Genomic DNA, 110215 nt, shown 5'->3' with positions numbered 1-110215 from the left:
CCCGCAGATGACATCACCGGCGCGCTGACCGGCGAATGGCCGGCCCCGGCTGAGGCCAAGGGCGCAAGCAAGAAGATCAAGGAGAAGGCTTCCGCCAAGGGCGTTGAGGTCACCGACGATCAGGTGCAGCGCGCCGTTCTTGACTCGATCCGCGCCCTGATGCTGATCCGCGCCTACCGGATCCGCGGCCATCTGGCAGCGGACCTGGACCCGCTGGGCATGCATGCCGCCACGGCGCTTCCGGAGCTGGACCCGAAAACCTATGGTTTCACCGACGGCGACATGGACCGGCCGATCTTTATCGACAACGTGCTGGGCCTGCAGGTCGCCACCATGCGCCAGATCGTCGACATCGTGAAACGCACCTATTGCGGCACCTTCGCGCTGCAGTACATGCATATTTCCAACCCCGAGCAATCCGCCTGGCTGAAAGAACGGATCGAGGGCTACGACAAGGAAATCCGCTTTACCCGGGAGGGCCGCAAGGCAATCCTCAACAAGATGGTCGAGGCCGAGGGCTTCGAGAAATTCCTGCACGTCAAATACACCGGCACCAAGCGGTTCGGTCTTGATGGCGGCGAAAGCCTGATTCCGGCGATGGAGCAGATCATCAAACGCGGCGGCGCGCTGGGGGTGCGCGACATCGTGATCGGCATGCCGCACCGCGGCCGCCTGTCGGTGCTGGCCAATGTGATGCAGAAACCCTACCGCGCCATCTTCAACGAATTCCAGGGCGGCAGCTTCAAGCCCGAGGACGTGGACGGCTCCGGTGATGTGAAATACCACCTCGGCGCCTCCTCCGACCGCTCCTTTGATGGCAACAACGTGCACCTCAGCCTCACCGCCAACCCCTCGCACCTCGAGGCGGTGAACCCGGTGGTTCTGGGCAAGGTCCGCGCCAAGCAGGACCAGCTGGGCGACACTGACCGCAGCCAGGTGCTGCCGATCCTGCTGCACGGCGACGCGGCCTTTGCCGGCCAGGGCGTGGTGGCGGAATGTTTTGCTCTCTCCGGCCTGCGCGGCCATAAGGCGGGCGGCACCATGCACATCGTGGTGAACAACCAGATCGGTTTCACCACCGCCCCGCATTTCTCGCGCTCCTCCCCCTATCCCACCGACAATGCGCTGGTGGTTGAGGCGCCGATTTTCCACGTCAACGGCGACGATCCGGAGGCGGTGGTCCACGCCGCCCGCGTCGCCACCGAATTCCGCCAGAAGTTCCACAAGGATGTGGTGCTCGACATCTTCTGCTACCGCCGCTTCGGTCACAACGAAGGCGACGAGCCGATGTTCACCAACCCGTTGATGTACAAGAAGATCAAGGGCCATAAGACCACGCTGACGCTCTACACAGACCGGCTGGTCAAGGACGGACTGATCCCCGAGGGCGAGATCGAGGACATGAAGGCCGCGTTTCAGGCGCATCTCAACGAGGAGTTCGAGACCGGCAAGAATTACAAACCCAACAAGGCCGACTGGCTGGACGGGCGCTGGTCGCATCTGGACAAGAAAGACGCCGACTATCAGCGCGGCCGCACCGCGATCCCGCCGGAAACCCTGTCCGAGATCGGCGCTTCGCTCAGCCGGGTGCCGGACGGCTTCCCGATGCACCGCACCGTCGGCCGGTTCCTGGATGCCCGCGGCAAGATGTTTGAAACCGGCCAGGGTTTTGACTGGGCGACCGGCGAGGCGCTGGCATTCGGCTCGCTGCTGCTGGAGGGCTACCCGGTGCGCCTGTCCGGCCAGGACGCCACCCGCGGCACCTTCTCGCAGCGCCATTCCGGCATCGTCAACCAGGAGACCGAGGAGCGCTACTATCCGCTCAACAACATCCGCGCCGGCCAGTCGCAATTCGACGTGATCGACTCGGCGCTGTCGGAATACGCGGTGCTGGGGTTTGAATACGGCTATTCGCTGGCCGAACCCAACGCCCTCACCCTGTGGGAGGCCCAGTTCGGTGATTTCGCCAACGGCGCGCAGATCATGTTCGACCAGTTCATTTCCTCCGGCGAAAGCAAATGGCTGCGGATGTCGGGCCTGGTCTGCCTGCTGCCGCATGGCTTCGAGGGCCAGGGCCCCGAGCATTCCTCTGCCCGGCTGGAACGCTTCCTGCAGATGTGCGGCCAGGACAACTGGATCGTGGCCAACTGCACCACGCCTGCGAACTATTTCCACATCCTGCGCCGCCAGCTGCACCGCACCTTCCGCAAGCCGCTGATCATGATGACCCCGAAATCGCTGCTGCGCCACAAGCTGGCGGTCTCCAACGCCGAGGATTTCACCACCGGCTCCAGCTTCCACCGGGTGCTGTGGGATGATGCGCAGAAAGGCAACTCCGACACCCAGCTGGTGGCGGATGACAAGATCAAGCGCGTCGTCATGTGCTCGGGCAAGGTCTACTACGACCTCTTGGAAGAACGCGACGCCCGCGGCATCGATGATATTTACCTGATGCGGGTCGAACAGTTCTACCCGTTCCCGGCGATCTCGATGGTGAAGGAGCTGGAACGCTTCAAGCAGGCGGAAATGGTCTGGTGCCAGGAAGAGCCCAAGAACCAGGGCGCCTGGACCTTCATCGAGCCCAACATCGAATGGGTGCTGACCCGCATCAAGGCCAAGCACACCCGGCCCGTCTATGCCGGCCGCGCCACCTCGGCCTCTCCTGCAACCGGTCTGGCCAGCCAGCACAAAGCCCAACAAGCAGCCCTCGTGAACGAAGCGCTGAGCATCTGAGGATAAAGAGACATGACAACCGAAGTCCGCGTACCCACCCTGGGCGAATCCGTGACCGAGGCCACCGTGGCCACCTGGTTCAAGCAACCCGGCGACACCGTGTCCGCTGATGAGATGCTCTGCGAACTGGAAACCGACAAGGTGACCGTCGAGGTGCCTTCGCCCGCAGCCGGCAAGCTGCAGGATATCGTCGCGCCGGAAGGCGAGACCGTCGGCGTTGACGCGCTGCTCGCGAATATCGCCGAGGCCGGCGCCGCAGGGCCGGAATCCGTGAAACCCAAGGCCAATGCCTCTGCCCCCGCGGCCAAGGCGGATGACGCAGCCGCCGCCACCGACATTACCGTGCCCGCTCTGGGGGAGTCGGTCTCCGAGGCCACCGTCTCGACCTGGTTCAAAAAGGTCGGCGACAGTGTGGCGCAGGACGAAATGCTGTGCGAGCTGGAGACCGACAAAGTGTCGGTCGAGGTCCCGTCCCCGGCAGCCGGCGTGCTGGCCGAAATCACCGCCGGCGAAGGGGAAACCGTCGCCGCCTCAGCCAAGCTCGGGGTGATCTCCGGCAGTGCCTCCGGTTCCTCCGCTGCACCGGCTGCCCCGGCAGCGGCGCAGAAACAGGCCGAGACACCCGCGGCCGCGGCCAAGGATGTCGCCAACGCCCCCTCCGCCGAAAAGGCAATGGCCGAAGCCGGCCTTAATGCATCGCAAGTCACCGGCAGCGGCCGTGACGGGCGCATCATGAAGGAAGACGTCGCCGCTGCGGTGGCTGCCGCCAAGACCGCCCCGCCCGCCGCCCCGGCCCCGGCACCTGCCCAGGTGCGCGGCCCGGTCACGGCTGACGATGCCGCGCGCGAGGAACGGGTCAAGATGACCCGCCTGCGCCAGACCATCGCCAAGCGCCTGAAGGACAGCCAGAACACCGCTGCCATGCTCACCACCTACAACGAGGTCGACATGACCGAGGTGATGGCGCTGCGCAACGAATACAAAGACCTGTTCCAGAAGAAGCACGGCGTGAAACTGGGCTTCATGTCCTTCTTCACCAAGGCCTGCTGCCACGCGCTGAAAGAGGTGCCCGAGGTCAACGCCGAGATCGACGGCACCGACATCGTCTACAAGAACTTCGTCCACATGGGCGTTGCCGCCGGCACCCCGACCGGCCTGGTTGTGCCGGTGATCCGCGATGCCGATGCAATGTCCTTTGCCGCGATCGAGAAAGCCATTGCCGAAAAGGGTGCCCGCGCCCGCGACGGCAAACTGTCGATGGCGGAAATGCAGGGCGGCACCTTCACCATCTCCAACGGCGGCGTCTACGGCTCGCTGATGTCCTCGCCGATCCTGAACCCGCCGCAGTCGGGCATCCTCGGCATGCACAAGATCCAGGACCGCCCGATGGCGATCAACGGCAAGGTAGAAATCCGGCCGATGATGTACCTGGCGCTGAGCTATGACCACCGCATCGTCGACGGCAAAGGCGCCGTGACCTTCCTGGTCCGCGTCAAGGAAGCGCTGGAAGACCCGCGGCGTTTGCTGATGGATCTGTAAACCGTTGCGGGACGAGCCCATCCAGCCCTTCAAAATCAGCGCGCCCAAGATCGGGGAAAGACCCAGCTTTTGGGCGCGTTGGTGCGGGATTAGATGCCCCGATTGCGGACGCATTCAATCACCGCTGGCTATAACGCGGACAAACCCTTGGAGGGGTGTGAATAAGACCGATTTTCACCTTTGCGGAACCTGCGGAACACACCTCTTTCTGACTGGAAAATCCCGCAACAGGCGTTTTTTCTTCCTGCACGTGCCTGTCTTTTTCGCTGTATTGGTGCTCACATCAATCGCATTTGGTTTGTTGGGCTGGGTCATAACTGAGGGCCCAAACAAAGGCGAACCAACGTTCGGTGCCGGGGTTTTGATGGTGATAACGATTTTCATCGCCCTCAGTGCCATCAACGGACGCCTGGAGGAGGTCGAGAGTGTGAATCTTGCAGATGGCCGAACCAAATGACCCTCCAACTCTTTCATCTTTCCCAAAATACTCCGGGGGAGGCCCGTCAGGGCCGGGGGCAGCGCCCCCCTCCCCGGCCCGCAACTCCAAAACTTCCAGGGCGGTGCACAGGTGGTGTACGCATGGCGCACAGATGCCCCCTTGGCCCACCCCATTCTGACGAAAGGACCCCCCTCAAATGGCATCCTATGACGTGATCGTAATCGGCGCCGGCCCCGGCGGCTATGTCTGCGCCATCCGCTGCGCCCAGCTGGGACTGAAAACAGCTGTGGTCGAGGGCCGCGAAACCCTCGGCGGCACCTGCCTGAACGTGGGCTGCATCCCGTCGAAAGCGCTGCTGCATTCGACCCATCTGCTGCACGAGGCCGAGCACAACTTTGCCCATATGGGTCTCAAGGGCAAAAGCCCGTCCGTCGACTGGAACCAGATGAAAGCCTACAAGGATGAGGTCATCGGCCAGAACACCGGCGGCATCGAATTTCTGTTCAAGAAGAACAAGATCGACTGGATCAAGGGCTGGGCCTCCATCCCCGGGGCGGGCAAGGTGCAGGTCGGCGACGAGGTGCATGAGGCCAAGAACATCGTGATCGCCTCCGGCTCCGTGCCCGCGTCGATCCCTGGTGTCGAGATCGACGAGAAGATCGTGGTCTCCTCCACCGGTGCGCTGGAACTGCCGAAGATCCCCAAGAAACTGACGGTGATCGGTGCTGGCGTCATCGGGCTGGAGCTGGGCTCGGTCTATGCGCGTCTGGGGTCTGAGGTGACCGTGGTCGAATACATGGACGCGGTCTGCCCCGGCATGGACAAGGACGTGCAGCGCAGCTTCAAGCGGATCCTGGAAAAGCAGGGGCTGAACTTCGTCATGGGCGCCGCCGTGCAATCGGTGGAGACCTCCAAGACCAAGGCCAAGGTCAAATACCAGCCCAAAAAGGGCGGCGATGAGGTGACCCTGGACGCCGATGTGGTGCTGGTTGCCACCGGACGCAAGCCTTACAGCGAGGGGCTGGGGCTGGACGCCTTGGGCGTGAAGATGACCGAGCGCGGCCAGATCGCCGCCGATGATCACTGGCGCACCAATATCCCCGGCGTCTATGCCATCGGCGATGTGATCGAAGGCCCGATGCTGGCGCACAAGGCCGAGGACGAGGGCATGGCGGTGGCCGAGGTGATCGCGGGCAAGCACGGCCATGTGAACTATGGCGTGATCCCCGGTGTCGTCTATACAACGCCCGAAGTGGCCACCGTCGGTGCGGCCGAGGACGCGCTGAAGGCCGAGGGCAAGAAGGTCAAGGTGGGCAAGTTCATGTTCATGGGCAACGCCCGGGCCAAGGCCGTGGGCCAGGCCGAGGGCGGATTCGTCAAGATCATCACCGACGCCGAAACCGACCGCATCCTGGGGGCCGCCATTATCGGCCCGGCGGCGGGCGACATGATCCACGAGCTGTGCGTGGCAATGGAATTCGGTGCCTCGGCCGAGGATGTGGCGCTGACCTGCCACGCGCATCCGACCTACTCCGAGGCGGTGCGTGAAGCGGCGCTCGCCTGCGGCGACGGGCCGATCCACAGCTGATCCTGGCAAAGTGCCGAGTTTACTGAAGGGCAGCTCGCCGCAGCTGCCCTTTTTCAGTTTGGAAACGGGCGTGTCCCCCCGCTTTACCGGCGCTGAATTCAGGTCCCGGAAGGCACGGCCATGGCCGTTTCATTGCAGGTCATTTCCCCCGCAAGCGACGGCTGGACCTCCGGCTGCACCTATTACGCAGATACTATATGCAGATTGCGGACCCGCACATGGGGCCGCATCCGGGGCCGCATCTGCAGTCCCTTACCGCGACCAAGGGGCTGCCCGGCGGGCTCGATGTCCCGGCGCCGTTTATTGCCAGGAAGATGCGAGCTTTCTTGCTGCCGGAGAGTGCAAGCGCGCTGGCAGATCAGGCCTGTTGCGCAGTCTCGCCCGGTTCAAACCCGGCTTCCCGCATCAGCGCGTCCGAGCGGCTTTCGACGCGCTGTTCCAGCTGTGCCATGAAATCCTCGCGGCTGATCCCCGGCTGCATCACCTCCAGGAACTCCACCACCGCCAGCCCCGGCTTGCGGTAGATCCCGGTGCGCGGCCAGAACACGCCGACATTGGTGGCGGCCGGCACGCAGGGCTGGCTCAGGCCTTGATACAGCACCGCAGTGCCGATCTTATAAGGCTTGCGGGCACCGGGCGCGACACGGGTGCCCTGCGAATAGATGATCAGCTGGCCCGGCTCGCGGCTCTCGTTGGCGACATCCTTGACCATCTTGGCAATCGCCGCGCCGCGCTTGCCGCGGTTCACCGGCACGCAGCCCAGCCGCTTGGCGTAGACCCCGATGACGGGCGTCCACATCAGCTCGCGCTTCATGATGAACCGCGCCGACGGCACCGCGTTGAAAATGATCAGGATGTCCAGGAAACTTTGGTGCTTGGCGGCGATGATCACCTCATCAGACGGCACCTGGCCACGGACCTCGGTCTTAATGCCGACCATCCAGCGCGCGGTCCACAGGACCCAGCGGGCATAGGTTTTGCAGGCTATGCGCGCGCCCTTGGCGGAGACTGCGGCCCAGGGCGCAAACAGCAGCCCCAGCACCAGCATGGCCAGATACATCTGCACCAGAAAGACGGCTGAACGCAGCCATTGAACCGGGTTTTTCACGACACTGCTCCCAAACGTTTGCCGGCCGCGCGGGTGGTGGCGGCAAAGGCCACCAGCGCGCCCAGCAGCGGAATCACCAGCGGTGCCAGCCAGCCCCAGCCCTGAAAGCCAAGCCCGGTGAGGAAGCCGCCCTCATCCGAAGCTTCCGGCATCAGCCAGACACCGATCATGCCCAAGACAACGCCCGCGGCGGACCCGGTCAGGGCGCGCAGGGTGAAGCGGCGGATGAAGGCCTGGGCGATATAGCTGTCCAAAGCGCCGACCAGCCGCAGGACTTCGATCACCTGGGCATTGGCCGCAAGGGCGGCATTGGCCGCAAGGGTGATCATCGCCGCCGTGGCGCCGCCGATCAGCAGGATCGACACCCAGGCAAGACGGCGCAGCGACCGGGCTGCATCGACCAGCGGGGCGCGCCAGCGGGTATGGTCATCCAGAACCGCGCCCGGCACTTCGGCCTGCAGCCGCAGACGCAGCCCGGCGGCGTCATATCCGGGGTCCTCGCCCGTGACTTCGATCAGCTGCGGCAGCGGCAGGCTGCCGACCGGCAGGCTGGAACCGAACCAGGGCGCCAGCAAGGCCGCCTGCTCCTCGCCCGACAGCGCGCGCGCGGTGGCCACGCCCGGTGTCTGGCGCAGGATTTCCAATGCCGCTTCGGTCTGTGCCGCGCGCTGCTCAGCCGGGGCGTTGATGCGCAGAGTTGCCGCCCGCGCCAGCTCCGAGGCCCATTGGTCCGCCAGCCGCCCGGAGGCCATCGACAGCGCCAGCGCAAAAACCGCAAGAAAGGCCATCGCGCCGGAGACAAACAGCGTCAGATGGGCGGTGAAACCGCTGGGCGGCACCACCCGGTTGGCCTGGGTATCGCCCAGCACCAGCTTGTGCAGCCTGCTGTCGGTCATAAGTCCGCCCCCGCCAGCTGCAATTGCCGGTTGGAGATCCGCAGCACCCGGGCCTGCACCTGGTTCTTGGCCGCCCGGATCAGCGACAGGTCATGGGTGGCCACCAGGATAGTCTTGCCCATCCGGTTCAGCTCCACCAGAAGCTGCAGCAGCCGCTGCGACATTTCCCAGTCCACATTGCCGGTCGGTTCATCCGCAATGATCACATCCGGCGACAGGATCACTGACCGGGCCAGCGCCGCCCGCTGCCGCTCGCCGCCCGACAACTCCGGCGGCAGCGCATGGGCGCGTTCAGACAGGCCGACCCAGTTCAAGAGCTCGTGCAGATTGGCCTCCTCATGCGACAGCTCCCGCCCGGAAACCAGCAGCGGCAGAGCGATGTTCTCGACCACCGGCAAATGGTCCAGAAACCGGCAGTCCTGATGCACAACGCCGACGCGGCGGCGCAGATGGGCCATCTGATCGCGGTCCAGCCCGTGCACATCCATGTTGAAAGCCCGCACCCGGCCCGAGGTCGGCATCAGCGCGCCATAGCAAAGTTTCAAAAGCGTCGTCTTGCCCGCGCCGGACGGGCCGGTCAGAAAATGGAACGATCCCGGGGCCAGCTGCACTGACACCGCATCCAGCAGCTCGCCGCCGCCGTAATTATAGCCCACATTCTCCAGCTCGATCACTGCTGCCCCCTGATTGCGCCGGAAAATTGGCGCTCCGGTGTTTTGCCCCATGGGACCATCAGTTTCAATGGGCTCTGTTGCCAGGAAACCCCCGCCGCCGCCGGGCTGGGGCTGCATCGGCATTTGACTCTTTCACCGGACTGCCGGGCTGCATATAATCCCTTGAAAAACAACCTGCCGCCCGCTGGCCGGTAGGACGGTGCCGAGGAGAGCATGATGCGCCTGACCTGCCCGAATTGTGCAGCCCAGTACGAAGTGCCCGAGGATGTGATCCCCGACGAGGGCCGGGATGTGCAGTGTTCCAGTTGCGGCCAGACCTGGTTTCAGGCATCCGCCGAGGCTGTTGCCGCACGCGCCGCCGGGGAAACCGCGCCGGACGCAGCCGGAATCCAAGCGGCAGCAGCGCAGGCGGCAGAAGATTACCCGGAGCCGGAAATGCCTGGGGACCTTCCCGGCGAACCCGCGGAAACGCCCGCTGCAGCTGGCGCGGCGCCGCGGGATATGCCGGAGCCCGCAGCCGGCGCCCCGGAGACCGGCGAAGACGATGATCCGGACGCATGGACGGGCGCTGACGCAACCGGGGCCGCAGACGCGGAGCCAGAGGCGCCGCCGCGGACCCGTGCCCTGAACCCCGCCTTGTCCGATATCCTGCGCGAAGAAGCCGAGCGCGAAGCCGCGCTGCGGGCGGCAGAAGGCCACAGCCTGGAAACGCAGCCTGATCTGGGGCTGGAGGCAGCCGCTACAGCCGAGGACGGGGCCGCCCGCCGCAGCCGCCAGGCCCGTGACCGGATGGCCCGTATCCGCGGTGAAGACCCGCGCCAGCTGGCCGCAGCTGAAACCGGCTCGCGCAAGGAATTGCTGCCGGATATCGAAGAGATCAATTCGACCCTGCGCTCAGCAGGCAGTGCAGCCCCTCCACTGCAGCCCGCTTCGGCACAGCCGCCGGTGCAGCGCAAACGCAGCTTTGCCCGCGGGTTTTCGCTGTCGGTGATTGCCGCGCTGGTCATGGTCATGATCTATGACAACGCAACGCTGATCTCGGAAAAACTGCCGCAGGCGGATCCGGCACTCAGCAGCTATGTCGGCTGGGTGGATCAGGCACGGCTGTGGCTTGATGATCAGGTTAAATCCCTGACCAGCGCCCAGTAACGCGGCCCCGGCAGCATCCTTTGTCCTGAAGTTTCAGATATCCGGTTGCCGCAGGCGGCCGGGGTTCAGAACCTGTCCAGCAGCCGTTGCAGGTAGTTGCGCTCCCGCTCGCTTCGGTCGCGCTCTCCTGCCCGGCGGCGGATGTCCTCCAGCAAATTCCAGGCGCGGCGGTAGGCATTGCCCTCTCCCACTTTGCCGCCATCATCCACCGATCCGTTGCTGCGGCCCAGCGGGTCCAGCCGCTCGCCCTCAGCCGTGGCCGAAGGCTGCCCCTGGCCGTTGCGCTGGCCGTCTTCGCGCTGCGCCAGCGCTTGGCCCAGATTGCGCATGCCTTCGCGCAGTGCCTCCATCGCCTCGGACTGCTGGTCGATCGCTTCGGCCATATCACCGCCGCGCAACGCATCTTCTGCGCCCTCCATCGCCCGGCCCGCCCGGTCCAGCGCTTCGCGGGCGGCATCGCCTGCCTCGCCATCCAGATAGGGCAGCCCCTCCTGCTGGCGCTGCAATTGCCGGCGCAGGGCCTGCTGACGGTCTGCAAGCGAGCCGTCCGCACCCGGCTGCGTGCGGCCATCGGGGCCGGAACCTTGGGGAGTGCGGCTTTCGGCGCCGTCGCTGCCCTGACCGTCCTGGCCGCTGTCACCGCCCTGGCCGCCCTGATGGCTTTGGCCGCGGCCCAGCCCGCCATCGCGGCCTTCGTTGCCCTGGCTCTCGCCGCTGCGGGCGCCGGGATTGAACTGTTCCTGCAAATCACGGAATGCCTGGTCGGACAGCCCCTGCTGCTCGCGCAGGGTTTCGCCCAGCCCTTCCATCGCCTCCCGGCCCTGGCTGCCCTCGCCCTGACGTTGCTGTGCGCGCGTCATCCGCATGTTTTCCATCATTTCCTGAAACTCGCGCAGCGCCTGTTCGGCCTCCGCCATGCGGCCCTGCTGCATCAGCTCCTGGATGCGGTCCATCATCGCCTGCAGGTCATCCTGGCTGAGGGTCATCATGTCCTCGGGCATCTCGCCCGGTTCCAGCACCTCGCCATTCGCCTCAGCCTGCCGGCTCAGCTGGCGCATATAGTCCTCGGTCGCCTCGCGCAGCTCCTGCATCAACTGGGCGATCTCCTGATCGCTTGCGCCATCGCGCATGGCCTGGCTCAGCCGTTCCTGCGCCCGCTGCATCCGCTCCAGCGCGTCGCCCACGTCGCCCTCTTCCAGCTGGATCGCTAGATCCCAGAGCGCTGCAGCGATTTCCGCCTGCTGCGGCTCCGGAATGCTGCCCTGCACGGTATAGCTTTCCAGCCGCCGCAGGATGGTGCGCAGCCGCAGGAAATCGCCATAGTCGCGGAACAGGTCTTCGGGGCGGTGCGACAGGGTGCGCAGGATCTGCGCCGTCCGCGGCGCATTTGCGCGCGCCCACAGCAGATCCCGGCGCTGTTCGATCACGGCAGCCGCCAGCGGATCAAAGAAACGGCGGGTGACAAGATCAGTGCCAAAGCCGGCCGCCGCCGCGGATTGCCCGGCCGCATCCACCGCCGAGAAAGTGAAGACCACCGGCAGGTTGGCCCAGGGGTGCCGGGCGAAATCCTCGATCAGCTTTTCGGTGAACTCCTTGCGCGAGCCTGACAGCGGCAGCGGCAGATCCAGCACCAGCGCCTCCCGCGGGTCGGGGTCTGCGGCCAGCCCGTGGCGGCGCTCCACGGCAGCCAGATCCAGCGCAATCCGGACCTGGCCCGCGGCCACGCCATAGTCATCGCGGGCCGCAAAGGCCAGCGTGGTATAGCCGTCGCTCTCCAGCTCCGGCCGGCCCGCAACCGCCACCCTGGGTGCCTGGTCCGGGATCACCTCGACCTGCCAGCTGCGGCCGCCGGTGCCGTCGATAGAGACCGTGCCGCTGCGGCGGACATCGAATTCCATCGCGCCGTCCAGGTCCGGCGGCGGCTCTGGGCTTGGGCCTGCGACGCTTTGCGACAGGCTGAGCGCCCCCGCCTCGCCATAGAACCGCAGGGTGACGCGGCTGCCTTCCGGCAGTTTCAAGGCGCCCCCGGCCTGATCGTTCAGATACAGGACCGGCAGGCGGGTATAGTCAGGCGGCTCTGCCCAGCCCTCCCAGGCCGGGCCGTTGAGGGCGGCGCCGCCGTCCGCTCCCAGCTCCTTGATCGACGCCGCTTGCCAGACCGAGCCGAACAGCAGCGCCACCGCCAGGAACAGACCGGCCGCATAGCGCAGCGCATATGGATCCGCTGCGGCCACGTTCAGATCCGGTGCAGGCGCCCGCGCCTGTGCCGCGGCCTCGGCCATCCGGCGCTGATGCGCCTGCCACAAGACGATCGAGGCGGCATCCCCGGCCCCGACGGCCTGGGTATCCAGCATCGCCGCAACCGGCCGCCCGGGCAGGGTTGCGTCCAGCCGCGCCAGGGCCTCGCTCCGGGCAGGCCAGCGGAACCGCCAGGCGCCCCAGCCAAAAGCGGCTGCGGCTGCAAGCACGGCAGCGATTGCGCCGGTCCAGACCGCTGATTCCGGCAGCAGAAGGTGCAGGCCCAGCATCAGCGCCGCCAGCGCCGCCATCAGCACCGAGGCCAGCGGCCAGAACGCCCGCATGGCGCGTTCAGCCACAAGTCCGGACTGCGTCAGCAGCACAGGCCGGCGCAGGCGTTTCAGGGCCGGATCGGCACGTCTGTCAAAGGGCATTCGGGCCTCATGTTCGGATGGCCCGCGCCGGATCGCGTCAGAGCCACTCCGGGATGGTATCGCGGTTTATCATTTCGTCAAAGGCGGGACGTGCGCGGATAACTGCGAATTGATCCCCATGCACCAGAACTTCGGGGATCAGGGGGCGCGAGTTATACTCGCTGGCCATCACCGCGCCGTAGGCCCCGGCACTGCGGAAGGAGACCAGATCGCCCGCGGCCAGCGGCGGCAGATCGCGCTGCTTGGCAAAGGTATCGCCGGTCTCGCATACCGGGCCGACAATGTCGTAAGGCTGGCTTTCGGTGCCTGCCGCCGGTTCCTGAACCGGTACGATGTCGTGATGCGCCTCATACATCGCCGGGCGGATCAGGTCGTTCATCGCCGCATCCAGGATCAGGAAATCGCGGCCTTCGCCCGATTTCAGATAGATCACCCTGGACACCAGCTGGCCCGCGTTGCCCGCGATCAGCCGCCCCGGCTCAATCTCGATTTCGCAGCCCAGATGACCCAGCGTCTCCTTGACCATCCGGCCGTATTCGACCGGCAGGGGCGGTGCCTCGTTGGAGCGGGTATAGGGAATGCCCAAGCCCCCGCCCAGATCCAGGCGGCGGATGTTATGGCCGTCTTCCCGCAGGGTTCCGGTCAGCTCCGCCACCTTCTGATAGGCCAGCCGGAACGGCTCCAGATCGGTCAGCTGCGAACCGATGTGGACATCGATCCCGACCACATCGAGCCCTTTCAGCGCCGCCGCGCGGGCATAGACCTCGCGGGCGCGGGCAATCGGGATGCCGAATTTGTTTTCGGATTTGCCGGTGGCGATCTTGGCGTGGGTCTTGGCGTCCACATCCGGGTTCACCCGGATGGTGATGGGGGCAACCACGCCCAGCTCCTGGGCCACCGCGTTGATCACTTCCATCTCCGGCTCGGATTCCACGTTGAACTGGCGGATGCCGCCGGTCAGGGCGATGCGGATTTCCTCTGCCGTCTTGCCGACACCGGAAAACACGATCCGCTCCCCCGGCACGCCTGCCGCCCTGGCCCGCAGGTATTCGCCCTGGCTGACCACATCCATGCCCGCTCCGGCCTGCGCCAGGGTCTTGAGGATGGCCTGGTTGCTGGCCGCCTTCATTGCAAAGCAGACCAGGTGATCGGTGCCCTCCAGCGCTTCGTCAAACAGCCTGAAATGCCGCAGCAGGGTGGCGGTGGAATAGACATAGAACGGGGTGCCCACCGCCGCGGCGATCTCGGAGATGGGAACGTCTTCGGCGAAAAGCGCGCCGTCGCGGTAGAGAAAATGATCCATGGCCCCGCGTTTAGGGCAAAAGGGGCAGATGGATCAAATGATTCCGCCCCTGCCCTCTGCCGGAATAAAAGCAGCTCTCCCGCCCGCCGCAGACGCATCAAAGATGCGCCAGCCCCCGTTGACGTGCAAACTTCGAATACCTTTGCAGGGTGCAGCAGTATTGCAGGCAGCGCCGCGTGCTTGGCCGCCCTTGGGATTTGAGTATTGGAAAAAAGATGAAGAGGCACGCACCGGCGCGTCATCTTTTCAGAAATACTCACTGCTCAACGGCTGGCACAACGGCGGCGCCGGGACGCGACATCAGGGTGTTGCCCCCCCGGCGTACGCCCCTGTCACCGCATTTTAAACCCCATATGCCACTCTCTCTCCTGATCGCGGTCACCGCCGGGACTGACATCCCCGGCCTCCAGGAACAGGGCCCTTTGGCAAGGGCACGCAGAGACAACGTTCAGCGTGCGGGAGGAACCTCCCGTCCCGCCTCCGCCTCCTTGGCGGCGCCGCCACTCCTTACCGCTGATGATCAGCACATCAGATACAGAACAGGCAGCAGACAGCAAACGGACGGGCCGCAAGGCCGGACGGCAGGCGGGCGTGTGCCTAAAACGTATGGGACACCCCGGCCCGGCCATAGCCGGAAACCGACACCCCGGTTGCTGCGGGTTCATGGTTTTGCGGCGGTTTGGATGCCCGCGCTCCGGTGTCGCAAGCCGCAAGGCCGATCAGGGCCAGAAAAACAACGGCAGCTTTCATCGCAATATCCCCAAAGGAAAACCGCCCCAGCGGTTTGCAGGGGCGGTGCAGAAATGGTGTTTCAACAGCACCGCGTCAAGTGCGCGGGCCGCTAGAACCCCAGGAACACGCTGACCGGCCCCTTATGCAGCCCGACCGCGCCGCCCACGTGGATACCGCTGTTCCCGACGCCGACACCGGCGTTCAGTGTCGGCTGCACCGGTTCGCCATCGACGCCGCAGGCGGCCAGCACCGCCAGCCCAAGCAAAGCAAAGATCATGTTGCGCATTTTCCGCCTCCCTGCCGCAGGCCCTGCCTCGCGGCCTCAGCCTGCCAGCATCTCTGTCCAGCGGGCGATCTGCGCGCGCACTTGCGCCGGCGCAGTGCCGCCGTAAGACATCCGTGAGTTTACCGAATTCTCGACGCCAAGCACAGTAAAGATATCTTCGGTAATCTCTGCATGCACCCCCTGCATATCCTCCAGCGACAGATCCGGCAGGTCGCAGCCGCGGCTTTCGGCCATCGCCACCAGGGTGCCGGTGACGTGGTGGGCGTCCCGGAACGGCACCTTCAGCACCCGCACCATCCAGTCGGCCAGATCGGTGGCGGTGGAAAAGCCGGACCCGGCCGCCGCCGCCAGCTCAACGCGGTTGCCGGTCATGTCCTTGACCATGCCCTCCATCGCCGCCAGCGCCAGCATCCAGTTGTCGGCGGCGTCAAACACCTGTTCCTTGTCTTCCTGCATGTCCTTGGAATAGGCCAGCGGCAGCCCCTTCATCACCATCATCAGCGCGGTATTGGCGCCAAAGATCCGGCCCACCTTGGCACGGATCAGCTCGGCTGCGTCCGGGTTCTTTTTCTGCGGCATGATCGACGAGCCGGTGGAGAAGCGGTCGCTCAGCGTTACAAAGCGGAACTGGGCCGAGGACCAGATCACCAGTTCTTCGGCAAAGCGGGACAAATGCACCGCGCTGATCGAGGCCACAGACAGGAACTCCAGCGCAAAATCGCGGTCCGACACCGCGTCCAGCGAGTTGGCCGCAGGGCGGTCAAAGCCCAGCGCCTGTGCCGTCATCTCCCGGTCGATCGGGAAGGAGGTGCCGGCCAGCGCCGCCGCCCCCAAGGGCGATTCGTTCATCCGCGCCCGCGCATCCCGCACCCGTGACAGGTCGCGGCCGAACATTTCCACATAGGCCATCATATGGTGGCCCCAGGTCACCGGCTGCGCGGTCTGCAGATGGGTAAAGCCCGGCATCACCCAATCCGCACCGGCCTCGGCCTGCGACAGAAGCGCGCGGATCAGCGCCAGCAGCCCCGATTCCGCCGCGTCCAGCTGGTCGCGCACCCAAAGTTTGAAATCGGTCGCCACCTGGTCATTGCGGCTGCGGCCTGTGTGCAGACGGCCCGCAGGCTCGCCGATGATCTCTTTCAGGCGGGCCTCCACATTCATGTGGATGTCTTCCAGTGCTGTGGAAAACTGAAACGTTCCGCCCTCGATCTCTGACAAAACGGTGAGCAGCCCTTCCCGAATGGCCTCGGCATCATTATCCGTAATGACGCCTGCTGCGGCCAACATTGCCGCATGGGCCCTTGAGCCTGCGATGTCCTGTGCTGCCATCCGCTTGTCGAACCCGATCGAGGCGTTGATCGCCTCCATGATCGCGTCCGGGCCAGCGGCGAAGCGGCCGCCCCACATCTGGTTCGAGGATTGATCTGTCATGGTGTGGAACCCCGGAGATAATATGCGTCTGTTTCGTCAGCTTTCCCTTTATATGGCCCTGACCTTGGGTGCAAATGCGGCCTTTGCCGCGGACCCGGCGCAGCTGGAGGGTTTGCGCGACGGCTCGCTGAAGCGGCTGGTTGTGCATTCCGAGCCGCGGGATGTGTCCGCCACCGCGTTTGAACTGGCGGATGGCGCCGGCACCGCCAGCCTGGAGGATTACAGAGGCAAGGTGGTTCTGTTGAACTTCTGGGCCACCTGGTGCGCCCCCTGCCGCAAGGAAATGCCGCAGCTGGCCGAGCTGCAAGAGGAATTCGGCGGCGCGGATTTCGAGGTGCTGACCATTGCCACCGGCCGCAACTCTCCCGCCGGCATCCAGAAGTTCTTTGATGAAAACGGCATCTCCAACCTGCCCCGCCATCAGGACCCGAAACAGGCGCTGGCGCGGGAGATGGCGGTGATCGGCCTGCCGATCACGGTGCTGCTGGACCGCGACGGCAAAGAGGTCGCCCGGCTCTTGGGCGATGCCGAGTGGAATTCGGACAGCGCCAAGGAGATCGTCAAGACGCTGATCGCGTCAAAGTAGCTTGAACCTGCCAATGAAGTGAGTAGCTTGGAGCAGGAATACCAGTTTCAGGAGACCACTTTGAAAAAGTACTTTATGAGCGTGGCAGTTGCCGGAACAGCGCTTTTTTTTAATAGCACCGACGTCCAGGCCGGTGAGATTTTACTCGAAGGACATAGACCCAAACTCACTCTTCATTCTGATTTGAGGTTGCGGGGCGACATAAAGAAACAGTTTTCCTATTTTAAGAAGAACGCAGATTACTATGGCGCTCTTTATATAAATAGCCAGGAGGACATCGCTGGCGAGTTTTGGGACACAAGAAGCCTGGCGCTGGCAAAGCAAAGCGCCTTGAAATCTTGTCGTCTCAAATCTGAGGACCCGTCACTTTGCGCACTTTATGCTACAGTTGGCCCTAAAAAACCGGCGGCAGGCGACGGTATCAGGCTAAGCCAAAGCGGAAACCGCCTCTTCAAGGAGTACCAAAGAACGCAGAAAGACGGAAAATTTGGTGCCTTCGCGACGACTAAATACGGGCACCCTGGTTATAGCAGAAATTTAAGCTCCGAAGTTGAGGCAAGGGCCACCGCTATCCGTTACTGTCGAAAAAGTGTAAAAGGTGTTAACGCGAACACATCAGCTCACCTTGTTCAGAATGTCATGGCGGGAAGCGGCAGCAAGTGCAGCGTCATCCATGTAACCAGGCCCTGACAAAGGCAGCCGCTGACCCGGCAGAAATTCGCACTATTTCATTCCTGAGGGGCGCCCCCGCAAGGCGCCCGCTAATAGGGTGGAGAGTGATATGAAACCTGTTGTGCTACTGATCGGCAAGCTGCCGCATGTGATCGGCAATGTCGCAGAGCAGCTTGACCATCTGCCGATTCAATGGCTCGGCGCGCATGACCAGCCCGAGGTGGTGCGCCAGCTGGAAACCGAACCGCGCATCGCCTGCGTGATCATGGGCGCGGGTCTGGACGACCAGATCCGCGGCGACCTCATTGGCATCATTGCGGCGCTCAGGCCCGATGTCTGCATTCACCTGAAGGACCGCGCCTCCGGGCCGGACGGGCTGGTGCCCTTTGTCGAGCGAGTGGTCCGGATGCAAGTCCTGGCTCCGCCGCAGCGCGCGGCCGCGGCGGTTTAGGCAAGCGCCGCCCGCGCGCGGGTTGCGGTCCCTGCCCTGCCGGCGGGGCAGGATCCGCTTGACCCCACGCCACCTTTGACAGCCGCCTGACCGGCCGCCAGTCTGCCCGGCGGGAGGAGACTATGCCGCTTGAACTGCTGCTGGCCCTGGTTGCGGGCGGAATAGCCGCAATTGCCGCAATCCTGCATCTGTCGGGACGGTCTGAACGCGCCGTGCTGACCGCGGAAACTGCGCGTGCAGCCTGGCTGCGGCATTGCCCCGGCGACAGCATCCGCAACGTGCGGCCTGCGGCAGACGGCCATGCGGCGCTGATTGCAGCCCGAAGCGGCGCGGGCCTGGTTTGGGCCTTTGGCGCCGGCACCGTGGCCCGGCACCTGAGCGCCGCGGAAGTTTCCCCCAGCCCCAACGGTTTGCGGTTTGACTTCAACGACTTCAGCGCTCCGAGCCTGTCTCTGACGCTGACGGCGGCCGAGCGCGAACACTGGCTGGCGCTGATCGCCGCCGCCAGGGCTGCGGCATGAACGGAACACTCTCTTACCCCGATGCGACCCAATTGGCAGTGCCGTTCTTCATCGCCGCCATTCTGGCCGAACTGCTGTGGATCGCTTTGAAGGAACGCGGCGGGCGGTATGAGACGCGCGATGCGGTCACCTCGCTGATAATGGGCGCGGGCAGCGTCGCCGAAGGGCTGCTGCTGGGCTTTGCCGCCTGGGGGATTCTGATGCTGCTGTGGCGGATCACGCCGCTGGACACCGGCACGTCCCTGTGGGCGGTGCTGGTATGTTTTGTGCTGGATGATCTGCGCTATTACTGGGTGCACCGTCTGGGCCACCGGGTCCGCTGGGTCTGGGCCAGCCATGTCAACCACCATTCCAGCCAGCATTACAACCTCACCACTGCGCTGCGGCAGACCTGGACCGGGACCTTCACCTTCATGATGGTGGTGAAGGCGCCGATGGTCCTGCTGGGGTTCCACCCGGCGCTGGTGCTGTTTTGCGGCGGGCTGAACCTGATCTACCAGTTCTGGATCCACACCGAGACCATAAGCCGCCTGCCGCGCTGGTTCGAGGCGGTGATGAACACCCCCAGCCACCACCGCGCCCATCACGGCCGCAATGCGCGTTATCTGGATTGCAACTATGCCGGCGTGTTCATCATCTGGGACAGAATTTTCGGCACCTTTGTGCCCGAACAGGACCACGACCGCCCCGATTTCGGCCTGGTCCACAACATCGCCAGTTTCAATCCGCTGCGGGTGGCTTTTCACGAATGGGCGGGCATTTTCAGGGACATTGCCCAGCCCGGCCTCAGCTGGAAACAGCGGCTGCTCTATGCGTTTGCACCGCCGGGCTACAGCCACGATGGCAGCCGCAGCACCTCGGCCGGAATCAAGGCGGAGCATCTCGCCCGCCACCCCGAGGATGCAGGCACCCCCGGCTTTGACAGCTAGACCGCCCGCGGCGGCATCAGGCGGATCGTTCAAATTCGAACTTTAATTCCGCCTCAACCCTTTTGCGTGAAACTGCCGGGAGCATCATACTGTGTCACAACTTTGCCGGAACAGGGTCCCAGCAGCACATGACCAAATTCAACGCCAATGCAAGAATGCCCGAAGGTTCTGAAAGCCCGCTGAACGCGGCGGTGACCGGCCGCGACCGCTGTACGCTGGACATGGTTTCAGAGGCGGTGCGCCACAATCAGACCGTGCTGGCCTATCAGCCCGTCATGCAGGCGTTGGCGCCGCGCGGGGTGGCGTTTTACGAGGGGTATATCCGGGTGCTTGATCCGACAGGCCGGGTGATTCCCGCCCGCGAATTCATGCATGTGGTCGAAGAAACCGAAACCGGCCGCGAGATGGACTGCCTGGCGCTGCAGCATGGGCTGCGGGCGCTGGATAAATACCCGCAGATCCGCCTGTCCGTGAACATGTCGGCCCGTTCCATCGGCTATCAGCGCTGGTCCAAGGTGCTGGAGCGGTTCCTGAAACGCGACGCAACACTGGCTGAGCGGCTGGTGCTGGAAATCACCGAAGCCTCGGCCATGGCGGCACCGGAACTGGTGACGGATTTCATGGGGCGGATGCAACAGCACGGGATTGCCTTTGCGCTGGACAATTTCGGTGCCAGCACCACCTCGATCGGCCATTTCCGCCAGTTCTTTTTTGATGCGGTCAAGATCGACGGCCAATTCGTGCGCGGCGTGCATGCCAGCCACGACAACCAGTCCGTTGTGCGCGCGCTGGTCGGCATTGCCAAGCAATTCGACATGTTCACCGTCGCGGAATCGGTGGAAAGCCAGGCGGAGGCGGAATTCCTGGTCGATACCGGCGTTGATTGCCTGCAAGGCTACCTGTTTGGCGCTCCTTCCGTCTCGCCGCCCTGGATCGAGGACCTGAAGCGCCGCCGGGAGGCCGGCTGAGCGCAGCCGGGGACAGGTCGCTTGCCTGCCCTGCCAGGCAACGGTGCCGCACAGGCGCCCTGTGAAGGGCCACGGTCCCTTTGCGCCGCCTCTGCCGCATGCGCATCAGCGTCTCTGCACTGGCAGCCCTGTTATTCCTGTATTTCCCGGGACCGGACCGTTGATGCCAATCGCGTGGCGCTTCGCTGCTTTGCCGGCGGATCACCCCGGGCTGACGGGAATCCTGTGTTGCAAGGCGTTTCTGACGGTTGACTCTGCTGCCCCCCCTGAGACACCCTGTCAATTGCTGCACATGCAGCAATAGATTATGTCGGCATCCGGAGGACACGGGTAAGATTGTTGCGCGCCCGATTTCACATCCCGCGCGCAGAGATCCCCCGGAAGACCTGAATTGATGGCAGAGGACCAGAAATCAATGACCAATGTTGTAATCGCATCCGCCGCGCGCACCGCCGTCGGCTCCTTTGGCGGCTCGTTCGCCAACACCCCTGCCCACGATCTGGGCGCAGCCGTTCTGGAAGCCGTGGTAGAACGGGCCGGTGTGGACAAATCCGAAGTCTCGGAAACCATTCTCGGCCAGGTTCTGACCGCCGCCCAGGGCCAGAACCCTGCCCGTCAGGCCCATATCAATGCCGGCCTGCCGCAGGAAAGCGCCGCCTGGAGTCTGAACCAGGTGTGCGGCTCGGGCCTGCGCGCAGTGGCACTGGGCGCCCAGCACATCATGCTGGGCGATGCCTCCATCGTTGCCGCCGGCGGCCAGGAAAACATGACCCTGAGCCCCCATGCCGCGCATCTGCGGTCCGGCCACAAGATGGGCGATATGAAATATATCGACACCATGATCCGCGACGGTCTGTGGGATGCTTTCAACGGCTACCACATGGGCCAGACCGCCGAAAACGTGGCCGAGCAGTGGCAGATCTCCCGCGAGATGCAGGACGAATTTGCCGTTGCCTCGCAGAACAAGGCGGAAGCTGCCCAGAAAGCCGGCAAATTCGCCGATGAGATCGCCGCCTTCACCGTCAAGCACCGCAAGGGCGAGACTGTGGTGGACCAGGACGAATACATCCGCCACGGCGCCACCATGGAAGCGATGCAGAAGCTGCGCCCGGCCTTCACCAAGGATGGCTCGGTCACTGCCGCCAATGCCTCGGGCCTGAACGACGGCGCTGCCGCCACCCTGCTGATGAGCGCCGATGAGGCCGAGAAGCGCGGCATCGAGCCGCTGGCCCGCATTGCGTCTTATGCCACTGCCGGCCTGGACCCGTCGATCATGGGTGTCGGCCCGATCTATGCCTCGCGCAAGGCGCTGGAAAAGGCCGGCTGGTCGGTCGGCGACCTGGATCTGGTCGAAGCCAACGAAGCCTTTGCCGCCCAGGCCTGTGCCGTGAACAAGGACATGGGCTGGGATCCGTCGATCGTCAACGTCAACGGCGGCGCCATTGCCATCGGCCACCCGATCGGCGCTTCGGGCTGCCGGGTGCTGAACACGCTGCTGTTCGAAATGAAACGCCGCGACGCCAAAAAAGGCCTCGCCACCCTGTGCATCGGCGGCGGCATGGGCGTTGCCCTCTGCGTGGAGCGCCCGTAAGTGGCGCTATATTACTGATATCGGAGGGCGCCCTGCCAGGGCGCCCTTTTTCTTTTACAATTCAGCGGTATCTCGCGGGTGCGACAATTTTTTGCGGCAATGCAGAAATTTCATGACGCAATATTGTTGCGCAGGCGAAACCGAAACTGTAGCAAGATTACAAAGAAGTCAAACTGGAGGATTCTTGAATGGCACGTACTGCACTCGTCACCGGCGGTTCCCGCGGCATCGGCGCAGCAATCTCGCAGGCGCTGAAGGCGCAGGGCTGCAATGTGGCCGCGACCTATGCCGGCAATGACGAAGCCGCGGCAAAGTTCACCGACGAAACCGGCATCAAGACCTATAAATGGAATGTCGGCAGCTATGAGGAAAGCGCCGAAGGCATCGCCAAGGTCGAAGCGGAAGTGGGTCCGATCGACATCGTGGTCGCCAATGCCGGCATCACCCGCGACGCGCCGTTCCACAAGATGACGCCGCAGCAGTGGCAGGAAGTGATCGACACCAACCTGACCGGCGTGTTCAACACCGTGCACCCGGTCTGGCCCGGCATGCGCGAGCGCAAATTCGGCCGCGTTGTCGTGATCTCCTCGATCAACGGCCAGAAGGGCCAGTTCGCGCAGGTGAACTATGCCGCGACCAAGGCGGGCGATCTGGGCATCGTGAAATCGCTGGCCCAGGAAGGCGCCCGCGCAGGCATCACCGCCAATGCGATCTGCCCCGGCTATATCGCCACTGAAATGGTGATGGCGGTTCCGGAAAAGGTGCGCGAGTCGATTATCGGCCAGATCCCGGCCGGCCGTCTGGGCGAGCCCGAAGAGATTGCCCGCTGCGTCGCCTTCCTGGCGTCCGACGACTCGGGCTTCATCAACGGTTCGACCATCTCCGCCAACGGCGCGCAGTTCTTCGTATAAGCTGCACCCGCAGTTGAAACGGCAAGGGCCGGTCCTGATGGACCGGCCCTTTTCCTATCCCGTAAGTGCCTTTTTCTGAAATCAGAGCGCGCTCAGGCCCAGCGGGAAACCTTGGGACGGAAGGCTGGCAGGTGCCGCGCGCCGAACAGCCGGGCCCAGGCCAGTTTCAGCACGTGTTTCAGCACCTCACCGCGCTCAGTGTGGGCACGGGCCATGGCAGACTTCACGGCAGCATCAGCAGAGTATTCCAGCATCTTCGGCCTCCTATTCGGATCAGTATCCTTTAGATGCATTCACTGTGACGACGTTCCGTCAAACGCGCAAACGAGACTTTGCAGAGGTTCAGTTAAGCTGTACTTGTGTGAAATGCCTGACCGCCTGCCGCCCCTCACCGCTTTGCGCGCGTTTGATGCCGCCGCCCGGCACATGTCCTTTGCCAAGGCGGCGGAGGAGCTGCATGTGACCCCCGCTGCGCTGTCGTTTCAGATCAAATCGCTGGAGGAGCATCTGGGCCAGCCGCTGTTCCGCCGCCTGAACCGCGCGGTGGAGCTGACGGAAGCCGGCAAGACACTGGCCCCCGGCGCCGCCGAAGGTTTTGAAGCGCTGACCGCCGCCTGGCGCGCCGTGCGCCGTCTGCAGGACAACACCACGCTGACGGTGACCGCGGGACCGGCGCTGACCGCCAAGTGGCTGGCGCCGCGGCTCTATGAATTTGCCCGCAGCCACCCGGAGATCGACCTGCGCTTCTCGGCCACGCTGCGGCAAATGGATTTTGCCCGGGACGAGGTCGATGTGGCGATCCGCTTTGGCTATGGGCCGGACGAAGGCGTCTGGGCAATGCCTCTGCGCAAGGACTGGATGACCCCGGTGATGACGCCGGAGCTGGCCGAACGCTACCCGACCCCCAAAAGCCTGACCGAGGCGCCGCTGCTGTTTGACGAGTCGCTGAACTTCCTCGATCCGCCCTGTGACTGGCCGGTGTGGTTCCGCACCCAGGGGATCGATTTCACCCCCGCCCATGGCGCCTGGTTTTCACAGGCCGACCATGCCATCGACGCGGCGCTGGCCGGGGTCGGCGTGGCGCTGGGACGGCGGCCGATCGTCGTGACGGACCTTCATGCGGGCCGGCTGGTGGCACCGTTCAAGACCGCGATTGAGACCAAGGCGCATTTCCGGTTCCTCTGTGCCCGCGGCACCGAAAACCGCCCCCAGATCGCCGCCTTCCGCGAGTGGTTTGTTGCCGAGATCGAAAAAACCGCCTACGTCTCGGACGCTTTTGACATCATCCCCGTTGAGGACATCCCGCCGCCATGACCAGATCCCGTGCGACCGCCGTCGGCTTTATCGCTGTTTTGCTGTGGTCGCTTCTGGCGCTGCTGACCGTCGGGTCGGAACCTGCGCCGCCGCTGCTGCTGAATGCGCTGTGTTTCACCATCGGCGGCACCCTGGGCATGATCTGGACCGCCGCCAGCGGCAAGCTGGGCCAGCTGAGGCTGGTGCCGCTGAAGGTCTATGCCTTCGGCACCCTGGGCCTCTTTGGCTATCACGCGCTTTACTTCTCGGCGCTGCGGCTGGCCCCTGCGGCCGAAGCCGGGCTGATCGCCTATTTGTGGCCGCTGCTGATTGTGCTGTTCTCCGGCCTGCTGCCCGGCGAGCATCTTAAGGCGGGGCATCTGATCGGGGCCGGACTGGGCTTTGCCGGGGCTGCCACCATCATCTCCGGCGGCGGCGAGGGGTTTCAGGCGCAATATCTGCCCGGCTATGGCCTGGCGCTGCTCTGCGCGCTGACCTGGTCAGGGTATTCGGTGCTGTCGCGGCTGGTGGGCAAGGCGCCGACCGCCTCGGTCGCTGTTTTCTGCCTGGCCACCGCGATCGCCTCCTGGGGGCTGCATTTCGCGCTGGAGGAGACCGTCTGGCCTGCAGGCACGCTGGGCTGGCTCTCAACCCTGCTGCTGGGCCTTGGTCCTGTCGGACTGGCGTTTTATGTCTGGGACATCGGCGTCAAACAGGGCGACATTCAGATGCTCGGCACCAGCAGCTACGCCGCGCCGCTGCTGTCGACGCTGATCCTGGTGCTGGCGGGCATTGCCGCCGCCTCCTGGGGGCTGGCGCTGGCGGCGGCGCTGATCACCGGCGGGGCGCTGATTGCGGCAAGGGCCAGTTCGGCAAGCTGACCCCGTCATCCTGATCCGGCAATCCTGCTCCCGCAAAATGAAAAGAGGGCCGCCGCGCCGGGCAGGCCCTCCGAACCGTGTTGCCGGGACGCATCCCGGCGGGAACTCCTCAGACCAGTTCAGTCGTCAGACGCTCAATCTCTTCCTTCAGCTTGAGCTTTTGCTTTTTCATTGATGCGATTTCCAGACCGTCGGTACTGGGCGATCGTTGGGCCTGTTCCACTTCCATGCTCAGATGCTCGTGCTTCTTCTTAAGTTCGGTCAGATGCGAGCTAAGGCTCATGGCAACCCTCCTTCTTAGAGCTAGATGTGTTCGACATCAAAGAGTGGACCACAAGTTTCCACGTCTGTCACGCCGCAGCCGCAGTATTTTTGTCATGAAATTTTCATATCAGCCATGCGCCGCGCATTTTGCCGCAGGCGGCATCGCATTCCGGCAGAAACCTGCTGATAAACATGTCTCATAAGTTGAATGCGGATGGCTTGCCCCCTATATTCGCGGCGCTGCAAAATCCCTGTCAGACCGGCCAGGGCAACGCCGCACCTTCGCGCAGAACCGCCCGGATTTGCGGCTGGTAGCTGTCTCCGTCCCGCTCATGCCGGGCCCCTTCATGCAGAATCAGCGGCGCATGCAGCCGGAAACCGGCCCGCCCGCCCTTGCGCGCGCGTAGGATCACCAGCTCAGCCGCCCGCCCTGCGCGCGGCGCCAGCGGCAGCACCTCGACCGAGCCAAGACCGCCGCTGCAGGCCGCCAGCATATCCGGCAGCCGGTCGGTGCGCTGGATCATATGCAGGTATCCTTTCGGCGCCAGCCGCCGGGCGGCGGTGGTGATCCAGTCCGCCAGCGGCGTGCCCTCCCCCAGCGCGACCTGCCTGCCGGCATCGCGCGCCCGGCTGTGGGCGCCCGGTTTGTAATAAGGCGGATTGGCAACGACGTGATGGAACTGGCGCTGTTTCAGGACCTCTGGCAGTGCCGATAAATCGGCCTCGAACACCTCGATCGCCTGACCGTTCTCCGCAGCATTGCACCGGGCCAGCTCCGCGTAAGGCGGCTGCAGCTCCACCCCCGCCAGCTGCAGGTCCGGCACCCGCGCGGCGAGGCACAGCAAGGCCTGTCCGGCACCGCAGCCCAGCTCCAGCACCGCCTCGCCCGGCCGTGCCGGGACCGCCGCTGCCAGCAGCACAGGATCCACCCCCGCGCGGTATCCCTTGACGGGCTGCCACAGCCGAACCCTGCCGCCAAGAAAGCCGTTGCAGCTCAGCGCCTCTTTCGCAAAAGCATTCATCGGCCCAGGGGAATTTCATTGTCGCGCATCACCACCAGCGCGTCGTCGTAATCATCCGCCCGCACCATCAGGCGGCGCGGGAAAATTCCGATGCCGCCTTCCAGGACGCTCATATTTACGTCCATTTGAAAGCAGTCTATATCCTCACCCTCAAGTAGGGCGGAGGCAAAGGCCATGATCGTCGGATCGGTGCTGCGCAGAAGCTCTTTCATGAGAACGGATCTAAGGGCAAGGCGCCTGCCTTGTCGAGCCTTGCGGGCAGGAATGTGATGGACCAAGTGATGACCAAGAAGCCGCATGAAATGCTGGCCGCCACGCTGAGCCAGGAACTGGACGCGGTGAATGTGCTGATCCGCAAGCGGATGGCCTCGGAACATGCGCCGCGCATCCCCGAAGTGACCGCGCATCTGGTTGAGGCCGGCGGCAAGCGCCTGCGGCCGATGCTGACGCTGGCAGCCGCGAAGATGTGCGGCTATCAGGGCGATCACCATCTGAAACTGGCCGCAACGGTCGAATTCATCCATACCGCCACCCTGCTGCATGACGATGTGGTGGATGAAAGCGCCCAGCGGCGCGGACGCCCCACCGCGAACCTGCTCTGGGACAACAAAAGCTCGGTGCTGGTCGGCGACTACCTGTTTGCCCGCAGTTTCCAGCTGATGGTGGAGACCGGGTCGCTGCGGGTGCTGGACATCCTTGCCAATGCTTCGGCCACGATTGCCGAGGGCGAAGTGCTGCAGATGACTGCCGCCTCGAACCTGAAGACCGGCGAAGACATCTATCTGCAGGTGGTGCGCGGCAAGACCGCGGCGCTGTTCTCGGCCGCGACCGAGGTCGGCGGGGTGATTGCCGGGGCCTCCGAGGCGCAGGTGAAGGCGTTGTTTGACTACGGCGACGCGCTGGGGATCGCCTTTCAGATCGCCGATGACCTTTTGGACTATCAGGGCGACAGCAAGGCCACCGGCAAGAACGTCGGCGACGATTTCCGCGAGCGCAAGCTGACCCTGCCGGTGATCAAGGCCGTGGCGCAAGCGACGGAGGAAGAGCGCGCGTTTTGGACCCGCACCATCGAGAAGGGCCGCCAGCAGGACGGCGACCTGGAGCAGGCGCTGGCACTGATGGCGAAATACGGCACGCTGGAAGCCACCCGCGAGGACGCCTGCCGCTGGGCGGCCAAGGCGAAGGCGGCGCTGGAGGCGCTGCCCGATCACGAGATCCGCAGCATGCTGAGTGATCTGGCCGATTACGTGGTGTCGCGGCTGAGCTGACCGGGAAAAGGGGGCGCGGCCCCCTCGGCCCTGCGGCCTCACCCCCGGAGTATTTTCGACCGGAAAGACGCGGCAGCACGGTGGCGCGCCGTGCGCAAGCGCGGCGCCTGGCCCAATGGCGGGCAAGCATCTTTGATGCGCCGCTCCGCGGGCGGGAGCGCCTTGTTTGCAGCCGGGTGCGGCGTCTCAGGTCAGGGTGACGGCGCTGCACCACCAATCGGAATGCTCGGCCCCGATTTCATAGGCCGCCATATGGGCGGCCTTTTTTGTGGGATAAAGCGCAAAGCAGGTGGCGCCGGAGCCGGACATGCGGGCCATCAGCGCATTTCGGCTGCTGCGCAAATCGGACAGGGTCCGGTCAATCACGGGGGCCAGCGCGCAGGCCGGGGCTTCAAGATCATTGCGCTGCTCCTGCAGCCACGCGGCGCAGTCTTCGGCGGACGTGAAGGCGGGGATGTCCTGCGGCATCGGCGGGTTGTCACGGCAGGCAAGCGCCGAAAACACCGGGCCTGTCGGGACATGCGCGCCGGGATTGACCAGCAGCGCGTGCAGCTCCGGCAGGTCCGCGGCGGCCACCTGTTCACCGATCCCCTGCATCCGGGCTGCGCGGGCTTTCATGCAGACCGGCACGTCGGCGCCAAGCGACAGTGGCAGTGCCTCGGGGATATTGCGTCCCTCCGCCGCAACCGCGCGCAGGACCGCAGCCGCGTCCGAGGAGCCGCCGCCGATGCCCGCGCCATGCGGCAAATGCTTGCTGAGGCTGATCCGGCCGGTCCAGCCGGCGCCTGCGGCGGCTTTCCAGACCAGGTTCCGCTGATCTGCCGGCACGCCGTTTGCAAACAGGCCGGAAACCTCCAGAGCCAGTTCGGGGCCGGGTTCAAGACGCAGCTGATCCCCGGTATCCGCAAAGACCACCAGCGAATCCAGCAGGTGATAGCCATCGCTGCGGCGGCCGGTCACATGCAGGGTCAGATTGATCTTGGCAGGCGCAAAGACCTCAGCCGCCATTTGCGACCTTCAGGGGCTCGGCGCCTTCCTCGGCCAGCACAGCATCCAGCCCGATCTCCAGCTTGCGGCGGATGCGTTCGGGGTCGGCCTCGCCATCGGTGTCTTCGGGTTTGATGAAGGACAGCGCCCGCTTCCACTGAAACTCAGCCTCGCGGGCGCGGCCGACGGCCCAGTAGACGTCGCCGAGATGATCGTTGACCACCGGATCCACCGGCATCAGCTCCACTGCGCGTTCCATATGGGCGACCGCCTCGTCAAACTGGCCCATGCGGTAGAGCACCCAGCCCAGGCTGTCGACGATAAAGCCGGAATCGGGCCGTGCCGCGACGGCGCGTTCGATCAGATCCAGTGCCTCGTCCAGCTTGCTGCTTTTTTCGACCAGCGAGTAGCCCAGGTAGTTCAGCACCTGCGGCCGGTCCGGGTCCAGTTCCAGCGAGGCGCGGAAATCGGCCTCGGCCTGCGCCCATTGGCCCAGCCTTTCATAACAGATGCCGCGGGCATAATACAGGAACCAGCCGGTGCCCGAGCCTTCGGGCGTGTTGGCCAATGCCTTGTCATAGGCGCTGGCAGCGCCGGCATAGTCTTCCTGCTGACGCAGCAGATCGCCGAGGCTGACATAGACGCTGGGTTGTTTCGGGAAGTCCCGCGCCAGCTGTTCCAGAACCTCGATGGCCGCGTTTGGCTTGGCGGCGCGGCGCAGCGCCTCGGCGCGGCCCATTTCCGCGGCATGGTAATCGGGGTGGCTGACGGGCACCTGTTTGTAGGTGGCCACCGACAATTCATACCGGCCCAGCTGATCCAGCAGCCCGGCGCTCAGCAGAATTGCGTCCACATGATCGGGGCGCAAGGAGGCCGCTATGCGGGCATACATCAGCACGTAATCATTGGCGGTGTCGCCATTCAGGGCCGCACCAAGGGTATAGAACACCTCGGCGATCCCCTCCAGCGGGCTGGGAGCGATGGTGTAGGAAAGCGTTTCACCGGCAGCGAGCTGCGCATCCATGGCTGCCAGGCCGGGGTCCAGGCGGCTGCCGAAGGCCGCTTTCAGCGCCTCGCGGGCGTCGTCATGGCGGCCCAGCTGCGACAGGATCTGCACCCGCGCGACCGCCGCGCGGCGGCTGAGGGTGGCCAGGCGGCCGTCCTCGGCGGCAAACAGCTCTTCGGCGCCGCCGTAATCCCCGGCGGAGGCCAGCGCCAGCGCCCGGTGATAGAGCACAAAGGGGCGCAGGCTGCCATCCCGGGCCAGCTGATCAAAACTTTTGAGCGCATTGGAGACGGAGCCGGTGCCGATATGCGCCCAGCCTTCCAGCAAGCCGTCCACCAGCGGGTGGATCGCCGCCTGTTCGGCGTCGCGGTCCAGGATCGCCTGGAAATCACCCGCCGCCGCATGGCCGCCCGCAAGGATGATATTGGCCACCTGGCTGCGGGCGCCTGTTTGCAGCAGCCGCTGCGCCACCGGCACGGCCAGTTCGGCCTTGCCCATGGCGAGCTGCGCAAAGATCACGTTTTCCATCAGCAGCGGGTTCTGCGGATCGCGCGCCAGTGCCTGGGTATAATACAGCGCCGCCGCGGCAAAATCGCTGTCATAGGTTGCCGCCCGCCCCGCCAGATAAGCGCCGGCCAGCCCGTCCGCCTGCGCGGCAGGCACGGAGGCGGCCGCCAGGGCCGCACAGGACAGGGTGCGAAGAATGGATACGGGCACGCGGGACCCCTTTACGATTTACTGCTCTTGCTCTTCTAAGAAAGCGTAGTGCGCAGCCCGTCAACACGCAATGGGGCGGCCCGAGGACCGCCCCATTAATTCCGGCAAAACCGCGCCGAAAAGCTGAATTTCCGATCACATGTTCGGGTAATTCGGGCCGTCGCCGCCCTGCGGCGTGGTCCAGGTGATGTTCTGGGACGGGTCCTTGATGTCGCAGGTCTTGCAGTGAACGCAGTTCTGGAAGTTGATCACAAACTCCGGCTGGCCGTCTTTTTCCACCACCTCGTAAACCCCGGCCGGGCAGTAGCGCTGCGCCGGTTCGGCGAATTTCGGCAGGTTGATCTGGACCGGAGTGTCCTGATTGCCCAGGCGCAGGTGGCAGGGCTGGCTTTCCTCGTGGTTGGTCATCGAGAAGCTGACGTTGGTCAGCCGGTCGAAGGACAGCACCCCGTCGGGCTTGGGATAGTCGATGGGCTTGTGCTTGGAGGCTTCCTCGGTCGCTTCGGCGTCGTTCTTGCCGTGGCCCAGAGTGCCGAACAGCGAGAAGCCCAGGAGGTTGTTGGTCCACATGTCCAGCCCGCCGAAGGCCAGCGAAGCGGTGAGCCCCCATTTGGACCACATCGGCTTCACGTTGCGGACCATCTTCAAGTCCTTGCCGATGGCGCCGCCGCGCACGTCGGTCTCATAGGCGGTCAGCTCATCACCCGAACGCTCTGCCTTGATCGCGTCGAATGCGGCTTCGGCGGCTGCCTTGCCCGACAGCATCGCATTGTGGTTGCCCTTGATGCGCGGCACGTTGACCATGCCCGCCGAGCAGCCCAGCAGCGCCACGCCGGGGGCCACCAGTTTCGGCATCGACTGCCAGCCGCCCTCGGTGATCGCGCGGGCGCCGTAGGCGACGCGCTTGCCGCCCTTCAGCAGCTCGGCCACCACCGGGTGGTGCTTGAAGCGCTGGAATTCCATGTAGGGGAACAGGTGCGGGTTCTTGTAGTTCAGGTGCACCACGAAGCCCACGTAAACCTGGTTGTTGTCCAGGTGGTAGATAAACGAACCGCCGCCCGCGTTCTTGCCCAGCGGCCAGCCCATGGTGTGGGTGACGGTGCCTTCCTTGTGCTTAGCGGGGTCGATCTCCCAGATCTCTTTCATGCCGAGCCCGTATTTCTGCGGCTCCTTGCCGTCGGACAGGCCGTATTTGGCAATCACCTCCTTGGACAGCGAGCCGCGCACGCCCTCGCCCAGGAAGACATATTTGCCGTGCAGCTCCATGCCCGGTTCATAAGACGGCCCCGGCGTGCCATCGGGGTTGCGGCCGAATTCGCCGGCCACCACGCCCTTCACTTCGCCGCCCGCGCCATAGACCAGCTCGGAACAGGCCATGCCGGGGAAGATTTCGACGCCCAGTTCTTCGGCCTGCTCGGCCATCCAGCGGCAGACGTTGCCCATCGAGACGATGTAGTTGCCGTGGTTGTTCATCAGCGGCGGCATCGGGAAGTTGGGGATCCGGACATGGCCGGCTTCGCCCAGCATCAGGAAGTTGTCTTCCTTGACTTCGACGTTCAGCGGCGCGCCTTTTTCTTTCCAGTCCGGCATCAGCGCATTCAGGCCGCAGGGGTCCAGTACCGCCCCCGACAGAATATGCGCGCCCACTTCCGAGCCTTTTTCCAGGACAACGACCTGCAGGTCGGCATCCAGCTGTTTCAGACGGATGGCCGCAGACAGACCGGCAGGGCCGGCCCCGACGATCACCACGTCGTATTCCATCGCTTCGCGTTCAATCTCGGCCATTTTGCGGCGCTCCTTGGCTTTTATTCGCTACCGGCCCCACCAGAGTTGCGTGGGCGCAATTTTATTTCGCGGTTGCTTAGCGTTTGGCAGGCCTGCCGGTCAATCCAAACTCCGCGTCAAACACCTGTAAAACAGGCAACTGAGACAAAAAGTGCGTCCATTATCGTCACTCAAGCATCAATTTCCGCCGCAGATCATGTCTCGGGCCGGTCTCCCATCAGATATCGGGGTCCCTGCCCCTTCTCTGCAGCCCTGTCTTCGGGGTTGTAAAGTTTGCAATTCGGAAGCGAAAGACAGCCGCAGCCTATGCAGCCGTCCAGATTGTCGCGCAGCCGCAGCAGGGTTTCGATTCGCTGGTCCAGATGGCTGCGGAAGTTTTCAGAGATCCGCGCCCAGTCTTCTTTGGTGGGCGTCCGGCTGCCCGGCAGGCTTTTCAGGAACCCGCGGATTTCCGGCAGGGAAAATCCGAACTGCTGGGCAATCATGATGAAGCTCATCCGCCGGATGTCGGCGCGGTGGAACCGCCGCTGCCCGCCTGCATTGCGCCAGGGCTCCACCAGCCCCTGCGCCTCGTAATAGCGGATGGCGGACACGGCGAGGCCGGTGCGGCCGGCCAGATAGCCGATGGATATCCCGGCGGATGAAGGCATGGCAAACTCCCTGAAGAAATCTCTTGAGCTAAAGTTAGGTTTAGGAATTAGGGTGAGTCGTATCAACAGGTTTGCTCAAGCGACAAGGAGATTTCCAATGAGCGCAGTTCTTGAACACGCAAACGTCACCGTCGCCGACCCCAATGCCACTGCGAAATGGATGAAGGAGGTTTTCGGCTGGCATGTGCGCTGGGAGGGCGAGGCCAAGAATGGCGGCTACACCGTGCATACCGGCGGCGAGACCAGCTATCTTGCGCTTTACACGCCGCGGACCCCCGCAGGCAAAGCGCCGGAAAGCTACGGCATCATTGGCGGGCTGAACCACCTGGCGGTGATCGTCGAGGATCTGAACGCCACCGAGGCCGCGGTAAAGGCCGCCGGCTTCACGCCGGTGAATCACGGCGATTACGAACCCGGGCGCCGGTTCTACTTCCATGATGAGAACGGCATCGAATACGAGGCGGTGCAATATGATTGATCTCCTCTGGCAGGCTGCCCTGCCCGCGCTGCCCGCACGCGGCATTTTTCCGCGCAATCCTGTGGAAAACACCTGCAATCCGTCTGCTTAGGCGGAATTGCGTGCCTGGAAGCCCCGCGCGCACTTGAAATCAGGTGCAGGATTGGGTCAGGTAATTGTCAACCGGACCGGAGGCCCCGCGGCTTATGCTGCGGGGCTGCGGTTTTCCGACTGACAAGAACACAACAATAATAGCGACCTGGACCAATCTCATGGAAAAGATCCCGATGACCCCCACGGGTCACGCCGCGCTGGAAAGCGAACTGAAGAACCTGAAATCCGTCGAACGCCCGGCGATCATCAAGGCGATTGCCGAAGCGCGCGAGCTGGGCGATTTGTCGGAGAACGCCGAATACCACTCGGCCCGCGAAAAGCAGTCCTTCATCGAGGGCCGCATCAAGGAGCTGGAAGGCATCCTGTCGCTGGCAGATGTGATAAACCCGGCCAAACTCTCAGGGGCCATCAAATTCGGCGCCAGGGTGACCGTGGTGGACGAGGACACTGACGAAGAGAAGACCTGGCAGATCGTTGGCGAGCATGAAGCCAACATTGAAGCGGGTCTGCTGAACATCAAATCGCCGATTGCGCGCGCCTTGATCGGCAAGGACGAAAGCGACAGTGTGGAGGTGCGCACACCCGGCGGCATCCGCGCGTATGAAATTCTCAAGATCGTCTATTCCTGATCCGCAAAAAAAGCGAGTGTTCATGACAGGCTCCAGCAGCAGTCCCGGCCCTAATCCGTCTCCCGCCGGCAATCGCCCGCTGCGGCGCTTTGACGGACCTTCGGGCAATGGGCTGGGCGGTGCCGAGCTGGCTGCCATCGGCCTGGGTGCGGTCTGGCTGCTGGCGGCAGCTGCTGTGTATCTGGTTGCCCCGGAGGACGCCGGGCCGGCGCATTGGACCGGCCTGATCACTGGCGGCCTTGCCTTGGTGCTGCCGCTGGCGATGCTGTGGGTTGCGGCCTCTGCTGCGCGTTCGGCCCGGGTGATTCGGGAAGAGTGCGAGCAGCTGCAGGCCGCCATTGACGGGCTGCGGCAGACCTATCTGTCCCAGTCCCAGCAGCATGCCGCGGTGGCCGAGCCGGCAATGGTCAAGCGGCTGGAGGAGATCGCCGAGGCCACCCGCAAGACCGAAACCGCGCTGGCCACCTTCCACACCAGCCGCCGCGATCCGCAGCGCCCGGCAATCCCCGCCGAAGCGGCCGAGCTGGCAGCGGCCGAGCAAGGATCGCTGGCTTTGGGCACCCAGGCCGGGGATGCCGCGCCGCCGCTGCCCGCAGAACATTTCATCCGGGCGCTGAACTTCCCGGAAACGGCTGAGGATCAGGACGGTTTCGCCGCCCTGCGCGCCGCCCTGCAGGACCGCAAGGCCGCCCAGGTGATCCAGGCGGCGCAGGATGTGCTGACCCTGCTCAGCCAGGACGGCATTTATATGGACGATCTGCGCCCTGACATGGCCCGCCCCGAGATCTGGCGCCAGTTTGCCCAGGGCGCACGCGGCCGTGCGGTTGCCCCCCTTGGCGGCGTGCGCGACCGCACCTCGCTGGCGCTGACGGCGGCGCGGATGAAGCAGGACCCGATTTTCCGCGACGCCGCGCACCATTTTCTGCGCCGCTTCGACCAGATGTTTGCCGATTTCGAAACCGAGGCCACCGATGGCGAGATTTCCGCCCTTGGCAACACCCGCACCGCCCGCGCGTTCATGCTGCTGGGCCGGGTGGCGGGCACGTTCGACTGACCGGGCGGCCCTGAGCGGCCGCTGCCTCCCCTCCCGGCGGCAAAGCCGCCTGCCGGGCAGCGGGACGCGCGTATTTTGAGAAAGATGAAGCAACGGAGCGCCGCGCCGGGCGCCAGCCCGGCGCCCGGCCAAACCGCGGGCAAGCATCTGTGATGCGCTGTGCCGCGGGCGGGAGCACCCCGGTTACATGGCAAAGCTGCCGTAGGGAATGAAACGAACCGGATCGCCCGGTTTGATATGGCCGGGGCCGTCGCCAAGCTCCACCAGCCCTTCGGCCCAGCTGAGGCCGCTGATCCGGCCGGAGCCTTCGGATTTGAACACCTCCGCGCGGCCGTCCCGCACCCGCGCGCGCAGGTATTCGCGGCGGCCCGGCTTCTTGCGCTTTTCAAAGGCGGCCGGAACCTCGAACCCCTGCGGGGCCTGCCAGCCAGCGCCCGCCATCAGCCCCATTGCGGGGCGGGCAAAGATCAGCGTGCAGACCAAGGCCGCCACCGGGTTGCCCGGCAGGCCGAAGACCGGCGTGCCCTGCCACATGCCCAAGGCCAGCGGGCGGCCGGGTTTCAGCGCGATCCGCCATTCCTGCATCGCACCGGCCTCGCGCAGCAGCGCCGACATATGATCCTCGTCCCCGGCTGAGGCACCGCCCGAAGTCAGGATCACATCCGTTCGCGCTGCCGCGCCGTCGAGATGCGCGCGCAGGGATTCGCGGTCGTCTGCGGCCTTGCCCAGATCCACCGGCACGAAGCCCAGCTGCCGCATCAGCGCCAGCAGCATCGGGCGATTGGCATCGAATATCTGCCCCTTGCCGGCCGGTTCCCCCGCCTCGACCAGCTCGTCGCCGGTGGAGAGCACCCCGGCCCGCAGCGGCAGCCGCACCGTGAGCTCCGCCAGCCCGGTTGCAGCGGCCAGCGCCAGATCGGCAGGGGACACGACCCGGCCCGCGGGCAGAATCACCTCATCTGCGGAGACATCCTCGCCTGCCTTGCGGGTGTTCGCCCCGCGCTTCAGCGGGCCGTTGAAGGCGATCCGGGCGCCGTCGGTGCTGACGTCTTCCTCGAGGATCACCGTGTCCACGCCATCGGGCAGCGCTGCCCCGGTCAGCACCCGGATGGCGCTGCCGCCGGGCACCGCGCCATCAAATGGGACACCGGCCGCTGCGCGGCCCTGAACCAGCGGCAGCACATGCGGCCCCTCTGCCCGGCCGCCTGCGAAACCGTAACCGTCCACCGCCGTATTCGGCAGCGGCGGGTTGGCGCGTTCGGCCACCGCATCCTCTGCCAGCACCCGGCCCAGGGCGTCTGCCAGCGGCACCGTTTCCCCCCCGGTGACAGGGCCGAGCCGGTCCTTCAGCAGTTGCAGCGCATCATCGACCGGGGTCCAGTCGACGCCCGCAGGCAGGGCAAAGCAATCATTGCTGAGCGGCGGCGGTGCCAGCCGTCCCGGTTCATCAGCGGCCAGCGCATTCAAGCGGTCTTCGTATCCAGTGCCCAATATCCAAGCCTCCTCTTGCGCTGCCTCAGGCGCAGCGGCCAGCATTGCCGCCAGCTCTTCCGCAGGCAAACGGCCGAGCGCCTGCGACAACAGCCGCATCTGCACCCGGTCGCGTATCTCTTCCGGGCCTGCAACGGCCATGGCAGCCTTGACGGCGGGTTCGATCAATCCTGGCCAAATTTCTGCCAACACTGCTTGCGCAGTCTCAACCTTCTCGAACGGCCAGACAGCGGCCTTGTGCCGAAGCCGCAGCCGCTGCAGCACCGGCACCCCCATGAGGGTCTGGCTGCCTACCGTCGGGTTGAAAAACAGCTGAAAACAGGAGGAAGACGCTTTGGCCGCCAGATCCGCGCTGCGCCGTTCTGCCACTTCTTCATAGCTTATACCGGCCTTGCGGTAGGGAATGTCCGGCCAGTTCTTCTGATCCGGCTTGCCCCAGAACGGGCCGGCGCCGGCAAACAGCCGGTTCATTGCAGAGGCCACATCAAACCGGTTGTTGCTGCCGTCCTCAGCGTCTTCGATCCGCTCTTCCAGCCACTGCCAAAGGGCCAAGGGGTCATCCGACCCGGTCACCCGGCGCGCAAATCCGCGCGGATAGCCGAAGGGAAAATCAAAAGCCGCCAATACCCGCCGCCCTGCGGCCTGTTCCTCCTCAAGGAATTTGCTGATCCACGCCTCTGCCTCCTGCCGGCTGCGGCAGTAGATCTGCTGTTGCGCGGTTCCGCCGCGCGCCACCCCGAGCCAGATCGCATCTTTGCTTTGGCGCCGGGGCTTGCGTTTGGCGGCGGACCAGTCGACGGTCAGAACGGTGTCAAATCCGGTCACAGACCCAAGTCCAACTGGATGAAATCCGCAATCGCCGAAGTGGCGTTCAGATCAAAAACCGGGCGGTCCAGATCCAGCGGGGTGTCGCTGGCGACGGCCCGGATGCTGGCATCCTGCAGAGCGATCAGGTCTGTGCCTGCGGCCTTCCGGCAGGCCTCGACCTTGGGGTGGGGTTCGCGTTTGTAGCCCTCGACCAGCACCAGATCGACCGGACGCAAGCGCGCCAGCAGCTCGGCCAGCGGCGGCTCTGCTGCGCCGCGCAGCTCTTGCATGATTGCCACGCGCCCTGCCGAGGCCAGCACCACCTCGGACGCGCCTGCCTGGCGGTGGCGGTAGCTGTCGGTGCCGGGCTGGTCCACGTCCGTTGCGTGATGGGCGTGCTTGATGGTGGAGACAGTGAGGCCGCGGGACGTGAACTCCGTTACCAGCCGTTCCATCAGCCCGGTCTTGCCGTTGTTCTTCCAGCCGGTGACGCCGTAGATCTTCATTTCAGCAGCGCCTCGGCGCGGGCCAGATCCTCAGGCGTGTTGATGTTGAAGAAGGGATCAAAGGGATCGGCCCCGAACAGGGCCTCGCGGCCGCCGTGCCGGTCGGTCCAGATGACCACCTTGCGCAGGCCATCATTCAGCGCGGCGCGCAGGTCTTCGCGTAAGGCAACCGGCCACAGACCAAAGGCCGGGTGGCGGTTGATCCGCTTGCCGCCGCCGGACTTCAGCGCCTCGTCGCCGGTGCGCGGGGTGGTGGCCATAACCAGCGGATGGTCCATCCCTTCTGCCGCGGCGGTCAGCCGGGTCACCAGGTCCTGCGGGAAAAACGGCGTATCGGCGGCGGCGGTGACGATGGTCTCCGCGCCCTGCTCTGCCGCCCAGTCGAGGCCCGCGAGCACACCCGCCAGCGGGCCGGCGAAGCCCTCTATCGAGTCGGCAATGACCGGCAGCCCCAGGTCATCGAACCGCTCCGGATCGCCATTGGCGTTAAGCGCGAGGCCCGCGACTTGCGGCGAAAGCCGGCCCACGACGCGGGACAGCAGGCTTTGGCCGCCGACCTGCAGCCGCCCCTTGTCGCCGCCGCCCATCCGGGTGGCGAGGCCGCCTGCGAGGATGATACCGAGGGGTTTGATTTCTGTCATGCCTTCTCCTCCAGAGCAGGAAAACACGCGTTTCCCGGGCCGAAATCCGCGCGGAAACCGCTTACCCGTCCGCACTCTTTCTCCGGTGTTTCTTGTCTTCCACCGGCGCGTCTTTCGGGTCCATGTCGCGCAGCAGGCGCTCCTCGCCCGAGAGGCAGATGAACCGCTGGCCGCGCATCCGGCCGATCAGGGTGAGGCCAACCTCGCGCGCGATTTCAACGCCCCAGGCGGTGAACCCTGAGCGCGACGCCAGCACCGGGATGCCCATCATCGCGGTCTTGATCACCATCTCCGAGGTCAGCCGCCCGGTGGTATAGAGGATCTTGTCCGCGGGTTCTGCCTGCTCTGACAGCATCCAGCCGGCGATCTTGTCCACCGCGTTGTGGCGGCCGACGTCCTCCATATAGACCAGCGGGCGGTCCTGATGGCAGAGCACGGTGCCGTGGATGGCGCCGGCTTCCAGATACAGCGAGGGTGTGCGGTTGATCTTGTGGGCCAGCGTGTAAAGCCAGGAAGTCTTCACCTGCACCTCGGGCAGGCGCACGTCCTCCAGTCCCTCCATCATGTCGCCGAAGACGGTGCCGACCGCGCAGCCGGAGGTGCGGGTCTTCTTCTTCAGCTTTTCCTCGTGGCTGGTTTCCACCGCAGTGCGGACCACCACGGTTTCCAGATCCTCGTCATAATCGACGCGGGTGACTTCATCCCCGTCCAGCAGCATGCGCTGATTGCGCAGGAAGCCAAGCGCCAGGTATTCCGGATAGTCGCCGATGGTCATCGCGGTGACGATTTCCTGGGAATTCAGGAAGATGGTCAGCGGCCGCTCCTCGACCACGGCAATCTCGCTGGCCTCGCCGTTCTGGTCCACCCCGGTGACGGCGCGGGTCAGCCGCGGGTCGGCAACGCCGGGCGCGATCAGATATTCTGACGTGATATCCATACTCACCAATTGCATTCCTTCTGCCACCGCCGTAGGCCGGTTGCACGCAATCTAGGACGCGCAGATGGCAATCACCACCACCAAATCGGCCTTCTGGAAGGGGTTTCGCGACAGCGCCCCTTTTATCTTCATGGCCTCGCCCTTCGGCTTTCTGTTCGGGGTGCTGGCGGCCGAGGCCGGGCTGATCGTGCCCGAAGCCTTTGCGTTTTCATTGGCGGTCTTTGCCGGCGCCGCCCAGTTCACCGCGCTGCAGCTGATGCAGGAGAACGCGCCGCTGATCATCATCCTGATCTCGGCGCTGGCGGTGAACCTGCGGATGGCGATGTATTCGGCGTCGCTGACGCCTTACCTGGGCGATGCGCCGATGTGGCAGCGGGCGCTGGCCGCCTATTTCATGGTGGATCAGTCCTATGCGCTGTCAATCGTCAAATTCGAGACTGAGCCGGAACTGACCGCACCGCAGCGGATGGCCTATTTTCTTGGCACCAATGGCATTGTGGCCCCGGCCTGGGTGATCGCCACCGCATTTGGCGCGCTGGTCGGCACCCGGATCCCTGACAGCTGGGGTGTTGATTTCGTGCTGCCGCTGGCGTTCCTGGCGATGATCGGCCCGATGCTGCGCACGCCGGCCCATATCGCCGCCTGTTTCGTCGCCGTGGCCACCGCCCTGCCCGCCGCAGCCCTGCCCTATAACCTGGGGCTGATTGTGGCCGGCATTGCCGGCATGATTGCCGGTGCCCAGGCGGAGCTGTGGCTGGAGCGGCAGAAAACCAAGTCGGAGGCCGCGCAATGAGCAGTATTCCCGCCCCGCTTCTCTGGACTGTGATCCTTGGCCTGGCCGTGGGCAGCTATGCCCTGCGGTTCGCCTTCATCGGCTTCATGGGCGGCAAGCCGATTGCGCCCTGGCTGATGCGGCACCTGCGCTATACCGCCGTTGCGATCATCCCGGCGCTGGTGGCACCGCTGGTGGTCTGGCCGGCGCCCACCGATGGCGCCCCCAGCCTGATGCATTTTGCGGCCGCTGCCGCGACCTTGGCGGTGGGTTACCTGACCAGGAACGTGCTGTACGGGCTTGGCGCCGGCGGGGTATCATTGCTGCTGCTGTATCTCGCGGCTTAAAGCTGCTCGCCCCGCAAGGCTGCCTCGGCAATCCAAGGCCATGAACAGCATGGGCGGCGCCTTCGGCGTGTCCCGGACAGCAGGGTTAATCCGCAGCAGCGCTCAGCGCGGCGTCGCCTTTGGCAAGGCCCGCCTGCAGATCGGCGCTGTCGTTCTCGTAGTAGCGCTCCGTCACCACCCCCGGAAGCCGGCCGAATTGCGCTGACAGCTTTTCCGGATAGAAGGTGCGGTTCAGGCTCTCGAACCCGGGGATCTGCTGCAGGATGCCGATGGTGGCCTGAGCGCAATAGGCGCCCGGCACAGGGCCATTGGCGACCGCCAGCCGATAGGCTTTCTGAGCCTGCTCCGGCGTAACCTCGATCCGCTGCACCACCACATGGAAGGTGCTGCGGGCATGGGCGCCGCGATAGGCCTGCTCCACCGCGGGGGTGATGCCATAAAGCACGTCGTTGCGTTCCGGCACCACCGAGGCATAGAAGGAGCCTGCCGGATCAAAGATCACCCGCTCTGACGCATTGATCATCAATGACGCATGGCCGCCCCGGCCGGTGCGGTTGTTGATCATGGTATAAAGGGTCAGCGCGGGCGGCCCGGGGTGGCGGTAAGACACCCGGGCCAGGGTTTCGGCATCCGCATTGGGCTGCTGCGGTGCCGCGCACCCCGCCAGCGCCAGCAGAACCGCGCCGAGGCACAGAAGATTGCGCACGGCGCGCTCCGCGGATCAGGCGGTCAGGTGGCGAAGATCGCCAGGAAGACGGCAAAAATGACCAGAGCAATGCAGGAGCGGGTGATGAAAGTCAGAAAGCCTGCGTAGACTTTTTCCTGAACCGCGGTGTCCATGGTGCCGTGCTGATGTTCAGCCATGTGAGTTATCCCTCAATTCACGTGCATTTTTCTGGTGATTACTGGATTTGCCGCGCTCTGTCACCACGTCATTCGGGCGCATCAGCGGGAAATACGCGGTGAATTCCGCAGTCATGCCCGCAGTCATGGCATCCGGCGGACCCGGCACCGCCGCGCAGGCGAATCGGCCGGGCCCTGCCCCTGGGCTTAAGCCTGCTCCAAATCCGAAGCGAGCCGGAAGCCGATCCGGTTGGCGGGGGCTTTTTCCTGTGCTTTGGGCACCGCCCGCAGCATCACGTTCAGCTGGCTGACATGCTGCACCAGCTGGGTGCGCCCGCCGGGGCCTTCGCTGCCATAAAAGGTGATGATATCGGGATCGTAATAGCCCATGCCTTCGATCCGGAGCACCCCCGCATTGCCGCCGGCAAAGCCCATCGCAACCTCGTGCTCGGCGTCCAGCTGCTGTTCGAAATTCTGGATATAAAGGATCAGCCGCTCGTAGGCCCAGCGCGCCGGGCTTTTGGCCGCGTCCTGCTTTTGCAGTTTTTCCGGAATCTTGCGCAGGCCTGTGCAGGCCTCGGGATCGGCATGAACCTCGTGCACGCAGGGCAGCACCGCCGCCTCTGCCGCCTCGGCGCTGGTAGAAATCTCGTCGCTCATGGTGCCTCCCCCAAATACGGGGTGCGTCACCCCTTGCGCTGATAGAGCCAAGCGCCGTCTTCGCGTTTCCAGCGGTCCACCTGGCCGGTGTGGTACAGATGATTTACATGGGCCACCGCCTCGACCAGCGCAAGCCCGTACTCGCCTTCGCCGATTGTGCGCTTGAACAGCGGCGCAAAGCAATCGGCGGCTGTCTGCGGCACAGAAAGATGATCCATCAGCCGCTCCAGCGCACCGTGATGATTGCCGATCAGCTGCTGCATCCGCAAGGGCAGCCGGGTGAAGGGCAGCTTGTGCCCGCCCAAGGCCAGATGATCGGGCCGCGCCAGTTTCGACAGGCGCTCGCAGGCCTCCAGCCATTCGCCCAAGGGATCCGCCATCGGCTCGGTCGCATAGACGCCGATGTTGGGGCTGATGGTCGACAGGATCTGATCGCCGGTGATCACCAGATTGTCGTCGCGGCTCCAGAAGGTCGCGTGTTCCGGTGCATGGCCGTTGCCGACGTGCACATCCCAGTCGCGCCCCCCCATGCGGATTGCATCCCCCTGCCTGATGCGGGTGAACCCCAGCGGCATCGGATAAACCGTATCGGCAAAGTTGAAGGGCCGGTCGCTGGCCCGTTTGTCATAGAAGGCCGTGTCCATGCCCGCACTGCGGTAATAGGCCAGCGTCTCCTCCGGCCAGGTCTCCTGCACATCCAGCGTCAGCATGCGGGCGAACAGCCAGGCGGTGCGGGTGGTGACCAGTTCGGCGCCATGCTGCGACTGGAACCAGCCGGCCAGGCCGATGTGGTCCGGGTGGTGATGGGTGCCGACAACGCGGGTGACCGGCTTGCCCTTCAGCGGGCCCGCCATCAGGCTGTCCCAGATCGCCCGGCTTTTGCGGGTGTTGAAGCCGGTATCGATCACCGTCCAGCCATCGCCGTCATCCAGCGCGTAGATATTGACGTGATCGAGCTTCATCGGCAGCGGCTGGCGCATCCAAAGCACGCCGTCGGCCACTTCGATGGCTTCGCCCTGTGCGGGCGGCTGTTCCCACGGGGTGCGGGGGGAAACGTCGGGAATGTCAGTCACAGATCAGCCTGCCAGTTCATCAAGGGTGAGGGCAAAGGCCCCCGCAGCGCCGGCCTGGGCATGGGCCAGCAGGCTGCCATGTTCGGGCAGCATCCGGGTGATGTAGAACCGCGCCAGTTTTTCGCGCGGACCACCCTGATCCGCCATCGCTGCCGCCAGATGGTAATGGCCGCCCAGCACCCGGGCGAAGGCCCGCAGATACGGCACGGAACCGGCAAAGCGATCCTGCATGTCCTGCTGGGCGGCCAGCCATTCGGTGGCTTCGCGCAGGCTTTCACAGGCCTGCCAGACGGATTCGGCCATATTCGGATGGGTGGTGCGGGCGCGTTCGGCCTGCTCCTCGATCTCGTCGATCAGGGCAAAACCCATTTCGCCGCCGTCCATCATCTTGCGCGCCACCAGGTCCATCGACTGGATGCCATTGGTGCCCTCGTAGATCGCGGTCACCCGCACGTCGCGGTAATATTGCGCAGCACCGCTTTCCTCGATGAAGCCCATGCCGCCATGCACCTGCACCCCGGTCTCTGCCACCCGGATCCCGGTGTCGGTTCCGAATGCCTTGGCTATCGGCGTCAGGAATGCTGCGCGGGCGGCCCAGTCCTTTGCACCGGTGGCGGTCTGCATGTCGATGGCCTGCGCACAGGCCAGCAGGATTGCGCGGGAGGCAAACAGGTCCGCCTTCATCTCCATCAGCATCCGGCGCACATCGGCGTGGTCCGCAATCGTGCCGCTGGCAGTCTTGCCCTGTTTGCGCTCTAGCGCATATGCCAGCGCATGCTGATAGGCGCCTTCGCCTGCCCCCACGCCCTGGCCGCCGACGCCGAGGCGCGCGTTGTTCATCATGGTGAACATGGCTGCCATGCCGCCATGCTCCTCGCCGATCAGCCAGCCGGTGGCACCGTCATATTGCATCACGCAGGTGGGGGAGCCGTGCAGGCCCATCTTGTGCTCGAGGCTGACGACCTTCAGATCGTTTGCCGCGCCCGGATTGCCATCTGCGTCCGGCAGGAATTTCGGCACCAGAAACAGGGAAATCCCCTTGGTCCCCGGCACGCCGTCCGGCAGCCGCGCCAGCACCAGATGGCAGATGTTGCCGCAGAAATCATTATCGCCCCAGGAGATGAAGATCTTCTGGCCGCTGACCGCATAGGTGCCATCGCCGTTCGGCTCGGCCTTGGAGCTGAGCGCACCCACGTCCGAACCGGCCTGCGGTTCGGTCAGGTTCATGGTGCCGGACCATTCGCCGGAGATCAGTTTGGGCAGATACAGTTCCTTGATCGCATCCGGGGCGTGATGCTCCAGCGCCTCGATCTGGCCCTGGGTCATCAGCGGTGCCAGCTGCAGCGACAAACAGGCGCCCGCCATCATTTCGTTCACCGCGGTGGCTACCGTCAGCGGCAGCCCCATGCCGCCGTGTTCCTCTGGCGCGCTCATGCCGATCCAGCCGCCATCGGCGATGGCCTTGAACCCATCGCCGAAACCGGGCGAGGTCCGCAGCACGCCGTTCTCCAGAAAGGCCGGGGTCAGGTCCCCGTTGCGTTGCAAGGGGGCCATCACCTCGTCGCACATCTTGCCAGCCTCGTTAAGGATGGCGCTCACCACATCCGGCGTTGCCTCTGCAAAGCGGTCTGTGGCCGGGATGGCGCCATAGCCGACGACGTGGTTCAGCAGAAACTCATACTCGGAAACGGGGGCACGGAAGGTCATGGGCGTCCTCTGGAGGTCATTTAGGGGGCAACCTGGCACGGGCAGCCTTGGCTTCCCGGCACGGGCCTATTATGGTCGATGGCTTGACCGATTACCTAATCGGACGCTCATCTCAATCAACCAAAACGCCGCGTCACCTGGAATGCCCCTGCACCGCACCGAAATTCTTGCCGCCACGGCAACCGGCATTGCCCGCGCCGCCCAATTGCTGCGGGACGGCAAGCTGGTCTCGTTCCCGACCGAGACGGTCTATGGCCTTGGCGCCGATGCCCGGCAGGGCGCGGCTGTGGCAGCGATCTATGAGGCCAAGGGGCGGCCCTCCTTCAACCCGTTGATCGCGCATGTGCATTCCGCAGAGGCCGGCCGCCGCTATGTGGACTGGAACGAAACGGCTGAGCAGCTGGCCCAGGCCTTCTGGCCCGGTCCGCTGACCCTGGTGCTGCCGCTGCGCGCGGGCCACGGAATATCGCCGCTGGTCACTGCCGGCCTCGGGACTTTGGGCTTGCGCGTGCCAGCGCATCCCGCAGGCCAGGCCCTGCTGCAGGCGCTGGACGGTCCGGTGGCCGCGCCGTCGGCCAATCCTTCGGGCAGGATCAGCCCCACCACCGCGGCCCATGTGCAGGCCGGGCTGGACGGCCGCATCGCCGCGATTCTGGATGACGGCGCCTGCGGGGTCGGGCTGGAATCAACCATTGTCGGGCTCGCAGGCCCGGCGCCGATGCTGCTGCGCCCGGGCGGGCTGGCGGCAGAAGATATCGAGGCCGTGCTGGGCAAAAAGCTGGTAATGCGCGACGTCCAGGACCCGCTGACCGCCCCGGGCCAGCTGCTGTCCCACTACGCCCCGGGCGCGCCGGTCCGGCTGAACGCCGCCAAGGCTGAGGATGGAGAGCTGTATCTTGGGTTCGGCCCGGGAGGAGGCGATCTGAACCTCTCCGCCAGCGCAGACCTGGCCGAGGCCGCCGCCAATCTTTTTGGCCACCTGCACCGTCTGGACGCCCTTGGCAAACCCATCGCGGTGGCGCCGGTTCCGGATCACGGATTGGGCGAAGCCATCAACGACCGGCTTGTCCGCGCCGCCGCGCCCAGGGGTTGAGCCGCCCCGGCACCCGGCCGCCCGGCCGCCCGGCCAGGACACCCCCGCCCGATTGAAAACCATCAAGAACGGGTGCCAAAATACGTAAGCCAAACTGTTGGGCATAGCGCCGCGCAAGCGCGGCGCGGCGTCTCTTATCAGCCGCTCAGGCGTGGCCTGCGCTGGCTGACAATGTCAGCGGATCGACCCCAAGCGTTTTCAGCGATGCTTCCCATTTGCTGTCGTCCGCGAGGCTGAAAACAAGCTCCGGGCTGGCGTCGGCCGTCAGCCAGCCGTTCATCGCAATTTCCGCTTCCAGCTGACCCGGCCCCCAGCCCGCATAGCCCAGCAGCACCAGCAGCTGCTCCGGTCCCTGCCCCAGGGCGATGTCTTCCAGGATGTCCAGCGTCGCGGTCATCGAAAACCCGCCCGGAACCTTCAGCGAGCTGACGTCCGATTCGTAATCCGGCGTGTGCAGCACAAACCCGCGCTGGGTCTCCACCGGACCGCCGAACCGCACCGGTAATGCCGCTGCCGCGCTGCCCTCTTCGCCCATGTCCAGCTGCTCCAGCAGATCGCCCAGGGCCACCCCGTCCGCTGGCTTGTTGACGATGAGGCCCATGGCCCCTTCATCTCCATGTGAGCACAGGAAAACCACCGAATGCTCAAACCTTGGGTCGCCGATTCCGGGCATTGCAATCAATAGCTTGCCAGTCAGATCCATGAAATTCCGTCTTTCCTGCTGCCTGTCTCCACCATGACGCCCCCCCGGCCCGCACGCAAGGGGTGCAAAGGGTCAGCCCGGTGAAGCCGCCGGCAAAATTGCCGCAAACCTGCCCATAGTCCAAGACAATGACCGGAACGTGACTTGGCAAACCCCGCCGCCAGGCGCATGTATCGGGGCATGAGACCGAAGCTGAACAGACCCCTGGCCGCCCTGGCGGTTTTGCTTGCCGCGGCATCAGGCGCCCCGGCCCTCACCGGCGCTGCTGACGGCGGGATCGTGCAGATTGAAGTGCTGGACGGCGGCAGGACCCCGCGCGGCACCTATATGGGGGCGCTGCGGATCAAGCTGCAGCCGGGCTGGAAGACATATTGGCGCGCGCCCGGCGACGCCGGCATTGCGCCCAGCTTCTCCTGGCGCGGCGCGCGCAATGTGGGCGGGCTGTCGATCACCTGGCCCGCACCCGAAGTTTTTCAGACCTCCGGCTACCGCACCATCGGCTATCACGGCCAGCTGGTGCTGCCGCTGGAAATCACCCCGGAAACGCCGGGCAAGCCGGTGCGCCTGAAAGGCCGGATGCAGCTGGGTGTCTGCAAAGACGTCTGCGTGCCGGCCGAGCTGAGCTTTGACCACCAGCTGGACAGCACCGCAGGCCGCAACCCGGCGATTGCCGCTGCGATGGCCAGCCGCCCCTGGTCGGCCAAGGAAGCCGGTGTGCGCCATGCCGTCTGCAGCCTGCGCCCGTCCGAATACGGCATGAAGGTCACGGCCCGCATCTCGATGCCTTCTGCCGGCGGCAAGGAGGTTGCGGTGATCGAACCGGGCAATCCCAAGCTGTTTGCCGGTGAGACCACCACGCGGCGCGAAGGCGGGCTGCTGGTGGCTGAAACCGAATTCCTGCCTGCCGATGACAATGCCTATGCCATTGACCGCTCGCAACTGCGGATCACGGTGCTGGGGCAGAACCACGCGGTGGACATCCAGGGCTGCAGCGCCGGATGAGCACCGCCGCCAGTCCCCAGCGTCCGGTTCTGGGCACCATTGCCGTGGTCTGCCGCCGCATCAGCGGCCGGGACCAGGTGATTCTGGTGCAGCGCGGCAAGGAGCCGAATGCGGGCTGGTGGGGCTTTCCCGGCGGCCATGTGGAAATGGGGGAGACCGCCCTGCAGGCCGCCGCGCGTGAGCTGCAGGAGGAAACCGGGGTTATTGCCAAGCCGCTGGAGTATCTTACCAATGTCGATGTGATTGCCCGCGGTGAGACTGGCGCGGCACAGCGCCAGTATCTGCTGACCGTGGTCCTGTGCGGCTATATCAGCGGCGAGCCGGTGCCGGATGATGACGCCGAACAGGCCGAGTGGATCCCGATTGCGGAGATCGAAACCCGCGGGCTGCAGCTGCTGGAACAGGTGGCGGACGTGGCCCGGCTGGCTCAGGCCCGCTGGCGGGAGCTGAACCGGTAGGCAATGCCACCGGCCAGATAGGCCAGCAGCGCCAGAACCAGTGCCCCCGCGATGCAGGCCAGCAGCCCGGCGCGCACCGGCTCCATCGCCGCCAGCGCAGGCATCGCCCGCAGCACCGGATGCAGCACGCCGGTGGCCATCGCCCAGCCCAGCGTCAGCACCAGCCAGCCAAGCTGAGCCAGCGCGGTGCCCAGAACCAGCCAGCGCAGCCCCCCGGCGCCGCGCCGCAAGGCCCGGCGCAGCGACGTCATCGGGCGCGACAGGTCCCGCTGCATGGCCACCAGTGCAGGCACCACAAGCAGAACCAGGAACATGCCGAACCCAAGGCCATAGACGAGCGTGATCACCGTCGGTTTCAGGAACTGCGCCTGTTGCGAGCGCTCGAACAGCAGGGGCGCCAGACCCAGCACCGTGGTCATCGTGGTCAGCATCACCGGCCGCAGCCGGTCCGCCGCCGCGTCGATGATCGACGGCACCAGCCCGCGGTCCTCGGCATACTGGTCGATGGTGGTCACCAGCACGATGGAATCGTTGATGATGATTCCGGTCATCCCCAAAAGACCCACCACCGTGAACATGCTCAGCGGCACCTCCCACATGTAATGGCCCCAAATCGTGCCGACGAGGCCGAAGGGAATGATCGCCATTACCACCAGGGGCCGGGTCCAGCTGGCAAAGATCCAGGACAGCACCAGGTAAATCCCCGTCAGGCACAGGATCAGCCCGGTGCCTGCCTCCTGCAGAAAAGTCTGCTCCTGCTCTGCAAGGCCCGACAGGGTCCATTCCACCTGCCGCTCGCTGGCGATCTTCGGCAGGATTTCTTCCTGAAGCGCTTGCATCACCGCTTCGGCCCGGGCGGGATCGTCCTCGGAGATGTCACCCGAGACACTGATCACCCGGATGCCGTTTTCCCGCCGCACGGTGGAAAAGCCGGTGCGCTGGGTGACCGAGACGATATCGCCCAGCGGCACGTAGATGCCGCTGGGCGCCCGCATCAGCGTGCGCTCCAGGAAGTCGGCGGTCAGCTCATTTTCGGGCAGCTCCACCCGGATCTTGGCGCTGCGCGGTCCGTCCGGATAGGTGGCTGCCTCAATTCCATTCAGCCGCGCGCGCAGTGCCTGGCCAAGGCTGCCGATGGTGAAATTCAGCGCCTGCCCCTGGGGCGTGAGGTCGAGGATCACCTCCTCCTTGTCGTACGCCAGATTGTCCTCGACGGCTGAAACCTCGGGAAAGCGCAGCAGCGCGGTTTTCAGATCTTCCGAGGCATCCTTCAGCACCTGCACGCTGGGGCCGGAGAATTGCACGTCAAGCGCATCCCCGCCCGGCCCGGAACGCCAGCTGCGGAATGACACCGTCTCGGCCATCGGATGCCGTGCCACCCGCTCCTGCAGCTCAGCGACAAAGGCAAAGCTGGAATAGGGGCGCAGGTCGGCGTCGATCAATTCAATCGAGATCCCGCCCAGCAGATCTGTGTCCTTGGCCTCAACCCCGCCCAGGCCGCGGCCGGCATTGCCGCCGATCTCGGCCATGACAAAATTCAGCGGGTTGCGGCCATAGCGGGTGGCATATTCCGCGCCCAGCGCCTCGGTCGCGCGTTGCATTTCCTGCATCATCGCCAGGGTGTCTCTGCGGCTGGCGCCCTCCACCATGGCGAAATTGCCAGTCACCGAGCCGCGTTCAGGCGCGTTGAAAAAGCGCCACTGCACATCGCCGCTGATGAACAGCGCCGCCTGGCTTGCCAGGACTGCTAACGCCCCGGCCAGCACAGCATAGCGGGCCTGGACCACCCAGCCCATGAACGGCCGGAACGCGTTGTCGCGCAACCAGCGGAAGCCGCGGTTCACCATCCGGTTCGGCCAGTCATACCAATGCCGCGCCTGAGCATGGGTCAGCGCATGGGCCAAGTGGTTGGGCAGGATCAGAAAACATTCCACCAGCGAGGCCGCCAGCACGGCGATGACGGTGAACGGGATGTCGCGGATCAGCTCGCCAAAACGCCCCCCAACAAGGGTCAGGCCAAAGAAGGCGATGATGGTGGTCAGCGTTGCCGCAAAGACCGGCATCGCCATACGCCGGGCCGCGTTCTCGGCGGCCTGAACCGGGCTTTCGCCAAGCCGCCGCACCCGGAAATCGGCGTGTTCACCCACCACGATGGCATCGTCCACCACGATCCCCAAGGTGATGATCAGGCCGAACAGGCTGACCATATTGATGGTGATCCCGGCAGCATACATCAGCGCCACGGCAGCAAACATCGAGGCGGGGATGCCCATTGCCACCCAGAAGGCAATGCGGGTGTTGAGAAACAGGAACAGCAGGCACAGCACCAGGCCGAGCCCCATCAGCCCGTTGTCGACCAGGATATCCAGCCTGTTGGTGATGTGCTCGGCCCGGGTGCGGATCAGCTGTGCTGTCACCCCCTGCGGCAGGCTGGCCTGCATTTCCGCAACCACCTCCTGGACCTTGCCCTGCAGACGGATGGCATTGCCCTGGTCCGAACGGTCAACCCGGATCGACATCGCCGGATGCCCGCCGACGAAATAAGAGCGGTTGCGGTCCACCCCCTCCACCCGCACCTGTGCCACATCCGCGATGGTCAGCACCGAGCCGTCGGGATTGGTGCGCAGAACAATCGCCTCCAGCTCATCGGGTTTGCGTTTCTCGCTGCCGGTGCGGACCCGCGCGTTGGCGCCGGTCACATCGCCTGCGGGGTCGGCGTCCACCTCGGCGGCAATGGCCGCGGCGATCTCGCGCATGGTGATGTCATGGCTGATCAGCTTGGCGGTGGGCACCTCGACGATGGTCTCCGGCGCCGCCATACCGCGGATGGTGGTCCGGGTGACGCCGGCCTCGAACAGGCGGGTGACCAGTTCATCCGCGAAAAGGCCCAGCTGCGCCGCCCCGACCGGCCCGGTGATCACCACATCGGTCACCCGGTCGCGCCAGGCGCCGCGGCGCACTTCCGGCTCCTCTGCCTCCTCCGGCAATGTGGTGATGCCGTCGACCGCTGCCTGCACATCATCGGTGGCCTGCCCCATGTCCGAGCCGGGCTCAAACTCCAGGGTCAGCGTTGCCCATCCTTCACGCGAGCTGGAGGCGGTCTCCTCCACACCGTCCACGGCCAGGAGCGCCGGTTCCAGAACCTGCACGATGGCGCTGTCCACGTCCTCGGGGCCCGCACCCTCCCATTCGACAGTGACGGTGACGCGTTCGACAATCACATCCGGGAAGAACTGCGCCCGCATGTTGGGCATCGCTGCGGCGCCCAGCACCAGCATGATCACCAGCAGCAGATTCGCGGCGGTGCGGTGGCGGGTGAAGTAACTGAACAGCCCGCGGGCCGGCCGGGGGAGCTTGCGGACCATACGCCTCAGCCTCCCATCCGGGTTTCAATCCGGGAGACCAATTGCGCGGGCACCTTGGCCTCGGCCAGCTGCTGCAGCATCCTGGCCTTCATCTCCGAGGGCATCCGGCTGTTGCCTTCCACCAAGGCCACCAGTCTTGCCCGGCGCTCATCGCTCAGTTCGATCAGCTCGGGCAGCGGCCGTGCCGCGGCGCCCTGGCGCAGCGGACGCACTTTGATGCCAGCCCCCAGAAGCGGTGTGCGGCCGGTCACAACCTCGCGCCCCTCCAGTCCCGATCCGCGGATCAGCACGTCGTCGCCCTGACGGCGCACCAGCTCAACCGCCAATGCCTCCAGCCGGTCGCCGGCGCCCAGCACCAGAATAGACCCATCCGCGCCCAGCGCCGAGGCCGGAACACGGGCCACCGCCGCGACCTCGGGCTCAGTCACTTTCACCGTGACAAAATCGCCCGGCTCAAACCCCGGCGCGGCCTGCAGCCGGGCATAAACAAGCCGCCCGGTCTGCCCGTCGCCGGCAGCGCCGCTGGCGCGGGAAATCTGCCCCGTGGCGCTGAGTCCCGCCCCGGCCGCATCCAGTGTCACCCGCACCGGCGCCTGCAGCAGATCGCCGCCAGCGTCGAGCAGCCGTGCGTATTGCGCGGTCGAGACCCGGAACGCTGCCTCCAGCAGATCCGGGTCAACCAAATCCGCCAGCTTTTCATTGGCTGAAACCAGCCGTCCCTGCACCAGGTTCACGGCTTGCAAGGTCCCGTCAAAGCCCGCCCTGATCGTGGTATCGTCCAGCTCGCGCCGTGCCTCGTCCAGCGCGATTTGCGCCCGGGCCACACGGGTTGCGGCCTGATCGGCGCGCGCTTCGGCCTGGCTGACGGCCTGACGGCGCGAGATCACCGCCTGGCGCGCCTGAACCGCCGCAAATTCTGCTGTTTCCACGGTGGCAGCGGTGCCGACACCGCGCTCCTGCAGGTCCACTTGCCGCTGAAACGCCCGCTGGCGCAATTGCGCCTGGTCCTGGGTGGCCTGCAACTCGTCCTGCGCCAGGATCAGCGCCCGGGCGGCATCGCGTTCCTCGGCGCGGGCATCCATCATGTCAGCCTCAGCCCGGTCCAGCGCGGCTTGCGCATCCGCCGGATCGATTTGCACCAGCACCTCGCCGGCGCGGACCGCGCCGCCGTCCTCGAAACCTTCAGACAGGTGCACAACCCGGCCCGCCACCGCCGTGCGCAGCTCCAGTGCGCGGCGGCTTTCCACCCGGCCAAAGGCCGTCAGCTCCGGCGCCACAGTCTGCAGATCCGCCGTCACCACATTGACCGCAAACACCCGCTCGCGCACTGGCGGCGTCTTTTTCTCCGCATTCAGCTGTGCATCAATCGCACTGAAAATCAGCTGCCCGGCATAAAGCAGCAGCGCCGCCGTTACGGCCGCCAGGAACACCCCAGTCACACTCTGACGCAAAAAGCGCATGTCTCTCCCTTCCAGTGGCGTATGCTGCCGGGACCGCCATTGCGGCCAGCCAAATTGCAAATGCCTTGTGCCCGCTTGGAAATATACGATTTTCCGCACAGGTTTACGAGGTTACACGCCGTGCCGGATTACTTCCGGCGCAGTTGTTCCTCCAATCTGGGCATGATTTCCACGAAATTGCAGGGCCGGTGGCGGTAATCGAGCTGTTTCGACAGGATTTCGTCCCAGCCGTCCTTGCAGGCGCCGGGGCTGCCGGGCAGCGCAAACAGATAGGTGCCGCCCGCGACCCCGCCGGTGGCGCGCGACTGCACTGCGCTGGTGCCGATCTTCTGCATCGAGACCAGGGTGAAAACGGTGCCGAAGGCCTCGATCTCTTTTTCATAGACATCGCGGTGCGCTTCCACCGTGACATCCCGCCCGGTCAGCCCGGTGCCGCCGGTTGAAATCACCACATCCACCTCCCGGTTGGCAATCCAGGCGCGCAGCTGTGCGGCGATCTCGGTCCGCTCGTCGGGAATGATCTTGCGGTCGGCAAGGGTGTGGCCCGCATCCCGCAGCCGGTCCACCAGCACCTGGCCCGAACGGTCATCCTCCAGCTTGCGGCTGTCCGACACCGTCAGCACCGCAATGCGGACCGGGATAAAGTCCTTGGTTTCGTCAATCCGGGACATATCCGTCACACCCTTTCCATGATGGCCAGCCGCACGGCCAGCGCTGCAAAAATCGTCCCCGACACCCGGCCCAGCCAACGCGCGAAGACCGGCGAACCGGTGAGCCTGCCCCCCGCCTGCCCGGCGAAGATGCCGGCCAGCCCGTTGATGAAAAAGCCGCCCAGCGACAGCACCGCGCCATAGATCAGGAATTGCCCCAGCACCGGCCCGGCGCCGGGCACCACGAACTGCGGAATGAAGGCCAGCACAAAGAGGATCACCTTGGGGTTTGTCAGGTTGACGACGAATCCCGCGCGAAAGGCCCGTGCGGCGGGCGCCGCAGTCCCGGTTGCGGCGGCGCGTCCGCCGCGCCACGCGCCCCACGCAAGATACAGGAGATAGCCCACGCCGGCCCAGCGGATCACGTCGAACAGCCCCGGCACCGCCGCCACCAGGGCGCCAAGACCCAGCCCGGCCAGCACCACATGCACCATGCAGCCCGCGGTGATGCCGGCACTGGCTGCAAGCGCCGCCCTGCGCCCCGAGCGCAGCCCCTGGCCGAGACAGAACATCATGTCGGCGCCAGGTGTCAGGTTCAGCGCCAGCGCCGCCGGGACAAAGGCCAGAAGGCTGAGAGGATCGATCATCCCGCCACCTCGAACCAGGTGACGCCGGGGCCGAGATTGGCCACCTGCGTCCTGCCGATGCTGCCGCGGAAGCCCCAGCAATCATGCACATGGCCGCAGAGCAGCAGCTGCGGCTGGATCCGCTCCGCCGCTGCCCTGACCGCCGTGGAGCCCACGGACAGCCCGCCCGAGGTGACATCCCCGAGCCCCTTGGGCGGCGAGTGCGAAATCAGAATGTCCGCATGATCACAGGCTGCCAGCATCGCCGCCGCCTGAACCTCGCTCAGGTCGCAGGACCAGCTGCCAAAGGGTGTTTCCGGCACGCCGTAGCCCAGGCCGAACAGACGCAGGCTCTCAAATTCCATTCCCTCGCCATGCAGCACGGTTGTGCTGGGAAACCCCGCCGCACGCAGTTCACCGGCGCTTTCGCCATTGCCGGGAACCGCCACCATCGGCACCTTCAGACCCGCCAGCATCGCCACCGCCCGGTCCATTCCCTGGCGCATGTTGCAAAAATCGCCTGCACCGATCACCAGATCAGCGCCTGCACTGGCCGCCACGATCTCCGCCGCATGGCTGCTTGACAGATGCAGATCCGAAAATGCGAGAATCTTCATGACGCTCCTCCTCCGTCAGGACAGGGCGCCCAGCCGTGCCTTCAGCTCCAGCAGATCCCCCCAGGCCAGCCGCTTCTGCTGCGGCTGACGCAGCAGATAGCCAGGGTGGAACATCGGCATCACCGGCTTGCCCCAGGCCTGATCCCATTGCCCGCGCAGCCGGGTAATGCCGCGCTTGCCCAGGACTGCCTGGCAGCTGATATTGCCCATCAAGACCAGAATTTCCGGTTCTGCCAGTGCCACATGCCGCTCCAGGAACGGGGCCAGCATGGCGATCTCCACGGGCAGCGGATCGCGGTTCTGAGGCGGCCGCCAGGGCAGCACATTGGTAAGATAGACGCTCTCGGCACGTGATAGCCCGATCGCCTCCAGCATCTTGTCCAGCAGCTGCCCGTCCCGGCCCGCGAACGGTTTGCCCTGCAGATCCTCATCGCGCCCCGGTGCTTCGCCGATGATCATCACCCGCGCGCCCGCCTGGCCGTCCGAGAACACCAGATTGCGCGCGCCGCGTTTCAGGTCGCAGTGGCTGAACCCCTCCAGGGCATCACGCAAGGCAGGCAATGACGCGGCCCCTTTGGCGGCTTTAAGGGCCGCATCGACCGGATCAACCTCCTTGGGCTTGGGCGGCGGCGCAGGCGCTGCCCCCGGTTTCGGCTTGGGTGCCGCCTGTTCCAGCGCATACCGGTCGATTGGTTCGTCGCACAGCGCTTCGGTCGCGCCAAGCTCCGCCTGCCACTCCAACAGCGCCCGGGCGCTCCAGTAATCCAATGCCGATTCCATGCGCCCAAGCTACTCCGCCCGCGCCCCGAGCGGAACACCTCCCCTTTCATCTTGCTGCAAATACTCAAATTCCCTAGCTTCGCCTGTGCAGGCCGTTGCCCGTTTGGCCCGCCCCGCCTATAAGAACCCGCAAATCACGCGGAGCTGCCCCCATGTCCTTCGAACACCGCCACCTGCTTGGCATCGAACCGCTGAAACCGCATGAGATCACCGCGATCCTTGATCTGGCTGACGAATATGTCGCCCTGAACCGCCGCCCGGAAAAACATTCCGACGTGCTGGCGGGGCTTACTCAGATCAACATGTTCTTCGAGAATTCCACCCGCACCCAGGCCTCGTTCGAATTGGCAGGCAAACGGCTGGGTGCCGATGTGATGAATATGGCGATGCAGGCGTCCTCGATCAAAAAGGGCGAGACGCTGATCGACACCGCGATGACGCTGAACGCGATGCACCCGGACCTGCTGGTGGTGCGGCATCCGCATTCCGGCGCGGTGGATCTCTTGGCGCAAAAAGTGAACTGCGCAGTGCTGAACGCCGGCGACGGCAAGCATGAGCACCCGACCCAGGCGCTGCTTGATGCGCTGACCATCCGCCGCTCCAAAGGCCGGCTGCACCGGCTGAACATTGCGATCTGCGGCGACATTGCCCACAGCCGTGTCGCCCGCTCCAACCTGATTCTGCTGGGCAAGATGGAAAACCGCATTCGCCTGATCGGCCCGCCGACCCTGGTGCCCGGCCAGTTCGCCGAATTCGGCGCCGAGATCTATGACGACATGCGCGAGGGACTGAAAGACGTCGACGTTGTGATGATGCTGCGGCTGCAGAAGGAACGTATGGACGGCGGTTTCATCCCGTCGGAGCGCGAATACTATCATCGCTACGGCCTCGACGCCGACAAGCTGGCACAGGCGAAACCCGACGCCATCGTCATGCACCCCGGTCCGATGAACCGCGGGGTCGAGATCGACGGGACGCTCGCCGACGACATCAACCGCTCGGTCATTCAGGAGCAGGTCGAGATGGGCGTTGCGGTGCGGATGGCGGCAATGGATCTGCTGGCCCGCAACCTGCGCGCCGAACGGCAGGCAAAAGCGGGGTAAGCAGCATGGACGGCGTCATCCACATCCCGGCAGGAGAACGCGGCGTGATCCGGTTGTTCAGGCTCGACATGCGGCCGGAGCAGGCGGCCTTTCTCAAGGAGCCCGGCGCGCTGGCGCAGGTTTTGGGGGTCGCGGCACTCGACCCGGATCAGGTGGAGATCTTTCCGGTTTCCGACCTGGAGGACATCGGCCTGGCTGGTTACCTCGCAGACGGCTGCGGTGTGCCGCGGGCGCAGGTCGAGGAAGACCGCGGCATGCTGGACGCGCTGGAAGGCCATGTGCTGCTGATCCGTTCGCGCGCCTTTGACGGGGCCGAAACCCGGCTGACCCCGGCCGAGCAGATCATCCTGGTCGGCACATACGGCGAGCGCCAGACCGATTGGAGCGCTCCGCCCGCAACCGCCGAAAGCGCCAAGCCCTATTCCGCCCCGAAACTTCCCCCGCGGCAAGCCCGCACGCAAGCCCGCCGCATTGGCGCTGTCCTGTTTGCCGTGGTGATGCTGCTGGCCGCATTGCTGGTCTGGGCTGTTGCAGTTTGATGGCGGAGACCGATTTGAAACCGGACCGCAGTGCCTATGTCCGCGCCCATGCTTGGATGGCGGTGATCGGCATGGGCGGCGCCATGGCTGTTCTTTGGGCGGTTGACAGCCCGCATATCTGGACCGGCGCCGCCGGCGGGCTGGCCGCCATAGCCTTGCGCGGCTGGTATATGGCCAGCGAGGAGCTGGCGGTGGTCTGGACTCTGACGGATACGGCCCTCACCGGCCCTGCGGAACGCAACATCCCGCTGACCCAAATCAAGACCACCCGCGCCATGGGCAGCTATGTGCAGGTGATCACCAGGACCGGCGACAAACACCTGATCAAATACCAGGCCGACCCGGCCGCGACCCTCCATGCAATCGAAAGAGCCAAGGCATGACCACTCTCTTCATCAACGCCCGCCTGATTGATCCCGAGGCAGGCACCGATGCGCCTGGCACGGTTCTGGTGCAGAACGGGCGGATCGCGGCAGTTGAAACGAACGCCGCCGATCCTGACCAGCTGCTGCGCGCGCACAACCTCCGGCCGGACGAGGCGGACGTGGCCGACTGCGGCGGCAAATGCCTGGCGCCGGGCATTGTCGATATCGGCGTCAAGGTTTGCGAGCCGGGCGAGCGCCACAAGGAAAGCTACAAATCCGCAGGCCTCGCGGCAGCGGCGGGCGGGGTCACAACCATCGTCACCCGTCCCGACACAACACCTGCTATCGACAGCCCGGAAACACTGGAATTCGTCACCCGCCGCGCCCAGGCCGATACGCCGGTGAACGTGCTGCCGATGGCAGCGCTGACCAAAGGCCGCGAGGGCCGTGAGATGACCGAGATCGGCTTCCTGATGGATGCCGGCGCGGTGGCGTTTTCCGATTGCGACCATGTGACCGGCAATACCAAGGTCTTTCAGCGCGCGCTGACCTATGCCCGCTCCTGCGGCGCCTTGGTCATCGCCCACCCGCAGGAACCGGTGCTGAGCGCCGGAGCCGCCGCCACTTCCGGCAAATTTGCCGCTCTCTACGGGCTGCCGGCCGTCTCTCCGATGGCCGAGCGGATGGGTCTGGACCGCGATATCGCGCTGCTGGAGATGACCGGCGCCAAATATCACGCCGACCAGATCACCACAGCCCGCGCCCTGCCCGCGCTGGAGCGCGCCAAGAGCAACGGTCTCGACATTACTGCAGGCACTTCGATCCACCACCTGACACTGAACGAGCTGGACGTGGCAGGCTACCGCAGCTTTTTCAAGGTGAAGCCGCCGCTGCGCTCCGAGGACGACCGGCTGGCCGTGGTGGAAGCGGTGCGCACAGGTCTGATCGACATCATTTCCTCGATGCACACGCCGCAGGACGAAGAAAGCAAGCGGCTGCCGTTTGAGGAGGCCGCCGCCGGTGCCGTGGCGCTGGAAACCCTGCTGCCTGCGGCGCTGCGGCTTTATCATGCGGAGCTGCTGGACCTGCCAACCCTGTTCCGCGCCATGTCGCTGAACCCGGCAAAACGTCTGGGGCTGGACAGCGGCCGCCTGGCCGAGGGCGCGCCAGCGGATCTGGTGCTGTTCGATCCGGACGTGCCCTTTGTGCTCGACCGCTTCAAGCTGCGCTCGAAGTCGCAGAACACGCCATTTGACACTCAGCGGATGCAGGGCCGGGTTGAGGCCACATTTGTTGCGGGTGAGCCCGTCTACCGGAGGGACTGATGCCTGTTCTGGAAAGCTCTGCCGCGGTAATGATCCTGTGGGCCGTGATTGGCTACGGCCTGGGGTCGGTGCCCTTTGGCATGGTTGTCACCCGGCTGTTCGGGCTGGGCAACCTGCGCGAGATCGGCTCCGGCAATATCGGCACCACAAATGTTCTGCGCACCGGAAGCAAAGCCGCCGCGGCACTGACGCTGATCCTGGATGGCGGCAAGGGCGCGGCGGCGGTGCTGCTGGCCCGCTCCCTGGCCGGCGAAGATGCGGCGCAAGCGGCGGGGCTGATGGCTTTTCTTGGCCATTGTTTCCCGGTCTGGCTGGGTTTCAAGGGCGGCAAAGGGGTTGCCACCTTCCTCGGCTTGATGCTGGCGCTGGCCTGGCCGGTCGGCATTGCCTGCTGCCTGACCTGGCTGGCGGCAGCCGCAGCCAGCCGGATTTCCTCGATGGGGGCGCTGGTCTCGGCAGCTTCGGCAGCAGTTTGGGCATTGGTGCTGGGCTATCAGCCAGTGGCGGTGCTGGCGGTGCTTCTGGCGGCGGTGGTGTTGATCCGCCACGCGGCCAATATCGCACGCCTGCGTGCTGGCACCGAGCCGCGGATCGGCCAGAAGTGAGCCGCGCCAGGCTGGATGCGTTTCCGGCGGCCTATGATGCGCTGCTTCCGGGCGCCTTTATCGGTGCTGGGGCCCGGCAGCAAGGCCCGGCAGCTGGCAGCCCATGAACTTGGCGGCAGGGATTACATCAGCCTCAGCCTGTACCGGCTGGCCGCCGGCCTGCGGCTGAAACCCTGCGGCTTGCCCGAGGATAAAGCTTTTCGCTTCGTACTGGCGCTGAACCTTACGGAATAAGACGCTCCAGCGCGCGGCCGTTGCCCCAGGTGCCGTGCAACTCACCGCTGGGCATCCGTACATAGACCACCGGATGGGTCTGACCCCAGTTCACCCAGATCACATCACCGTTGCGCGAACCGCTGCCGGAATAAGATTGGCCGGCAATTCGCCACTGCATCTCCACTGCCCCGTCATTGTCCTGAATCTGCACGGTACCGGAATAACTGCTGCCGTCGGGGTTACGCCCCTCCGCGCGATAAACACCGCTGACGCTTTGCGCACAGGCCGGGGCTGCAAAGAGAGCAAAAGCTGTCAGCCCGCTCAGGATCGCGCGGCGGCTGGGTAATGCACGTGTCATTCTCATCTCCATTTTGGCTGCGGCCACTGTGACTGCCGCGAACCATTCTGTCACCTGCCCTGCGCAGGTTTGCACAGCGACACACCGCCGGCCGCACATTCAAATTGAGTTGTTTTGAACGTGATCGCCCGGCCCTCCACATCAGTGCCGTGACCCGCAGCAAACCGCGGCACAATTTGTGAAACTTCAGCCGGGCGCAAATTTTCTGCAGTCCCGGCCGGGATCGAAAGGACGGGATCCATGAACAAAGTAAAAGCTCTGGTGAGCGGTGTGGCGCTTTCAGTTGCTCTGGCGACTTCTGCTATGGCCGCTGGCGTAGAACTCAACGCATCCTCAACCGGGCTTGCCCTGCAGGGATACGATCCGGTTGCGTATTTCACCGTCGGGGAACCGACCCCGGGCAACTGGAAAATCACCGCATCCCACAATGACGCGATGTACCGGTTCGCCTCGGAAGAGAACAAAGCCGAATTTGAAAAGAACCCGGAAGCCTATCTGCCGGCATACGGCGGATACTGCGCGTTCGGCGCCGCCATGGGCTTTAAGTTCGACGGCGATCCGACGCTTTGGAAGATTGTCGACGACAAACTGTATTTGAACCTCGCAAAAGACATTCAGACCCGCTGGGAAGGCGACATCCCGGGCTTCATCGAGAAGGCCGATGTGAACTGGGACGATATTGCGGACAAAGACCCGGCCGCGCTGCAGGCGCAATAAGGCCTGGGCCGCCACTCACCTGCGGACAGCCGGCGGCAAGGCGACTTGCCGCCGGTTTTCCTTTATCCAGGCGCGGCTGATATGTCCTGGATTTCTGTCTTTACAGAAATTTCGGAATGCCATGATGAAACTGCGGCCTGCCCTGCAGAGTTTGGTCCTTCATGCCAGCGAGATAGGCTTCAGCCGCAGGGGCTGGTCAAGGTCAGCCGCAAGCCGCCTGCCGCCGGCGCCCTGGCAGGATCCCGCGGACCGTTACATCCGGCCGGTCGACTTCACCTGATTGCGGCCGCTGTTCTTAGCTGCATAAAGCGCTTCATCCGCCTCGCGCAGCACTGCCTCAACCGTCCGGCTGCCGTCATGATAGCCAAGCCCGATCGAGACGGAGCATAAAAGGCTCTCAGCCCCAACGGACAGGGCGTGCGCTCCAACGGCTTGACGGATCTCCTCGGCCTTGTGCATTGCGGCCTGCAGAGACACATCCGGCATCCAGGCGACAAACTCCTCGCCGCCAAAGCGGGCCGCGATGCCACCGGGCTGGACGCCTGCTTTCAGAACACCGGCCACAAAGCGGATGACCTCGTCGCCGGCCTGATGGCCGTGTGTGTCATTGATCGATTTAAACCGGTCGATGTCCGCCAGCAGAAAGCTGCCCTTGAAATTACCGCCCAGCCCGGCGATCAACCGGAAGAAATGATCGCGGCTGTACAGCGACGTCATCTGGTCATGCGCCGCCAAGTTCATCAGCTTTTCATTAAGCACGTGGATTTCAAGCAGCCGGCACGCCGCCCAGTATGAGGCAACAGGTGCAATAAGCAGCGGCGCCAGCGTCGAAGGCACCAGGGCCGCCCGGCTCAGCCCTTCGGGTGCTGTCAGACCGGTCACCGCCCAGGACACAGCCACGGAAACAACAGTCATACAGGCAACAAAATACCATTTCTGGCCGTTGGTTCTGATCGCTAGCATGAAGTCCCCGAAGCTGTCCCCAGGGATCATTCTGGTGCAGTGTTTTTTGCCAAAAGACAATGTATCAAAAGTATAGACCGCCCGGACGGGCCGCCTCTGCAGGTCAATAAGCAAACTCACTGTAGATCCGGCTGAGGTCTTCCCCCCAGGCGCCGTTATAGCGCGCCAGCAACTCATCCGCCGGGACCTTGCCGCTGTCCAGGCTGTCTTTCAGCGCATTCAGGAAATGGGTTTCATCCGGCACCAGCCCGCCGGCGCCGGGCTTATGCCGGGCTTTCAGGCCGCTCTCCGAAATCGCCACCACCTCGCGCGCCAGCTCATGCATGCTGATGCCGCCGACCCTGGCCTGCAGCCCCTGTTCGGAGGCCGCCACACGCAGGTCTTCACGGGTTTCCGCGTCCCAGCCCTTGACCAGATCCCAGGCCGCATCCAGCGCAGACTGGTCATAGGTCAGGCCCACCCAGAAGGCCGGCAGCGCACAAAGCCGCCGCCAGGGGCCGCCGTCGGCACCGCGCATCTCGATGAACTTCTTCACCCGGGCCTCGGGGAAAACAGTGGTCAGGTGGTCGGCCCAGTCGGACAGGGTCGGTGTTTCACCCGGCAAGGCCGGCAGCTCGCCCTTGAGGAAGTCGCGGAACGACATGCCCAGCGCGTTGATGTATTCGCCGTTGCGGTAGACAAAATACATCGGCACATCCAGCGCGTACTGCACCCAGGCCTCAAAGCCGAAGCCCTCGTCGAAGACAAAGGGCAGCATGCCGGTGCGGGCGTCATCCAGATTGCGCCAGACCAGCCCGCGGGTGGATTTCACCCCGTTGGGCTTGCCGTCCAGAAAGGGCGAATTGGCAAACAGCGCATTGGCCACCGGCTGCAGCGCCAGCGCCACCCGCATCTTCTGCACCATGTCGGCCTCGGTCGAGAAATCGAGGTTCACCTGCACGGTGCAGGTGCGGCGCATCATGGTGGTGCCCATGGTGCCGACCTTCTGCATGTAGCTGTCCATCAGCTTGTAGCGGCCCTTGGGCATCAAGGGCATGTCCTCGTGCTTCCAGATCGGGGCCGCCCCCAGACCGATGAAGCCGACGCCGATCTTGTCGGCGATGTCCTTGACGTCGCGCAGGTGCGCGTTCACCTCGTCACAGGTCTCGTGAATGGTCTCCAGCGGCGCGCCGGACAGTTCCAGCTGGCCGCCGGGTTCCAGGCTGATGTTGGCGCCGCCCTTGGTCAGCCCGATCAGGTTGCCGCCCTCGATCAGCGGATCCCAGCCGTGGCCGTCGCGCAGCCCTTCCAGCACCGCCTGAATCGAGCGTTCCCCGGCATAGGGCAGCGGCTTCAGCGTATCCTTGCAGAAGCCGAACTTCTCATGCTCGGTGCCGATGCGCCAGTCTTCCTTGGGCTTGCAGCCATCAGCAAGATATTCGGCAAGCTGTTCGTGGCGTTCGATCGGTCCGCCGCCGGACTGGGGAATGGACATGCCTGGCACTCCGTCCTGTTAGGTCTGTCATGAAGGGTCAGTCGTGGGCGGAATCGCCGCCGGTGTCAATGCAGCCGCTGATGTTCCGGCCGACTCGAGGAACGCTCCCAGATCACGACCTGGTGAGGGCCGCGGCGGCGAAGTTCGGTCAGCATCCGCTCGGTTTTGAGGCCCGGAAGAGCGGCAAAGACGTCAAACAGCGCTTCATAGCCTTCGGCATTCACCGGGATCGCCAGCGGTGGCTGGCCGGGTTGTTCCAGCAGCCAATGCGGCGGTTTGGAGGATTGATCCAGCGCCAGCCGTTCCAATTCGGACGCGGCCACTGCGCCGCCGGTGAGCGGCCCGAAATAGGCGATCTGCCCCTCGTCCACCTGCACCACCCCGGGGCCGCCGGTGCCGCGCCGGAAGCGCATCCGCTGAGCGCCGATAACAGCAGTCACCAGCCCGGTTGCGATCAGCGCCCAGCCGGTGATGGCGGTGATGCCAAAGGAGGTGAAGGCCCATTTCAGGCCCAGGAGGGTCATCAGCGCGGCGCCGATGACCTCGCGCCATTGCCACAGGGCGGTGCGGGCTTCGGGACGGATGAAACTCACGGCACGATCCTCCTGCCCTGTCGCAGGTCCTTGAGGAACCCTTGAATCCTCGCATGTCTGATTCTCATGCGCCGCACACGTTTTATTTTCTTGGCGTACATTCGAAGAAAGGTCAGACCGATGAAGAAGACCAGAAAGCTCTCCGCCTCTTCTTCCGGAGCATTACTGCGCGCCAAAAACTGGCGCAGCTCAGCCTCATCCAGGCCATAGATCAGCGAGCCATCCAAGTCTTTGCTCTGGAAGTCTTTGGACACCAGGAAAATAGCGGCTTGACGGGACCTGAAGAAGGTTCCGCTGCGATGTATGTCAATTGCGGCGACACCGCCGTCCGGCCGTAGAATCAGGTTGCGTGGCGCGAAATCCGGGTGGCCTGGTCCTCTGAGGGCGGGCCGTTCGCCAAATTCCGCCAGCATCTGCAGCAACTCGTCGCCCAGTTCGGCCAAAAGCGAAGCGTCTGGATGATCCGTTGAAGCGGCCAGAACGGAGTTGATCTCCGCTGTAAACCGGTCTGCCGGGAGGGCGGTTGCGGCAATTTTGCCCTGACCGGCCCAGTCTTGCCAGGCGCAGCAGCGCCGGATCACATCAGACCGGTTTGCCGCGGATTGCTTGAGCAACTGGTCAACCGGCGTGCCGGGCTCGAAACTCACCACCATCAAGCCCAGATGGCCGGAGCTGGCAAAATACTTGTTCACCGAATATTTCTCGTGGCCGCCCAGATCGTCAAAGCGCTTCAGTGCATGAACGGTTCCACCAACAAAATGGAGGCGTGTGCCCCTGTCCCAGAATTTCTTGACGACCACCGGCTCCGTTCCGCGGTAGCCACGAAACACAGAAGCCTCCTTGGAGGTCTTCAGAGTGCTTTCCAGCGTGATGCCGCCGAACGGCCATTTCAGCAGCGCCTGCCGCTGCACCCGCTTCATCTGACGCGCGGCATCTTTCGGCACGGCAATCTGCGGCAAGCGCAACACCCCGCCCATCACCAGTCCCCCAGTGCTTGCTGCCACAGGGTCATCGCCGCCACCGCGGCGGTGTCGGCGCGCAATATGCGGGGGCCAAGGCTGACCACATGGGACTGCGGATGATTGTGCAGCCGCTTGCGTTCGGCCTCCGAGAATCCGCCCTCAGGGCCGATGAGGATGGCCCAGGGCGCGTTTTTCTGCGTCTCTGCCGCCAATTGCAGCGTGTTGCCCGCTTCCGCCTCGTCGCAGAACATCAGCTCGCGCCCGGCGGGCCATTGATCCAGCAGGCGCGGGAGCTTCTGCAGCTCCGCCACGTCCGGCACATAAGTGCCGCCGCATTGCTCGGCCGCCTCAACCGCATGGGCCTGCAGCCGGTCCTGGCGGATGCGTTCGGAATTGGTGAACTCGGTCTGCACCGGCAGGATGCGGGCCGCGCCCATCTCAGCCGCTTTTTCGACAATGAAATCGGTGCGCGCCTTCTTGATCGGGGCAAACATCAGCCACAGGTCCGGCGGCAGCTGCAAAGGTTTGCTCTGCTCCTGGCAGACCAGCGTACCGCCGCGCTTACCGGCCTCGGCGACCCCGGCCTGCCATTCGCCATCGCGGCCATTGAACAGCGCCACAGGGGCTCCATCCGCCAGCCGCATCACCCCGAACAGGTAATGCGCCTGATCACGATCCAAGGGAACCGATTGCCCTGCCCCCAAGGGGTGCTCTACATACAGTCTGATTTTTGCACTCATGAGGTCCTACATATGCAAGGTCAGAAGCCAGCGCCAGAGGGTCAGGTCGCGGATGCGGTCACCGGAAACTGGGTCGACACCTATGCCCCGGAATGGACGCGGCCCTATCTGCGCCTCAGCCGCGCCGACCGGCCGATCGGCACCTGGCTCTTGCTGATCCCCTGCTGGTGGGGGCTGGCGCTGGCGATCCTGTCCGATCAGAGCCCGCGCTGGCAGGATCTGTGGATCGCCATCGGCTGCGCTGCGGGCGCCTGGCTGATGCGCGGCGCGGGCTGCACCTGGAACGACATCACAGACCGCAACATCGACGGCCAGGTGGAGCGCACCCGCTCGCGCCCGATCCCCGCGGGCCAGGTCACGGTCAAGGGCGCGCTGGCCTGGATGGGGCTTCAATGCCTGGCAGGGCTGATGATCCTTCTGACCTTCAACCAGGCGGCCATTGCCATGGGCATCCTGTCGCTGCTGCCGGTCGCGGTCTACCCCTTTGCCAAGCGCTTTACCTGGTGGCCGCAGATCTTCCTCGGGCTGGCCTTCAACTGGGGAGCGATGCTGGCCTGGGTGGCCCATACCGGCTCCCTCGGCTGGCCGCCGGTGCTGCTGTATCTGGCGGGGATTGCCTGGACGCTGTTCTACGACACCATATATGCCCATCAGGACACCGAGGACGACGCCCTGATCGGGGTGAAATCCACCGCCCGGCTGTTTGGCTCTGATACCCCGATGTGGCTGCGCCGGTTCATTGTCGCCTTTGTCAGCCTGATGGCGCTGGCCGTGATCCTGGCGGTTCAGGACAGCGCCTCGGTGCTGGCGCTGGTGCTGGCGCTGGCCGCGCCATGGGCAATGGGCTGGCACCTGACCTGGCAGCTGCGCGCCTTTGACGCAGAACATACACAGCGGTTGCTGCAATTGTTCCGTCTCAACCGCGATACCGGCCTGATTCCGCTGATCTTCTTTGTGCTGGCCATGTTCGTGTGATTGAACCGCAGCCGCGCGCGGGGTAAGAGCCTGTAACGCAAACTGGGAAGATACTGCCATATGCGCCTGTCTAAGCTGTTGATCCCGGGCCTGGCCTTTGCCGCTGCGGCCGGGCTGAGCCTTGTTGCCGCCGGATTTGCCGTCACCGCTGTCGAGCGGAGCACAGAAACAAGTGTGCGCCGGGCGCTGGATGACGGCGGCTATACCTGGGCTGAGGTAACCGCCGACGGGTTGCAGGTGCTGCTGGAAGGCACCGCACCTGATGAAGCCACCCGGTTCTCAGTCAAATCGCGGGTCGGCACGGTTGTCGACGCAGCGCGGATCCTCGATGGCATGGAGGTGCCGCCCGCCAACGGCCTGGCCCCGCCGCGGTTCTCTGCGGAAATTCTGCGCAATGACAGCGGCATCTCGATTATCGGCCTGATTCCCGCAGGATCCGGCCGCGCAGCGCTGGTCAAGCAGCTTGAGGCGCTGGCAGGCCCTGAGAACGTGACCGATCTGCTGGAAACCGCGAAATACACGATCCCCGACGGCTGGCAGGATTCAATGCAGTTTGCGGTCGAAGCGCTGAAGCTGCTGCCGCGCTCAAAAATCTCGGTGGCAGCCGGGGACGTCTCAGTCACCGCCATTTCCGACAGCGAAGAGGCCAAGGCGCGGCTGGAGGAGCAACTCGGCCGCAAGGCTCCGCCGGGGTTGCGGCTGGCGCTCGACATCGCGGCGCCGCGCCCGGTGATCACTCCTTTCACCCTGCGCTTCCTCCTGGGGCCCGACGGTGCAGAATTCGATGCCTGCTCCGCCGAGAGCGAGGAAAGCCGCAACCGTATTCTGGCCGCCGCCCGTAAGGCCGGGCTGCAGGATGACGCGGATTGCGTGATCGGCATGGGCGTGCCCTCGCCCAACTGGGCCCGCGCGGCGGAACTGAGCATTGCCAGCCTGGCCGAACTTGGCGCCGGCGCGGTGACCATTGCCAATGCGGATATCACCCTGGCCGCCGCAGAAGGCACCGACAGCAAGCTGTTCGACCATGTGGCGGGGGAGCTGGAAAACGCCCTCCCCAAGGTCTTTGCGCTGCATGCGGTCCTGCCGGTACCGGAATCCCCGGACGCCGCCGGCATCCCTGAATTCACCGCGACCCTCAGCCCTGAAGGCCAGGTGCAGCTGCGCGGGCGCCTTACCGATGCCGCGCAGCGCACGGTGGCCGACAGCTATGCCAAAGCGCGGTTCGGGTCGGACAATGTGCACACAGCGGCCCGTGTCGTCGCCGACCTGCCTGCTGATTGGCCGGTGCGGGTGCTGGCAGCGCTGGAAGCGCTCTCCTATCTGCAGCGCGGCGCGGTCACTGTAACGCCCGGCAATCTGGAACTGCGCGGCATGAGCTACCGCAAGGACGCCCCGGCTGAAATTGCCGGTTTCCTGTCCGCCAAGCTGGGCGAGGCCGACACCTATGACCTCGACATCACCTATGAAAAGCCGCCCGAACCCAAAGACAAGCCGCTGCCGCCGGAACTGTGCGAGGCGCAGCTCGCCAGCGCCCAGAGCGAAGCCAAGATTGCCTTTGAACCCGGCTCGGCCACAATCGCGGTGCAAAGCACTGGAACCATGGACCGGATCGCAGACGTGCTCGGCCGATGCGGCCCGGTGCGGCTGGAGATCCAGGGCCATACCGACAGCCAGGGCCGCGAAGCGATGAACCAGGAGCTGAGCCAGGCACGCGCCCAGTCGGTGCTGAACGAACTGCGGGCGCGCCGGGTGGTCACCTCCACCTTCGCCGCCAAGGGCTATGGCGAAAGCACGCCGATCGCGGACAACGGCACCGAAGACGGCCGCGAAGCCAACCGCCGCATTGAATTCAAACTGATCCGCCCTGCCGCGGCAGAAGACACTGCAGATACGGGCAACGGCGAACAGGCCGCCGAAAGCGCAGAAGACGCACAGGAGACCACAGAGTAATGAACAGGACAGAGTTCATCATCACCACCGCGATCATCCTGTTCGCGGCCTTTGCGCTTGGCTGGTTCGCCAACTGGCTGGTGCACCGCTTCACCCGGGTGCGGCAAAGCGATGTGGCCGACCTCGACCGGATGAGCCAGGAGCTGCATGAGGCGGAAGAAACCCGCGACCAGGCGATCACCTATCTGCAGCAGCGCGAGGCAGAGCTGACCAACCAGCTGACCCAGACCGAGGCCGAATTGCGCGCCACGATGGACGGGCTGCGCGAAGCCCGCAGGGAAGCCGAAGAGCTGCGCAGCCAGATCCCCCATTGAGCTTGGGGCAGCGGCGCACTCCCGCGCCTGCAGACCGCGCCGGCTGCGCCAGCACCGTCCGGACAGCCTTGGGCGCGGCGCCGTGCCGGCGCACGGCGGCCCCGCTCGCGGCCCTCACGGCGCTCGAGGGGCAAGACGGCTGCAGGCCCCGCGAAGCGGCTTGTCCTTGACGCACCAGCCTGAACAAAATCAGGGCCGGCCTTTAAGGCAGACCTGCTCTTCAAGGCCATCTCAGAAAAAAAAGGCGCAGCGCGCAGCGCGGCGCCGGGCCCAACAGGCGGAAATCATCTTTTGATGATTGAATAACTGGCGGGAGCGCCCCGCGTTGCCCCACTGGCAGGGCTCACCAGCGTTTCAGCGCATCCTCGTCGGCGTCCTTGGCGGCAACCCAATCGGCATCGCCGCCAGTCAGGATTTCCTTTTTCCAGAACGGGGCGCGCGATTTCAGGTAGTCCATCAGGTATTCCGCCGCCTCAAACGCATCCCTGCGGTGGCGGGCGGCAGTTGCGACCATCATGATGCGCTCGCCCGGGGCCAGGCGGCCATACCGGTGGATCACCAGCGCATCCGCCAGCGACCAGCGTGTGCAGGCCTCCTCGGCAATGGCAGTCAGCGCCTTTTCGGTCATGCCCGGATAATGCTCGATCTCCATCGCCTGCAACCGGCCCTGATCCGCATCGCGCACCACGCCGGTAAAGGTCACCACGGCGCCTGCGCCCGCGGCGCCGGCCGCAAAGGCGTCGCCTTCGGCACCCGGCGCGAACGGCGTTTCCTGAACGGAGATCCGCACCGCGTCAGCCCCCGGTCATCGGCGGGAAAAAGGCAACCTCGCGCACGCCGGCCAGCGGCGCATCGAACTCGGACAGCTCCTGATCCAAGGCGACACGCAGGGCAGAAAGATCGGCAAAGGCAGCGGCATAGCGTTCGTCACAGGCGCGCAACTCCTCAACCAGCTCCGCAACGGTGGCAGCCGAAGTCTCCACCTGCTCGCGCGGCAGGCCGATACGTTCGCGCACCCAGGCGAAATACAGAATATCCATCAATGGGCCTCCTTCAGATGCGGCAGCGCCTTGCGCAGGTAATCAGCGCCAGTCATCAGGGTCAGCGCTGCAGCAATCCACAGCAGCCACAAGCCGAGGCGCCCCGTCCAGATCACACCGGCCTCTTTCCAGCGCAGCCCGAACAGATCTTCCAGCTCGCCTGCGATGATCTGGGAGTAGATCTGATCGTCCATGCCAAAGGAAGACATCACAAGGTAGTGCTCAAAGATGCCTTGCGAAAACAGCGTAGCGATGGCGATCATTTGCGCGGTGGTCTTCCATTTGGCCAGTTTGGTCACTTTCAGCGTGCCGGCCGTATCGCCCAGATATTCGCGCAAGCCCGAGACAAACACCTCGCGGAACAGGATCACCGTGGCGGGCAGCACCAGCCAGGGGGTCCAATGCTCGGCAGCATAGCCGACGATAATCATCAGCGCGATCACCACCATCGCCTTGTCGGCAATCGGGTCCAGCATCGCGCCCATCTTGGTTTCCTGCTTCCAGGCCCGCGCCAGGTAGCCGTCGAACCAGTCGGTCACCGCCGCGGTGATAAACAGCAGCAGGGCAAACCAGTCCGCATAGGGACGGGAGAAATACAGAAACATCACAGCCAGGCCCGGGGCAGCGACGAGCCTCAGCAGCGTGAGAATATTTGGCAAGGTCCACTTCATGCCGCGCACATTATCCGGCTGTTTCGCAAGAGGAAAGCGGGCTTGATCAAAATTCGGCGATGGGCAGTCCGGGACCGGCCGCGGCAACCGGCGGCATCTGCCCTCTGACGCATGCCGCCCGCATCGCACTCATCCTATGGACGTGTCCAGCAGCGCGCCCTCGGATCCGCCGTCAGCGGCGTATTTGCCTTTGGCGGTGAGGCATTCCAGCTCGGTGGTGGTCAAAAATGCCATATTCTTATTGCCGTGCGGATCCTTCGGCCCCTTGCATCTGAGGCTTTTGGCTATGGCAGGCAGGGTTTTGCCGGACACTGAATAGGTATCGTAAGCAACGGATTTCATGGCGGGGACACAGGCCATATTCCCCCGGGCAGTAAAATGGCTGCCCGGCAGATTTAGCACGACCCCGGCCCGGCCCGGAACGCCGGGCCTACCCCTGCGCGTGGAAGTGGTCGTAAATCCGCTCGGCCAGCGCCTCCGAGATCCCCTCTACGGCCCTGAGGTCGGCCAGATTTGCGCGGCTCACCGCCTTGGCACTGCCGAAATGGGCCAGCAGGGCGCGCTTGCGGGAGGCGCCGACGCCGGGCACCTCGTCCAGCGGTGTTGCACTCATCGCTTTGGCGCGTTTGGCGCGGTGGGTGCCGATGGCGAACCGGTGCGCCTCGTCCCGCATCCGCTGGATAAAGTACAGCACCGGATCGTTGCGCTGCAGGGCAAAGGCGCTTTCACCGGTGCGGTAAAATTCCTCCTTGCCGTGGTCGCGGTCGACGCCTTTGGCAACCCCTACCATCGGGATGTCCTGCACGCCGTGCTCTGCCATGATCTCGGCCACTGCCGAGACCTGCCCGGCACCGCCGTCGATCAGCAGCAGATCCGGCCACAGGCCCTTGTCGCGGTCCGGGTCTTCCTTCAGCAGGCGCGAGAAGCGGCGGTTCAGCACCTCCTTCATCATGCCGAAGTCATCGCCGGGCACCAGGTCATCACCTTTGATGTTGAACTTCCGGTAGGCGTTTTTCATGAACCCGTCCGGCCCCATCACGATCATGCCGCCCACCGCATTGGTGCCTTGGATGTGCGAGTTGTCGTAGACCTCGATCCGCTGCGGCGGGCCTTCCAGCCCGAACGCCTCGGCCAGCCCGCGCAACAGTTTGGCTTGCGTCGCGCTTTCGGCCATGCGGCGGGCCAGGCTTTCACGTGCGTTGCGCACGGCAAAGGCCACCAGCTCGGTCTTTTCGCCGCGCTGGGGTACCAGCAGCTCGACCTTGCGCTCTGCCTTCTCGCTCAGCGCCGCCTCCATCAGATCGGCGTTTTCAACCGCGTCCGACAGGATCAGCTGCCGCGGCGGCTCCTTGTTGCCGTAGAACTGCCCCAGGAAGGCCTCCATGACCTCCGCCGGGCTGTTGTCGGCATCCACCCGCGGATAGAAATCCTGGTTGCCCCAGTTCTGATTGGCGCGGATGAAAAACACCTGCACGCAGGCCTGCCCGCCCTCCATGTGCAGGCCGATCACATCCGCTTCGGCGACGCCGCGCGGGTTGATGCCCTGGCTGGACTGCACTTGGGTCAGCGCTTTGATGCGGTCGCGCAGCGCCGCCGCGCGTTCGAATTCCATCGCCTCCGAGGCGGCCATCATCTGTTCTGCCAGCTCCTCCTGGATCTTGGTGGACCGGCCGGACAGGAACCGTTCGGCGTCGCGCACGCTTTCGGCATAGCCCGCTTCCGAAATCAGTCCTGTGCAGGGCGCCGAGCACCGCTTGATCTGATACTGCAGGCAGGGGCGCGTGCGGGCCTCGAACATCGCATCCGAGCAATTGCGCAGCAGGAACGCCTTTTGCAACTGGTTCAACGTCCGGTTCACAGCGCCTGCACTGGCAAAGGGGCCGAAATAGCTGCCCTTCTGCTTGCGCGCCCCGCGGTGTTTCTTGATCTGCGGAAACCCGTGATCCTTGGCCACCAGAATATTCGGGAAGCTTTTGTCATCGCGCAAGAGCACGTTGTATTTGGGCTTCAGCTGCTTGATCAGGTTCTGTTCCAGCAGCAGCGCCTCGGTTTCCGTCCGAGTGGTCAGGAACATCATCGAGGCTGTAAGCGCGATCATCCGCTCGATCCGCGGACTGTTGCCGGGGCGGCTGTAGTTCGACACCCGGGCCTTGAGGTTGCGCGCCTTGCCGACATACAGCACCCGGCTGTCGGCATCCAGCATCCGGTAAACCCCGGGCGACCCATCCAGTGTTTTGACGTAATCCTGGATCACGGCATAGCCGGTTCTCGGCTTTTCGGCGGGCGAATCCGCGGGGGGGGCAGCGGGCTGGTCAGTCATGTGCCCAGACATATGATTCCCCGCCCCTGGCTGCAATGTTTGCCTGCCCGGATCAAGTGCGGGGAAATCCACCGAAGCTGTGGATAACTACGGAGATATCTTTGGGCTATCCCGCCTTTTCCCTTATTATCTGGTGATTTTGGACGATTGCTTAAAAAATAGGCAATTTGATAAGGTGCTGTTTTGAATGTAAATTAATTCCGACGCCTGTCAAGGCTATGAAAACAAAGACACTTTTGTAACGCTTCCGTGACGGCAGGTGAACCGGTGCAAAACTTTCGGGGAAACAGACGTTCCAGCTCCTGTCTGCGTTATTCCAGCCCGTCGCTGTCCGGGGTCTGCCAGCCCAGGTGCTGGCCGCCATCGGTGCAAATCATCTGCCCCGTAACCGCCTTTGCCTGCAGCAGATAAGACAGCGCAGCTGCGATGTCCCCGGCATCCGCGCCCCGCTGCAGGATCGTTGCTGCGCGCTGGCGGGCAAATTGCTCCTGGCTTTGCCGCGGCCCCTGCAAGGTCGGCCCCGGCCCGATGGCGTTGACCCGGATCCGCGGCGCCAGGGCCTGCGCAGCTGTCTGTGTCAGTGTCCACAGGGCAGACTTCGCCAGCGTGTAGCTCATGAAATCAGGTGTCAGCTTGCGCACCCGCTGGTCGATCATGTTGACCGCCAGCCCCCAGGCGCGCGGCTCACCGCCTGGATCCCGCAGCAGCGGCACCTGCTGCGCAGCCATCGCCTGCAGCAGCACGAAAGGGGCCCGCAGATTGCTGTTCAGATGCCGGTCCCAGCTGTCCCGCGTGGCGGAGGACAGCGTGTCATGCTCGAAAACCGAGGCATTGTTGACAAGGCAGGTGACCGGCCCGCCCAATGCCTCCGCCGCGCGGGGCAGCAGAGCCTGGGCCTGGTCTTCATTTAAGAGATCCGCCTGCAGCACCGCCGCGGTCCGCCCCAGGGCGCGGATCTGCCGCGCTGTATCCGCAGCCTCCTGAGCCGAGGACGCAAAATGGACGGCAACGTCATAGCCGCGCGCGGCCAGCTCCAGCGCCATCGCCCGGCCCAGCCGCCTGCCTGCTCCGGTCACCAATGCCCGCATCTGCTTCTCCCTGCTGCCGCTGCAGTGAAAGAGTTAGAACAGCACCGCCATATACGCCAGATAGAGCGCCGTAAGAATTACCCCCCAGCGGCGGGTGATGTCCTGTTTTAAGAAGACAAAGGGGATCAGCAGCAGCGAGGCCCCCAGCATCACCCAAAGATCGAACCGCAGGAATTCGGGGTCCACACTGATCGGGCCGATAAAAGTGGCGAGGCCGATGATGGCCAGCAGGTTGAACATGTTGGACCCGATCACATTGCCCAGTGCCACATCGGCCTGGCGGCGCATCGCGGCCATCACGGTGGTCGCCAGTTCGGGCAGCGAGGTGCCAACCGCCACCAGGGTCAGGCCGATCACGGTTTCGCTGATCCCGTAGGTGAGGGCAATGATGGTGGCATTGTCGACCAGCAGATCGGCACCCAGCGGCAGACCGATCAGGCCCAGCAGCAGATAGGTGCCGACACGCCAGTAAGGCATGTCCGGATCGGCTTCCTCGATCTCTTCCAGGTCGGCGTCTGCTGCGCAGCTGTTGCCATTGCGCCGGTGGTTGCGCGCTTCGCGAAACGCCACGCCCAGCACCAGGGACAGCGCCGCCAGCAGGATCAGACCTGACCAGACCGTGAAGGTGCCGCAAAAGGCAAGCCCGATGAACAGCACAGAGGCGGCCAGCATGAAGACATAGTTTTTGCGGGTGCTGCACTCGCTGGTGTGCAAGGCCCGCATCAATGCGGGGATGCCGAGCACAAGCAGGATATTGGCGGTGTTGGAGCCGACCACATTGCCCATCGCGATGCCGTCAGCGCCCTCATGCACCGCATTGATGGCAATCAGAAGTTCCGGCGCCGAGGTGCCGAAGGCCACGATCGTCAGGCTGACAATCAGCGCGGGCACCCCCAGCCGCAGGCTGAGGTTCACTGCCCCGCGCACCAGTGCATCGCCTGCCAGCAGCAGGATCACCAGGCCCAGAGCCGAATAAAGCCATGGCATCATTTGCCACGATCTCCTTTTTTGCAGGCACAGGGGCCTTTGCCGATCCGGAAGCGGCCGCAGGAGGGGCAACGCCTGGAATTGATCTGCTTCTGGCCGGGAAACCGCAATTTGCCGAACATGGCCAGCACCGCCATAACCACCAGAAAGAGTGCAACAATCTTGAACAGCACGTCAGAGCCCGAAACGTGCGAATTCGGCACGCTCCTCGATCCCGGCCAGCGCATCCTGCGCGGCCTGCATGCCAATGCGGCTGAGCAGCGGCTTCCTGAGGCCATAGCGGCGGAAGCGGACCTTGTCGCCAAAGTGCTCCTGCATCTTGGGTTTCAAATGGCCGATGCCGTCAATCAGCCCCAGGTCCAAAGCCCTGCGGGCAAGCCAGATCTCGCCTGTGAACAAGTTTTCCTCGCTATGCAGCTTGGCGCCGCGGCGGTCTGTGACATGGTCGATGAAATTGGCATGGATGTCGTTCAGGATCACCTTCAGGCGCTGCACGTCCTCGGGGTTTTCCGGACGGAACGGGTCCAGCATGGCTTTGCTCTCACCGGCGGTATAGACCCGGCGCTCCACCCCCTGGCGGGCCAGCAGCACATGGGCGCCGAAACCGGCGGAGATCACCCCGACCGAGCCCAGCACCGAGCTGGCATCCGCCCAGATTTCATCCGCGGCGGCGGCCAGCCAATAGCCGCCCGAGGCCGCAACGTCTTCGACAAAGGCGTAGACCGGGATGTTCCGCTCTTCCGCCAGGCTGCGGATACGGGCACCGATCAGCGAGCTTTGCACCGGCGAGCCGCCGGGCGAGTTGATTTCCAGCGCCACCGCAGCTGGTTTGCCCTTGCGGAAAGCACGTTCCAGCACCGGCGCCAGGGCCGTATCGCTAAGCGCGCCGCGGCCGGGCATTCCAATGGCGCCATTCAGGCGCACTACTGCCACCAGGGGCTGTCTTTTCAGGAAAGGCAGGCGAAAACTCATGGCGCCGATGTAGAGAGCCGCCCGGAGTGAAACAAGGTGCGCGTCCCGGGGAATTGGCGTGAAATGCAAAATCCGCACAGCCGCGGGCATAAATGCAACGCTGGCATGCTCCCCGCAAATACCCAAAGAGGCTCCCGCCCGTCAGGCCGGCTGCTTGCAACAGCCGCCTTCCCGTTGGGCCGGGCGCCGCGCTGCCGCGCGGCGCAGCGTGCTCTGCCGGTCAAAGACGCGACACCCGGCACGCGCAGCGTGCCGGGCCCAACCGGGAGGGCGCCCAACGGGCACCCGCAGCGGGCGGGAGCCTCCCCCGCCCCGCATCCAGCCGCCGGATCAGGCCCGGATGCGCCAGCCGGTCTTGAAGATCCACCAGATGACGCCCATGCAGGCCAGGGTGAAGCCGCCGATTGCGCAGAGGCTCAGCAAAACCGGCACGTCCGCCTGGCCGAAAAACGCCCAGCGGAATCCCGACACCAGGTAAACCACCGGGTTGAACAAGGTGATGGTCTGCCATACCGGCGGCAGCATCGAGATTGAATAGAAAGAGCCGCCCAGGAATACCAGCGGCGTCACCACCAGAAGGGGCACCAGCTGCAGCTGCTCGAAATTCCCGGCCCAGATGCCAATGATGAACCCCATCAGCGAGAAGCTGAGACAGGTCAGCAGCAGAAACGCCACCATGGCAACCGGGTGCTGGATCGACAGATCTACAAACAGCGACGCCGTGCACAGGATCACCACGCCGATAAACAGCGACTTGGTTGCCGCCGCCCCGACAAATCCCGCAACCACCTCCAGGAAATTGATCGGCGCCGACAGGATTTCGTAGATGTTGCCGATGAACTTCGGGAAATAGATCCCGAAGGAGGCATTGGAGATGCTCTGGGTGATCACCGACAGCATGATCAGTCCCGGCACGATGAAGGCCCCGTAGTCGATCCCGTCCACTTCCTGGATCCGGCTGCCGATGGCGCTGCCGAAGACGACGAAATAGAGCGACGTGGAAAGCACCGGAGAGATGAAGCTTTGCAGAAACGTGCGCCAGAACCGCGCCATTTCCGCCCTGTAGATGGTGGCAACCGCTGTCCAGTTCATGCTGCGTCCCCTTGAACTGCGTCAGCCGGAGTCCCATCCCCGGAAACAAGTCCGACAAAGATATCTTCCAGGCTGGATTCCCGTGTCTGCACATCCGCCAGCACCAGCCCGGCCTGCGCCACGTCATTCAGCAGTGTGGTGATGCCGGTCCGTTCGGCCCTGGTGTCATAGGTGTACAGCAGCGCACCGCCGCCATTCACCAGCTGCAATTCGTGCTGCGCCAGCGTTTCGGGTATCGCGTCAACCGGCGCCGTCAGCTGCACCTCCAGCTGCTTCTGCCCCATCCGGGCCATCAGCTGCTCCTTCGCCTCGACCAGCAGCAATTCACCGCCGGTGATCACACCGACCCGGTCGGCAATCGCTTCTGCTTCCTCGATGTAATGGGTGGTCAGGATGATGGTGACGCCACCGGCCTTCAGCTCATCCACGATCGCCCACATGTCCTTGCGCAGCTCAACATCCACGCCCGCCGTCGGCTCATCCAGGAACAGGATGCGCGGATCATGCGCCAGCGCCTTGGCAATCAGCACCCTGCGCTTCATGCCGCCGGACAGCTCCATGATCTTGGCATCCCGCTTGTCCCACAGCGACAGTTTGCGCAGCACTGCCTCGATCCGCGCCGGATCGGCAGGCTTGCCGAACAGCCCGCGCGAAAAGCTGACGGTGTCATGCACTTTGGCAAAAGGCTCCAGGGTGATCTCCTGCGGCACCAGCCCGATCAGCGCACGGGCGGCGCGGAATTCAGCCACATTGTCGAAACCGCCGACGCTGACATGGCCCGAGGTAGCAGTGGTGATGCCACAGACCGTGGATATCAGCGTGGTCTTGCCAGCCCCATTGGGGCCGAGCAGAGCCAGAATCTCACCTTCCTCAATATCAAGCGAAACGCCCTTCAGCGCCTCGAAACCGCCGTCATAGACCTTGCGCAGATCGCGGATGGACAGGATGGACGCCATGGTGCCTCCGGCATGTTCTCAAATCGCGGCCACCCTAACGGCGGCCTGCCGCCTCTGCCAGCCCCCGCCTTGCAGACGCGCCTGTGCACCTGCGCAGGGGGGGGCTGGCTGGCTCAGCCGCGGCCAGTTACCTTGCTGAACCAGCCCGTCTTTCCGCCCTCTTCCTGCGGGCCATCATCCCCGCCCGCCTCTTCCGGGGCCAGATGCGCCTGGAGATTGGCAAAAAACTGATCGGCCATCTTCTTGGCAAAGCCGTCGATGATGCGGCTGCCAAGCTGTGCCAGCTTGCCGCCGACCTTGGCCTCCACCTCATAAGACAACAGCGTGCCGGTTTCCGATGGCGCCAGCGTCACAACCGCCCCGCCCTTGGCAAAACCGGCCGCACCGCCTTTGCCTTCACCGGAAATGGTCAGCGTTTCATTCTCCACCAGACCGGACAGGCTGACCTGCCCCTTGAAGGTGGCCTTCACCGGGCCGACCTTTTGCGTGACCTTGGCCTCAAAACCCTCTTCGGGCGTGCCGGTCACCTCCTGCGCGCCGGGCACGCAGGCTTTCAGAACTTCCGGATCCAGAAGCGCGGCGTATACCGTGGCGGGTTCGGCGGCGATTTCCTTCTGGTCAGTCATCTGCATGGCTTGGCCTCCCTGGCGTAATCTCGTTGCCTTCCAGACCTAGCCGCCCGGCACCGGCCTGCCAAGCCATCTGTCACAACCATCGGCTAACCCCACTGGCGGCTTTATCTTGACGTCAAGATTTATAGCCACTATCTCGACATCAAGATAAGCGAAAGGAAGCACCCAATGAAGTTCCTCATCCTTGGCGCCACTGGCGACGTTGGCGGCGCAGCCCTGCGCGCGGCGGTGGCGCGCGGTCATCAGGTCACCGCAGCGGCGCGCAAGCCGCAAGCACTGGCAGAGATCAGCCCGCTGGTCACGCCCTTCCCGCTGGATCTGCTGGCCGATCCACAGGCCGCAGTGGCGGCGGCGCAGGGTCATGACCTGATTATCAGCGCCCTGCGCCCGCCCGCCGGGCGTGAAGAGGATCTGGTTCCTCTGACCCGCACCGCAGTGCAGGCAGCGCGCCGCGCCGGCATTCCGGCCCTGGTGACCGGCGGCGCGGCCTTGCTGAAACTGCCGGATGGCAGCCGCCACACGGTGCTGAGCGCGCCGGGCTTCCTGCCCGAAAGCTCCCGCCTGATTGCCGAAGCCTGCGCAGCGCAAGACGCGATGCTGGAACAGGAAACCGGAGTGGAATGGACCTGCCTGCGTCCCCCCGCGCTGCTGACAGAGGGCCCGCTGACCGGCCAATACCAGCTTGGCACCGATACGCTGCTGACGAACGCGGCGGGTGTTTCGCAGATCTCCTTTGCGGATTTCGGCGCCGCATTGCTGGATCTGGCTGAACAGCCGCGCCATGGCAGCCGAAGACTGACGGTTGCCTGGGGCGCTCCCGCCCCTGCCCGGGCGGCCGGCTGACGCCGGGCCTTGGGCCGCGTTGGGCCGGGCAGCGTGCTGCGCACGCTGCAGCTTCGCCTGTGGTTCTCAGGCAGCCGGATCCGGTCTGGGCCTGCACCGAAACGGCCTCGAGCAGAGCCGTGCCAGCCGGTACGGTTGGCTGCAGGCGGGCCCGGCGCCGCGCACCCGCGCGGCGCCGGGCCCAAGGCTTTGCCGTGCATCCCGGATGCATGGCAAAGGCGCGGGAACCTGCCGTTCCTTGGCCGGCGCTGCACTTGCGCCCAACGGGACCCTCCGCGCCTAATACGGCAGCCCGACGTAATTCTCTGCCAGCGAGGCCTGCGCCGCCGCAGAGGAAAACAAGTAATCCAGATCTGCCCGCTGCAACCGCAGATCGGTCTCGGTTCCTTGCGGGAACCGATGCAGCAGATTGGTCATCCACCAGCTGAAACGCTCCGCTTTCCAGACCCGCGCCAATGCTTTCCCGGAATAGCCGTCCAGCCCGCTGCTGTCGCCCTGCAGATAGTGGTCCTGGAAGCCGTGATAGAGATAGTAAATGTCCGAGGCCGCGGAATTCAGCCCCTTGGCCCCGGTCGGCGGCACGATATGGGCGGCGTCGCCCGCCAGGAACAGATTGCCGTACCGCATCGGCTCCGCCACGAAACTGCGCAATGGCGCGATGGATTTCTCAATCGACGGACCGGTTTCCAACTGCCCGGCCACCTGCTCCGGCAGCCGGCGCTTCAGCTCCGCCCAGAAGGCTGCGTCGCTCCAATCCTCTGCCCGGTCGGTCAGCGGCACCTGGATGTAATAGCGGCTCAGCACCCGGCTGCGCAGCGAGCATAAGGCAAATCCCCGGTCATGGCGGGCATAGATCAGCTCTTCCGCCACCGGCGGCGTTTCCGACAGAACCCCAAGCCAGCCGAACGGATAGACCTTCTCGTATTCTCTCAGCACCTCCGCCGGGATAGATTTGCGGCTGACCCCGTGAAAGCCGTCGGCCCCGACGATGAAGTCGCAATCTGCCCGATGGGCCGCGCCATCCTGCTCCCAGGTCACATAGGGGCGCGCGTCCTTCAGCCCATGCGGCTGCACATTCTGCACATCGTGCAGGATCACCCCGCCCATCGCGTCGCGCGCCTCGTAAAGATCGCGGGTCACTTCGGTCTGACCATAGACCATCACCGTTTCACCGCCGGTGTGCTTTGCCAGGTCGATCCGGTCCAGCCGCCCCTGATGGGCAATATGGAACCCTGCGTGGATCTCCCCTTCGCGGTCCATCCGCCCGCTGCAGCCCGCCTCGCGCATCAGATTGACGAAACCATGTTCCAGCACCCCTGCCCGGATCCGGCCCAGCACATACTCCCGTGTGTGTTTTTCCAGCACGATCGAGCGGATTCCCTTGCGATCAAGCAGCTGCGACAGCAGCAGCCCCGAAGGCCCGCCGCCAATGATGACAACCTGTGTCTGATGCGTGGACATGCGCGTTCCCCATTTTTCCGGTCTGTGCGTGCAGTGTGAATTATGCGCCGCGCGGGCATGTTTGCGAATGGACCCAACGCGCCAGTTCTTGTATATTTCGCACATGCCTTCACAGCCCCCCATCGACACCTACAACCTGTTTGGCGAGACCGCTGAACTTGCCGATGTCCTGCATGCGGAGACCATTCGCGCCCGGTCCGAGATGTATGATTGGCAGCTGAGACCGCACCGCCATGCCCGGCTGCACCAGATACTGGTGCTGACCGGCGGTGCGGGAGAGGCGGATCTTGACGGAAACAGCCACACCCTGTCCCCGCCCTGCCTGATCAATGTGCCCCGCGGCGTGGTGCATGGCTTCCGCTTTGGCAACGGCACCGGCGGCTGGGTGATCACGCTCGCTTCGGATCTGCTGGACCATAGCCTGGCACCGGGCGAAGGACTGCGCGCAGCGCTGGATCTGCCTGCCGTCCAGCCCTTGCCCGAAGGGCTGCAAAGCCTGGCTGCGCGTCTGTTCCGTGAATACGGAAACAAGGGCTTCGGCCGCGCGCAGATGCTGCGCGGGCTGGCGCTGTCGGTTACAGCGCTGGCGGCCCGCGCCATCGCCGCCGCCCAGGGAGAGGATCCGCAAGCCCGGACCAGCCCGCTGTTTGCCCGGTTCGAGGCGCTGGTGGAGCGCGACTTCCGCCTGCGCCGCCCGCTGGCGGACTACGCTGGCGCGCTGGCTGTTTCCGCGACCCACCTCAACCGCATCGCCCATCAGGCCACCGGCCAGCCTGCCTCGGCCCTGATCCGCGCCCGTGTCCTGCGCGAGGCGCGGCGGCTGCTGATCTACACCAACCTGACCGCAGCCCAGATCGCCTATGAGCTCGGCTTTACCGACCCCGCCCATTTCAGCCGGGTCTTTGCCAAGGGCACCGGACTGCCGCCACGGAAATTCCGCCAGCAGCTTGCCGGAAGCGGCTGATCCGCCGCAGACTATTCCAGCCAGCAATCACGAAAGGGGCCGCAATGCTGCAAGGGATCCGCATTCTGGAGGTCGAAGGCCTGGGCCCCGGCCCCTTTGCCGCAATGACCCTGGCAGACCTCGGGGCGGAGGTGATCTGCGTCAACCGCAAGGGCGGCGCCGTTACCCCCGGAATGCCGGAACGCTCGCTGCTGGACCGGGGCAAACGATCAATTGAGCTGGATCTGAAAGAGCCGGCTGATGCCGAAACCTTTCTGGCCCTGGCCGCCACCGCCGACGGGCTGATCGAGGGTTTCCGCCCCGGCGTGATGGAGCGGCTGGGCCTTGGCCCCGATGCCTGCCGCGCGGTCAATCCCGCGCTGGTCTATGGCCGCATGACCGGCTGGGGGCAGGTGAGTCCGCTGGCCCATGCCGCCGGGCATGATCTGAATTACATCGCCCTGTCCGGTGCGCTTTGGTATGCCTCCGCCCCGGGCGATGTGCCGCAAACACCCGCCACGCTGGTCGGCGACATTGGCGGCGGCGCACTGTATCTGGTAGCGGGGATGCTGGCCGGTATCCTCAAGGCAAGGTCCACTGGCGGGGGATGCGTGGTCGACGCTGCAATCTATGACGGCTCGGCCCACATGATGAACCTCTTGATGAGCATCCGCCAGGCTGGCAATTTCGGTGCGCAACGCGGCGCAAACCTGCTCGACGGACCGCATTGGAGCCGCACCTATGCCTGCGCCTGCGGCGGCTTTGTCTCGGTGCAATGCCTGGAGCCGAAATTCTATGCGCTGTTTCTGGAAAAGCTGCAGCTGGCCGATGACCCGGATTTTCAGCAGCAGTTCAACAAGGCCCTGTGGCCTGTGCTCACTGGCAGGCTCGCCGGGCTCTTTGCCAGCCAGCCGCGTGATCACTGGGCAGCGCTTTTCGTGGGCACCGACGCCTGCGTGGCACCGGTGCTGAACCCCGACGAAGCCCTGGCGCACCCGATGAACAGCCGCGGCACATGGGCCGAGGCGCAGGGCGTGCTTCAAGCCGCCCCCGCCCCGCGGTTTTCAGATCAGCCGCAATGGACGCCGCCGGATATCCCCGGACGCGGCCAGCATACGGAAGAGATCCTGTCGGAGCTGCGCCGCCTGTAAGCTCAGTCTTCTGTCTTGGTCTTCTCGGCGGCCGCCTTCATGCGTTTCAGCAGCTCGCTTTTGTCCGTTTGCTTGCCAAACGGGTTCTTCTTGGTCCCTTTGGCATTATGTTCGGCGTGACGAGGTTTGTTCTTGCCCATTTTGGGTGCTCCAGATTTACCGTAATCCACCGTTCAGTCCTTATTCGCGGGGCGTGTTGCAGCGCTGATGCCTGAAACCGCCGCCCGGCACAAGGCCGGGCCGCTGCTGAACCGCTTAGCCGCCGCGGACCGTGTCAATCATCAGCTGCACATTGTCCGGGTTGGCATCGGGTGTGATGCCATGGCCCAGGTTAAAGATATGCGGGCCGTTTTTAAAGGCTTCGACAATACGCCGGGTCTCATCCACCAGGTCCTGCCCGCCGGTCACCATATGGCGGGAGGCCAGATTGCCCTGCACGCAGCCATCGGCCTGCACATGCGCCGCTGCCCAGGCCGGATCGACCGAGTTGTCCAGCGCCACGCAGTCAATTCCGGTGGCCTTGGCAAAGCCTGCGTATTTACCGCCCGCTTCCCGCGGGAAGCCGATCACGGGAATGCCCGGATGGCGCTCCTTCAGCGCCGCGGTGATCTGGCGGCAGGGTTCCAGCGCATACTTTTGGAACGCCTCCCCCTTCAGAGACCCGGCCCAGCTGTCGAAGATCTTGACAACTTCGGCCCCCGCTTCGATCTGCTTGGACAGGTAATCAATGGTCGCCTCGGTGATCCGCGCCAGCAGCGCCTCGAACAGCGCGGTGTTTTCCTCGCGCAGGGCATGGGCCGGGCCCTGATCGGGGGTGCCGCGGCCCGCGATCATATAGGTCGCAACAGTCCAGGGCGCGCCGGCAAATCCGATCAGCGGGGTCTCAGCCGGCAGTTCGCGCGACAGAATGCGGACGGTCTCATAGATCGGGTTCAGGGTCTCGTGGATATCGCACGCGGGGCCGAGCTTGGCAAAGTCGCTCTCCGTGGTGATGGTCGACAGCCGCGGGCCTTCGCCGGTCACAAACCACAAATCAGCCCCCAGCGCCTGCGGGATCAGCAGGATGTCGGCAAACAGGATCGCCGCATCAAAACCATAGCGGCGGATCGGCTGCAGGGTCACTTCGGCGGCCAATTCAGGATTGTAGCACAGCGACAGGAAATCCCCGGCCTCGGCCCGCGTCGCACGGTATTCCGGCAAATAGCGGCCCGCCTGGCGCATCATCCAGATCGGCGGCACATCCTGTTTTTCACCCGCCAATGCACGCAGCAGCTTCTTTTGTCCGGCCATGTCATCCTCGCAATCATTCGCCCCCTGAGGTCACGCCTGCGCGGGCGAATGTCAAGGGCAGGGGCGATCTGCCGCGCCCTGCCCCGGCGCGCCTTGTTCTATATCAAAGCCCGCGCTCTGCCCCCGTAGGACCTGCGCAAAAAACCGGTTTCCTCCGCCGCGCAATCTGATTTAAGGCTTCTTCCATGAAACTGACCCTGCCCTCCCCCGCTTCGCCCCTGAAAATCGGCACCCGCGGATCGCCGCTGGCGCTGGCCCAGGCTTATGAGACCCGCTCCCGTCTCGCCGCCGCGTTCGGCCTCCCGCAGGACGCATTCGAAATTGTCCCGATCACCACCACCGGCGACAACAAGGCGCTGATCGCGGCCGACAAGCCGCTGAAGGAACTGGGCGGCAAGGGGCTGTTCACCAAGGAAGTGGAAGAAGCCCTGCTGGCAGGCAGTATCGACATTGCGGTGCATTCGATGAAGGACATGCCGGTGCTGCAGCCGGCGGAGCTGGCGCTGGACACTTATCTGCCGCGCGAGGACGTGCGCGACGCGTTTATCTCCCCGTCGCTGACGTCGCTGCACGGCCTGGCCGAGGGCGCGGTGGTCGGCACCTCTTCCCTGCGCCGCCGCGCACAGCTGCTGAACCGGCGTCCCGGCCTGAAAGTGGTGGACTTCCGCGGCAATGTGCAGACCCGGCTACGCAAACTGGCCGAGGGCGTTGCCGAATGCACCTTCCTGGCGATGGCCGGTCTCAACCGGCTGGCAATGGCCGATGTGCCGGCCACTCCGATCGAAACGAACGACATGCTGCCCGCCGTGTCCCAGGGCGCCATCGGCATCGAGCGCCGCGCTGACGACAGCCACGCGGCAGAGATGCTGTCAGCAATCCATGACGGCGAAACCGGCCAGCGGCTGGCGGCGGAACGCGCCTTCCTGACGGCGCTTGACGGCTCCTGCGAAACCCCGATTGCGGGCTTGGCGGAACTCGACGGCACCACCCTGCGCCTGCGCGGCGAGGTGCTGCGCCTGGACGGTTCCGAAGCGATCAGCGACGATCAGACCTGTCCGGTTGAAGACGGCGCAGAGCTGGGTCGCGAGATGGCGGCGAAGCTGCTGGAGCAGGCCGGCCCTGGCTTCTTCGACTGGAGGGCCTGAGCCGGCCCTCTGAATACACCTCTCACACGGCCCCGCCTCCCGCTCCGGGATATGTTCACCCCGAAGAAGCGGGCTTCTTTCTGGTTTGTAAATACTCTGGGGGAGGCGCCCGCCCGGGCGGCGGGGGCAAAGCCCCCTCTGTTCCCTGCCTCAGATCTGCCCTGACCACCTCAGCCAGCTCTCCGGGCTGCCGCGGAAGGTGTTAAGATCCACGTCGCCCGCCACCCCCGGCACCGCACCGGTGCCGGAGTATTGCCAGAAGCTCCAGCTTTCGCCCGGGTAGACCTTCTGCGGATGGCCCGCGACCGAACGCAGCCAGAACTCGGTGCCGCCAAGGCGCCCGATGCCGGTATCGCGGTAGAAATCCACCGTCGTGTAGACCACCGGGCGCTTGCCGTAGTGGCGCTCCAGGATATTCAGGAACTTTCGCGCCTCGGACCGCACCGTGGCGCCGTCCGGCCGCGTGCGGCAGGTCGGGGAGCGGTGGTTCCACTCCATATCCAGCACGGGCGGCAGCGCGTTTGCATCCTTTGGCACGTTGCGGATGAACCAGCGCGCCTGCTCGGCTGCAGGGCGGCAGAAATAGTAATAATGATAGGCGCCGCGTTTCAGCCCCGCAGCCCGCGCGCCGTGCCAATTGCTGCGGAACATGGCGTCGGTGTGGTCGCCGCCCTCGGTCGCCTTGATATAGGCGAACGACACGCCCGAGCGGCGGACTTTGCGCCAGTCGATATCGCCCTGATAGCGGGAGACGTCGATGCCGTGAACCGGATAGGACCAGGGTTTGCGCCCCTCCCACTCATGCGGGTCGCGGTCGCCGAACCGGGGATATGTCCGCAGCCCGGACAGCCGCGCATTGGCAGGCTCGGTGCGGGTGACTTCCGGCGCGGCCACCGCCCTCTCGGCCGGCCTGCCGCACCCCGCTGCCAATGCCATTGCCAGAATCCCCAGAACCAGTCTGCGCATGTGATCTGCTCCCTGCCTCAACCTGTTATCAGCTGCTCTTGTCGTTTGGCTGCTGCATTTCACTCTAGCGCAGGCAGGCGCAAAGTCGCGGCCGGCGGCGGTAAATCAGCATAAATCCGCCGGCAGGAAAAACGCGCCGCATCGGGGCGGCGCGTTTGCAATGTCACGGGTGCAGCAGTCTCAGGCCCATTTGGCCAAGGGCGGCAGGCTCATCAGCACAGCGTTGGCGTCATGGCCGGTTTCCAGCCCGAATTTGGTGCCGCGGTCATAGACCAGATTGTATTCCGCATAGAGCCCGCGGTGGATCAGCTGCGCATCCTTGTCGGCCTCGTCGAAATCCTGCACCCGGCGCTTTTCAACCAGCGGCACAAAGGCCGGCAGGAAGGCGCGGCCGATGTCCCGGGTCAGCGCAAAATCCGCCGCCCAATCGCCGGAATTCCGGTCATCCATAAAGATCCCGCCCACCCCGCGGGCGCGCTTGCGGTGGGGGATGTAGAAATACTCGTCCGCCCATGCTTTCAGCCGCGGATACTGCTCCGCGCCATGCGGATCCAGGTGCTGTTTCTGCGTGGCGTGGAAATGCGCGGTGTCCTCATCGTATTCGATGCAGGGGTTCAGATCCGAGCCGCCGCCGAACCACCAGGCGTGCGGGGTCCAGAACATACGGGTGTTCATATGCACCGCCGGCACATGCGGGTTGCGCATATGCGCCACCAATGAGATGCCCGAGGCCCAGAACCGCGGATCATCCTTCATCCCCGGAATGCCCTTGCGCGCCGCCATCGCATTCTGCGCCCGTTCGCCCAGGGTGCCGTAAACCTCGGAAATATTGACGCCGACTTTTTCAAACACCCGGCCGCCGCGCATCACGCTCATCAGCCCGCCGCCCGCGTCCGCGCCGTCCTCCGCGCTGCGCCTGGTTTCCGTCACTTCAAACCGGCCCGCCTCCATGTCTGCAAACGGGCCTGCGCCGTGGCTGTCCTCCAGCCCCTCAAAGGCCGCAACGATCTGGCCGCGCAGCTCCCGGAACCAGGTGGCAGCCCGGGCCTTCTCTTCTTTCATCTCAGCAGTCATTCGGGGTCTTTCCAATCAGTGGACCGGTGCGGCCACCGGATCCAGCAGCGTGCGGCCGCCGTCCAGCGTCAGCACTTGGCCAGTCATGAAGCCAGAGGCGTCGGAGGCCAGATACTGCGCCGTTTCGGTCAATTCCGTGGGCGACGCGATACGGCCCAGTGGCGTATGCGCCTCGATATCCTCGCGGTAGCTGCGGTTGTCCTTCAGGGTCGTCCGCATCGACGCGCTCATCACCGATCCGAAAGCAATCGAGTTCACCCGGATCTTGTGCGGCGCCAGCGCCACCGACAGGGACCGGGTCGCCTGATCCAGCGCGGCTGAGGCCACCGAATAGGCCATCAGCCCGGGGTGGGTGCGGCGCGCGGCAATGGAGGACAGGTTGATAATGCTGCCCAGCGAGCCGCTGCTGTTCTCGTCTTCCTCACCCTGCCGGATCATCCGCTTCGCCACCTGCTGCGACAGGCGCACAGCGGGCAGCAGGCTTTCCATCAGCAGCTGGTCCAAGGTGTCATCGGCGGGGTCCAGCGGATCTGTTGCCACCATCTGGCGCGCGCCGTTCACCAGGATGTCCACCCCGTCAAAGGCGTCGATGGTGGCCGACAGCAGGTTGGCAATTGTCAGCCGCTCGCGCAGATCGCCTGCGAAATAGCGGATATTGCTTTCCTCGGCCTGCTCGCCCAACTCGGCCACCAGCTGCTCCTCATGGGTGTCGGCGAACATCACATTGGCGCCGGCATCTGCAAACTGCTTGCCGATCGCCAGGCCGATACCGCTTGAGGCGCCGGTCACGATGGCGGTTTTGCCGGAAATCGAAAAAGACATGTAAGGGCACTCCCCTGGGGCAATCTGGACCGCACGTTAGACCGCGCCTGCCGGTTTGGAAACCGGCATTGCGCCCGGCGCGCGGTTACTTGCGGCGGCGTTTCGGCCGGGCTGCGTGCAGAATCTTGAAGCGGTTGTCGCCGCCCTCTTCGCGCACCTGGGCAAAGCGTTCGCCCAGCGCCACCTCATAGGGCAGATGCCGGTTGGCCACCATCCACAGGCTGCCGGAGGGCGCCAGCATGGCCGCCGCCGCGCCGATGAAGGCCTGGCCCAGCGACGGTTCCGCCGTGCGGGTGGTGTGGAACGGCGGGTTCATCACCACGGTGTTCACAGTGCCCGGCGCCTTCCATGTCCGCGCGTCGGCCCAATGAAACTGCGCCCGGCTGTCCGCCGCATTCCGCCGCGCGCAGGCCAGCGCGTGGTAATCGGCTTCGGCCAGATGCACCTCCTCGACGCCCTCGCGCTTCAGCACCTCCGCCGAGAGGTATCCCCAGCCCGCACCCAGATCGGCGACACAGCGGCCCAGCTTCTGCGGCAGCGCCGCCGCCAGCATCCGGGAGGCCGGGTCGATCCCGTCCGCCGAAAACACGCCCGGCGCGGTGATGAAGCCTTCAACCTGCTGCGGTTCCGCGGGCAGCCACCCGGACAGATCGGTGCCGCCGTCGATCCAGAACACCTTGCCATGCGCCTTGGAAACCGGGGCCGAGGGGGCGCAGCGTTTGCGCAGATCCTTCAGAACCGAATCAATGCCCTCGATCTTGGCGCCGTCAATCAGCACCTGCCCCTGCGTCGCAGCCGCCGCCTGCGCGATCAGCATCCGCGCCAGCGCCTTGGCCCGCGGGATGAAAACCACGGCAGCGGCCAGCACCTCATCCGGTTCCAGAACCGGGGTGCAGGCATAGCCCTGGCCGGCAAAGTGATCGTGGTCCGGGCGGAACGGCTGAACGATCAGCAGCTGTTCCTTGGGCAGGGCCGAAAGATCGTGATCGCTGCGCGGGTGGAACACGGCAATGCGCCCCTCCGGCGGAACAGCAAAGCCGCCCGATTGGGCGGCCAGTGACAGGCGAACAGACATCTAAGAGCCTCTTTATTCTTCTTTTTCCATGGTGCACTGCAGCGGGTGCTGGTGGCGGCGGGCGAAATCCATCACCTGTCCCACCTTGGTTTCAGCCACCTCATGGCTGAACACGCCAACCACGGCAACGCCTTTCTTATGCACTGTCAGCATGATCTCGAACGCCTGCGCGTGGGTCATGCCGAAGAACCGTTCCAGCACCATCACGACAAATTCCATCGGCGTGTAGTCGTCATTCAGCAGCAGCACTTTGTAGCGCGGCGGCCGTTTGGTTTTCGGCCGCGTCTTCGTCAGGACGCCGGATTCCGTGTCGTCGTCTGAATGGTCGGTCATCATGATGTGCTGCAGCGGCATAAGCAATTTGATCCGTTGATGCGTGGATTTTCCTGTGAGGCTTATATAGCCTCTATACTGTTCAGGAAAAGAGACTGAGACCCGCAGATTGATACGTAATTTGACAACAATCGGCTTTGATGCCGACGATACCCTTTGGCACAACGAACGGTTCTTCCGCGTCACGCAGGAAAGATTCGCCGAATTGCTGATGGATCACACCCCCGCCGACATTGGTCCGCAGCAGCTGGAGCGGCTGCTGATGGATGCCGAAAAACGCAATCTGGGGCGCTATGGCTACGGGGTGAAAGGGTTCGCGCTCTCGATGATCGAAACCGCGATCGAGGTGACGCAGGAACAGGTGCCTGCCTCTGTGATCAAGGAGCTGATCACAGCGGGGCAGATGATGCTCTCATACCCGATCGAACTGCTGCCCCATGCGCGCGAAGCGGTGGAGGCGGTTGCCGGCCGGTACAAAGTGGTGCTGATCACCAAGGGCGACCTCCTGGATCAGGAACGCAAGCTGGCGCAATCGGGCCTGGGTGAGCTGTTCGACGGGGTCGAGGTGGTCTCAGAGAAAACACCGGAGGTTTACCTGGACATTTTCCTCCGTCACGGCGACGGCGCCGAGCGGGCGATGATGATCGGCAACTCAATGCGCTCGGACGTGGTGCCGGTGATCGAGGCCGGCGGCTGGGGCACCTATGTGCCGCACGGGCTGGTCTGGGAGGTGGAGCACGCCGAAGCCCCCGAACACAGCCCCCGCTATACCGAAATCGCAGATCTGAGCGGGCTGGCCGATTTGGTAGACCAGCTTGGCTGACGGTCACAGGCCCCCCGGTTGATTTCCGGCCCTGCCCTGAACTCCGGGTCCGCACGCTGTTCATCGGACCGGCAATGGCATAACACCGCCCGCACAGCCCTGGGAAACGCCGGAAGATGCCGCACGCCGAACTGAAATTCTCCAGCGATCTGGAAATCGACGCCATATCCATCCTGGCGGAGATCGAGACCGTGATCCTGGAACACGACAGCGGCGCCGGCGCCTGCAAGGGCCGGGCCTATCCGGCCGCGCAGTTCCACCACAGCCATATCGCCTTCACTGTGGCCCTGCTGGCCAAGCCGCACCGGGACGAGGTGTTTTCCCGCGCCCTGCTGGCGGATCTCGAATCCCGGATCAAGGCGCGGTTGCCCCAGCCCTGCGAATTCTCCCTCGGCCTCAGCTATTCCACCCCCTTCTACGTGACCAATTTTCACGCGGGTTAACGGCGCAATCCCGGCGTATGCGGCCTGCGGGACTGGGAATCGGCTGCCCTGCAATCGGGAAAACTCAACTTTTTTCGGTAACCTTTTGTTAGCACTTACTGCATCTTGCGGGACCTTCGGACACATCCCACAAGATGCCGGCAGAACAGCGGGCGTAGCGCTCAACAGCGCCTGCCGCCGTGGTTTATTCCTCAGCAACCTTATGTTAGGCTTTCGCTCACAGGCAAAATCGTCAGCCGGAAAACCGGCGGCATGAGGCAAACATGGCAGTGATCACGCAGGTCAATCCGGCGTCAGGCCGGTACTTCCGTACCCGGTTCCTTTGGACAGCCGCGGTTTTTCTTATTGCAGCAATTGTGCTGGCTCTCCAGCCGCACCGGGCCGCCGCCGCGCCCTATGCGGCGATGGTGATTGATTCCCGGACCGGCGAGGTGCTGCATTCGCGCAATGCCGACACCCGTCTGCACCCGGCATCCCTGACCAAGATGATGACCCTCTACATCGCCTTCGAAGCGGTGCGGAACGGCGAGATCACGCTTGATACCAAAGTCAAGATCAGCCGCAACGCCGCCGCTGAGCCGCCCTCGAAACTGGGCCTGCGCTCCGGCCAGCGGATTGCCTTCCGCTACCTGATCCGCGCTGCAGCCGTGAAATCCGCCAATGACGCCGCCACCGCCATCGGCGAGACGCTGTCCGGCTCCGAGGCCGCTTTTGCCCGCCGCATGAACCGCACCGCCAAGGCGCTGGGGATGAGCCGCACAACCTTCAAGAACGCGCATGGCCTGACTGCCAGCGGGCATCTGTCGACGGCCCGCGACATGACCACACTGGGGCGGCATCTGCTTTATGACTACCCCGAATATTACAACCTGTTCTCGCGCCGCACGACCAATGCCGGGGTGCGCGAAGTGCCCAATACCAACCGCCGCCTGCTGGCCAGCTACCGCGGTGCCGACGGGATCAAGACCGGCTACACCCGCGCCGCCGGCTCCAATCTGGTGGCCTCGGCCAAACGCGGCAACGAACGGATCATCGCAACCGTGTTCGGCGGCAAATCCTCCACGGCCCGCAATGCCAAAGTGGCGGAACTGCTGGACCTCGGCTTCCGCCGTGCGCCGTCGCGCGCGGCCCTGCGCAAGCCGCGGCGGCCCGCCTACCAAGGCGCCGGCGTGGTCATAGCCGACGCCGGGGACAGCAGCAGCAGCGCAGGCGCTGCAGGCAAGACCATCCGGGTCAGCGGCCAGGTCAACACCAGCCTGCGGCCCAAGACGCGCCCGGGCCTCAGCGAGTCGCCGGTGCTGGTGGCCGCACTTGAAGAGGCGCTGCAGACACCGCCCGCTACGGACGCTTCCCCCGCGGAAGCTGCCGCCCAAACCGGGAAGATTGAAAATGTCCGGACCGTCAGCGCCGAAGGTGCGCTGCAGGGGGAGGCCATCCGCAACAGCATCGCCGTTGCCCTCGCCGAAGCAGAGGCAGAACCCGCGCCGGCAGCCCAACCCGCAACAGCCACGGTCATCGCTGCGGTGCAAAAGGTGCCCTTCAGCGGCCTGCGGCCCGTGGCCCGCCCGGCCAGCCTGGCCCATGCGGCCGCCTCGCCCGAACCGGAGCCGGTGGTTGTGACCCGTCTCTCCACCTCCGGCGGCCGTTACTGGGGTGTCAACGTGGGCCTCTACACCAACCGTTACCAGGCCGAAAAGGTACTGCTGCGCACCGCGATGTCGGAGCTGGAAACGCTGGACGGGTCGCTGCGCAAGGTGGCCAAGACCCGCCGCGGCTTCGAGGCCAATTTCCTTGGCATGAGCCAGGAGCAGGCGGAACTGGCCTGCCGCCGCCTGAATGCCCGCAACGTGACCTGCAAACCGATCGGCCCGTCCTGAACCGGGGTCAAAACCCTGCAACGGTACAGCAAACAATACCAAAGGCGCCCCTGCGGCGCCTTTTCCATGCCGGATGCCTTCTTCGTGCCGGAAACATGGAGCCAATCAGCCGCTCCCGCCCGTCGTCAGCCTTTTTGCAAAAAGACTTCCTCCCGTTGGGCGTGGCACCGCGCCCTGCGCGGTGCCACGCCCAACGCCGCCAAGGGGCTCTGGCGCCAGCCAGCGCATCTGCGGGGGCGGGAGGGGCTGACCTGCGGCTCAGCTGCCGGCGGCCGGCATCAGGGCTTGGGCTTGTCGTCCCATTCGTCGCTCAGGATCCGGCGGGAATCGCCTTCCGGGTCGTCATACTGGCTGCTGCGCAGCGTATAGAAAAACGCCGCCAGCCCGACCGAGCCGAGGATCAGTGAAATCGGGATCAGATAGGCAAGGACGCTCATGGTTTCAGGTCCGCTGTGGCAGGCGCCGGCTTATCGCAGCCGCAGCGCATTGAGGGAGACTGTGATGGAAGAGGTAGACATCGCCAGCGCCGCAATCAAGGGCGTCGCCAGCCCGGCAATCGCCAGCGGCACCGCAATCACGTTGTAGAGCGTGGCAATGCGGAAGTTCTGGCGGATCCGGCGGGTCGCCTTTTGCGCCAGGCTGCAGGCCTCGGCAATCGGCGACAGATCCTGCCCCAGCAGAACGATATCCGAGGCCACCCGCGCCGCATCCAGCGCCGATGCCGGAGAAATCGACACATGCGCCGCAGCCAGCGCCGCGGTGTCATTCAGCCCATCGCCCACCATCAGAACGTTTCTGCCTTGCTCTGTCAGCATCTGCATACGGGCGCATTTGTCCGCCGGCAGCGCCTCGGCCACCCAGTTGCTGATGCCCAGCCGCCCGGCCAGATCCTCAACCGCACCGGTGGCGTCGCCGGAGATCAGCAGCACATCCTTGCCTGCGTCCTGCAGCGCCTGCACTGCCTCCGCGGCACCGGGACGCAAGGCATCGGTGAACAAAAACGCCTTGGCCTCCCCTGCCCCGCTGTCCAGCCAGGCCGCCGTCTGGCTGCCCTGCTCGGCGCCGGCCCAGGCCGCCCGGCCCAGCCGCACGGGCCGGCCGCGGAATAGGCCTTCCGTGCCATAGCCCGGCACCTCGGCGATCTTCTGCACCTTGGCAGCAGAGACCCCGGCGTCGCGGGCGGCGCCGGCCAGCGCCACCGACAGCGGATGCGAGGAGCCTTCGGCCAGCGCCAGGGCGATCTCCAGATCCGCGCGGGCATGATCGCCCAGGTTGGTCGCCTGCGGCGTGCCGGCGGTCAGCGTCCCGGTCTTGTCAAACACCACCGTATCGACTTCCGCCAGCCGCTCCAGCGCGGTGGCGTGTTTGATCAGCATGCCCCGTCTGAACAGCCGGCCGGAGGCGGCGGTGGTCACCGCAGGCACCGCAAGGCCCAGCGCACAGGGGCAGGTGATGATCAGCACCGCCGCGGCGATGTTCAGCGCCATGCGGATGTCGAAAGTCCACAGATACCAGCCGGCAAAGGCCAGCGCCGAGAGGATATGCACGCCGGGCGCATAAAGCTTGGCCGCGCTGTCCGCCAGCGAGGTATAGCGCGACCGCCCCGACTCGGCGATGGCCACCAGATCGGCCATCCGGTGCAGCGAGGCGTCCTCGCCCACTGCCGTAGCCCGGATGGTCAGCGGGCCAGTGAGGTTCACCTCCCCGGCTGAAACCGCCAGCCCGGGTGCTGCAAACACCGGCAGGGTTTCCCCGGTCAGCAGCGAGCGGTCCAGTTCCGACTGGCCCTCGGCGATCTCGCCATCCACCGGCATCCTCCCGCCGGGGCGCACCAGGATCAGATCGCCAACCGCCAGATCCGCCACCGGCACCTCGTGTTCATTGCCATTTAGCAGCCGGATCGCGCGCGGCACCTCCAGCGCCGCAAGTTCCTCGGCGGCGGAGCGCGCCACCGCGCGGGTGCGGTAGTCCAGATAGCGGCCCGCCAGCAGGAAGAACGTCAGCGTCAGCGCCGCATCGAAATAGGCGTGCTCGCCCGACAGCGACGTCTCCCACAGCGAGGTGGCCAGCGCCAGCACCAGCGCCAGCACAATCGGCACATCCATGTTCAGCCGCCCCACCCGCAAGGCGCTCCAGGCGTTACGAAAAAACGGCTGGGCGGCAAAGATGACCGCGGGAAAGGCGATCGCGGCAGAGATCCAATGGAACATATCCCGCGTCGCATCCGGCGCCCCGGACCAGACCGAGACCGACAGCAGCATCACATTCATCGAGGCAAAACCCGCCACCGCCAGCCGCATCAGCAGGTCACGCCCCGCCTTGTCGTTCCGGGTTGCCGCTAGCGCCGCCAAGTCCAGCTCATGCGCCTCATATCCAATGCTTTCCAGGACCGGGATCAGGTCAGCAGCCCGCAGGTCCGGCTCGGCCTCGATCAACGCCCGCTTCAGCGTCAGATTGACCCGCGCTGAACGGATGCCGGGATGCGCGTTCAACGCCCGCTCCACCGCGGAAATACAGGCCTGGCAGTGGATGCCGGGCAAGGACAGCGCCAGCCGCGCCTCGGCCGGGGCCTGTTCCCCGCCGTCCTGCGGGGCCGCGGCACAGGCCGGACAGGCCGCAAGCGAGGGGCGGAGCCGGGCGGTCATGAGGGTCAGCCTTTCACATGCAGGATCACCCGCTGGGTGAACTCGGTGCCGTCCTTGGCCCGCGCCACCATGCGGATGTTCCAGTTGCCCGGCCCCAGATCGGCCGGCGCCACATAGGCCTTCCCGTCAAAGATGAACGTCGGCTGCTGGTCGTCCTGCACATGGGTCGCCCGGCCCAGCGTCGCGCTCAGCTTGGCGACCTCCACCGGGGCGCCCTCGGCATCGGTGATCTCCAGCTTGACCTGCTGCCCCTGCCAGGAGGCATAGACCGACCAGCCCAGCGCCTCCTGCGCAGTACGGCGCACATCGAACTCCTGGCTGGCGACATAGGAGTTCTTCACCTCCAGCCCCGGAAAGGTCTTCACCGCATTCACTGCCAGGGCGAGGTTCGCCCCGATGATCACCGCAAAGGCGCCGCAGAACAGCATCAGGGCGTGCTTGCCGGTGAATTCGCGTTCGTGCTTGGCCATGGTTCAGTCCCCCGTGCCGTTAAAGCTGGTGTCTTTATGGGCCCGCTCGCCGCTGTCCAGATCTTCCACCCAAATGCGCACCGGAGCCGAGCCCGCCCGGGACGGCGCGGCGTCTTTCGGCGCCACGATATAGACCCGCTGCAGCAGCGCCGTGTCGGCGGGCACCATCACTGTCACGCCTTCGGTGCCCTCCAGTGCGATCTGCATCGACGGGTCGCCCTTCAGCGACAGCTGGAACGGGCGCGGCTCGCCGTGCTTGTTGCGCAGCCGCACATCATAGGTGTTGCGGATCGCGCCATCGGACAGTGTCACATAGGTCGGGTTGCGCACCGGCGCCACGGTCAGTTCGATATCGGCGCGGATGAACAGCGCGAACAGCAGCCCCGCGCCGACCAGCGACCACAGGCCGGTGTACAGGAGGGTGCGCGGCCGCAGGATGTGCTTCCAGATGCTCCGGGGCGGCTTGCCTGCGCGCTCCTGCGCCTCGTCCGACAGCGCCATATAGTCGATCAGCCCGCGCGGCTTGCCGATCCGGGCCATCACATCGTCGCAGGCGTCGATGCACAGCGCGCAGGTGATGCATTCCATCTGCTGGCCGTCGCGGATGTCGATCCCCATCGGGCAGACGTTGACGCAGGCCATGCAATCAATGCAATCGCCCTGCCCCTCGGCCACCTGGCCCTTCTTCAGCTTGCCGCGCGGCTCGCCGCGCCAGTCGCGGTAGCCGACGGTCAGCGTGTCCTCGTCCATCATCGCGGCCTGGATGCGCGGCCAGGGGCAGGCGTAAATGCAGATCTGCTCGCGTGCGAAACCGCCGAACAGAAAGGTGGTGCCGGTCAGCACCAGCATGGTGGTATAGGCAACCGGGTGCGCATTCAGCGTCACCAGGTCATAGGCCAGCGCCGGCGCATCTGCGAAATAGAACACCCAGGCGCCGCCGGTCGCCAGTCCGATCACGAACCAGGAGACCCATTTGGTCAGCCGCAGCCGCGCCTTGCGGAAATCCATCTTCTTCTGCCGGTGCAGGCGCAGCCGGGCGTTGCGGTCGCCCTCGATCCAGCGCTCCACCAGGATGAACAGGTCGGTCCAGACGGTCTGCGGGCAGGCATAGCCGCACCAGACCCGGCCCAGCGCCGAGGTGAACAGGAACAGCCCCAGCCCGGCCATGATCAGCAATCCGGCGACAAAGTAAAACTCATGCGGCCAGATCTCGATCCAGAAGAAATAGAACCGGCGGCCCGCCAGATCCAGAAGCACCGCCTGATCCGGCAACGATGGCCCGCGGTCCCAGCGGATCCACGGCGTCAGATAGTAGATCCCCAGCGTCACCGCCATGATGTACCATTTCAGGTTCCGGAACGGACCGGACACGCGCCGCGGATAAATCGGCTCCCGGGCGGCGTACAGGCTGGGGGCTGGATTGGAATCGCTCACGGACTGTCTCCGTCTTGTGGCTGTCTCGCGCCGTTGTCACAGATGCGCAGTGCCGGAACATTGACGTGGATCAAAAAGCGCATCGCACAATCATGTTTCCGGCCCGCTCAGGCGCATCGTGAAGGCAACCCGCCACCTATGCCTGCCCGCCCGGTGCCGCCAGAGGCAAGTTGCCGCAGCGCAGCGATGCGGCGCTGCAAGGAGGATTTCCGCCAGCAGGCCGCCGGTTTCACCGCTCTGCCCGCTGCCGCCGCAGCCAGCCGGTCAACCGGCGCGCCTCCGGGCGCAGCACGCCGGGGCGGGTGGCGATATGATAGCCCCGGTCTGCGCCTTCGGTGAACAGCTCCAGCAGCCGCCCGCTGTGCAGATCCTCGGCAACAAACTCCCGCACGCTGACCGCCACCCCCTGGCCCGCCCGCACCGCCTGCATCAGCAGATTGCCGGGCAGCCGGGTGCGCGGCCCGCGCAGCACCCCGGTGACACCGCGCGATTCCAGCCAGCGCGAGGCCTCCGAGGTGCCCAGCTCCTCCAGCCAGGGCAGATCCAGCAAATCCTCCGGGGCGGTCACCTGCCGCCCGTCCAGTAGACTGTCCGCCGCAATCACCACCATCGGAGATTGCAGCAGCATCTCCGCCACCAGCCCCGGCCAGTTGCCGTCGCCATAGCGGATGGCGATGTCGATCCCGCCCGGCTTCAGCTCGGCAAGCTCGCCGCGCGGATCCAGCACCAGATCGATCTCCGGATGCTCCGCCTGGAACCCGGCCAGCCGCGGCATCAGCCAGTGCGCGGCAAACATCGGCGTGCAGGTCACATGCAGCGGCCGGGCGGCCCCTGCAGCGGATATCTCCTGCACCGCGGCCTCGATCGCGCCGAACCCCAGATGCAGCGCACGGGCCAGATGCTCCCCGTCCGCTGTCAGCGCCAGCGCCCTGCCGCTGCGGTCCAGCAGCGCAGCCCCCAGATGCGCCTCCAGCCCGCGCAGCTGCTGGCTGATGGCAGCGTGGCTGACATTCAAAGCTGCCCCCGCCTGCACCACATTTCCTGTTTCGGCAAAGGCGGCAAAGGCCCTCAGCGCTGTCAACGGCGGCAAGCTCAGCCAGTCCATATGTAATCCTGCCTTACATGAAGCGATTTTTCTTAACTCGCAAGAATCACCGTTTCAGGCAAGCATAATCCCCAGACGCCAGGATAGGAGGCACTGAAATGCTGATCGATATCTACGCCCGCTCGATGATGGCCGCCACGCGGCAGGACTGTGTAAGGCTGCGGGATCTGCCTGCGCCCGCCCCCCTGTCCCGCCCCGCAGGCAGGTTCACCCGGCTGATGCGCTGGCTGACTGCCAAGCCGCCGAAAACGCGCTGCATTCATCCGCAGAGCATCTGACCCCTGACCACACGGGAAGACAGAAAAAGCGCCGGTTTTCCAGGAAACGCGCGAACAGATCGGAAAACCGGCGCATGACCCGTTCAGCCTGCACGTCGGCCTTGCGGGATTTCATGCTGCCCAGAAGGGCTGTTCAGCCCAGCAGCAATCTCTGTCATCTGCGGTTTTACCCGGTTTGCCGCCGGCAAAATTTGACACCGATCAAAAAGGCGCAAAATATTTGCCCGGTTCCGGTAAAAATTCTACCCTCGCCTTTATGGCAACAGCAAAGACTGAACAGACAGCCGCCGAAAACCGCGCACCGCTGACGTCGGCCGAAATCGGCGCCCTGGCGCATTTGTACCGGGGGGAGATCTACCGCAGCACGGTCTGGCGCACCCGCCTGGACACCACCACCAACTGGTCGGTGGTCACCCTGGGCGTGGCTCTGTCGATTTCCTTTTCCTCCCCCAACGCCTCGCCGCTGCCGCTGATCCTGGTGGGGGTGCTGATCATCTTCTTCCTGATGCTGGAGGCGCGCCGCTACCGCTATTTCAACGTGTTCCGCGCCCGCGCCCGCTGGATGGAAACGCATTTCTACACCCCGATGCTGATCGAGGGCGATCTGCATCTGGAAAAGCACTGGCAGGATGTGCTGGCCGCCGACTATCTGCGCCCCGAATACCATGTCGGCGTGATGACCGCGATCGGGCGGCGGATCCGGCGCAATTACTTCTGGATCCTGCTGATCCAGTCAATGGCCTATGGCGGCAAGCTGGCGGTGCATCCCGCCGGGGTGCAATCCTGGCAGCAGGTGCTGGACCGGGCCGACATCGGCCCCTTCCCCGGCGAACTGGTGCTGGGAACCGGCATTTTCTACGTGCTGCTGTGGGGCGGTATCGCCTGGTGGAGCGCCAACACCGACGCCGCCCGCGCCCGCAAACGCAGCTCGGCGACGTCGATGGGCTGAGGCCTGTACCCGCCTGCGGCACCTCATTCTGCTGTCTTGCCTGCTACCATTGTAAAGCTCATCGGCAGCTGCGCCTGCCGGTTCTGGTAGACGTCGAACTCTGCTTCCCGGTTGGAATGCGGATATTCCTCGAACCGGGTGATATCCATCCCTGCATGAATCAGCCCCATAACGATATCGCTCATCTTATAGCTGAACCAGTAAGACGGCGGTGCGGATTGTGTGCTGCCGTCATAGGTGATTGCCTGCTCCACCACCGCCGGCGCCTCGCTGAAATAGGAATAGGCCGGCAGATGCGGCTGTTTCGATGTTGGCTCGAACATCTCCAGCACCGGGTGCGTTTCGTAAATCACCAGCCGCCCGCCCGGCCGCAACAGCCCGGCCACCGCCTGGAAAAACCGGTCCAGGTCGGGCATCCAGTTCAGCACGCCGATGGTGATCACAGCAAAATCAAAATCGCACCGGATGCCGGATGGCAGGTCATAGATATCAGCGCATAGGAATTCACAATCCGATCGGGCGATGCCTTTCAGGATCTCCGCCTGCTTCAGGAACTCCGCCGAATGATCTATCCCCAGGCAACGCTCCGCACCGAAGGCGGCCAGAGACAGCGTCTCGCGTCCATTGTTGCAGCCGGCCTGAACCCCTGAAAGACCCTGAAGCTCAAGCCCTTCCAGCGTCCGGGTCATCGTTGCGTCAAACGCCGAATACCCTGTCCGGGCAAATCCCGCGGTCAGTTCCTGCCACAGAGCATTGCCCTGATGCAGCCGCGCCGAATCGTCCCAGGCAAGGCGGTTTGCTGCAACCGCCTGCTCCAATCCTATGTGTTCTTCACCCATATCCAGCCCCGCAATAATTTGATCAAATAATGCGGACGATGCCGAAAAACCGAACTGAGATCAACCCCAGGGAGACTCATCCATGAAAAAGGGCCGCCCGCAGGGCAGCCCTTTCCGCGTCTTGTGAAACCGGATCCGGCTTACTCGCCGCCGCCCAGCTGATGGACATAGGAGGATACCGCGCGGATCTCCGCCTCGGTCAGGCGGGTGTTCCAGGCCGGCATCACGCCATAGCGCGCATTGGTCACGGTCTCGGTCAGGGTGGCGTAATCGCCGCCGTACAGCCAGATCGCATCGGCCAGGTTCGGCGCGCCCTGGCTGCGGTCGCCGGTGCCGTCCCCGGCGTGGCAGGAGGCGCAGTTGCCGGCAAAAACAACCGATCCGGCCGCAACCTGGGCAGAATCCTGCGGCGCGCCCGACAGCGACATCACGTAGTTCACCACCTGGGAGATCTCTTCTTTCTCAAGCAATCCGTCACGGCCGAAGGCAGGCATCTCGGAATAGCGCGCATCGTCGCTGTCCTCATTGCGGATGCCGTGGTTGATGGTGGCGTGGATTTCCTCCACCGACCCGCCCCAAAGCCAGTCGTCATCAAGCAGGTTCGGATAGCCCTTGGCACCCGCCGCACCCGAGCCGTGGCACTGGGCGCACCAGGTCTTGAACACGGCGGACCCCGCCGACACCGCATAGGCGTTCAGCCCGGCATCACCTGCTATGGCAGTCAGCTCAGCCGCTTCCAGCTTGGCATTGACCGGCGCGTTGGCCTCTTCCACCGCCAGGATCTCCGCCGCCACATCAGCCCGGGTCGACCAGCCCAGCACCCCGGCAGTGGCGCCGTTGATCAGCGGCCAGGCCGGATAGGCCACGGTGTAAAGCACCCCCCAGATGATGGTGGCATAGAAGGTCCACAGCCACCAGCGCGGCATCGGGTTGTCGAATTCCTCGATCCCGTCCCACTCATGGCCGGTGGTGTTCGGATCGCCTTCGAACTTTTGCGATTTCTTGCTCATGCCCTCGCCTCCTTGGTCCCGGCGGGTTTGGCTGCATCTTCCCGGGGCGCCGGTGCATCGTCATGCCGGAACGGGATGTCGGCGGTGTCCTTGTAGACCTTGGTGCTGCCCGGGCGGAACGCCCAGACCACAACGCCGATGAAGAAGGTGAACAGGAACAGCAGCATCCAGCTGTCCGCGAATTGCCTGAGGAGCGTATAGAATTCCATCTTTGCCTCCTTACCGGCTCGCGTCCGGGGTGAAGGTCGAGAAATCGACCAGCGTGCCCATCATCTGCAGATAGGCGATCAGCGCATCGGCCTCGGACACCCCGGGCTGGCCGTCGAAGTTGCGCACGTTGACCTTCTCGCCGTAACGCTCCAGCAGCCCGTCATAATCGCTGTCGGGATCGGCCTGGGCGCGGAAGTCGGCCTGCGCGGCCTCGACCATCGCGTCCGTGTAGGGGGTGCCCAGCAGCGCGTTGGTCGCCATCACGTCGCCGATGTATCTCCCATCGATCCGCTTACGCTCCAGGAAGCCGTATTTCGGCATCACCGATTCCGGCACCACCGCCTGCGGGTTGCGCAGGTGGTCCACATGCCATTCGTCCGAGTAGCGGCCGCCGACGCGGGCCAGGTCCGGCCCGGTCCGCTTGGACCCCCACTGGAACGGCCGGTCATACATCGATTCCGCCGCCAGCGAGTAGTGGCCGTAGCGTTCGACCTCGTCCCGCATCGGACGGATCATCTGGCTGTGGCAGACATAGCAGCCCTCGCGGATGTAGATGTCGCGGCCGGCCAGCTCCAGCGGGGTGTAGGGGCGCATGCCCTCCACCTTCTCGATGGTGTTTTCCAGGTAGAACAGCGGTGCGATCTGCACCAGGCCTCCGATGGTCACAACCAGGAAGCTGAAGATCAGCAGCAGGGTCGCGTTGGTCTCGAGGATCTTGTGTTTGTCGAGAATAGACATTGCTTCCTGGCTCCTTATTCAGCCGGAACCGGAACCGTCAGGCTGGCCTCTTTGGCCGGCGCCTTACGGACCGTCATCCACAGGTTGTAGCACATGATGATAGAGCCGGTGAGGAACATCACCCCGCCAAGGGCCCGGCCGATGTAGGGCCAGAACTTCGCTGCCACGGTGTCGGCAAAGGAGTTCACCAGGAAGCCGTTGGCATCCACTTCACGCCACATCAGGCCTTCCATGATACCGGTCACCCACATCGAAGCCGCGTAGAAGATGATCCCGATGGTGGCGAGCCAGAAGTGCCAGCTGACCAGGCTCAGCGAATACAAGCGTTCCCGCTTCCACAGCACCGGCACCAGATAGTAGAGAGCGCCAAAGGTGATCATGCCGTTCCAGCCCAGCGCCCCGGAGTGCACGTGGCCGATGGTCCAGTCGGTGTAGTGCGACAGCGAGTTCACTGCGCGGATCGACATCATCGGACCCTCGAATGTGGACATGCCGTAAAAGCCCAGAGAGATCACCATCATCCGGATCACCGGATCGGTGCGCAGCTTGTCCCAGGCGCCCGACAGGGTCATCAGGCCGTTGATCATGCCGCCCCAGCTGGGCATCCACAGGATGATCGACATCACCATGCCCAGGGTCGAGGCCCAGTCCGGCAGCGCGGTGTAATGCAGGTGGTGCGGACCGGCCCAGATATAGAGGAAGATCAGCGCCCAGAAGTGGATGATCGACAGCTTGTAGCTGAACACCGGACGCTCGGCCTGTTTCGGGATGAAGTAATACATCATCCCCAGGAAGCCCGCAGTCAGGAAAAAGCCCACGGCGTTGTGGCCGTACCACCACTGGATCATCGCGTCCTGCACGCCCGGCCAGACGATCACCGACTTGGAGCCCCAGACCGACACCGGCAGCGCCATGTTGTTGACCAGATGCAGCATCGCCACGGTCACGATGAACGCCAGGTAGAACCAGTTCGCCACATAGATATGCGGCTCCTTGCGCTTGATGATGGTGCCCAGGAATACCGCCAGATAGGCCACCCAGACCACGGTCAGCCACAGGTCGACGTGCCATTCCGGCTCCGCATATTCCTTGGACTGGGTCGAGCCGAACAGATAGCCGGTTGCCGCCAGCACGATGAACAGCTGGTAGCCCCAGAACACGAACCACGCCAGATTGCCGCCCCACAGCCGCGCCGCCGAAGTCCGCTGCACCACATAAAAGGAGGTCGCGATCAGCGCGTTGCCGCCAAAGGCAAAGATCACTGCCGAGGTGTGCAGCGGACGCAGGCGGCCGAAATTGGCAAACCCTTGCGCCCACTCGAAATTCAGCGCCGGAAAGGCCAGTTGGAACGCAATGAAGGTCCCGGCCAGAAACCCGACCACGCCCCAGGCTGCGGTGGCAATTGCACCAGCGCGGATCACACTGTCGAAATACTCATTTTCCAGGCCAGCAACTGCCGGTTCCGGCTCGTTGGTCTGGCGCAAAGTATATAGAAACAGGCCGCCGGCCACGATCATCACGATGATCGCATGCACCTGGTAAGCCAGATCCCGCGCGTAATTGGAACCGATCATCGCAAACAGCGTGACCAGACCAAGCGCAATCAGCTTGATATAGTTAGACATCTTGCGTCCCTTCACCATGCCCCCGCGAATCCTGCCGATACGGGGACGTTATTAGACCGCGCCCTTCATGCAGAAGCCGCATCTTTGCTGCCTTGATCTGCATCAAGACATGTTCGAGCAACATGTGACACTTCTGCCTGTGTATCGAAAATCTCTGCACCGCAGCCATCCGGGCTGCGCCGCATCATCTGCCGGGAGGTGCCAATGTCCTACAAGTCCTTGCTTACCATTCTCACAGCTACAGAAACGGCAGCGGCGCCTTTGGCGCAGATTACGGCCCTGGCCGAAGACTTCGGCGCCCATGCCGATGCGTTCTGCCTTGGTGTCGACCGCACTCAGACAGGATACTATTACGCAGGCGCCAATGCCTTGGTGCTGCAGGAAACCCTGGTCCGCGCCCAGGAAGAAGCTGAACAGGTTAAGGCCCAGGCAGAAGCGGCACTGCAGCAGGCAGGGGTGCCCTATGGCACCGACAGCGGCGTGGCGCAGATCGCGGACCTCGGCCGCCATGTGGCGCGCCAGGCCCGGTTTTCCGATCTGGTGGTGCTCGGCAAGCCTTATGGCCCGGGCACGCGCGCCGAGGCCGAACCGATTGTCGAAGCCGCCCTGTTCGAAGGCCGCGCCCCGGTGCTGGTGGTGCCCGCCGAAGCCGCGCCGATGCGGCGGCCCAAAACTGTTCTGGTGGCCTGGAACGAAAGCATCGAGGCGATGACCGCGATCCGCAGGGCGATGCCGTTCCTGACCGGCGCCGATCTGGTGCGCATCGCCGTGATCGACCCGCCGCAGCACGGGCCGGAACGCTCCGACCCCGGCGGCCTGCTGGCGCAGATGCTGTCCCGTCACGGGGCCACGTGCGAAATCGATGTGCTCAGCAAGACGCTGACCCGGGTGTCGGACGTGCTGATCCGCTATGCGGCAGACACCGACGCCGATCTGATCGTGATGGGCGCCTACGGCCATTCCCGCTTCCGCGAAGCGATCCTTGGCGGTGCCACCCGCAACATGCTGGAGCAGGCCACGGTGCCGGTGCTGATGGCGCATTGACGGCCCGGTCAGGCTTGCCCCCGCCGGTCAAAAAAAGGGCGCCCTCAAGGGCGCCTTTTTCAGTCGGCTGCCCCTGCGCTTCAGCCGGCCCTGCGGATCAGGCCGATCAGGAACAGCAGGATCACCGCACCGATGGTGGCATGGATCAGCGACCAGAAAAAGCCGCCGCCGGCAGCAAACCCCAGCGCCGGAAAGATCAGGCCCGCCAGAAAGGCGCCAACCACGCCGACGATGATATTGCCAAGGATGCCAAAACCGCGCCCTTGCATGATCTTGCCGGACAGCCAGCCGGCCAGCGCCCCGACGATCAGCATCCCGATCAAGCTTCCAAACTGCATTTCCGCCTCCGTTCGCTGTAATGGCACCAGTAGACCACAACCGCAGCGTCAGGTCACCTGCAGGCTTCAAAGGGCCTGCCGGAACGCGCGGCCAGCCGGTGCCGCTCCCGCCCGTCGTCCGCCCTTCCTGGCGAAAGGCCTCCTCCCGTTGGGCGGGGCACCGCCCCGGGTTTCCAGCCTTAACCCTGGCGGATGTAGTGCATCCCCGGGAAGACCGCGCGGACCTCTGCGGTTTCCGCCGCCAGCGCGGCCGGATCCTCTGCTCGCAAGCCGCGGGCGGTCAGCTCTGCCAGCTGCGGCGCGTGCCTTGGTTTGACCCCGCCGCGCACCAGTTCCGGGGTGCCGATCCGCAACCCGTTCATGACGCCGGGCCCCTCCGCCACCGGCAGTCCGATACCGCAGGCCAGGAACCCGGCCTTGCGCAACTGCTTTGACGCCGCCTGGCCGCCGCCGTACCCCACGGCTTCCAGTGCGAACTGATGCGACTGCGTCATCCCAGCGCCCGGGCAAATACCGGCAGCCCCAGTCCGGCCAGGGCCTGCGCCAGCGCCAGCGACAGATCCGCCATCGCGCGGGCGTATTCAGCGCCGTGATCCACCCAGTCCAGCAGGCTCATCGCCAGCGCCGCTGATTTGGCCGCGTCGAAATTGGCGGTCATGCCGGGAAAGGCGATGGCATCCAGCCGCGCGGCGATATCAGCCTCATTGGTGACGATCAGCCCGCCAGCCGGGCCGCCCAGGCTTTTGCAGGTGCTCATCGTCATCAGATGCGGGAACAGGTTGAGGCTGCCGCCAATGGTGATCAGCTTGGACCGCACCTGCCGCGCCAGATCGCGCAGCGCGTCCAGATCAACCGTGTATCCATCCGCATCCACCGGCGCCGGATGGGTCCGCAGCCCGTACAGCCCGGCACAGCCCGCCCGCGTGATGGGTCACATGGCCGCCCGCCGCGGCAGGCGGCGCGATGATGGCATCGCCCGGCCGGGCCAGCGCCATGAACCCGTAGAGCTTCGCCAGCGCGCCGGACCCCACCCGGATCTCCGCATAACGCGCCTTGAACACCTGTGCGGCCAGTTCCGCTGCGATGACTTCGATCTCCTCGGCCGCTTCCTGCCCCATCTCGTATTTGCCGCTTGGATAGCCCAGCGACGGTCGGCTGCCGAGCTCGCTGGCCAGCAAAGCCTCTGCTGCCGGGTTCATCACGTTGGTGGCCGGGTTCAGGTTGAAACAGTCGCGGTCATGGATGTCCCTGTTGCGCGCCGCCAGCGCGCTCAGCCGGGCAGCGGTCGCTGCGCTGCCGGCAGCGGCGGTCATCGCGGCCGCCCTCTGCACGTAATCCTCGCACGGGGCCGGCACCCAGTGGCGGCGGGCAAGGTCTGGCATGGCCTGTCTGCGTCGCGCCTTGGCGGACAATCTCTGCTGCTGCCGATCAAAGCGCTCCTCCCCCCCCTGCCCGCAAATCAGATTTGCAGAAAACTAGGGTTAGAAAAATTGAGGCTAAGCCATGGCTGTTTCCCCGCCCCCTGCCAAATCCCTGCCCCTGACCGCCCTGCGCGCGTTTGTGGCCGCCGCGCGGCTGGGCGGGTTTGACGCCGCCGCGCAGGAGCTGGGCGTGACCCCCGGCGCGGTTTCGGCCCAGATCAAATCGCTGGAGGACGCAATGCAGGCGCCACTGTTCGACCGCCGCCCGAAACAGGTGGCCCTCACCGCACTGGGCGCGCGGGTGCTGCCGCAGTTCACTGCGGCCTTTGACCAAATGAACGCCGCGGTCCGCCATCTGCGCGAAGACGCGCAGCCCGGCACCGTGCATATCGCCACCCTGCCCGCAATCGCGCAATACTGGCTGTCGCCGCGCCTGCCTGCCCTGCGCGCGGCGATGCCGGACACCGAGGTTTCGATCACCGCAACCGAAGAGCCGCCGAACCTCAAGCGCACGCCTTATGATCTTTGCCTGTTCTATGGCGGCGATCAGGGCACTGCGATCGAACAGGACGTGATCTTTCCGCTCTGCGCCCCTGCGCTGGCGCAGCAGCTGCACGAACCGGCGGACCTGCAAGATGTGCCCTGCCTGTCAGACGCGGTCTGGGCGCAGGATTGGGACCATTGGCTGCAATCCTCCTGCCCCGGGCAGGGGCTGCACCTGAGAAGGCCGCAATACTCGCTCTATGCGCTGGCGGTTGAGCAGGCCGTCAATGGCGCCGGGGTCCTGATCGGGCATCGGGCTCTGGTGGCGCCGTTTGACATCCCGGCCAGCCTTGCCACGGGACTTGCGGCTGTGGAGCCTGCGCGCCCCCGGCCGGCGCAGCGCTGCGGCGCGGGTGGCGCGCTGGCTGGTTGAAAACGGCTAGGGCATTGCAGGGAAATGCGGACTCAGCCGAGGAAAACGCCGTCGCTGTCGTCGCCGGCTTCTTCCATCAGCCGGTGCATATCAGGCACCGTGACGTGGCGCTTGCCTTCCAGCTCGATGACCCCGTCCCGTTTCAGGGCCGAAATCTGGCGGCTGACGGTTTCCAGCGTCAGGCCCAGGTAATCCGCCATCGCCTCGCGGGTCAGCGGCAGGTCGAACACCATCCGGCTGGTGGCGCCGCGCCGTGTCAGCGAGGCATCGCGGCGGGCAATGATCGACAGCAGGCTGGCAATCTTCTCGCGCGCGGTCTTGCGGCCCAGCACCAGCATCCACTCTCGGGCTGCGTCCAGCTCGTCCAGCGTCATTTGCAGCAGCCGGTGGGCGATATGCGGGGTGCGCTCCATCAGCTCTTCAAACGGCTTCCTGCGGAAGCAGCACATCACCACATCAGTGGTCGCAGCCACATCATAAGCCGCGCCTTCGCGGCCCGGCCGGCCGACAAAATCGCTGGGCAGCAGCAGGCCCACCATCTGGGTGCGCCCGTCCTCCATCGTCTGGGTCAAGGTGGCAATGCCTGACACAACCGAGCCGACAAAGGTCATCACGTCGCCGGCCCAGATGATCGGCTGGCCGGCCTCATAGGTGCGGTAGTATTTGATCGCATCCAGCTCATTCAGCTCATCCGCGTCGCAGCGCGCGCAGACGGCGCGGTGGCGGATCGGGCAGTCGCCGCATCTGGCCGGTGACAATGCTGGAGCGTTCATCAGGGGATCCCCGTTGATCTGGGCCAAGGCTGGTCTGGGCTGGCCTGCCTAAAGCTAAAGGAATGGACCGGAAACCTCAATTGGCCAGGCTCGGATTATTCGACGCCAAAGTGCCGCGCTATAAAAGCTACCCGCCCGCGGCGCATTCCGGACACGCGGTGGATCCCGTGCGGATTTCCGATTGGGTGTCAAAGGTCCGCCCCGGCAGCAGTATTTCACTCTACGTGCATGTGCCATTCTGCCGCAAACTGTGCTGGTTCTGCGCCGTCCGCACCCAGGGCAGCCGGTCGGACGCGCCGGTGGAAGCCTATGTTCAGGTTCTGAAGGCCGGGATCGCGCCGCCCCACTGCAGCTGCCGGAGGGCGTGACCCTGCCGCATCTGCAGTGGGGCGGCGGCACCCCGACGATCCTGAGGGCCGAACTGATCCGCGATCTGGCCAGCGCGGTCACAGCGGCCTTTCCGCTCGCCCCAGGGGCGCAGTTCCTGGTTGAAACCGACCCGAATGAGATCGGCGGCCGGAGGCGCTGGCTGAAGCCGGCATGACCCGTGCCTTGGTCGGGGTGCAGGATTTCGACAGCAGCATTCAGGAAGCGATCGGCCGCATCCAGAGCTTCGAGGCCACCCGGGCAGCCATTGAGCAGCTGCGCGCCCATGGGATTGCCAGCCTCGATGCCGCTATCCTGTTCGGCTGCCGCATCAGACAGCGGCGCGGGTGAGCGAAAACGTGCAACAGCTGGCGTCCCTGACCCCGGACCGGGTGGCGGTCTATGGCTATGCCCATGTGCCCTGGATGGCGGGGCGGCAAAGCATGATCCGCCCGGCCACGCTGCCAACGCCCGAGGCGGGCTGGCGCTGTTCGCCACCGCCCGCCGGCTGTTCCTGCGGGATGGCTACCGGGAGGTCGGCATTGACCATTTTGCGCGGCCCCGCGACAGCCTCGCCACGGCCCGGATGATTGCCCGCAGCTTTGACGTTTACAGCTGCGGCAAAGCCGCCCGCAGCTCCGCGTTTTGAAACCGTTCCCGGATGGCCAGCCTCTCCCGCCCGCCGCAGCTGCGCCTGTTGGCACAGCGCTGCCGTTGGGCCAGGCTCAGCGCCAGCGGCGCTGAGCCTGGCCCAAGGCCGCCAAGGACCGTCCGGCGCCAGCCGGAAGGGCCTGCGGGCGCGGGAGGTTTCCGCCTGTTCCGGGGCTGCGCAGACAGGTCAGAAACTCTGCCGCAATGTTTCGCGCGCGAAACATTCGGTCAAAAGGGCTGCCGCAACTTATGGGCGTTGCGCAGGCCGCGCGCGCATAAATGCTGCAAAGCCTGCCACAATGTTAACCAGGGGCGGGTTAACCCGCCGCCGCCAGCAGCCTGCGGGTGTACTCTGC

The 110215-nt window shown here is 64.8% G+C and carries 119 protein-coding genes and 1 pseudogene (2 of these 120 running past the window's edge); 49 read left to right on the top strand and 71 right to left on the bottom strand.

The genetic code is table 11. The annotated features are described in order from the left end of the window. The 4 genes from METH_RS03145 to lpdA form a co-directional block, all read left to right on the top strand. Positions 1–2733, top strand: partial view of a 2-oxoglutarate dehydrogenase E1 component gene (locus METH_RS03145; RefSeq protein ID WP_024088965.1) — the 3' portion only. The gene continues 219 nt to the left of window position 1, outside the view; only the last 2733 of its 2952 coding nucleotides appear in the window; the start codon falls outside the window, past its left edge; the stop codon is at positions 2731–2733. Positions 2734–2745: 12 nt separating this feature from the next. Further along, a complete protein-coding gene (gene odhB, locus METH_RS03140) occupies positions 2746–4272 on the top strand; it encodes a 2-oxoglutarate dehydrogenase complex dihydrolipoyllysine-residue succinyltransferase (RefSeq protein ID WP_024088964.1) in 1527 nt (508 codons plus the stop codon). 157 nt (positions 4273–4429) lie between these two features. Beyond that, a complete protein-coding gene (locus METH_RS23735) occupies positions 4430–4729 on the top strand; it encodes a hypothetical protein (RefSeq protein WP_156927433.1) in 300 nt (99 codons plus the stop codon). 178 nt (positions 4730–4907) lie between these two features. After that, positions 4908–6299, top strand: a complete 1392-nt coding sequence (gene lpdA, locus METH_RS03130) for a dihydrolipoyl dehydrogenase (RefSeq protein WP_024088962.1) — start codon at positions 4908–4910, stop codon at positions 6297–6299. Positions 6300–6657: 358 nt separating this feature from the next. On the opposite strand, the gene METH_RS03125 is transcribed toward lpdA, so the two are convergent. From METH_RS03125 to METH_RS03115, 3 genes are read right to left on the bottom strand one after another with little or no spacing between them, the layout of a single operon-like run. Further along, positions 6658–7407, bottom strand: coding sequence for a lysophospholipid acyltransferase family protein (locus METH_RS03125; RefSeq protein ID WP_024088961.1), 750 nt, complete (start codon positions 7405–7407; stop codon positions 6658–6660). Beyond that, positions 7404–8303 carry a cell division protein FtsX gene (locus METH_RS03120; RefSeq protein ID WP_024088960.1) on the bottom strand — a complete coding sequence of 300 codons (900 nt, stop codon included), beginning with the start codon at positions 8301–8303 and terminating at the stop codon, positions 7404–7406. Before METH_RS03120 ends, METH_RS03125 begins: the two co-directional genes overlap by 4 nt. Continuing rightward, positions 8300–8977 carry a cell division ATP-binding protein FtsE gene (locus METH_RS03115; protein ID WP_024088959.1) on the bottom strand — a complete coding sequence of 226 codons (678 nt, stop codon included), beginning with the start codon at positions 8975–8977 and terminating at the stop codon, positions 8300–8302. The genes METH_RS03120 and METH_RS03115 overlap by 4 nt, the downstream gene beginning before the upstream one ends. A gap of 216 nt (positions 8978–9193) precedes the next feature. Between METH_RS03115 and METH_RS03110 the strand changes: the two genes are divergently transcribed. Continuing rightward, complete coding sequence (locus tag METH_RS03110) at positions 9194–10126, top strand: zinc-ribbon domain-containing protein (RefSeq protein WP_024088958.1); 933 nt, start codon at positions 9194–9196, stop codon at positions 10124–10126. Positions 10127–10191: 65 nt separating this feature from the next. Here METH_RS03110 and METH_RS03105 read toward each other — a convergent pair whose 3' ends face one another. The 5 genes from METH_RS03105 to argH all read right to left on the bottom strand — a co-directional run bounded on the left by METH_RS03105 (position 10192) and on the right by argH (position 16550). Next, positions 10192–12798, bottom strand: a complete 2607-nt coding sequence (locus METH_RS03105) for a TIGR02302 family protein (protein WP_024088957.1) — start codon at positions 12796–12798, stop codon at positions 10192–10194. 37 nt (positions 12799–12835) lie between these two features. Further along, the gene (lysA, locus tag METH_RS03100) at positions 12836–14101 is read right to left on the bottom strand and encodes a diaminopimelate decarboxylase (protein ID WP_024088956.1); all 1266 of its coding nucleotides are present in this window, start codon (positions 14099–14101) and stop codon (positions 12836–12838) included. A gap of 597 nt (positions 14102–14698) precedes the next feature. Next, complete coding sequence (locus METH_RS24280; protein ID WP_024088955.1) at positions 14699–14851, bottom strand: hypothetical protein; 153 nt, start codon at positions 14849–14851, stop codon at positions 14699–14701. Between the two features lie 91 nt (positions 14852–14942). Continuing rightward, positions 14943–15119, bottom strand: a complete 177-nt coding sequence (locus METH_RS24275) for a hypothetical protein (protein ID WP_024088954.1) — start codon at positions 15117–15119, stop codon at positions 14943–14945. 36 nt (positions 15120–15155) lie between these two features. Next, a complete protein-coding gene (argH, locus tag METH_RS03095) occupies positions 15156–16550 on the bottom strand; it encodes an argininosuccinate lyase (protein WP_024088953.1) in 1395 nt (464 codons plus the stop codon). On the opposite strand from argH, the gene METH_RS03090 reads away from it, so the two are divergent. The 8 genes from METH_RS03090 (at position 16549) to phbB (ending at position 23179) form a co-directional block, all read left to right on the top strand. After that, positions 16549–17136, top strand: coding sequence for a TlpA disulfide reductase family protein (locus METH_RS03090; protein ID WP_044008315.1), 588 nt, complete (start codon positions 16549–16551; stop codon positions 17134–17136). The genes argH and METH_RS03090 overlap by 2 nt on opposite strands. Positions 17137–17154: 18 nt before the next feature. Beyond that, positions 17155–17826, top strand: a complete 672-nt coding sequence (locus METH_RS03085) for a hypothetical protein (protein WP_156927432.1) — start codon at positions 17155–17157, stop codon at positions 17824–17826. 91 nt (positions 17827–17917) lie between these two features. Continuing rightward, positions 17918–18259, top strand: a complete 342-nt coding sequence (locus METH_RS03080; protein WP_024088950.1) for a hypothetical protein — start codon at positions 17918–17920, stop codon at positions 18257–18259. Between the two features lie 122 nt (positions 18260–18381). Continuing rightward, positions 18382–18780 (top strand): hypothetical protein, encoded by a 399-nt coding sequence (locus METH_RS03075; RefSeq protein ID WP_024088949.1) that lies wholly within the window; start codon positions 18382–18384, stop codon positions 18778–18780. Next, positions 18777–19709, top strand: coding sequence for a sterol desaturase family protein (locus METH_RS03070; protein WP_024088948.1), 933 nt, complete (start codon positions 18777–18779; stop codon positions 19707–19709). The genes METH_RS03075 and METH_RS03070 overlap by 4 nt, the downstream gene beginning before the upstream one ends. 128 nt (positions 19710–19837) lie before the next feature. Next, on the top strand, positions 19838–20677 hold the full coding sequence (locus METH_RS03065; RefSeq protein ID WP_024088947.1) for an EAL domain-containing protein: 840 nt from the start codon (positions 19838–19840) through the stop codon (positions 20675–20677). Between the two features lie 415 nt (positions 20678–21092). Continuing rightward, on the top strand, positions 21093–22268 hold the full coding sequence (locus METH_RS03060; RefSeq protein WP_024088946.1) for an acetyl-CoA C-acetyltransferase: 1176 nt from the start codon (positions 21093–21095) through the stop codon (positions 22266–22268). A 188-nt stretch (positions 22269–22456) separates the two neighbouring features. Further along, on the top strand, positions 22457–23179 hold the full coding sequence (phbB, locus tag METH_RS03055; RefSeq protein WP_024088945.1) for an acetoacetyl-CoA reductase: 723 nt from the start codon (positions 22457–22459) through the stop codon (positions 23177–23179). A 92-nt stretch (positions 23180–23271) separates the two neighbouring features. Here the strand turns inward: phbB and METH_RS24270 are convergent, their stop codons facing one another. Next, positions 23272–23433 (bottom strand): hypothetical protein, encoded by a 162-nt coding sequence (locus METH_RS24270; RefSeq protein WP_024088944.1) that lies wholly within the window; start codon positions 23431–23433, stop codon positions 23272–23274. A gap of 112 nt (positions 23434–23545) precedes the next feature. On the opposite strand from METH_RS24270, the gene METH_RS03050 reads away from it, so the two are divergent. Both METH_RS03050 and yddG read left to right on the top strand, forming a co-directional pair. Beyond that, positions 23546–24493, top strand: a complete 948-nt coding sequence (locus METH_RS03050; RefSeq protein WP_024088943.1) for a transcriptional regulator GcvA — start codon at positions 23546–23548, stop codon at positions 24491–24493. Beyond that, positions 24490–25353 carry an aromatic amino acid exporter YddG gene (gene yddG, locus METH_RS03045; protein WP_024088942.1) on the top strand — a complete coding sequence of 288 codons (864 nt, stop codon included), beginning with the start codon at positions 24490–24492 and terminating at the stop codon, positions 25351–25353. Before METH_RS03050 ends, yddG begins: the two co-directional genes overlap by 4 nt. Positions 25354–25462: 109 nt before the next feature. On the opposite strand, the gene METH_RS22935 is transcribed toward yddG, so the two are convergent. The 3 genes from METH_RS22935 to METH_RS03035 form a co-directional block, all read right to left on the bottom strand. Then, positions 25463–25636 (bottom strand): YdcH family protein, encoded by a 174-nt coding sequence (locus METH_RS22935; protein ID WP_024088941.1) that lies wholly within the window; start codon positions 25634–25636, stop codon positions 25463–25465. 235 nt (positions 25637–25871) lie between these two features. Further along, positions 25872–26639 carry a tRNA1(Val) (adenine(37)-N6)-methyltransferase gene (locus tag METH_RS03040; RefSeq protein ID WP_024088940.1) on the bottom strand — a complete coding sequence of 256 codons (768 nt, stop codon included), beginning with the start codon at positions 26637–26639 and terminating at the stop codon, positions 25872–25874. Beyond that, complete coding sequence (locus METH_RS03035) at positions 26636–26851, bottom strand: putative signal transducing protein (protein ID WP_024088939.1); 216 nt, start codon at positions 26849–26851, stop codon at positions 26636–26638. The genes METH_RS03040 and METH_RS03035 overlap by 4 nt, the downstream gene beginning before the upstream one ends. 57 nt (positions 26852–26908) lie before the next feature. Between METH_RS03035 and METH_RS03030 the strand changes: the two genes are divergently transcribed. Further along, positions 26909–27907 (top strand): polyprenyl synthetase family protein, encoded by a 999-nt coding sequence (locus METH_RS03030; protein ID WP_024088938.1) that lies wholly within the window; start codon positions 26909–26911, stop codon positions 27905–27907. A 186-nt stretch (positions 27908–28093) separates the two neighbouring features. On the opposite strand, the gene METH_RS03025 is transcribed toward METH_RS03030, so the two are convergent. From METH_RS03025 to soxR, 4 genes are all read right to left on the bottom strand, one after another. After that, on the bottom strand, positions 28094–28915 hold the full coding sequence (locus METH_RS03025) for a 4-(cytidine 5'-diphospho)-2-C-methyl-D-erythritol kinase (RefSeq protein ID WP_024088937.1): 822 nt from the start codon (positions 28913–28915) through the stop codon (positions 28094–28096). Beyond that, a complete protein-coding gene (locus METH_RS03020) occupies positions 28905–30617 on the bottom strand; it encodes a tetratricopeptide repeat protein (protein ID WP_024088936.1) in 1713 nt (570 codons plus the stop codon). The genes METH_RS03025 and METH_RS03020 overlap by 11 nt, the downstream gene beginning before the upstream one ends. Before the next feature lie 135 nt (positions 30618–30752). Then, a complete protein-coding gene (locus METH_RS03015) occupies positions 30753–32402 on the bottom strand; it encodes an electron transfer flavoprotein-ubiquinone oxidoreductase (protein ID WP_024088935.1) in 1650 nt (549 codons plus the stop codon). Positions 32403–32596: 194 nt separating this feature from the next. After that, on the bottom strand, positions 32597–33052 hold the full coding sequence (gene soxR / locus METH_RS03010) for a redox-sensitive transcriptional activator SoxR (protein ID WP_024088934.1): 456 nt from the start codon (positions 33050–33052) through the stop codon (positions 32597–32599). A 97-nt stretch (positions 33053–33149) separates the two neighbouring features. Here soxR and METH_RS03005 point away from each other — a divergent pair, with 97 nt between their 5' ends. The 3 genes from METH_RS03005 to METH_RS02995 all read left to right on the top strand — a co-directional run bounded on the left by METH_RS03005 (position 33150) and on the right by METH_RS02995 (position 35306). Further along, positions 33150–33530 (top strand): VOC family protein, encoded by a 381-nt coding sequence (locus METH_RS03005; RefSeq protein ID WP_024088933.1) that lies wholly within the window; start codon positions 33150–33152, stop codon positions 33528–33530. A 251-nt stretch (positions 33531–33781) separates the two neighbouring features. Then, the gene (gene greA / locus METH_RS03000) at positions 33782–34252 is read left to right on the top strand and encodes a transcription elongation factor GreA (RefSeq protein WP_024088931.1); all 471 of its coding nucleotides are present in this window, start codon (positions 33782–33784) and stop codon (positions 34250–34252) included. 22 nt (positions 34253–34274) lie between these two features. Further along, positions 34275–35306: a hypothetical protein gene (locus tag METH_RS02995; RefSeq protein ID WP_024088930.1), complete on the top strand. Its 1032-nt coding sequence runs from the start codon at positions 34275–34277 to the stop codon at positions 35304–35306. 183 nt (positions 35307–35489) lie between these two features. Here the strand turns inward: METH_RS02995 and METH_RS02990 are convergent, their stop codons facing one another. The 4 genes from METH_RS02990 to METH_RS02975 all read right to left on the bottom strand — a co-directional run bounded on the left by METH_RS02990 (position 35490) and on the right by METH_RS02975 (position 39688). After that, positions 35490–37622: a molybdopterin-binding protein gene (locus tag METH_RS02990; protein WP_024088929.1), complete on the bottom strand. Its 2133-nt coding sequence runs from the start codon at positions 37620–37622 to the stop codon at positions 35490–35492. Beyond that, positions 37619–38110, bottom strand: coding sequence for a molybdopterin-guanine dinucleotide biosynthesis protein B (mobB, locus tag METH_RS02985; protein WP_024088928.1), 492 nt, complete (start codon positions 38108–38110; stop codon positions 37619–37621). The genes METH_RS02990 and mobB overlap by 4 nt, the downstream gene beginning before the upstream one ends. Next, a complete protein-coding gene (gene mobA / locus METH_RS02980) occupies positions 38107–38751 on the bottom strand; it encodes a molybdenum cofactor guanylyltransferase MobA (RefSeq protein WP_024088927.1) in 645 nt (214 codons plus the stop codon). Before mobA ends, mobB begins: the two co-directional genes overlap by 4 nt. A 61-nt stretch (positions 38752–38812) precedes the next feature. Next, the gene (locus METH_RS02975; RefSeq protein ID WP_245602979.1) at positions 38813–39688 is read right to left on the bottom strand and encodes a formate dehydrogenase accessory sulfurtransferase FdhD; all 876 of its coding nucleotides are present in this window, start codon (positions 39686–39688) and stop codon (positions 38813–38815) included. A gap of 64 nt (positions 39689–39752) precedes the next feature. Between METH_RS02975 and METH_RS02970 the strand changes: the two genes are divergently transcribed. Beyond that, positions 39753–40481 carry an AzlC family ABC transporter permease gene (locus tag METH_RS02970; RefSeq protein ID WP_024088925.1) on the top strand — a complete coding sequence of 243 codons (729 nt, stop codon included), beginning with the start codon at positions 39753–39755 and terminating at the stop codon, positions 40479–40481. Beyond that, positions 40478–40807: an AzlD domain-containing protein gene (locus tag METH_RS02965; protein ID WP_024088924.1), complete on the top strand. Its 330-nt coding sequence runs from the start codon at positions 40478–40480 to the stop codon at positions 40805–40807. The genes METH_RS02970 and METH_RS02965 overlap by 4 nt, the downstream gene beginning before the upstream one ends. 85 nt (positions 40808–40892) lie before the next feature. On the opposite strand, the gene METH_RS02960 is transcribed toward METH_RS02965, so the two are convergent. The 6 genes from METH_RS02960 to METH_RS02940 form a co-directional block, all read right to left on the bottom strand. Continuing rightward, complete coding sequence (locus METH_RS02960) at positions 40893–41513, bottom strand: hypothetical protein (protein ID WP_024088923.1); 621 nt, start codon at positions 41511–41513, stop codon at positions 40893–40895. 23 nt (positions 41514–41536) lie between these two features. Next, complete coding sequence (locus tag METH_RS02955; RefSeq protein WP_024088922.1) at positions 41537–41671, bottom strand: aa3-type cytochrome c oxidase subunit IV; 135 nt, start codon at positions 41669–41671, stop codon at positions 41537–41539. Next, positions 41664–41786 carry a hypothetical protein gene (locus tag METH_RS25105; protein ID WP_281173411.1) on the bottom strand — a complete coding sequence of 41 codons (123 nt, stop codon included), beginning with the start codon at positions 41784–41786 and terminating at the stop codon, positions 41664–41666. The genes METH_RS02955 and METH_RS25105 overlap by 8 nt, the downstream gene beginning before the upstream one ends. Before the next feature lie 71 nt (positions 41787–41857). Continuing rightward, on the bottom strand, positions 41858–42310 hold the full coding sequence (locus METH_RS02950; protein ID WP_024088920.1) for a DUF6173 family protein: 453 nt from the start codon (positions 42308–42310) through the stop codon (positions 41858–41860). Positions 42311–42336: 26 nt separating this feature from the next. Continuing rightward, positions 42337–43383 (bottom strand): MBL fold metallo-hydrolase, encoded by a 1047-nt coding sequence (locus tag METH_RS02945; RefSeq protein ID WP_024088919.1) that lies wholly within the window; start codon positions 43381–43383, stop codon positions 42337–42339. A 3-nt stretch (positions 43384–43386) separates the two neighbouring features. Continuing rightward, entirely contained in the window at positions 43387–45090 is a 1704-nt protein-coding gene (locus tag METH_RS02940; RefSeq protein WP_024088918.1) for an acyl-CoA dehydrogenase, read from the bottom strand. 142 nt (positions 45091–45232) lie between these two features. On the opposite strand from METH_RS02940, the gene METH_RS02935 reads away from it, so the two are divergent. Beyond that, positions 45233–46183 (top strand): L-threonylcarbamoyladenylate synthase, encoded by a 951-nt coding sequence (locus METH_RS02935; RefSeq protein WP_024088917.1) that lies wholly within the window; start codon positions 45233–45235, stop codon positions 46181–46183. Between the two features lie 145 nt (positions 46184–46328). On the opposite strand, the gene METH_RS02930 is transcribed toward METH_RS02935, so the two are convergent. Beyond that, positions 46329–46886 carry a YqgE/AlgH family protein gene (locus METH_RS02930; RefSeq protein ID WP_024088916.1) on the bottom strand — a complete coding sequence of 186 codons (558 nt, stop codon included), beginning with the start codon at positions 46884–46886 and terminating at the stop codon, positions 46329–46331. Positions 46887–47066: 180 nt separating this feature from the next. Between METH_RS02930 and METH_RS02925 the strand changes: the two genes are divergently transcribed. Then, positions 47067–47888, top strand: coding sequence for a protein-disulfide reductase DsbD domain-containing protein (locus METH_RS02925; protein WP_245602948.1), 822 nt, complete (start codon positions 47067–47069; stop codon positions 47886–47888). After that, a complete protein-coding gene (locus tag METH_RS02920; RefSeq protein WP_024088914.1) occupies positions 47885–48346 on the top strand; it encodes an NUDIX hydrolase in 462 nt (153 codons plus the stop codon). The genes METH_RS02925 and METH_RS02920 overlap by 4 nt, the downstream gene beginning before the upstream one ends. Here METH_RS02920 and METH_RS02915 read toward each other — a convergent pair. The 6 genes from METH_RS02915 to METH_RS02890 all read right to left on the bottom strand — a co-directional run bounded on the left by METH_RS02915 (position 48316) and on the right by METH_RS02890 (position 55844). Continuing rightward, on the bottom strand, positions 48316–51711 hold the full coding sequence (locus METH_RS02915) for an efflux RND transporter permease subunit (RefSeq protein ID WP_024088913.1): 3396 nt from the start codon (positions 51709–51711) through the stop codon (positions 48316–48318). The two genes, METH_RS02920 and METH_RS02915, sit on opposite strands and share 31 nt — an antisense overlap. A gap of 5 nt (positions 51712–51716) precedes the next feature. Further along, a complete protein-coding gene (locus METH_RS02910) occupies positions 51717–53171 on the bottom strand; it encodes an efflux RND transporter periplasmic adaptor subunit (protein ID WP_024088912.1) in 1455 nt (484 codons plus the stop codon). A 128-nt stretch (positions 53172–53299) separates the two neighbouring features. Beyond that, positions 53300–53842 (bottom strand): molybdenum cofactor biosynthesis protein B, encoded by a 543-nt coding sequence (gene moaB / locus METH_RS02905; protein WP_024088911.1) that lies wholly within the window; start codon positions 53840–53842, stop codon positions 53300–53302. 5 nt (positions 53843–53847) lie between these two features. Further along, positions 53848–54468: a LysE family translocator gene (locus tag METH_RS02900; RefSeq protein WP_024088910.1), complete on the bottom strand. Its 621-nt coding sequence runs from the start codon at positions 54466–54468 to the stop codon at positions 53848–53850. Next, positions 54465–55064, bottom strand: coding sequence for a metallophosphoesterase family protein (locus METH_RS02895; RefSeq protein WP_024088909.1), 600 nt, complete (start codon positions 55062–55064; stop codon positions 54465–54467). Before METH_RS02895 ends, METH_RS02900 begins: the two co-directional genes overlap by 4 nt. A 15-nt stretch (positions 55065–55079) precedes the next feature. Continuing rightward, the gene (locus METH_RS02890) at positions 55080–55844 is read right to left on the bottom strand and encodes a uracil-DNA glycosylase (RefSeq protein ID WP_024088908.1); all 765 of its coding nucleotides are present in this window, start codon (positions 55842–55844) and stop codon (positions 55080–55082) included. Positions 55845–55996: 152 nt separating this feature from the next. Between METH_RS02890 and METH_RS02885 the strand changes: the two genes are divergently transcribed. The 6 genes from METH_RS02885 to METH_RS02860 are packed head-to-tail and all read left to right on the top strand — an operon-like array spanning position 55997 to position 60015. Then, positions 55997–56947, top strand: coding sequence for an aspartate carbamoyltransferase catalytic subunit (locus tag METH_RS02885; RefSeq protein ID WP_024088907.1), 951 nt, complete (start codon positions 55997–55999; stop codon positions 56945–56947). Between the two features lie 5 nt (positions 56948–56952). Further along, positions 56953–57486, top strand: coding sequence for a hypothetical protein (locus tag METH_RS02880; RefSeq protein ID WP_024088906.1), 534 nt, complete (start codon positions 56953–56955; stop codon positions 57484–57486). Then, a complete protein-coding gene (locus METH_RS02875) occupies positions 57486–57869 on the top strand; it encodes a hypothetical protein (RefSeq protein WP_024088905.1) in 384 nt (127 codons plus the stop codon). The genes METH_RS02880 and METH_RS02875 overlap by 1 nt, the downstream gene beginning before the upstream one ends. Beyond that, positions 57866–59176: a dihydroorotase gene (gene pyrC / locus METH_RS02870; RefSeq protein ID WP_024088904.1), complete on the top strand. Its 1311-nt coding sequence runs from the start codon at positions 57866–57868 to the stop codon at positions 59174–59176. Before METH_RS02875 ends, pyrC begins: the two co-directional genes overlap by 4 nt. Then, positions 59176–59781, top strand: coding sequence for a glycerol-3-phosphate 1-O-acyltransferase PlsY (gene plsY / locus METH_RS02865; RefSeq protein ID WP_024088903.1), 606 nt, complete (start codon positions 59176–59178; stop codon positions 59779–59781). Before pyrC ends, plsY begins: the two co-directional genes overlap by 1 nt. A 33-nt stretch (positions 59782–59814) precedes the next feature. Then, complete coding sequence (locus tag METH_RS02860) at positions 59815–60015, top strand: hypothetical protein (RefSeq protein ID WP_024088902.1); 201 nt, start codon at positions 59815–59817, stop codon at positions 60013–60015. Here METH_RS02860 and lfb1 read toward each other — a convergent pair. Further along, positions 60005–60355, bottom strand: coding sequence for an LIC10280 family protein (gene lfb1 / locus METH_RS02855; RefSeq protein ID WP_044008537.1), 351 nt, complete (start codon positions 60353–60355; stop codon positions 60005–60007). The two genes, METH_RS02860 and lfb1, sit on opposite strands and share 11 nt — an antisense overlap. 240 nt (positions 60356–60595) lie before the next feature. Here lfb1 and METH_RS02845 point away from each other — a divergent pair, with 240 nt between their 5' ends. Further along, the gene (locus METH_RS02845; RefSeq protein WP_024088899.1) at positions 60596–61072 is read left to right on the top strand and encodes a YHS domain-containing (seleno)protein; all 477 of its coding nucleotides are present in this window, start codon (positions 60596–60598) and stop codon (positions 61070–61072) included. A 252-nt stretch (positions 61073–61324) separates the two neighbouring features. Here METH_RS02845 and METH_RS02840 read toward each other — a convergent pair whose 3' ends face one another. The 5 genes from METH_RS02840 to METH_RS02820 all read right to left on the bottom strand — a co-directional run bounded on the left by METH_RS02840 (position 61325) and on the right by METH_RS02820 (position 65804). After that, positions 61325–62065 (bottom strand): GGDEF domain-containing protein, encoded by a 741-nt coding sequence (locus METH_RS02840; protein WP_024088898.1) that lies wholly within the window; start codon positions 62063–62065, stop codon positions 61325–61327. A gap of 73 nt (positions 62066–62138) precedes the next feature. After that, positions 62139–63509, bottom strand: coding sequence for a glutamate--cysteine ligase (locus tag METH_RS02835; RefSeq protein WP_024088897.1), 1371 nt, complete (start codon positions 63507–63509; stop codon positions 62139–62141). 65 nt (positions 63510–63574) lie between these two features. After that, on the bottom strand, positions 63575–64102 hold the full coding sequence (locus tag METH_RS02830; RefSeq protein WP_024088896.1) for a hypothetical protein: 528 nt from the start codon (positions 64100–64102) through the stop codon (positions 63575–63577). Beyond that, positions 64099–65079, bottom strand: coding sequence for a hypothetical protein (locus METH_RS02825; protein ID WP_024088895.1), 981 nt, complete (start codon positions 65077–65079; stop codon positions 64099–64101). Before METH_RS02825 ends, METH_RS02830 begins: the two co-directional genes overlap by 4 nt. Then, positions 65079–65804, bottom strand: a complete 726-nt coding sequence (locus METH_RS02820; RefSeq protein WP_024088894.1) for a 16S rRNA (uracil(1498)-N(3))-methyltransferase — start codon at positions 65802–65804, stop codon at positions 65079–65081. The genes METH_RS02825 and METH_RS02820 overlap by 1 nt, the downstream gene beginning before the upstream one ends. A 12-nt stretch (positions 65805–65816) precedes the next feature. Here METH_RS02820 and ubiA point away from each other — a divergent pair, with 12 nt between their 5' ends. Genes ubiA through METH_RS02805 form a run of 3 tightly spaced genes read left to right on the top strand, consistent with a single transcriptional unit; the run spans position 65817 to position 69043 of the window. Continuing rightward, a complete protein-coding gene (gene ubiA, locus METH_RS02815) occupies positions 65817–66779 on the top strand; it encodes a 4-hydroxybenzoate octaprenyltransferase (protein WP_024088893.1) in 963 nt (320 codons plus the stop codon). Between the two features lie 60 nt (positions 66780–66839). After that, positions 66840–68729, top strand: coding sequence for an OmpA family protein (locus METH_RS02810; protein WP_024088892.1), 1890 nt, complete (start codon positions 66840–66842; stop codon positions 68727–68729). Beyond that, on the top strand, positions 68729–69043 hold the full coding sequence (locus METH_RS02805) for a hypothetical protein (RefSeq protein ID WP_024088891.1): 315 nt from the start codon (positions 68729–68731) through the stop codon (positions 69041–69043). Before METH_RS02810 ends, METH_RS02805 begins: the two co-directional genes overlap by 1 nt. A 343-nt stretch (positions 69044–69386) precedes the next feature. Here the strand turns inward: METH_RS02805 and METH_RS02800 are convergent, their stop codons facing one another. From METH_RS02800 to METH_RS02745, 10 genes are all read right to left on the bottom strand, one after another. After that, positions 69387–69833 (bottom strand): molybdenum cofactor biosynthesis protein MoaE, encoded by a 447-nt coding sequence (locus tag METH_RS02800; protein ID WP_024088890.1) that lies wholly within the window; start codon positions 69831–69833, stop codon positions 69387–69389. Between the two features lie 4 nt (positions 69834–69837). Beyond that, complete coding sequence (gene moaD, locus METH_RS02795) at positions 69838–70083, bottom strand: molybdopterin converting factor subunit 1 (RefSeq protein WP_024088889.1); 246 nt, start codon at positions 70081–70083, stop codon at positions 69838–69840. Next, positions 70083–70754 carry a CDP-diacylglycerol--glycerol-3-phosphate 3-phosphatidyltransferase gene (gene pgsA, locus METH_RS02790; RefSeq protein WP_024088888.1) on the bottom strand — a complete coding sequence of 224 codons (672 nt, stop codon included), beginning with the start codon at positions 70752–70754 and terminating at the stop codon, positions 70083–70085. The genes moaD and pgsA overlap by 1 nt, the downstream gene beginning before the upstream one ends. 430 nt (positions 70755–71184) lie before the next feature. Beyond that, positions 71185–73074: an excinuclease ABC subunit UvrC gene (gene uvrC, locus METH_RS02780; RefSeq protein WP_024088886.1), complete on the bottom strand. Its 1890-nt coding sequence runs from the start codon at positions 73072–73074 to the stop codon at positions 71185–71187. Between the two features lie 311 nt (positions 73075–73385). Beyond that, positions 73386–74162 carry an SDR family oxidoreductase gene (locus METH_RS02775; RefSeq protein WP_024088885.1) on the bottom strand — a complete coding sequence of 259 codons (777 nt, stop codon included), beginning with the start codon at positions 74160–74162 and terminating at the stop codon, positions 73386–73388. Positions 74163–74195: 33 nt separating this feature from the next. Next, the gene (locus METH_RS02770; RefSeq protein ID WP_024088884.1) at positions 74196–75152 is read right to left on the bottom strand and encodes a calcium/sodium antiporter; all 957 of its coding nucleotides are present in this window, start codon (positions 75150–75152) and stop codon (positions 74196–74198) included. A gap of 171 nt (positions 75153–75323) precedes the next feature. Further along, complete coding sequence (locus METH_RS02760; protein WP_024088882.1) at positions 75324–76121, bottom strand: S49 family peptidase; 798 nt, start codon at positions 76119–76121, stop codon at positions 75324–75326. Positions 76122–76451: 330 nt separating this feature from the next. Next, complete coding sequence (locus tag METH_RS02755) at positions 76452–77213, bottom strand: ABC transporter permease (RefSeq protein ID WP_024088881.1); 762 nt, start codon at positions 77211–77213, stop codon at positions 76452–76454. Next, on the bottom strand, positions 77210–78169 hold the full coding sequence (locus METH_RS02750; protein ID WP_024088880.1) for an ABC transporter ATP-binding protein: 960 nt from the start codon (positions 78167–78169) through the stop codon (positions 77210–77212). The genes METH_RS02755 and METH_RS02750 overlap by 4 nt, the downstream gene beginning before the upstream one ends. Before the next feature lie 113 nt (positions 78170–78282). Beyond that, positions 78283–78801, bottom strand: coding sequence for an SRPBCC family protein (locus tag METH_RS02745; protein ID WP_024088879.1), 519 nt, complete (start codon positions 78799–78801; stop codon positions 78283–78285). A gap of 168 nt (positions 78802–78969) precedes the next feature. Here METH_RS02745 and METH_RS02740 point away from each other — a divergent pair, with 168 nt between their 5' ends. Beyond that, entirely contained in the window at positions 78970–79644 is a 675-nt protein-coding gene (locus METH_RS02740; protein ID WP_024088878.1) for an NAD(P)-dependent oxidoreductase, read from the top strand. Positions 79645–79923: 279 nt separating this feature from the next. Here METH_RS02740 and pobA read toward each other — a convergent pair whose 3' ends face one another. Then, on the bottom strand, positions 79924–81105 hold the full coding sequence (pobA, locus tag METH_RS02735; protein ID WP_024088877.1) for a 4-hydroxybenzoate 3-monooxygenase: 1182 nt from the start codon (positions 81103–81105) through the stop codon (positions 79924–79926). Positions 81106–81208: 103 nt separating this feature from the next. Between pobA and METH_RS02730 the strand changes: the two genes are divergently transcribed. Together METH_RS02730 and METH_RS02725 are read left to right on the top strand one after the other, a co-directional pair. Then, positions 81209–82069 carry a helix-turn-helix domain-containing protein gene (locus METH_RS02730; RefSeq protein WP_044008311.1) on the top strand — a complete coding sequence of 287 codons (861 nt, stop codon included), beginning with the start codon at positions 81209–81211 and terminating at the stop codon, positions 82067–82069. A gap of 44 nt (positions 82070–82113) precedes the next feature. Further along, positions 82114–83199 carry a CaiB/BaiF CoA transferase family protein gene (locus METH_RS02725; RefSeq protein ID WP_024088875.1) on the top strand — a complete coding sequence of 362 codons (1086 nt, stop codon included), beginning with the start codon at positions 82114–82116 and terminating at the stop codon, positions 83197–83199. A gap of 2 nt (positions 83200–83201) precedes the next feature. Here METH_RS02725 and METH_RS24265 read toward each other — a convergent pair whose 3' ends face one another. Together METH_RS24265 and hemE are read right to left on the bottom strand one after the other, a co-directional pair. Continuing rightward, a complete protein-coding gene (locus tag METH_RS24265) occupies positions 83202–83339 on the bottom strand; it encodes a hypothetical protein (protein WP_169731229.1) in 138 nt (45 codons plus the stop codon). A gap of 115 nt (positions 83340–83454) precedes the next feature. After that, entirely contained in the window at positions 83455–84489 is a 1035-nt protein-coding gene (gene hemE / locus METH_RS02715; RefSeq protein ID WP_024088873.1) for a uroporphyrinogen decarboxylase, read from the bottom strand. Positions 84490–84674: 185 nt separating this feature from the next. Between hemE and hemC the strand changes: the two genes are divergently transcribed. Further along, positions 84675–85634 (top strand): hydroxymethylbilane synthase, encoded by a 960-nt coding sequence (gene hemC, locus METH_RS02710; RefSeq protein WP_024088872.1) that lies wholly within the window; start codon positions 84675–84677, stop codon positions 85632–85634. 150 nt (positions 85635–85784) lie between these two features. On the opposite strand, the gene METH_RS02705 is transcribed toward hemC, so the two are convergent. The 5 genes from METH_RS02705 to clpS all read right to left on the bottom strand — a co-directional run bounded on the left by METH_RS02705 (position 85785) and on the right by clpS (position 89907). Then, positions 85785–86600 (bottom strand): glycoside hydrolase family 25 protein, encoded by an 816-nt coding sequence (locus tag METH_RS02705; RefSeq protein ID WP_024088871.1) that lies wholly within the window; start codon positions 86598–86600, stop codon positions 85785–85787. A gap of 180 nt (positions 86601–86780) precedes the next feature. Continuing rightward, a complete protein-coding gene (hemF, locus tag METH_RS02700) occupies positions 86781–87674 on the bottom strand; it encodes an oxygen-dependent coproporphyrinogen oxidase (protein WP_024088870.1) in 894 nt (297 codons plus the stop codon). A gap of 15 nt (positions 87675–87689) precedes the next feature. Continuing rightward, the gene (locus tag METH_RS02695) at positions 87690–88496 is read right to left on the bottom strand and encodes an SDR family NAD(P)-dependent oxidoreductase (protein WP_024088869.1); all 807 of its coding nucleotides are present in this window, start codon (positions 88494–88496) and stop codon (positions 87690–87692) included. An 85-nt stretch (positions 88497–88581) separates the two neighbouring features. Continuing rightward, positions 88582–89571 carry a class I SAM-dependent methyltransferase gene (locus METH_RS02690; protein WP_024088868.1) on the bottom strand — a complete coding sequence of 330 codons (990 nt, stop codon included), beginning with the start codon at positions 89569–89571 and terminating at the stop codon, positions 88582–88584. A gap of 12 nt (positions 89572–89583) precedes the next feature. Next, positions 89584–89907, bottom strand: coding sequence for an ATP-dependent Clp protease adapter ClpS (gene clpS, locus METH_RS02685; protein ID WP_036762377.1), 324 nt, complete (start codon positions 89905–89907; stop codon positions 89584–89586). A gap of 106 nt (positions 89908–90013) precedes the next feature. On the opposite strand from clpS, the gene METH_RS02680 reads away from it, so the two are divergent. The 3 genes from METH_RS02680 to METH_RS02670 all read left to right on the top strand — a co-directional run bounded on the left by METH_RS02680 (position 90014) and on the right by METH_RS02670 (position 93047). Next, positions 90014–90727 carry an HAD family hydrolase gene (locus tag METH_RS02680; protein ID WP_024088866.1) on the top strand — a complete coding sequence of 238 codons (714 nt, stop codon included), beginning with the start codon at positions 90014–90016 and terminating at the stop codon, positions 90725–90727. 116 nt (positions 90728–90843) lie between these two features. Then, complete coding sequence (locus METH_RS02675) at positions 90844–91170, top strand: hypothetical protein (RefSeq protein WP_024088865.1); 327 nt, start codon at positions 90844–90846, stop codon at positions 91168–91170. A gap of 263 nt (positions 91171–91433) precedes the next feature. After that, positions 91434–93047, top strand: a complete 1614-nt coding sequence (locus METH_RS02670) for a D-alanyl-D-alanine carboxypeptidase family protein (RefSeq protein ID WP_024088864.1) — start codon at positions 91434–91436, stop codon at positions 93045–93047. A 278-nt stretch (positions 93048–93325) separates the two neighbouring features. Here METH_RS02670 and ccoS read toward each other — a convergent pair whose 3' ends face one another. The 5 genes from ccoS to METH_RS02645 all read right to left on the bottom strand — a co-directional run bounded on the left by ccoS (position 93326) and on the right by METH_RS02645 (position 98701). Then, complete coding sequence (gene ccoS / locus METH_RS02665; RefSeq protein ID WP_024088863.1) at positions 93326–93484, bottom strand: cbb3-type cytochrome oxidase assembly protein CcoS; 159 nt, start codon at positions 93482–93484, stop codon at positions 93326–93328. 30 nt (positions 93485–93514) lie between these two features. Beyond that, positions 93515–95692: a heavy metal translocating P-type ATPase gene (locus METH_RS02660; protein WP_024088862.1), complete on the bottom strand. Its 2178-nt coding sequence runs from the start codon at positions 95690–95692 to the stop codon at positions 93515–93517. Between the two features lie 5 nt (positions 95693–95697). Beyond that, positions 95698–96162, bottom strand: a complete 465-nt coding sequence (locus METH_RS02655) for a FixH family protein (RefSeq protein ID WP_024088861.1) — start codon at positions 96160–96162, stop codon at positions 95698–95700. A 3-nt stretch (positions 96163–96165) separates the two neighbouring features. Further along, positions 96166–97596: a cytochrome c oxidase accessory protein CcoG gene (gene ccoG, locus METH_RS02650; protein WP_044008310.1), complete on the bottom strand. Its 1431-nt coding sequence runs from the start codon at positions 97594–97596 to the stop codon at positions 96166–96168. Positions 97597–97825: 229 nt separating this feature from the next. Next, entirely contained in the window at positions 97826–98701 is an 876-nt protein-coding gene (locus METH_RS02645; protein WP_024088859.1) for a LysR family transcriptional regulator, read from the bottom strand. 98 nt (positions 98702–98799) lie between these two features. Between METH_RS02645 and METH_RS02640 the strand changes: the two genes are divergently transcribed. Beyond that, positions 98800–98979 (top strand): hypothetical protein, encoded by a 180-nt coding sequence (locus METH_RS02640; RefSeq protein ID WP_024088858.1) that lies wholly within the window; start codon positions 98800–98802, stop codon positions 98977–98979. Between the two features lie 256 nt (positions 98980–99235). Beyond that, positions 99236–99928 (top strand): DUF2270 domain-containing protein, encoded by a 693-nt coding sequence (locus METH_RS02635; protein ID WP_044008309.1) that lies wholly within the window; start codon positions 99236–99238, stop codon positions 99926–99928. 23 nt (positions 99929–99951) lie between these two features. Here the strand turns inward: METH_RS02635 and METH_RS02630 are convergent, their stop codons facing one another. The 5 genes from METH_RS02630 to ccoN form a co-directional block, all read right to left on the bottom strand. Further along, positions 99952–100767, bottom strand: coding sequence for a class I SAM-dependent methyltransferase (locus METH_RS02630; RefSeq protein ID WP_024088856.1), 816 nt, complete (start codon positions 100765–100767; stop codon positions 99952–99954). Positions 100768–100907: 140 nt separating this feature from the next. Continuing rightward, on the bottom strand, positions 100908–101777 hold the full coding sequence (gene ccoP, locus METH_RS02625) for a cytochrome-c oxidase, cbb3-type subunit III (protein WP_024088855.1): 870 nt from the start codon (positions 101775–101777) through the stop codon (positions 100908–100910). Further along, entirely contained in the window at positions 101774–101986 is a 213-nt protein-coding gene (locus METH_RS02620; RefSeq protein WP_024088854.1) for a CcoQ/FixQ family Cbb3-type cytochrome c oxidase assembly chaperone, read from the bottom strand. The genes ccoP and METH_RS02620 overlap by 4 nt, the downstream gene beginning before the upstream one ends. A gap of 10 nt (positions 101987–101996) precedes the next feature. Continuing rightward, positions 101997–102725, bottom strand: a complete 729-nt coding sequence (gene ccoO, locus METH_RS02615; protein WP_024088853.1) for a cytochrome-c oxidase, cbb3-type subunit II — start codon at positions 102723–102725, stop codon at positions 101997–101999. A 14-nt stretch (positions 102726–102739) separates the two neighbouring features. Continuing rightward, positions 102740–104350: a cytochrome-c oxidase, cbb3-type subunit I gene (gene ccoN, locus METH_RS02610; RefSeq protein ID WP_024088852.1), complete on the bottom strand. Its 1611-nt coding sequence runs from the start codon at positions 104348–104350 to the stop codon at positions 102740–102742. Positions 104351–104554: 204 nt separating this feature from the next. Between ccoN and METH_RS02605 the strand changes: the two genes are divergently transcribed. Beyond that, the gene (locus METH_RS02605) at positions 104555–105394 is read left to right on the top strand and encodes a universal stress protein (RefSeq protein ID WP_024088851.1); all 840 of its coding nucleotides are present in this window, start codon (positions 104555–104557) and stop codon (positions 105392–105394) included. Between the two features lie 80 nt (positions 105395–105474). Here METH_RS02605 and METH_RS02600 read toward each other — a convergent pair whose 3' ends face one another. Beyond that, a complete protein-coding gene (locus tag METH_RS02600; protein ID WP_024088850.1) occupies positions 105475–105732 on the bottom strand; it encodes a GlsB/YeaQ/YmgE family stress response membrane protein in 258 nt (85 codons plus the stop codon). A gap of 179 nt (positions 105733–105911) precedes the next feature. Continuing rightward, positions 105912–107114, bottom strand: a pseudogene (locus METH_RS02595) (serine hydroxymethyltransferase). Positions 107115–107235: 121 nt separating this feature from the next. Between METH_RS02595 and METH_RS02590 the strand changes: the two are divergent. After that, positions 107236–108069 (top strand): LysR family transcriptional regulator, encoded by an 834-nt coding sequence (locus METH_RS02590; protein WP_024088846.1) that lies wholly within the window; start codon positions 107236–107238, stop codon positions 108067–108069. A 32-nt stretch (positions 108070–108101) separates the two neighbouring features. Here METH_RS02590 and fnrL read toward each other — a convergent pair whose 3' ends face one another. Further along, entirely contained in the window at positions 108102–108842 is a 741-nt protein-coding gene (gene fnrL / locus METH_RS02585) for a transcriptional regulator FnrL (RefSeq protein ID WP_024088845.1), read from the bottom strand. A 62-nt stretch (positions 108843–108904) separates the two neighbouring features. Between fnrL and METH_RS25245 the strand changes: the two genes are divergently transcribed. Genes METH_RS25245 through METH_RS25230 form a run of 4 tightly spaced genes read left to right on the top strand, consistent with a single transcriptional unit; the run spans position 108905 to position 109857 of the window. Beyond that, a complete protein-coding gene (locus tag METH_RS25245; RefSeq protein ID WP_342667070.1) occupies positions 108905–109210 on the top strand; it encodes an oxygen-independent coproporphyrinogen III oxidase in 306 nt (101 codons plus the stop codon). After that, entirely contained in the window at positions 109207–109386 is a 180-nt protein-coding gene (locus METH_RS25240) for a hypothetical protein (RefSeq protein ID WP_024088843.1), read from the top strand. The genes METH_RS25245 and METH_RS25240 overlap by 4 nt, the downstream gene beginning before the upstream one ends. After that, complete coding sequence (locus tag METH_RS25235; RefSeq protein WP_024088842.1) at positions 109383–109559, top strand: hypothetical protein; 177 nt, start codon at positions 109383–109385, stop codon at positions 109557–109559. Before METH_RS25240 ends, METH_RS25235 begins: the two co-directional genes overlap by 4 nt. Next, positions 109513–109857 carry a hypothetical protein gene (locus tag METH_RS25230; RefSeq protein WP_342667069.1) on the top strand — a complete coding sequence of 115 codons (345 nt, stop codon included), beginning with the start codon at positions 109513–109515 and terminating at the stop codon, positions 109855–109857. Before METH_RS25235 ends, METH_RS25230 begins: the two co-directional genes overlap by 47 nt. A 319-nt stretch (positions 109858–110176) precedes the next feature. Here the strand turns inward: METH_RS25230 and METH_RS02575 are convergent, their stop codons facing one another. Continuing rightward, positions 110177–110215, bottom strand: the final stretch of a protein-coding gene (locus METH_RS02575) for an ABC transporter ATP-binding protein (RefSeq protein ID WP_024088840.1). 1542 nt of this gene lie beyond the right edge of the window; 39 of the gene's 1581 nt are visible here — the last part of the coding sequence; the start codon falls outside the window, past its right edge; its stop codon occupies positions 110177–110179.

It is taken from the genome of Leisingera methylohalidivorans DSM 14336, from assembly GCF_000511355.1.
GTDB classification, from domain to species: domain Bacteria; phylum Pseudomonadota; class Alphaproteobacteria; order Rhodobacterales; family Rhodobacteraceae; genus Leisingera; species Leisingera methylohalidivorans.
This window is presented reverse-complemented; position numbering and strand designations above follow the sequence as displayed.

Bases quoted from the DNA above. Each gene is read 5' to 3' on its own strand.
- odhB (WP_024088964.1), top strand. From the start codon at position 2,746: ATGACAACCGAAGTCCGCGTACCCACCCTGGGCGAATCCGTGACCGAG.
- lpdA (WP_024088962.1), top strand. From the start codon at position 4,908: ATGGCATCCTATGACGTGATCGTAATCGGCGCCGGCCCCGGCGGCTAT.
- METH_RS03120 (WP_024088960.1), bottom strand. From the start codon at position 8,303: ATGACCGACAGCAGGCTGCACAAGCTGGTGCTGGGCGATACCCAGGCC.
- METH_RS03110 (WP_024088958.1), top strand. From the start codon at position 9,194: ATGCGCCTGACCTGCCCGAATTGTGCAGCCCAGTACGAAGTGCCCGAG.
- METH_RS03105 (WP_024088957.1), bottom strand. From the start codon at position 12,798: ATGCCCTTTGACAGACGTGCCGATCCGGCCCTGAAACGCCTGCGCCGG.
- lysA (WP_024088956.1), bottom strand. From the start codon at position 14,101: ATGGATCATTTTCTCTACCGCGACGGCGCGCTTTTCGCCGAAGACGTT.
- METH_RS24280 (WP_024088955.1), bottom strand. From the start codon at position 14,851: ATGAAAGCTGCCGTTGTTTTTCTGGCCCTGATCGGCCTTGCGGCTTGC.
- METH_RS24275 (WP_024088954.1), bottom strand. From the start codon at position 15,119: ATGCGCAACATGATCTTTGCTTTGCTTGGGCTGGCGGTGCTGGCCGCC.
- METH_RS03090 (WP_044008315.1), top strand. From the start codon at position 16,549: ATGGTGTGGAACCCCGGAGATAATATGCGTCTGTTTCGTCAGCTTTCC.
- argH (WP_024088953.1), bottom strand. From the start codon at position 16,550: ATGACAGATCAATCCTCGAACCAGATGTGGGGCGGCCGCTTCGCCGCT.
- METH_RS03080 (WP_024088950.1), top strand. From the start codon at position 17,918: ATGAAACCTGTTGTGCTACTGATCGGCAAGCTGCCGCATGTGATCGGC.
- METH_RS03075 (WP_024088949.1), top strand. From the start codon at position 18,382: ATGCCGCTTGAACTGCTGCTGGCCCTGGTTGCGGGCGGAATAGCCGCA.
- METH_RS03070 (WP_024088948.1), top strand. From the start codon at position 18,777: ATGAACGGAACACTCTCTTACCCCGATGCGACCCAATTGGCAGTGCCG.
- METH_RS03065 (WP_024088947.1), top strand. From the start codon at position 19,838: ATGACCAAATTCAACGCCAATGCAAGAATGCCCGAAGGTTCTGAAAGC.
- METH_RS03060 (WP_024088946.1), top strand. From the start codon at position 21,093: ATGACCAATGTTGTAATCGCATCCGCCGCGCGCACCGCCGTCGGCTCC.
- phbB (WP_024088945.1), top strand. From the start codon at position 22,457: ATGGCACGTACTGCACTCGTCACCGGCGGTTCCCGCGGCATCGGCGCA.
- METH_RS24270 (WP_024088944.1), bottom strand. From the start codon at position 23,433: ATGCTGGAATACTCTGCTGATGCTGCCGTGAAGTCTGCCATGGCCCGT.
- METH_RS03050 (WP_024088943.1), top strand. From the start codon at position 23,546: ATGCCTGACCGCCTGCCGCCCCTCACCGCTTTGCGCGCGTTTGATGCC.
- yddG (WP_024088942.1), top strand. From the start codon at position 24,490: ATGACCAGATCCCGTGCGACCGCCGTCGGCTTTATCGCTGTTTTGCTG.
- METH_RS22935 (WP_024088941.1), bottom strand. From the start codon at position 25,636: ATGAGCCTTAGCTCGCATCTGACCGAACTTAAGAAGAAGCACGAGCAT.
- METH_RS03040 (WP_024088940.1), bottom strand. From the start codon at position 26,639: ATGAATGCTTTTGCGAAAGAGGCGCTGAGCTGCAACGGCTTTCTTGGC.
- METH_RS03035 (WP_024088939.1), bottom strand. From the start codon at position 26,851: ATGAAAGAGCTTCTGCGCAGCACCGATCCGACGATCATGGCCTTTGCC.
- METH_RS03030 (WP_024088938.1), top strand. From the start codon at position 26,909: ATGGACCAAGTGATGACCAAGAAGCCGCATGAAATGCTGGCCGCCACG.
- METH_RS03025 (WP_024088937.1), bottom strand. From the start codon at position 28,915: ATGGCGGCTGAGGTCTTTGCGCCTGCCAAGATCAATCTGACCCTGCAT.
- METH_RS03015 (WP_024088935.1), bottom strand. From the start codon at position 32,402: ATGGCCGAGATTGAACGCGAAGCGATGGAATACGACGTGGTGATCGTC.
- soxR (WP_024088934.1), bottom strand. From the start codon at position 33,052: ATGCCTTCATCCGCCGGGATATCCATCGGCTATCTGGCCGGCCGCACC.
- METH_RS03005 (WP_024088933.1), top strand. From the start codon at position 33,150: ATGAGCGCAGTTCTTGAACACGCAAACGTCACCGTCGCCGACCCCAAT.
- greA (WP_024088931.1), top strand. From the start codon at position 33,782: ATGGAAAAGATCCCGATGACCCCCACGGGTCACGCCGCGCTGGAAAGC.
- METH_RS02995 (WP_024088930.1), top strand. From the start codon at position 34,275: ATGACAGGCTCCAGCAGCAGTCCCGGCCCTAATCCGTCTCCCGCCGGC.
- mobB (WP_024088928.1), bottom strand. From the start codon at position 38,110: ATGAAGATCTACGGCGTCACCGGCTGGAAGAACAACGGCAAGACCGGG.
- mobA (WP_024088927.1), bottom strand. From the start codon at position 38,751: ATGACAGAAATCAAACCCCTCGGTATCATCCTCGCAGGCGGCCTCGCC.
- METH_RS02975 (WP_245602979.1), bottom strand. From the start codon at position 39,688: ATGGATATCACGTCAGAATATCTGATCGCGCCCGGCGTTGCCGACCCG.
- METH_RS02970 (WP_024088925.1), top strand. From the start codon at position 39,753: ATGGCAATCACCACCACCAAATCGGCCTTCTGGAAGGGGTTTCGCGAC.
- METH_RS02965 (WP_024088924.1), top strand. From the start codon at position 40,478: ATGAGCAGTATTCCCGCCCCGCTTCTCTGGACTGTGATCCTTGGCCTG.
- METH_RS02955 (WP_024088922.1), bottom strand. From the start codon at position 41,671: ATGGCTGAACATCAGCACGGCACCATGGACACCGCGGTTCAGGAAAAA.
- METH_RS25105 (WP_281173411.1), bottom strand. From the start codon at position 41,786: ATGACTGCGGAATTCACCGCGTATTTCCCGCTGATGCGCCCGAATGAC.
- METH_RS02950 (WP_024088920.1), bottom strand. From the start codon at position 42,310: ATGAGCGACGAGATTTCTACCAGCGCCGAGGCGGCAGAGGCGGCGGTG.
- METH_RS02940 (WP_024088918.1), bottom strand. From the start codon at position 45,090: ATGACCTTCCGTGCCCCCGTTTCCGAGTATGAGTTTCTGCTGAACCAC.
- METH_RS02935 (WP_024088917.1), top strand. From the start codon at position 45,233: ATGCCCCTGCACCGCACCGAAATTCTTGCCGCCACGGCAACCGGCATT.
- METH_RS02930 (WP_024088916.1), bottom strand. From the start codon at position 46,886: ATGGATCTGACTGGCAAGCTATTGATTGCAATGCCCGGAATCGGCGAC.
- METH_RS02925 (WP_245602948.1), top strand. From the start codon at position 47,067: ATGAGACCGAAGCTGAACAGACCCCTGGCCGCCCTGGCGGTTTTGCTT.
- METH_RS02920 (WP_024088914.1), top strand. From the start codon at position 47,885: ATGAGCACCGCCGCCAGTCCCCAGCGTCCGGTTCTGGGCACCATTGCC.
- METH_RS02915 (WP_024088913.1), bottom strand. From the start codon at position 51,711: ATGGTCCGCAAGCTCCCCCGGCCGGCCCGCGGGCTGTTCAGTTACTTC.
- METH_RS02910 (WP_024088912.1), bottom strand. From the start codon at position 53,171: ATGCGCTTTTTGCGTCAGAGTGTGACTGGGGTGTTCCTGGCGGCCGTA.
- moaB (WP_024088911.1), bottom strand. From the start codon at position 53,842: ATGTCCCGGATTGACGAAACCAAGGACTTTATCCCGGTCCGCATTGCG.
- METH_RS02900 (WP_024088910.1), bottom strand. From the start codon at position 54,468: ATGATCGATCCTCTCAGCCTTCTGGCCTTTGTCCCGGCGGCGCTGGCG.
- METH_RS02895 (WP_024088909.1), bottom strand. From the start codon at position 55,064: ATGAAGATTCTCGCATTTTCGGATCTGCATCTGTCAAGCAGCCATGCG.
- METH_RS02890 (WP_024088908.1), bottom strand. From the start codon at position 55,844: ATGGAATCGGCATTGGATTACTGGAGCGCCCGGGCGCTGTTGGAGTGG.
- METH_RS02885 (WP_024088907.1), top strand. From the start codon at position 55,997: ATGTCCTTCGAACACCGCCACCTGCTTGGCATCGAACCGCTGAAACCG.
- METH_RS02880 (WP_024088906.1), top strand. From the start codon at position 56,953: ATGGACGGCGTCATCCACATCCCGGCAGGAGAACGCGGCGTGATCCGG.
- METH_RS02875 (WP_024088905.1), top strand. From the start codon at position 57,486: ATGGCGGAGACCGATTTGAAACCGGACCGCAGTGCCTATGTCCGCGCC.
- pyrC (WP_024088904.1), top strand. From the start codon at position 57,866: ATGACCACTCTCTTCATCAACGCCCGCCTGATTGATCCCGAGGCAGGC.
- plsY (WP_024088903.1), top strand. From the start codon at position 59,176: ATGCCTGTTCTGGAAAGCTCTGCCGCGGTAATGATCCTGTGGGCCGTG.
- METH_RS02860 (WP_024088902.1), top strand. From the start codon at position 59,815: ATGATGCGCTGCTTCCGGGCGCCTTTATCGGTGCTGGGGCCCGGCAGC.
- lfb1 (WP_044008537.1), bottom strand. From the start codon at position 60,355: ATGACACGTGCATTACCCAGCCGCCGCGCGATCCTGAGCGGGCTGACA.
- METH_RS02845 (WP_024088899.1), top strand. From the start codon at position 60,596: ATGAACAAAGTAAAAGCTCTGGTGAGCGGTGTGGCGCTTTCAGTTGCT.
- METH_RS02840 (WP_024088898.1), bottom strand. From the start codon at position 62,065: ATGATCCCTGGGGACAGCTTCGGGGACTTCATGCTAGCGATCAGAACC.
- METH_RS02835 (WP_024088897.1), bottom strand. From the start codon at position 63,509: ATGTCCATTCCCCAGTCCGGCGGCGGACCGATCGAACGCCACGAACAG.
- METH_RS02825 (WP_024088895.1), bottom strand. From the start codon at position 65,079: ATGGGCGGGGTGTTGCGCTTGCCGCAGATTGCCGTGCCGAAAGATGCC.
- METH_RS02820 (WP_024088894.1), bottom strand. From the start codon at position 65,804: ATGAGTGCAAAAATCAGACTGTATGTAGAGCACCCCTTGGGGGCAGGG.
- ubiA (WP_024088893.1), top strand. From the start codon at position 65,817: ATGCAAGGTCAGAAGCCAGCGCCAGAGGGTCAGGTCGCGGATGCGGTC.
- METH_RS02810 (WP_024088892.1), top strand. From the start codon at position 66,840: ATGCGCCTGTCTAAGCTGTTGATCCCGGGCCTGGCCTTTGCCGCTGCG.
- METH_RS02805 (WP_024088891.1), top strand. From the start codon at position 68,729: ATGAACAGGACAGAGTTCATCATCACCACCGCGATCATCCTGTTCGCG.
- moaD (WP_024088889.1), bottom strand. From the start codon at position 70,083: ATGGATATTCTGTATTTCGCCTGGGTGCGCGAACGTATCGGCCTGCCG.
- pgsA (WP_024088888.1), bottom strand. From the start codon at position 70,754: ATGAAGTGGACCTTGCCAAATATTCTCACGCTGCTGAGGCTCGTCGCT.
- uvrC (WP_024088886.1), bottom strand. From the start codon at position 73,074: ATGACTGACCAGCCCGCTGCCCCCCCCGCGGATTCGCCCGCCGAAAAG.
- METH_RS02775 (WP_024088885.1), bottom strand. From the start codon at position 74,162: ATGCGGGCATTGGTGACCGGAGCAGGCAGGCGGCTGGGCCGGGCGATG.
- METH_RS02770 (WP_024088884.1), bottom strand. From the start codon at position 75,152: ATGATGCCATGGCTTTATTCGGCTCTGGGCCTGGTGATCCTGCTGCTG.
- METH_RS02760 (WP_024088882.1), bottom strand. From the start codon at position 76,121: ATGAGTTTTCGCCTGCCTTTCCTGAAAAGACAGCCCCTGGTGGCAGTA.
- METH_RS02755 (WP_024088881.1), bottom strand. From the start codon at position 77,213: ATGAACTGGACAGCGGTTGCCACCATCTACAGGGCGGAAATGGCGCGG.
- METH_RS02750 (WP_024088880.1), bottom strand. From the start codon at position 78,169: ATGGCGTCCATCCTGTCCATCCGCGATCTGCGCAAGGTCTATGACGGC.
- METH_RS02745 (WP_024088879.1), bottom strand. From the start codon at position 78,801: ATGCAGATGACTGACCAGAAGGAAATCGCCGCCGAACCCGCCACGGTA.
- METH_RS02740 (WP_024088878.1), top strand. From the start codon at position 78,970: ATGAAGTTCCTCATCCTTGGCGCCACTGGCGACGTTGGCGGCGCAGCC.
- pobA (WP_024088877.1), bottom strand. From the start codon at position 81,105: ATGTCCACGCATCAGACACAGGTTGTCATCATTGGCGGCGGGCCTTCG.
- METH_RS02730 (WP_044008311.1), top strand. From the start codon at position 81,209: ATGCCTTCACAGCCCCCCATCGACACCTACAACCTGTTTGGCGAGACC.
- METH_RS02725 (WP_024088875.1), top strand. From the start codon at position 82,114: ATGCTGCAAGGGATCCGCATTCTGGAGGTCGAAGGCCTGGGCCCCGGC.
- METH_RS24265 (WP_169731229.1), bottom strand. From the start codon at position 83,339: ATGGGCAAGAACAAACCTCGTCACGCCGAACATAATGCCAAAGGGACC.
- hemE (WP_024088873.1), bottom strand. From the start codon at position 84,489: ATGGCCGGACAAAAGAAGCTGCTGCGTGCATTGGCGGGTGAAAAACAG.
- hemC (WP_024088872.1), top strand. From the start codon at position 84,675: ATGAAACTGACCCTGCCCTCCCCCGCTTCGCCCCTGAAAATCGGCACC.
- METH_RS02705 (WP_024088871.1), bottom strand. From the start codon at position 86,600: ATGCGCAGACTGGTTCTGGGGATTCTGGCAATGGCATTGGCAGCGGGG.
- hemF (WP_024088870.1), bottom strand. From the start codon at position 87,674: ATGACTGCTGAGATGAAAGAAGAGAAGGCCCGGGCTGCCACCTGGTTC.
- METH_RS02695 (WP_024088869.1), bottom strand. From the start codon at position 88,496: ATGTCTTTTTCGATTTCCGGCAAAACCGCCATCGTGACCGGCGCCTCA.
- METH_RS02690 (WP_024088868.1), bottom strand. From the start codon at position 89,571: ATGTCTGTTCGCCTGTCACTGGCCGCCCAATCGGGCGGCTTTGCTGTT.
- clpS (WP_036762377.1), bottom strand. From the start codon at position 89,907: ATGATGACCGACCATTCAGACGACGACACGGAATCCGGCGTCCTGACG.
- METH_RS02675 (WP_024088865.1), top strand. From the start codon at position 90,844: ATGCCGCACGCCGAACTGAAATTCTCCAGCGATCTGGAAATCGACGCC.
- METH_RS02670 (WP_024088864.1), top strand. From the start codon at position 91,434: ATGGCAGTGATCACGCAGGTCAATCCGGCGTCAGGCCGGTACTTCCGT.
- ccoS (WP_024088863.1), bottom strand. From the start codon at position 93,484: ATGAGCGTCCTTGCCTATCTGATCCCGATTTCACTGATCCTCGGCTCG.
- METH_RS02660 (WP_024088862.1), bottom strand. From the start codon at position 95,692: ATGACCGCCCGGCTCCGCCCCTCGCTTGCGGCCTGTCCGGCCTGTGCC.
- METH_RS02655 (WP_024088861.1), bottom strand. From the start codon at position 96,162: ATGGCCAAGCACGAACGCGAATTCACCGGCAAGCACGCCCTGATGCTG.
- METH_RS02645 (WP_024088859.1), bottom strand. From the start codon at position 98,701: ATGGACTGGCTGAGCTTGCCGCCGTTGACAGCGCTGAGGGCCTTTGCC.
- METH_RS02640 (WP_024088858.1), top strand. From the start codon at position 98,800: ATGCTGATCGATATCTACGCCCGCTCGATGATGGCCGCCACGCGGCAG.
- METH_RS02635 (WP_044008309.1), top strand. From the start codon at position 99,236: ATGGCAACAGCAAAGACTGAACAGACAGCCGCCGAAAACCGCGCACCG.
- METH_RS02630 (WP_024088856.1), bottom strand. From the start codon at position 100,767: ATGGGTGAAGAACACATAGGATTGGAGCAGGCGGTTGCAGCAAACCGC.
- ccoP (WP_024088855.1), bottom strand. From the start codon at position 101,777: ATGAGCAAGAAATCGCAAAAGTTCGAAGGCGATCCGAACACCACCGGC.
- METH_RS02620 (WP_024088854.1), bottom strand. From the start codon at position 101,986: ATGGAATTCTATACGCTCCTCAGGCAATTCGCGGACAGCTGGATGCTG.
- ccoO (WP_024088853.1), bottom strand. From the start codon at position 102,725: ATGTCTATTCTCGACAAACACAAGATCCTCGAGACCAACGCGACCCTG.
- ccoN (WP_024088852.1), bottom strand. From the start codon at position 104,350: ATGTCTAACTATATCAAGCTGATTGCGCTTGGTCTGGTCACGCTGTTT.
- METH_RS02605 (WP_024088851.1), top strand. From the start codon at position 104,555: ATGTCCTACAAGTCCTTGCTTACCATTCTCACAGCTACAGAAACGGCA.
- METH_RS02600 (WP_024088850.1), bottom strand. From the start codon at position 105,732: ATGCAGTTTGGAAGCTTGATCGGGATGCTGATCGTCGGGGCGCTGGCC.
- METH_RS02590 (WP_024088846.1), top strand. From the start codon at position 107,236: ATGGCTGTTTCCCCGCCCCCTGCCAAATCCCTGCCCCTGACCGCCCTG.
- fnrL (WP_024088845.1), bottom strand. From the start codon at position 108,842: ATGAACGCTCCAGCATTGTCACCGGCCAGATGCGGCGACTGCCCGATC.
- METH_RS25245 (WP_342667070.1), top strand. From the start codon at position 108,905: ATGGACCGGAAACCTCAATTGGCCAGGCTCGGATTATTCGACGCCAAA.
- METH_RS25235 (WP_024088842.1), top strand. From the start codon at position 109,383: ATGACCCGTGCCTTGGTCGGGGTGCAGGATTTCGACAGCAGCATTCAG.
- METH_RS25230 (WP_342667069.1), top strand. From the start codon at position 109,513: ATGCCGCTATCCTGTTCGGCTGCCGCATCAGACAGCGGCGCGGGTGAG.